This window comes from Ancylobacter sonchi (genome assembly GCF_018390695.1).
GTDB lineage: Bacteria > Pseudomonadota > Alphaproteobacteria > Rhizobiales > Xanthobacteraceae > Ancylobacter > Ancylobacter sonchi.
This window is the reverse complement of the sequence record NZ_JAHBGF010000012.1, coordinates 56,470-171,812: the sequence shown is the minus strand read 5'-3', so window position 1 is coordinate 171,812 and position 115,343 is coordinate 56,470. Positions and strand designations below refer to the sequence as shown.

Annotated in this window: 99 protein-coding genes (1 of these 99 running past the window's edge); 72 read left to right on the top strand and 27 right to left on the bottom strand. The window is 69.2% G+C overall.

Translation table 11 applies throughout. From position 1 onward, the window contains the following. Positions 1-470: 470 nt before the first annotated feature. Positions 471-725, top strand: coding sequence for a hypothetical protein (locus KHC28_RS05995; protein ID WP_214007427.1), 255 nt, complete (start codon positions 471-473; stop codon positions 723-725). A gap of 70 nt (positions 726-795) precedes the next feature. Here KHC28_RS05995 and KHC28_RS05990 read toward each other — a convergent pair whose 3' ends face one another. Continuing rightward, entirely contained in the window at positions 796-1,011 is a 216-nt protein-coding gene (locus tag KHC28_RS05990) for a hypothetical protein (protein ID WP_214007426.1), read from the bottom strand. Between the two features lie 805 nt (positions 1,012-1,816). Between KHC28_RS05990 and KHC28_RS05985 the strand changes: the two genes are divergently transcribed. The 27 genes from KHC28_RS05985 to KHC28_RS05855 all read left to right on the top strand — a co-directional run bounded on the left by KHC28_RS05985 (position 1,817) and on the right by KHC28_RS05855 (position 37,879). Continuing rightward, a complete protein-coding gene (locus tag KHC28_RS05985; protein ID WP_246564381.1) occupies positions 1,817-4,147 on the top strand; it encodes a phage tail sheath family protein in 2,331 nt (776 codons plus the stop codon). A gap of 10 nt (positions 4,148-4,157) precedes the next feature. Then, positions 4,158-4,682, top strand: a complete 525-nt coding sequence (locus KHC28_RS05980; protein ID WP_214007425.1) for a phage tail protein — start codon at positions 4,158-4,160, stop codon at positions 4,680-4,682. After that, entirely contained in the window at positions 4,679-5,419 is a 741-nt protein-coding gene (locus KHC28_RS05975; protein ID WP_214007424.1) for a T4 family baseplate hub assembly chaperone, read from the top strand. The genes KHC28_RS05980 and KHC28_RS05975 overlap by 4 nt, the downstream gene beginning before the upstream one ends. A gap of 3 nt (positions 5,420-5,422) precedes the next feature. Next, positions 5,423-6,160: a hypothetical protein gene (locus KHC28_RS05970; protein WP_214007423.1), complete on the top strand. Its 738-nt coding sequence runs from the start codon at positions 5,423-5,425 to the stop codon at positions 6,158-6,160. Further along, complete coding sequence (locus KHC28_RS05965) at positions 6,157-7,500, top strand: Pvc16 family protein (protein WP_214007422.1); 1,344 nt, start codon at positions 6,157-6,159, stop codon at positions 7,498-7,500. The genes KHC28_RS05970 and KHC28_RS05965 overlap by 4 nt, the downstream gene beginning before the upstream one ends. Further along, entirely contained in the window at positions 7,497-9,467 is a 1,971-nt protein-coding gene (locus tag KHC28_RS05960) for an ATP-binding protein (RefSeq protein ID WP_214007421.1), read from the top strand. Before KHC28_RS05965 ends, KHC28_RS05960 begins: the two co-directional genes overlap by 4 nt. Continuing rightward, entirely contained in the window at positions 9,464-9,721 is a 258-nt protein-coding gene (locus KHC28_RS05955) for a hypothetical protein (RefSeq protein ID WP_214007420.1), read from the top strand. The genes KHC28_RS05960 and KHC28_RS05955 overlap by 4 nt, the downstream gene beginning before the upstream one ends. Further along, positions 9,718-11,754: an eCIS core domain-containing protein gene (locus KHC28_RS05950; RefSeq protein WP_214007419.1), complete on the top strand. Its 2,037-nt coding sequence runs from the start codon at positions 9,718-9,720 to the stop codon at positions 11,752-11,754. Before KHC28_RS05955 ends, KHC28_RS05950 begins: the two co-directional genes overlap by 4 nt. A gap of 31 nt (positions 11,755-11,785) precedes the next feature. Next, complete coding sequence (locus KHC28_RS05945) at positions 11,786-12,442, top strand: hypothetical protein (protein ID WP_214007418.1); 657 nt, start codon at positions 11,786-11,788, stop codon at positions 12,440-12,442. Continuing rightward, positions 12,439-12,801 (top strand): LysM peptidoglycan-binding domain-containing protein, encoded by a 363-nt coding sequence (locus KHC28_RS05940; protein WP_214007417.1) that lies wholly within the window; start codon positions 12,439-12,441, stop codon positions 12,799-12,801. Before KHC28_RS05945 ends, KHC28_RS05940 begins: the two co-directional genes overlap by 4 nt. 5 nt (positions 12,802-12,806) lie before the next feature. Continuing rightward, positions 12,807-13,940, top strand: coding sequence for a hypothetical protein (locus KHC28_RS05935; protein WP_214007416.1), 1,134 nt, complete (start codon positions 12,807-12,809; stop codon positions 13,938-13,940). Next, positions 13,937-14,452, top strand: coding sequence for a phage baseplate assembly protein V (locus KHC28_RS05930; protein WP_214007415.1), 516 nt, complete (start codon positions 13,937-13,939; stop codon positions 14,450-14,452). The genes KHC28_RS05935 and KHC28_RS05930 overlap by 4 nt, the downstream gene beginning before the upstream one ends. A gap of 15 nt (positions 14,453-14,467) precedes the next feature. Further along, a complete protein-coding gene (locus KHC28_RS05925) occupies positions 14,468-14,791 on the top strand; it encodes a hypothetical protein (protein WP_214007414.1) in 324 nt (107 codons plus the stop codon). Positions 14,792-14,794: 3 nt separating this feature from the next. Beyond that, positions 14,795-15,190 (top strand): GPW/gp25 family protein, encoded by a 396-nt coding sequence (locus KHC28_RS05920; protein ID WP_214007413.1) that lies wholly within the window; start codon positions 14,795-14,797, stop codon positions 15,188-15,190. Beyond that, entirely contained in the window at positions 15,187-17,817 is a 2,631-nt protein-coding gene (locus tag KHC28_RS05915) for a putative baseplate assembly protein (protein ID WP_214007412.1), read from the top strand. The genes KHC28_RS05920 and KHC28_RS05915 overlap by 4 nt, the downstream gene beginning before the upstream one ends. Continuing rightward, positions 17,814-20,546: a baseplate J/gp47 family protein gene (locus tag KHC28_RS05910; RefSeq protein ID WP_214007411.1), complete on the top strand. Its 2,733-nt coding sequence runs from the start codon at positions 17,814-17,816 to the stop codon at positions 20,544-20,546. Before KHC28_RS05915 ends, KHC28_RS05910 begins: the two co-directional genes overlap by 4 nt. Continuing rightward, the gene (locus tag KHC28_RS05905) at positions 20,543-22,717 is read left to right on the top strand and encodes a hypothetical protein (protein WP_214007410.1); all 2,175 of its coding nucleotides are present in this window, start codon (positions 20,543-20,545) and stop codon (positions 22,715-22,717) included. The genes KHC28_RS05910 and KHC28_RS05905 overlap by 4 nt, the downstream gene beginning before the upstream one ends. Before the next feature lie 57 nt (positions 22,718-22,774). Further along, positions 22,775-25,429: a DUF6519 domain-containing protein gene (locus KHC28_RS05900; RefSeq protein WP_214007409.1), complete on the top strand. Its 2,655-nt coding sequence runs from the start codon at positions 22,775-22,777 to the stop codon at positions 25,427-25,429. Continuing rightward, entirely contained in the window at positions 25,426-26,340 is a 915-nt protein-coding gene (locus tag KHC28_RS05895; RefSeq protein WP_214007408.1) for a DUF6734 family protein, read from the top strand. The genes KHC28_RS05900 and KHC28_RS05895 overlap by 4 nt, the downstream gene beginning before the upstream one ends. A gap of 732 nt (positions 26,341-27,072) precedes the next feature. Then, the gene (locus KHC28_RS05890; protein ID WP_214007407.1) at positions 27,073-28,410 is read left to right on the top strand and encodes an LLM class flavin-dependent oxidoreductase; all 1,338 of its coding nucleotides are present in this window, start codon (positions 27,073-27,075) and stop codon (positions 28,408-28,410) included. Positions 28,411-28,476: 66 nt separating this feature from the next. Beyond that, complete coding sequence (locus tag KHC28_RS05885) at positions 28,477-29,619, top strand: ABC transporter ATP-binding protein (RefSeq protein ID WP_312893108.1); 1,143 nt, start codon at positions 28,477-28,479, stop codon at positions 29,617-29,619. Continuing rightward, positions 29,616-31,349 carry an ABC transporter permease gene (locus KHC28_RS05880; protein ID WP_214007406.1) on the top strand — a complete coding sequence of 578 codons (1,734 nt, stop codon included), beginning with the start codon at positions 29,616-29,618 and terminating at the stop codon, positions 31,347-31,349. The genes KHC28_RS05885 and KHC28_RS05880 overlap by 4 nt, the downstream gene beginning before the upstream one ends. Before the next feature lie 14 nt (positions 31,350-31,363). Continuing rightward, a complete protein-coding gene (locus KHC28_RS05875; RefSeq protein WP_214007405.1) occupies positions 31,364-32,926 on the top strand; it encodes an FAD-dependent oxidoreductase in 1,563 nt (520 codons plus the stop codon). A gap of 25 nt (positions 32,927-32,951) precedes the next feature. After that, a complete protein-coding gene (locus KHC28_RS05870) occupies positions 32,952-34,340 on the top strand; it encodes an LLM class flavin-dependent oxidoreductase (protein ID WP_214007404.1) in 1,389 nt (462 codons plus the stop codon). A gap of 29 nt (positions 34,341-34,369) precedes the next feature. Beyond that, on the top strand, positions 34,370-35,440 hold the full coding sequence (locus tag KHC28_RS05865) for an ABC transporter substrate-binding protein (protein ID WP_214007403.1): 1,071 nt from the start codon (positions 34,370-34,372) through the stop codon (positions 35,438-35,440). Between the two features lie 50 nt (positions 35,441-35,490). Further along, positions 35,491-37,092, top strand: coding sequence for a rhodanese-like domain-containing protein (locus KHC28_RS05860; RefSeq protein ID WP_214007402.1), 1,602 nt, complete (start codon positions 35,491-35,493; stop codon positions 37,090-37,092). Positions 37,093-37,114: 22 nt separating this feature from the next. Beyond that, positions 37,115-37,879, top strand: a complete 765-nt coding sequence (locus KHC28_RS05855) for an SDR family NAD(P)-dependent oxidoreductase (RefSeq protein WP_214007401.1) — start codon at positions 37,115-37,117, stop codon at positions 37,877-37,879. Between the two features lie 86 nt (positions 37,880-37,965). Here the strand turns inward: KHC28_RS05855 and KHC28_RS05850 are convergent, their stop codons facing one another. Then, positions 37,966-38,448: a MarR family winged helix-turn-helix transcriptional regulator gene (locus KHC28_RS05850; protein ID WP_214007400.1), complete on the bottom strand. Its 483-nt coding sequence runs from the start codon at positions 38,446-38,448 to the stop codon at positions 37,966-37,968. A gap of 105 nt (positions 38,449-38,553) precedes the next feature. On the opposite strand from KHC28_RS05850, the gene KHC28_RS05845 reads away from it, so the two are divergent. Continuing rightward, entirely contained in the window at positions 38,554-39,681 is a 1,128-nt protein-coding gene (locus tag KHC28_RS05845; protein ID WP_214007399.1) for an HlyD family secretion protein, read from the top strand. After that, positions 39,678-41,264: an MFS transporter gene (locus KHC28_RS05840; RefSeq protein ID WP_214007398.1), complete on the top strand. Its 1,587-nt coding sequence runs from the start codon at positions 39,678-39,680 to the stop codon at positions 41,262-41,264. Before KHC28_RS05845 ends, KHC28_RS05840 begins: the two co-directional genes overlap by 4 nt. Positions 41,265-41,370: 106 nt before the next feature. Here KHC28_RS05840 and minE read toward each other — a convergent pair whose 3' ends face one another. The 11 genes from minE to KHC28_RS05785 form a co-directional block, all read right to left on the bottom strand. Continuing rightward, entirely contained in the window at positions 41,371-41,643 is a 273-nt protein-coding gene (gene minE / locus KHC28_RS05835; protein WP_214007397.1) for a cell division topological specificity factor MinE, read from the bottom strand. Then, positions 41,640-42,452: a septum site-determining protein MinD gene (minD, locus tag KHC28_RS05830; protein ID WP_214007396.1), complete on the bottom strand. Its 813-nt coding sequence runs from the start codon at positions 42,450-42,452 to the stop codon at positions 41,640-41,642. Before minD ends, minE begins: the two co-directional genes overlap by 4 nt. A 9-nt stretch (positions 42,453-42,461) precedes the next feature. After that, on the bottom strand, positions 42,462-43,172 hold the full coding sequence (gene minC / locus KHC28_RS05825; RefSeq protein WP_214007395.1) for a septum site-determining protein MinC: 711 nt from the start codon (positions 43,170-43,172) through the stop codon (positions 42,462-42,464). A gap of 90 nt (positions 43,173-43,262) precedes the next feature. Beyond that, the gene (locus tag KHC28_RS05820) at positions 43,263-44,573 is read right to left on the bottom strand and encodes an NAD(P)/FAD-dependent oxidoreductase (protein ID WP_376772610.1); all 1,311 of its coding nucleotides are present in this window, start codon (positions 44,571-44,573) and stop codon (positions 43,263-43,265) included. Position 44,574: 1 nt separating this feature from the next. After that, entirely contained in the window at positions 44,575-45,759 is a 1,185-nt protein-coding gene (locus tag KHC28_RS05815) for an alpha-hydroxy acid oxidase (protein WP_246564379.1), read from the bottom strand. Positions 45,760-45,782: 23 nt separating this feature from the next. After that, positions 45,783-47,255 carry an FAD-binding oxidoreductase gene (locus KHC28_RS05810; protein ID WP_214007394.1) on the bottom strand — a complete coding sequence of 491 codons (1,473 nt, stop codon included), beginning with the start codon at positions 47,253-47,255 and terminating at the stop codon, positions 45,783-45,785. 90 nt (positions 47,256-47,345) lie between these two features. Next, positions 47,346-48,410, bottom strand: coding sequence for a polyamine ABC transporter substrate-binding protein (locus KHC28_RS05805; protein WP_214007393.1), 1,065 nt, complete (start codon positions 48,408-48,410; stop codon positions 47,346-47,348). A gap of 37 nt (positions 48,411-48,447) precedes the next feature. Beyond that, positions 48,448-49,545 carry an ABC transporter ATP-binding protein gene (locus tag KHC28_RS05800; RefSeq protein WP_214007392.1) on the bottom strand — a complete coding sequence of 366 codons (1,098 nt, stop codon included), beginning with the start codon at positions 49,543-49,545 and terminating at the stop codon, positions 48,448-48,450. Next, positions 49,542-50,348: an ABC transporter permease gene (locus KHC28_RS05795; protein ID WP_214007391.1), complete on the bottom strand. Its 807-nt coding sequence runs from the start codon at positions 50,346-50,348 to the stop codon at positions 49,542-49,544. The genes KHC28_RS05800 and KHC28_RS05795 overlap by 4 nt, the downstream gene beginning before the upstream one ends. After that, positions 50,345-51,202: an ABC transporter permease gene (locus KHC28_RS05790; protein WP_246564377.1), complete on the bottom strand. Its 858-nt coding sequence runs from the start codon at positions 51,200-51,202 to the stop codon at positions 50,345-50,347. Before KHC28_RS05790 ends, KHC28_RS05795 begins: the two co-directional genes overlap by 4 nt. Before the next feature lie 144 nt (positions 51,203-51,346). Further along, entirely contained in the window at positions 51,347-51,967 is a 621-nt protein-coding gene (locus KHC28_RS05785) for a cupin domain-containing protein (protein WP_214007390.1), read from the bottom strand. Between the two features lie 215 nt (positions 51,968-52,182). Here KHC28_RS05785 and KHC28_RS05780 point away from each other — a divergent pair, with 215 nt between their 5' ends. Together KHC28_RS05780 and KHC28_RS05775 are read left to right on the top strand one after the other, a co-directional pair. Beyond that, on the top strand, positions 52,183-53,667 hold the full coding sequence (locus tag KHC28_RS05780; protein ID WP_214007389.1) for an aldehyde dehydrogenase: 1,485 nt from the start codon (positions 52,183-52,185) through the stop codon (positions 53,665-53,667). Positions 53,668-53,677: 10 nt separating this feature from the next. Continuing rightward, positions 53,678-54,592 (top strand): dihydrodipicolinate synthase family protein, encoded by a 915-nt coding sequence (locus KHC28_RS05775; protein ID WP_214007388.1) that lies wholly within the window; start codon positions 53,678-53,680, stop codon positions 54,590-54,592. Positions 54,593-54,788: 196 nt separating this feature from the next. On the opposite strand, the gene KHC28_RS05770 is transcribed toward KHC28_RS05775, so the two are convergent. From KHC28_RS05770 to KHC28_RS05740, 7 genes are all read right to left on the bottom strand, one after another. After that, positions 54,789-56,780 (bottom strand): ABC transporter permease, encoded by a 1,992-nt coding sequence (locus KHC28_RS05770; protein ID WP_214007387.1) that lies wholly within the window; start codon positions 56,778-56,780, stop codon positions 54,789-54,791. Continuing rightward, on the bottom strand, positions 56,777-57,880 hold the full coding sequence (locus KHC28_RS05765) for a quaternary amine ABC transporter ATP-binding protein (protein WP_214007386.1): 1,104 nt from the start codon (positions 57,878-57,880) through the stop codon (positions 56,777-56,779). The genes KHC28_RS05770 and KHC28_RS05765 overlap by 4 nt, the downstream gene beginning before the upstream one ends. Positions 57,881-57,961: 81 nt before the next feature. Continuing rightward, positions 57,962-58,855, bottom strand: a complete 894-nt coding sequence (locus KHC28_RS05760; protein WP_246564374.1) for an ABC transporter substrate-binding protein — start codon at positions 58,853-58,855, stop codon at positions 57,962-57,964. 208 nt (positions 58,856-59,063) lie between these two features. Then, positions 59,064-59,786 carry a helix-turn-helix domain-containing protein gene (locus tag KHC28_RS05755; RefSeq protein WP_214007384.1) on the bottom strand — a complete coding sequence of 241 codons (723 nt, stop codon included), beginning with the start codon at positions 59,784-59,786 and terminating at the stop codon, positions 59,064-59,066. A 7-nt stretch (positions 59,787-59,793) separates the two neighbouring features. Continuing rightward, the gene (locus tag KHC28_RS05750) at positions 59,794-60,861 is read right to left on the bottom strand and encodes a heme-dependent oxidative N-demethylase family protein (protein WP_214007383.1); all 1,068 of its coding nucleotides are present in this window, start codon (positions 60,859-60,861) and stop codon (positions 59,794-59,796) included. 70 nt (positions 60,862-60,931) lie between these two features. Further along, positions 60,932-61,882 carry a PDR/VanB family oxidoreductase gene (locus tag KHC28_RS05745; RefSeq protein WP_214007382.1) on the bottom strand — a complete coding sequence of 317 codons (951 nt, stop codon included), beginning with the start codon at positions 61,880-61,882 and terminating at the stop codon, positions 60,932-60,934. After that, positions 61,879-62,484, bottom strand: a complete 606-nt coding sequence (locus KHC28_RS05740; RefSeq protein WP_214007381.1) for a dimethylamine monooxygenase subunit DmmA family protein — start codon at positions 62,482-62,484, stop codon at positions 61,879-61,881. The genes KHC28_RS05745 and KHC28_RS05740 overlap by 4 nt, the downstream gene beginning before the upstream one ends. Positions 62,485-62,891: 407 nt before the next feature. Here KHC28_RS05740 and KHC28_RS05735 point away from each other — a divergent pair, with 407 nt between their 5' ends. Both KHC28_RS05735 and KHC28_RS05730 read left to right on the top strand, forming a co-directional pair. Continuing rightward, a complete protein-coding gene (locus KHC28_RS05735; RefSeq protein WP_214007380.1) occupies positions 62,892-64,250 on the top strand; it encodes a trimethylamine monooxygenase in 1,359 nt (452 codons plus the stop codon). Positions 64,251-64,277: 27 nt separating this feature from the next. Continuing rightward, positions 64,278-66,536 carry a trimethylamine N-oxide demethylase gene (locus tag KHC28_RS05730; protein WP_214007379.1) on the top strand — a complete coding sequence of 753 codons (2,259 nt, stop codon included), beginning with the start codon at positions 64,278-64,280 and terminating at the stop codon, positions 66,534-66,536. A gap of 97 nt (positions 66,537-66,633) precedes the next feature. On the opposite strand, the gene KHC28_RS05725 is transcribed toward KHC28_RS05730, so the two are convergent. Continuing rightward, positions 66,634-67,761, bottom strand: coding sequence for an aminomethyl transferase family protein (locus tag KHC28_RS05725; RefSeq protein WP_214007378.1), 1,128 nt, complete (start codon positions 67,759-67,761; stop codon positions 66,634-66,636). Between the two features lie 332 nt (positions 67,762-68,093). Between KHC28_RS05725 and KHC28_RS05720 the strand changes: the two genes are divergently transcribed. The 3 genes from KHC28_RS05720 to KHC28_RS05710 all read left to right on the top strand — a co-directional run bounded on the left by KHC28_RS05720 (position 68,094) and on the right by KHC28_RS05710 (position 72,383). Then, positions 68,094-68,864 (top strand): DeoR/GlpR family DNA-binding transcription regulator, encoded by a 771-nt coding sequence (locus tag KHC28_RS05720; protein WP_214007377.1) that lies wholly within the window; start codon positions 68,094-68,096, stop codon positions 68,862-68,864. 99 nt (positions 68,865-68,963) lie between these two features. After that, positions 68,964-71,414 carry a GcvT family protein gene (locus tag KHC28_RS05715; protein ID WP_214007376.1) on the top strand — a complete coding sequence of 817 codons (2,451 nt, stop codon included), beginning with the start codon at positions 68,964-68,966 and terminating at the stop codon, positions 71,412-71,414. A 69-nt stretch (positions 71,415-71,483) separates the two neighbouring features. After that, positions 71,484-72,383, top strand: coding sequence for a choline/ethanolamine kinase family protein (locus KHC28_RS05710; RefSeq protein ID WP_214007375.1), 900 nt, complete (start codon positions 71,484-71,486; stop codon positions 72,381-72,383). 63 nt (positions 72,384-72,446) lie between these two features. On the opposite strand, the gene KHC28_RS05705 is transcribed toward KHC28_RS05710, so the two are convergent. Continuing rightward, positions 72,447-73,778 carry an MFS transporter gene (locus KHC28_RS05705; RefSeq protein WP_214007374.1) on the bottom strand — a complete coding sequence of 444 codons (1,332 nt, stop codon included), beginning with the start codon at positions 73,776-73,778 and terminating at the stop codon, positions 72,447-72,449. Between the two features lie 212 nt (positions 73,779-73,990). Between KHC28_RS05705 and cyoA the strand changes: the two genes are divergently transcribed. From cyoA to KHC28_RS05635, 14 genes are all read left to right on the top strand, one after another. Next, a complete protein-coding gene (cyoA, locus tag KHC28_RS05700; RefSeq protein ID WP_214007373.1) occupies positions 73,991-75,205 on the top strand; it encodes a ubiquinol oxidase subunit II in 1,215 nt (404 codons plus the stop codon). A 9-nt stretch (positions 75,206-75,214) separates the two neighbouring features. Further along, positions 75,215-77,227 (top strand): cytochrome o ubiquinol oxidase subunit I, encoded by a 2,013-nt coding sequence (gene cyoB / locus KHC28_RS05695; RefSeq protein ID WP_214007372.1) that lies wholly within the window; start codon positions 75,215-75,217, stop codon positions 77,225-77,227. After that, complete coding sequence (gene cyoC / locus KHC28_RS05690) at positions 77,224-77,850, top strand: cytochrome o ubiquinol oxidase subunit III (RefSeq protein ID WP_214007371.1); 627 nt, start codon at positions 77,224-77,226, stop codon at positions 77,848-77,850. Before cyoB ends, cyoC begins: the two co-directional genes overlap by 4 nt. Then, the gene (gene cyoD, locus KHC28_RS05685; protein ID WP_214007370.1) at positions 77,847-78,230 is read left to right on the top strand and encodes a cytochrome o ubiquinol oxidase subunit IV; all 384 of its coding nucleotides are present in this window, start codon (positions 77,847-77,849) and stop codon (positions 78,228-78,230) included. Before cyoC ends, cyoD begins: the two co-directional genes overlap by 4 nt. Positions 78,231-78,310: 80 nt before the next feature. Further along, positions 78,311-78,991, top strand: coding sequence for an SURF1 family protein (locus KHC28_RS05680; protein WP_246564372.1), 681 nt, complete (start codon positions 78,311-78,313; stop codon positions 78,989-78,991). Beyond that, positions 78,988-80,259: an ATP-binding protein gene (locus KHC28_RS05675; protein ID WP_214007368.1), complete on the top strand. Its 1,272-nt coding sequence runs from the start codon at positions 78,988-78,990 to the stop codon at positions 80,257-80,259. Before KHC28_RS05680 ends, KHC28_RS05675 begins: the two co-directional genes overlap by 4 nt. A 3-nt stretch (positions 80,260-80,262) precedes the next feature. Further along, a complete protein-coding gene (locus KHC28_RS05670) occupies positions 80,263-80,841 on the top strand; it encodes a response regulator transcription factor (RefSeq protein ID WP_214007367.1) in 579 nt (192 codons plus the stop codon). Between the two features lie 117 nt (positions 80,842-80,958). After that, positions 80,959-82,572: a methyl-accepting chemotaxis protein gene (locus KHC28_RS05665; protein ID WP_214007366.1), complete on the top strand. Its 1,614-nt coding sequence runs from the start codon at positions 80,959-80,961 to the stop codon at positions 82,570-82,572. Between the two features lie 16 nt (positions 82,573-82,588). Next, positions 82,589-83,053, top strand: a complete 465-nt coding sequence (locus KHC28_RS05660) for a chemotaxis protein CheW (protein ID WP_214007365.1) — start codon at positions 82,589-82,591, stop codon at positions 83,051-83,053. Next, positions 83,050-84,351, top strand: a complete 1,302-nt coding sequence (locus KHC28_RS05655) for a CheR family methyltransferase (protein WP_246564370.1) — start codon at positions 83,050-83,052, stop codon at positions 84,349-84,351. The genes KHC28_RS05660 and KHC28_RS05655 overlap by 4 nt, the downstream gene beginning before the upstream one ends. Next, positions 84,348-85,019 (top strand): chemotaxis protein CheW, encoded by a 672-nt coding sequence (locus KHC28_RS05650; protein ID WP_214007364.1) that lies wholly within the window; start codon positions 84,348-84,350, stop codon positions 85,017-85,019. The genes KHC28_RS05655 and KHC28_RS05650 overlap by 4 nt, the downstream gene beginning before the upstream one ends. Then, entirely contained in the window at positions 85,016-87,304 is a 2,289-nt protein-coding gene (locus KHC28_RS05645) for a hybrid sensor histidine kinase/response regulator (protein ID WP_214007363.1), read from the top strand. The genes KHC28_RS05650 and KHC28_RS05645 overlap by 4 nt, the downstream gene beginning before the upstream one ends. Before the next feature lie 31 nt (positions 87,305-87,335). Beyond that, on the top strand, positions 87,336-88,352 hold the full coding sequence (cheB, locus tag KHC28_RS05640; RefSeq protein WP_214007362.1) for a chemotaxis-specific protein-glutamate methyltransferase CheB: 1,017 nt from the start codon (positions 87,336-87,338) through the stop codon (positions 88,350-88,352). A gap of 13 nt (positions 88,353-88,365) precedes the next feature. Continuing rightward, the gene (locus tag KHC28_RS05635) at positions 88,366-89,379 is read left to right on the top strand and encodes a diguanylate cyclase (protein ID WP_214007361.1); all 1,014 of its coding nucleotides are present in this window, start codon (positions 88,366-88,368) and stop codon (positions 89,377-89,379) included. Between the two features lie 50 nt (positions 89,380-89,429). Here KHC28_RS05635 and KHC28_RS05630 read toward each other — a convergent pair whose 3' ends face one another. Continuing rightward, positions 89,430-89,888, bottom strand: coding sequence for a YbaK/EbsC family protein (locus tag KHC28_RS05630; protein WP_214007360.1), 459 nt, complete (start codon positions 89,886-89,888; stop codon positions 89,430-89,432). A 196-nt stretch (positions 89,889-90,084) separates the two neighbouring features. Between KHC28_RS05630 and KHC28_RS05625 the strand changes: the two genes are divergently transcribed. The 13 genes from KHC28_RS05625 (at position 90,085) to KHC28_RS05565 (ending at position 102,354) form a co-directional block, all read left to right on the top strand. Further along, positions 90,085-91,419 carry an ABC transporter substrate-binding protein gene (locus tag KHC28_RS05625; protein ID WP_214007359.1) on the top strand — a complete coding sequence of 445 codons (1,335 nt, stop codon included), beginning with the start codon at positions 90,085-90,087 and terminating at the stop codon, positions 91,417-91,419. A gap of 239 nt (positions 91,420-91,658) precedes the next feature. Further along, entirely contained in the window at positions 91,659-92,594 is a 936-nt protein-coding gene (locus KHC28_RS05620) for a carbohydrate ABC transporter permease (protein ID WP_246564403.1), read from the top strand. Next, positions 92,591-93,559, top strand: a complete 969-nt coding sequence (locus KHC28_RS05615; RefSeq protein WP_214007357.1) for a carbohydrate ABC transporter permease — start codon at positions 92,591-92,593, stop codon at positions 93,557-93,559. Before KHC28_RS05620 ends, KHC28_RS05615 begins: the two co-directional genes overlap by 4 nt. Beyond that, positions 93,556-93,780, top strand: a complete 225-nt coding sequence (locus tag KHC28_RS05610) for a hypothetical protein (RefSeq protein ID WP_214007356.1) — start codon at positions 93,556-93,558, stop codon at positions 93,778-93,780. Before KHC28_RS05615 ends, KHC28_RS05610 begins: the two co-directional genes overlap by 4 nt. 4 nt (positions 93,781-93,784) lie before the next feature. Beyond that, positions 93,785-94,927: an ABC transporter ATP-binding protein gene (locus KHC28_RS05605; RefSeq protein ID WP_214007355.1), complete on the top strand. Its 1,143-nt coding sequence runs from the start codon at positions 93,785-93,787 to the stop codon at positions 94,925-94,927. Further along, entirely contained in the window at positions 94,920-95,936 is a 1,017-nt protein-coding gene (locus KHC28_RS05600) for an ABC transporter ATP-binding protein (RefSeq protein ID WP_214007354.1), read from the top strand. The genes KHC28_RS05605 and KHC28_RS05600 overlap by 8 nt, the downstream gene beginning before the upstream one ends. 151 nt (positions 95,937-96,087) lie before the next feature. After that, positions 96,088-97,722: a dihydroxyacetone kinase subunit DhaK gene (locus tag KHC28_RS05595; protein ID WP_214007353.1), complete on the top strand. Its 1,635-nt coding sequence runs from the start codon at positions 96,088-96,090 to the stop codon at positions 97,720-97,722. A gap of 25 nt (positions 97,723-97,747) precedes the next feature. After that, a complete protein-coding gene (gene dhaL / locus KHC28_RS05590; RefSeq protein WP_214007352.1) occupies positions 97,748-98,380 on the top strand; it encodes a dihydroxyacetone kinase subunit DhaL in 633 nt (210 codons plus the stop codon). Further along, a complete protein-coding gene (gene dhaM / locus KHC28_RS05585) occupies positions 98,377-98,799 on the top strand; it encodes a dihydroxyacetone kinase phosphoryl donor subunit DhaM (RefSeq protein ID WP_214007351.1) in 423 nt (140 codons plus the stop codon). Before dhaL ends, dhaM begins: the two co-directional genes overlap by 4 nt. After that, a complete protein-coding gene (locus KHC28_RS05580) occupies positions 98,799-99,161 on the top strand; it encodes an HPr family phosphocarrier protein (RefSeq protein WP_214007350.1) in 363 nt (120 codons plus the stop codon). The genes dhaM and KHC28_RS05580 overlap by 1 nt, the downstream gene beginning before the upstream one ends. Beyond that, entirely contained in the window at positions 99,121-100,890 is a 1,770-nt protein-coding gene (locus KHC28_RS05575) for a putative PEP-binding protein (protein ID WP_246564368.1), read from the top strand. The genes KHC28_RS05580 and KHC28_RS05575 overlap by 41 nt, the downstream gene beginning before the upstream one ends. 3 nt (positions 100,891-100,893) lie before the next feature. After that, positions 100,894-101,301, top strand: a complete 408-nt coding sequence (locus KHC28_RS05570; protein WP_214007349.1) for a hypothetical protein — start codon at positions 100,894-100,896, stop codon at positions 101,299-101,301. Positions 101,302-101,352: 51 nt separating this feature from the next. Continuing rightward, a complete protein-coding gene (locus KHC28_RS05565; protein WP_214007348.1) occupies positions 101,353-102,354 on the top strand; it encodes a dihydroxyacetone kinase subunit DhaK in 1,002 nt (333 codons plus the stop codon). Here the strand turns inward: KHC28_RS05565 and KHC28_RS05560 are convergent. Next, positions 102,303-102,959 (bottom strand): NAD(P)H-dependent oxidoreductase, encoded by a 657-nt coding sequence (locus KHC28_RS05560; RefSeq protein WP_214007347.1) that lies wholly within the window; start codon positions 102,957-102,959, stop codon positions 102,303-102,305. The two genes, KHC28_RS05565 and KHC28_RS05560, sit on opposite strands and share 52 nt — an antisense overlap. A gap of 87 nt (positions 102,960-103,046) precedes the next feature. Here KHC28_RS05560 and KHC28_RS05555 point away from each other — a divergent pair, with 87 nt between their 5' ends. Beyond that, positions 103,047-103,949, top strand: a complete 903-nt coding sequence (locus KHC28_RS05555; protein WP_214007346.1) for a LysR family transcriptional regulator — start codon at positions 103,047-103,049, stop codon at positions 103,947-103,949. Positions 103,950-103,956: 7 nt separating this feature from the next. Here KHC28_RS05555 and dmeF read toward each other — a convergent pair whose 3' ends face one another. The 3 genes from dmeF to KHC28_RS05540 form a co-directional block, all read right to left on the bottom strand. Then, on the bottom strand, positions 103,957-104,946 hold the full coding sequence (gene dmeF / locus KHC28_RS05550) for a CDF family Co(II)/Ni(II) efflux transporter DmeF (protein WP_214007345.1): 990 nt from the start codon (positions 104,944-104,946) through the stop codon (positions 103,957-103,959). Further along, complete coding sequence (locus KHC28_RS05545) at positions 104,943-105,215, bottom strand: metal/formaldehyde-sensitive transcriptional repressor (protein WP_214007344.1); 273 nt, start codon at positions 105,213-105,215, stop codon at positions 104,943-104,945. Before KHC28_RS05545 ends, dmeF begins: the two co-directional genes overlap by 4 nt. A gap of 221 nt (positions 105,216-105,436) precedes the next feature. Continuing rightward, entirely contained in the window at positions 105,437-106,822 is a 1,386-nt protein-coding gene (locus KHC28_RS05540; protein ID WP_214007343.1) for an MFS transporter, read from the bottom strand. 121 nt (positions 106,823-106,943) lie between these two features. On the opposite strand from KHC28_RS05540, the gene KHC28_RS05535 reads away from it, so the two are divergent. From KHC28_RS05535 to KHC28_RS05505, 7 genes are all read left to right on the top strand, one after another. Further along, on the top strand, positions 106,944-107,852 hold the full coding sequence (locus tag KHC28_RS05535; RefSeq protein WP_214007342.1) for a LysR family transcriptional regulator: 909 nt from the start codon (positions 106,944-106,946) through the stop codon (positions 107,850-107,852). A 150-nt stretch (positions 107,853-108,002) separates the two neighbouring features. Beyond that, complete coding sequence (locus tag KHC28_RS05530; RefSeq protein ID WP_214007341.1) at positions 108,003-108,599, top strand: hypothetical protein; 597 nt, start codon at positions 108,003-108,005, stop codon at positions 108,597-108,599. Positions 108,600-108,820: 221 nt separating this feature from the next. Further along, a complete protein-coding gene (locus tag KHC28_RS05525; RefSeq protein WP_214007340.1) occupies positions 108,821-110,392 on the top strand; it encodes an alkaline phosphatase family protein in 1,572 nt (523 codons plus the stop codon). A gap of 214 nt (positions 110,393-110,606) precedes the next feature. Then, positions 110,607-111,686, top strand: a complete 1,080-nt coding sequence (locus KHC28_RS05520) for an ABC transporter substrate-binding protein (RefSeq protein ID WP_246564366.1) — start codon at positions 110,607-110,609, stop codon at positions 111,684-111,686. A gap of 35 nt (positions 111,687-111,721) precedes the next feature. Beyond that, complete coding sequence (locus KHC28_RS05515) at positions 111,722-112,930, top strand: YncE family protein (RefSeq protein WP_214007338.1); 1,209 nt, start codon at positions 111,722-111,724, stop codon at positions 112,928-112,930. Positions 112,931-112,955: 25 nt separating this feature from the next. Next, positions 112,956-114,164, top strand: coding sequence for an isochorismate synthase (locus tag KHC28_RS05510; protein WP_246564365.1), 1,209 nt, complete (start codon positions 112,956-112,958; stop codon positions 114,162-114,164). Next, positions 114,161-115,343: the 5' portion of a (2,3-dihydroxybenzoyl)adenylate synthase gene (locus KHC28_RS05505; protein ID WP_214007337.1), read on the top strand. Its footprint extends 455 nt past the window's final position; only the first 1,183 of its 1,638 coding nucleotides appear in the window; its start codon is at positions 114,161-114,163; its stop codon lies off the right edge, out of view. Before KHC28_RS05510 ends, KHC28_RS05505 begins: the two co-directional genes overlap by 4 nt.

Sequence of the window (115,343 nt, the reverse complement as noted above, 5' to 3'; positions counted from 1 at the left end):
ACGATGACGCGCTCCTGCGCGACACGGCCGGCGGGGTTTTCTCCGACCACGCGCGGGTCCACAAGATCCGCCATCACGGCAAGTGCTACCGGGTGGAGGGACCGCATCTGCCGACACCGACGCGGCAGCGCACGCCTTTCCTGTTTCAGGCCGGCGCTTCGCCGCCCGCCACGCCGAGAGCCAGTTCATCGCGACGCCGAACCCGCGCGTGGCGGCGGAGCTGATCTCGAAGAAATGGTTGGATGCCTTGCGGAGCGTCTGGCTACCCATCCGCAAGCCGCTTTAGCTAGCCGACGACAGTATCGGCGGAACGGGCGGGATTCGAACCTAAGTGCGCCTAACAAAACCGTTTCATAGCCCTAAATGCGATGATGGCTGCGGTGATGGCGAGGAATGCGCGATAGAGGTCAGCGTGTCGTTCGTAACGGACATTGTTGGCCCGGCAGCTGCGGGGAGCCACCGCCTGGCATATGATCGAAGTTCAGGAAGCAAGTGTGGAGGGCGTCACCAGGCATCTGGCGGCGATCGCCGCCGATCGGGAGCCAGATGCGATGCGATTGGCGGATCACTTGTCGATGCCGCGCCTTGCAAGTTTCGACCACGTTCTTTCAGCGCAGCTTATGAAACTGGTCACCATCCGCGAACGCCTGGAAGTTCCAGCGCTGCCCGCGGTGGCGCAGCACGCGTTGAGCAATAGTAGCTCCTCATCCGCACCAGATTCTTGAAGATCGGCCTTCCGACACATTCAGTCGAAAACGAAAGCTGGCGTTTCAGTTGGTCTGAGCACCTTCTAAATCAAAGAAATTTCAACGACATAGGTGTTCGTAATTTCGCCTTGGTCGGCGCGCCATTTCCGTACGAAACACCGATCATCGTGGTTTCCACGTCCGCCCCTCGGCGGGCGGCGGTCGTCGTCTCCCCGGCTCGCAGGTCGGTCGCCGCGGCTGGCATATCTGGCAATAATTCTGCCGTTTCGTCGGAGATCGGACGGTATCCATCTGCCGTCATCATGCCGGACGGAGATCGGGTCGAGCATCCGGCGGCCTATGATAAGTCATTGACTCCGTTGGGTTCGTTTGCGGACAGAATGTCGGCATTTGGATACCGTAAATAGATTTTCATCAGCGATGACATATGCTTATACTCGTGCTTTCGGGCGGAACGGAAAAGATGAACGTTCCTGACATGAAGATGGATTCGCCAAAGAGGTATTTCGAGCGCGGCGAGATCCAGGAAATCGAAATTAGTTCAATAATTTATATGAATATGTGCGAAGGCGCGCCGACGCTCCTGTGCGGAAAATACTGCTTGCCGCCCGCAGAGGTGGTGTGCATTATCTCCCCCGCGATAAAATCGTTGGTCGCCGAGCTGTCGTTTCAGCTTACGTAAGCGTTGCCATCGAATTGTTCTATCTTTCAGTGCGTGCCTGAAAGACTTCTAGTCCACTATTTAATGTAGTGCTGTCGCCTCGTCTCGTTGTTTCTTTTTTGTGCGTGCTGTCGATCCGGGTTCCTGTTCTACAGGGCAGGTCGATTCTTTCGATTGTCCGTTCGGAATCGTACGGTTCGAACGTTTGTCCGTGTCGATGTGTCACGATAAGCGTACGCGGTGCCGAATATCGCAGACAGAATAAGCTGAAAAGAACACCCCGGTTCGGGGGGATGGCTGTCGGGGGGCAGCCAGTAGAGCCTCAAACATCAATCCTGTTCTTCCGAGTTTGTCCGATTGTCGGACGACTTGCTTATGCGCACCTCTGTTCGACCTTTGCTGCGGGCGATCGGGCAGGCTCCCGGTCCCAGAGCCAGGAGCCGTCGCCATGCCGGTTACCGTCAGCTATCCCGGTGTCTATATCGAGGAGGTTCCCAGCGGCGTCCGCACGCTGGTCGGCGTCGCCACCTCGGTCACCGCCTTTGTCGGCTACACGACACGGGGGACCGTCAACAAGGCGCTGCAGATCTTCAATTTCAGCGATTACGAGCGCGGTTTCGGCGGGCTCGACGTGGATTCGCCGCTCAGCTATGCGGTGCAGAACTTCTTCCGCAATGGCGGTGGGCAGGCCTATGTCGTGCGCGTCGCGCACGGAGCCGCCCGCGCCGCCATCGGGCTGAAGAACGACGTCGCGGCCGGCGGCATCACCGTGCTGAAGGTGGAGGCCCGTTCGGAGGGGCTGTGGGGCAACGGGCTGCGGCTCGATATCGACTACGACACCGTCAACCCGGCGAGCCTGTTCAACCTCCAGATCACCGAACTGGTCGATCAGGGATCGGGGCCGGTGCCGGCGCGCGTGGAGGCGCACCGCAATCTCTCGATGAACGAGTTCTCGTCCGCCTATGTGGTGAGCGTGGTCAATGCGGCGTCGGAGCTCGTCACCGTCACGCGGCCGGCGGCGGCGGCCTCTGCCGCGGCGGTCGCCAACGGCAACGGCACCAGCACCAGCGGCACGCTGGCGCAGGCCGACATCGACCGGCTGGACGACGGTCATCGTCGCCTCGCCATCACCCTCGATGGTGACGGGCCCTACGAGTTCGATCTGTTCGATGCGGGCGGCGAGCTGACCGGCGACGATCTCGGCGAGCTGCTGGGCGACGCCGCCGCGCGCATCCAGGCGCAGGTGCGGCTCATCCGCCCCTCGGCGCCGGCCTTCTCCGGCTTCACCTGCACCGCCGGCGCGACCAGCATCATTGCCACCTCCGGCACCGCCGACGGGCAGGGCCAGCGCTCCTCGGTGCGCTTCTCCCGCGCCGGGCAGCGCAATGCGACGGATATCCTCAAGCTCGGCACGCTGAATGGCGGGCGCGAGGTCGATGCCGCCGCCGCTATCCGGCCGGCGCAGACCGGCACGGTCGGCACAAGCATTGCCGCGCTCGACCTTTCCACCCTGGCGCAGCCGGCCTCGATCAACGTCACGCTGCTGGCCGACGGCGTCGCCAATGACGGTCCGCACACGGTGGAACTGTGGGGCGCTGCGGGGCGACCGACGACGACGCAGGGGCTGGTTTCCGCCCTGCAATCGGCGCTGGCCGGCTCGTCCAAGGCCGAGCTGAGCCAGGCGCGGGTGACGCTGGCCGACGGCCGGCTCCGCCTCGTGCCGGGTGGCGCCAATCCCGCCGTGCGGCTTAGCGTCAGCAACAACGGCGCCAATACCACAGGTGCCACGCTCGGCCTGAATGGCGGGGCGGTGAACGTCGCGCGCTATGCGCTGGGCGTCGGCTCCGCGGGCCAGGCGCAGGCGGATCCCGTCCCCGGCGACGATGGCGCGCCGCCGAGCCCGACCCAGCTGGTCGGCAGCCGCGGCGCCAAGTCCGGGCTCTACGCGCTGGAGGATGTCGACCTGTTCAACATCCTGTGCGTGCCGGACCAGTCCGACGACGCGCTGCTGGCGGCGGCGCTCGATTATGCGAGGGAGCGGCGAGCCTTCTACATCGCCGATCTTCCCCGCGCGGTGGACACGCTCGACGAGGCGCGCAACTGGTTGAACGGCCACGGCGCGCTGCGCGATTCCAACATCGCGGTGTATTTCCCGCGCCTCCAGCAGCCGGACCCGCTCGACGGCAACCGGCTGAAATCCTTCGCCAATAGCGGCGCCATGGCCGGGCTCTACGCCCGCACCGACAATGATCGTGGCGTGTGGAAGGCGCCGGCGGGCACCGATGCGGTGCTGCGCGGGGTGATGGGGCTCGACTATGTGATGACCGACGCCGAGAACGGCGTGCTGAACCCGCTGGGCATGAACTGCCTGCGAAACCGGCCGGGCTTCGGCCCGGTGGCATGGGGCGCGCGCACCCTGCGCGGCAGCGACCAGCTGGCGTCGGAGTGGAAATACGTGCCGGTGCGCCGGCTGGCGCTGTTCCTCGAGGAGAGCCTCTATCGCGGCACGCAATGGGTGGTGTTCGAGCCCAATGACGAGCCGCTCTGGGCGCAGATCCGGCTCAATCTCGGGGCGTTCATGAACAACCTGTTCCGCCAGGGGGCGTTCCAGGGGCGTTCCCCGCGCGAGGCCTATTTCGTGAAGTGCGATGCCGAGACCACGACGCAGAACGACATCGACCGCGGCATCGTCAACATCGTCGTCGGCTTCGCTCCGCTGAAGCCGGCCGAGTTCGTCATCATCAAGCTCCAGCAGATGGCTGGGCAGATCCAGGTCTGAGGGGGCGACGATGGCTCAGTTCAGCGTGAATGCGCAGCGTTTCGATCCCTACAAGAACTTCAAGTTCCGGGTGAAATGGGACGGGCGCTATGTCGCCGGCGTCAGCAAGGTCGGGTCGCTGAAGCGCTCGACCGAGGTGGTCGAGCATCGCGAGGGTGGCGATCCCTCCACCGGGCGCAAGTCGCCCGGCCGCACCAAATACGAATCGATCTCGCTGGAACGCGGCGTCACCCACGATACCGAGTTCGAGAAATGGGCCTCGAAGGTGTGGAACTTCGGTTCCGGCCTTGGCGCCGAGGTCTCGTTGAAGGATTTCCGCAAGGACATCATCGTCGAGGTCTACAACGAGGCCGGCCAGCTGGCTCTCGCCTACAAGGTGTTCCGCTGCTGGGTCTCGGAATATCAGGCGCTGCCGGATCTCGACGCCAACGCCAATGCGGTGGCGATCCAGTCGATCAAGCTCGAGAACGAGGGCTGGGAGCGCGACTACGAGGTCACCGAACCGAGCGAACCCACCTTTACGGAGCCCGAATGATGTGGCGCGGCCTCACCGGCGCCGACGTGCTCGACATCTGGGAGGCGGGCCACGGCCTGTCGTCCAGTGCGCGCGCGCTGCTGGTGCTGGCCGCCGTCGATCCCGAGGCGCCGCCGGAGGATGTCGCCCGCCTGCCGCTCGGCGCGCGGGATCGCGCCTTGCTGGCGGTACGGGCGGCGACGCTCGGCAACCGGCTGGAGGCGTTCGCCCATTGCCCGGCCTGCGCCTCGCCGCTGGAGTTTCCCGTCGACATCGGCGCGCTGCTGGCGGACGAGCCCGTCGACGCACCGGCCACGCCGCTCGCCGTCGAGGCCGGCGGCTTCCGGCTCAGCGTACGCGCGCCGGACAGCCGCGACCAGGCGGCGGCAGAGGGCTGCGCCGATCCGGCGGCGGCGGAGGCGCGCCTGCTGGCCGCCTGCGTGAGCGCGGTGGACGGGCAGGGATATCCGGTATCCGTCGAGGCATTGCCGGCGACGGCACGGGCGGCTGCCGCCGAGGCGATTCTCGCGCTCGACCCGCTCACCGAGGTGAGCTTCGACCTAGCATGCCCGGCCTGCGGCTGCGACTGGTCGCTGGCGCTCGACGTGCCGGGCTTCCTGTGGGAGGAGATCGGCCAGCAGGCGCGCCGGCTGGTTGGCGAGGTCGCCCTGCTGGCGCGGGCCTATGGCTGGTCTGAGCGCGACATTCTGGCGATGAGCCCGGCGCGGCGCCAAAACTATCTGGCATGGGCGGGCTAGCCCATGGCGGATTTGTTCAGCCGGCTTGCAGGACGCGCGCAGGGGGTGATGCCGGCGGTGTTGCCGCGGCAGGCCTCCCGCTTCGAGGGGGCAGCCGTGGATCCGGGTACGCCGGTGCCGGCCGCCGCCCCGGCTTCGCGGGTGGCCGGAGCGCCCGTCGAGACTGGCGTCGTCGCGCCGGTGCCGCGCCGCCCGCAGGCCCGCCTGCCGGCCGGCGTCGAGGAGGGGCGGCCGGCGGGGCAGGCGCGTCCCGTGGCGATGCCGCCATCCTCGTCTGCGCCGGTCCCCGCCACGTCGCATGCCGCCCCGCAGCCGACGCCGGTTGGGCCACGGCTCGCCGTGCCGTCCGGGCTATTGGCCGTGCCGCCGGCACCGTCCGACCCGTTCCCGCTCGCTGCCGATGGCGTCAGCTCTGCGCCGCGCCGTGTGGCTCCGACACCGACACCGGCGGCGGGCGATCCGGACAGGCCAGTTGCGCCGCTCCATCCGCCGGCGCCGGTCCAGATGCCGACCCGGACACCTATCCCCGCCCCAACGCTTGCCGCGCGCACCCCCGAGGCGGTGCTCGCGCCCGTCGTCCCGGCTGCCGCGCAGGAGGTGCCCGACCCAGCGCCGGTGATCCGCGTCAGCATCGGCAGCGTCGAGGTGCGGGCGCCGGCCGCCGCGCCGCCCGCCCGGCCGGCCAGCCGGCTGATGACGCTCGACGATTATCTGCGGAGCGACGGCCGGGGGCGGCGATGAGCAACGGCCTCGCCATCGCCGCCGTCACCCGCGTCCTGCAGGACATGCTGCATTCGGGGCTGGTCGCCTCCGGCATAGGCGGCGCGCTCGGCGGTACCGTCACCGTCTCCGCTCTGCCGCCGGACCGCATCCTCGGGGAGGCGGCCGCGACGGCCGAGGCGACCCAGCTCAATCTCTATTTGCACCAGGTAACCCCGAACACCGGCTGGAGCGCCCGCGATCTGCCGAGCCGCGACGCGCGCGCCGACCGGATCGTCGATCCGATGCTGGCGCTCGACCTGTATTATCTGCTCACCGCCTATGCGGAGGAGGAGTTCCAGGGCGAGATCCTGCTTGGCCACGCCATGCTGCTGCTGCACGAAAACGGCGTGCTGAGCCGCGATTTCATCCGCGACGTCCTGGCCAATCCGCCGGGCGGGGGCATGGCGGCCGCCGCGGTGCAGGCGCTCACCGCGTCCGATCTCGCCGATCAGGTCGAGCTCATCAAGGTCAGGCCGCGTCCGCTGAGTACCGACGACATGTCGAAGCTCTGGACCGCCTTCCAGTCGCGATACCGGCCGAGTGCCGCCTATGAGGTGTCGGTGGTGCTGATCCAGCGCCCGCGCCCGAAGCGCGCACCGCTGCCGGTGCTGTCGCGCGGCGAGCCGGACCCCGCGACCGGCCGCGAGGCGGGCATCGCGGTGCAGGCCTCGCTGGTGCCGGCGATTCCGACGCTCACCGCCATCGTGCCGCCAGGGCAGCAGACGGCGGCACGCCTCGGCGAGACGATCCGGCTCGAGGGCCATCATCTGGCCGGTGAGGCGGTGTTCGTCGACGTCACCGCCGAGCCGGGCGGGGAAACGCTGCGGCTTGTGGCGGCCTCCGCCGCCGATGGCCTTGTGAGCGTCGCCTTGCCGCCGCCGGTGCCGCCGGTTCCGCCGCCGCCGGTCCCGCCCGAGCAGGATCCGGCCAATTGGCGGGTCGGCCTCTATCGGGTCTGCGTCGCCACGCGCGACGCGGCCGGCGAGTTGCGGACCACCAACGTGCTGCCGCTCGTGCTGGCGCCGCTGATCCGGCAGGTCAACGCGGCGCGGGCGGGCGACGTGGTGACCTTCACCATCACCTGCGCCCCGCCGGTGCGGCCGGGCGAGGCGGTGTCGCTCGTCGTCGGCAGCCGCGAGATTCCCGCCGTCCCCATCGGCGCGACGCCGGCGACGACGCTGACCTTTCGCGGCAGCGATTTCGTCGCCGGCACGACGGTCCCCGTGCGGCTGCGCGTGAACGGCATCGACAGCCTGCTGATCGACCGCACCGCCCGTCCGCCGGTCTTCGCGCCGAGCCAGCAGGTGACGCTGCCATGAGCGCCGCGCGGGCCGACTGGGTGGAACGGAACCAGCGCCATCTCGCGGCCGAGCTCGCGCGGCTGCGGCTCATCCTGCAGCGGCGTCTCGCCAATGGCGACGCGCCTGCCGCGCCGCCTGCCGCCGCACCGTCCGACGACCATGGTACTGATCCCGCCGACACCGGGCTCGGCCGGCTCAGCGCCGGCTTCCGCCTCTCGCCCTTCGAGCGCGACCTCTTGCTGCTCTGCGCCGGTGTCGAACTCGATTCCGAGGTGGCGCGGCTGTGCGCGGCCTTGCATGGCGACCCGCTGCGGCGCGCGCCGAGCTTCGGGCTGGCGCTCGCCGTGCTACCCGGCGCGCATTGGAGCGCCGTCGCCCCCACCGGTCCGCTGCGGCGATGGGGGCTGATCGAGCCCGGCCGGAGCGAGGCGCTGACGGAAGCCCCGCTCGGCATCGACGAGACCATCCTGCACAGGCTGGCCGGGCTGGATTGCCCGGATCCGCGCCTCGACGGGCTCATCACCGACATCCCACCCGGTGGCCCGCTTACCCCGTCGCAGGCGGAGACGGCGGAACGGCTCGTCGATCTGTGGCGCGGCGTGGCGGACGGCCAGCTTTGGCCGGCGGTGCAGCTGTGCGGTGAGGACCGGCTCGGCCAGGAGCGGGTGGCGGCGGCTGCCTGCGCGACGGCGGGGCTGGCGCTGTGGCGGCTGGATGGCGTCGACATTCCCGCCTCGCCGCGCGAGCGCGTCGCCCTGGCGCGGCTGTGCGAGCGCGAACTGGTGCTGAAGGGCGGCGCGCTGATGCTGTCCGTGGCCGCCGGCGGCGATACCCGGGCCGAGCGCGGCCTGCTCGCCTTCGTCGAGGAGATGGCTGGCCCGCTGGTGCTGGCGCTCGACGGTCCGCTGGTGCTGACCCGGCGGCCCAGCCGCCGGCTGGAGGTGAACCGTCCCGCGCCTGCCGAGCGGCGGATGCTGTGGGCCGGAACGCTCGGTCCGCTGGCGAGCGGGCTGAACGGACGGTTTGACGCTATGGTCGATCGTTTCCGGCTCGACGGCGCCGGCATCGAGGCGGCCTGCGCCACCGCTCAGGACGGGGGGCGGGACGGGGAGGACGAGCCGGGCCGGTTCGGCGACCGGCTCTGGGCGGCCTGCCGGGTGCAGGCGCGTCGGCGCCTCGACACGCTCGCCGAGCGCATCGAATCCCGCGCCGCCTGGGCCGATCTGGTGCTGCCGGCGCCGCAGCAGGCGCTGCTCGCCCAGATGGCGCTGCATGTGCGCCACGCCACCACGGTCTATGAGCGCTGGGGCTTCGCCGGCAAGACCGGCCGCGGCCTCGGCATCAGCGCGCTGTTCGCCGGCACCAGCGGCACCGGCAAGACCATGGCGGCCGAGGTGCTCGCCAATGATCTCGGTCTCGACCTCTACCGCATCGATCTCAGCCAGACGGTCAGCAAATATATCGGCGAGACCGAGAAGAACCTGCGCGTCGTCTTCGACACCGCCGAGGAGAGCGGCGCGGTGCTGCTGTTCGACGAGGCGGACGCGCTGTTCGGCAAGCGCTCGGAGGTCAAGGACAGCCACGACCGCTACGCCAATATCGAGGTCAGCTATCTGCTCCAGCGCATGGAGGCCTATCGCGGCCTCGCCATCCTCACCACCAATCTGAGGAGCGCCATCGACCCGGCGTTCCTGCGCCGCATCCGCTTCGTCGTGCAGTTCCCGTTCCCCGACGCCACGCATCGCAGCGAGATCTGGCGTCGGGTCTTCCCGCCCGACACGCCGACGCGCGACCTCGATCCGGATCGCCTCGCCCAGCTCACGCTCGCCGGCGGGCATATCCGCAACGTGGCGATGAACGCCGCCTTCCTCGCCGCCGGCCGCGGCGAGGCGGTCGGCATGGAACATCTGCGCCAGGCGGCGCTGGCCGAATACGCCAAGCTGGAGAAGCCGGCGACGAGCGCCGAACTCGGAGGATGGCAATGACCCGGCCGACCGTGGAACTCGACATCGCCCGGCTGGTGGTCGAGGGCGTCGCTCCCAGCGACGCCGGCGCGCTGCGGCGGGCGATCGAGCGCGAGCTGTCGAGACGGCTGGCGCAGCATGTGGCGGCCGGGGGCGAGATGACGCGCGGCGCCGGCCATGTGGATGCCGGCCCACTGGCGGTGCCCGCCGCCGCCGGCCCGCAGCGCCTGGGGACGGCGATCGCCGACCGGGTGATGGGAGGGCTGAAGCGATGAAAGCCTCCGCCGTGACCCGTGCCGGCACGGCTCCCGCGCCTGCGGCCATGGCGGTGCGGCCGGCACCGCCGCAGCGCCGGGAGGCGCCGGCGCGCGCTGGCGGTCCACTGTCCCGGCACAAGGAGCCGGGAGCGCAGGCCGCGCGGGCTCCGGCCATCGTCGATGAGGTGCTGTCCTCGCCGGGCCAGCCGCTCGACGCATCGGCCCGTGCCCATTTCGAGCCGCGCTTCAACCGCGACTTCGCGCAGGTGCGCATACATTCCGACCATCGCGCCGCCCTCTCCGCCAGGGCGATCGACGCGTCAGCCTACACCGTCGGATCCCGCATCGTCTTCGGCGCCGGCCGCCTCGCTCCGCACACCGCCGAGGGGCGGCGGCTCATGGCGCACGAGCTGGCGCATGTGGCCCAGCCGGACGGCGTCGGCGGCAGCGGAGCGGGGCGCATGATCGCCCCCGCCCACGACCCGGCGGAACGCGAGGCGAGCACCCTTGCCGCGCATGCTTCCGCTTCCGGTAAAGGCCATGCCGCGCCGCCGCGCCAGAAGCGCTCCCACGGCATCCATCGCGAAGAAGGAGAGGGGGCCGATCTCAACAGCGCCCTGCTTGCCCGCGACTACGAGCGCGCGGTGCGGATCCTGGAAGAGCAGCCGGACGACATGGTGCGCAACGCGCTGCGGCCGCTTCCGGCCGATACGCGCGCCCATCTGCGCACGGCGGCGAACACCCTCGACCCCAGCGGCCAAAGCCGTGTCGCGCGGATGGTGGACGTGGTCGAGAACACGCCGGCGGCCGCGCCGACGCCGGCTTCCGCGCCGGCGGCGTCGGACATCGCCAATCTCGCCAAGACCGAGAAGCTGAGCCGCGCCTGGGGGTTCGCGCGCGAGACCCTCGGCGCCGACGTGGTGCGCGAGGTCCAGCACCTGTTCTCGCCGGAATCGATCGCCGCGCTGGTCGGCTTCGCCATCCTCTACATCGCCGCCCAGGCGACGCCCGCCGGCTGGGTCGCCGATGCGCTGGCACTGACCACGCTCACCATCACCGCGATCTTCGTCGGCAAGGCGCTGTTCGACATTGTACGCGACCTGATCGCCTTCTTCTCGGCGATCAACGCCACGTCGGAAGCCGAGCTGCGCAGCTCGGGCGCGGCGCTGTCGCGTGCGCTGTCGCGCGGCTTTGTCGCCGTGGTCGTTGCCCTTCTCACCCGCGGGCTGAAGGGAAAGGGGGGCGGCACGCCCTACAAGGGGCCGCCCCCGACGGCGATGGCCGAGCTGGTGACGGCCGAAGGACTGATCGTGCGGGTCCCGGTGGCCGCCGTGCAGGAGATCGCCGCGACCTCGAAGCTGCAATCCATGGCCTCCTATGCGGTGGCCGTGCCGCCCACCGGCGCCGGCGGTGGGGGTGGCGGCGGCTCGGGGAATTCGCCGCCTGCGCCGGCGACCGGAGGCGGCGGCCCGGCACCGAAGCCGCGCGGCGAGGAAATATGGACCGAGCTGTCGAAGGATCTCAGCCTCGAGCCGCGGGGGACCGGCGATGCGCGGGGCGGCGGCGCCGGCGGTGCCGCCCGCGATGCGCGGGCCGGCGGGCTGATCGGCCCCAAGGGCGAACCGGGAACCGTCGATGCGGCCGTCCAGACCCATTCGACGGCGCCGGCGGTGCGCAGCGAATACGGCGTGACAGGTGCGGATCTGGAATCGGCGCATATCGGCGCGACATCGGCGCTGCGTGGCGCCGAGGGCTACAGCCGCAGCAGCGCGCTCACCACCCTCCTCAAGCCCGAATGGCACGCCGCCTTCGACAATTACTGGAAGAACTGGGCGATGGCGCAGCGGCGCGCTGGACGCAGCACCTGCTCCTCCTTCGAGTTCGAGCGCATCATGATCGAGGCCATCGACCAGATACCGAAGATGCCGGCGGCGACCCGGGGCACGCTGATCTGGCGGCTGCAGATGGAGCTCCAGGAGCTCGGCCTGCGCACGCAGGAGGCGACCATCGAGCTCCCCTACCGCAACATCAAGCCGGCGACGACGCCATGACGAACGCGGAACATGGCGGGAGCAGCGGCCGATGACCTCCTTTCCCAATTCGCCGAAGCTGATCAAGGGCGGCATCGTGCAGATCGCCACAGAAGGCGCGGCGGTCCAGCGGGTGATCGCGCTGCAATACAATCCCGAGAGCGTCAGCCGCACCTTGCAGGTGCAGGGCATCGGCGAGAACGGCCAGCGTGCCGAGGCGCTGCGGCTGAAGGGGCCGGCGGTCGAGACCATCAAGATCGACGCCGAGATCGACGCCACCGACCAGCTCGAATTCCCGCAGGCCAATCCGGTGGCCGCCACCTATGGCGTGTTCCCGCAGCTCGCCGCGCTGGAGACCATGATCTACCCGACCAGCGGCCAGTTGAACGCCAACAATGCCCGTGCCGGCAGCGGTACGCTGGAGATCGCGCCGATGGAGGCGCCGCTGACGCTGTTCATCTGGAGCAAGAACCGCATCGTGCCGGTGCGGATCACCGAGTTCAGCGTCACCGAGGAGGCCTTCGACGCCAATCTGAACCCCATCCGCGCCAAGGTCAGCCTCGGCATGCGGGTGCTGAGCGTCGACGATCTCGGCTTCGCCCATCGCGGCGGCAGCCTGTTCATGAGCTATCTGCAGGCCAAGGAGCAGATGGCGACCCGGGCGGCCGGCGGCAGCCTCGGCACGCTCGGCATCGGAGGATTGCCATGACCGATCCCGTGCAGGCGCTTTTCCAGGCGGGCGTGCTCAGGACCACGACCTTCCCGGACAACAGCCGCTACCACGACGTGCCGACGCGCCAGCTGGTGCGGCCGGACGGTACGGTGGTGGTGCATCTCGCCCGACGGCTGGTGCCGGCGCCGGAGCGCTTCGCTTTGCTACAGGAGCACACCGTCGCGCAGGGCGACCGGCTCGACCGGCTGGCGGCCCGCTATCTCGGCGATCCCGAGCGGTTCTGGGTGCTGTGCGACGCCAATGGCGCCATCCGGCCGGACGAGCTCACCGACACCGTCGGCCGGCGGCTGCGCATCACCTTGCCCGAGGGCATACCCGGCCCGTTCGGAGACTGACGGCGATGCAGATCCAGGGCATCCATCTCACGCTGCTGATCGGACCGGGGGTCCCGGTGCCGGTGCCGCGCGAGGTGCTGGATGCGCTGAGTTCGGTGCAGGTGACCAATGCGGCGGGGGATACCGAGAGCGGCTTCGACCTCACCTTCACCCTCGATCGCCGCTCGCCACTCACCACGCTGTTCCTGGTGTCCGGCGGCGCCTCGATCCCGCTGGTGAGGGTGATCGTCGTGGTGACGATCAACGGCACGGCGAACGTGCTGATCGACGGCGTGATGACCCACCACCAGGTCGAGCCGGGCAGCGGCGGCGGGCCGTCGACGCTCAAGGTGCAGGGCAAGGACCTGAGCGCCGTGATGGGCTACATCGATTTCTCCGGCCTGCCTTTCCCGGCGATGCCGCCGGTGGCGCGCGTGGCGCTGATCATCGCCAAATATGCCTGGCTCGGGCTGATCCCGCTCGCCATCCCCAGCATCGTCGAGGACATCCCGCTGCCGACGGACCGGATCCCGACGCAGCAGGGCAAGGACCTCGACTACGTCAAGTCGCTGGCCCGGCAGTGCGGCTACGTCTTCTATATCGAGCCCGGGCCGGTGCCTGGCACCAGCTACGCCTATTGGGGGCCGGAAGTGCGCGTCGGGCCGCCGCAGCGGGCGCTCAGCGTCGACATGGACGCCCACACCAATGTCGAGCGGGTCAATTTCCGCTTCGACAAGGAGCGCAAGGAACTGCCGGTGGTGTTCATCCAGGAGCCGGTCAGCAAGGCGCCGATCCCGATCCCGATCCCCGACGTCACGCCGCTCAGCCCGCCGCTCGGCGCGATCCCGCCGCTGCCGCCGAAGATCACCCCGATGAAGGACACCACCCAGCTCTCGCCGCTGTCGGCACTGATGCGCGGCATCGCCTATGCCTCGCAGCACAGCGACTGCGTGTTCGCCAGCGGCAGCCTCGACGTGCTGCGCTACGGCCAGGTGCTGAAATCGCGCCGGCTGGTCGGGCTGCGCGGCGCCGGGACGGCCTTTGACGGTCTCTACTACGTCTCGCGCGTCACCCACGAGATCCAGCGCGGGCAGTACCGGCAATCCTTCGAACTCGCCCGCAACGGCGTCGTCTCCACCTTGCCGCAGGTGCCCGCATGACCGACGAACATCGCTATTACGGCAAGTATCGCGGTACCTGCATCAACAATGTCGACCCGATGATGATGGGGCGCATCCAGCTCATCGTGCCGGATGTCTCGAACATCATGCTGACGAGCTGGGCGATGCCGTGCCTTCCGGTCGCCGGCATTCAGATGGGCATGTATGCCGTGCCGGTCATCGGCTCGGGCGTCTGGGTCGAGTTCGAGAAGGGCGATCCCGACCATCCGATCTGGGTCGGCGGCTACTGGGGCTCGGGCGCCGAGGTGCCGGCGCTCGCCCGCACCGTGCCGCCCGCCGTGCCCGGCATCACCTTCCAGACCACGTTGCAGAACGGCCTCACCATCAACGACGTCCCGGGGCCGAGCGGCGGCATCATGATCAAGAGCGCCACCGGGGCGATGCTGATCGTCAACGACACCGGCATCTACATCCAGAACGGCAAGGGCGCGAGCCTCGTCATGGTGGGGCCCTCGGTCACCATCAACAACGGCGCGCTCGTGGTGACCTGAAGGGAGGAGACGGCAATGCCTGGCTTTCTCTTGCATGTCGGCGCGACGGTGACGTGTTCGCATGGCGGGCAGGCCCAGCCGGCGTCGCCGGTGCCGCGTGTGCTGGTCAGCGGGCAGCCGGTGGTCACCATCGCCAGCCCCTATCTGGTCGCGGGCTGCGCCATGCCGCCGCCGCCGGCGGGCAACGGGCCGTGCGTCACCGGCCAGTTCGTCACCGCGGCCCTGCGGGTGCTGGTGCTCGGGCAGCCGGTGCTGCTGCAGGACAGCCAGTCGGTCTGCGTCCCCACCGGCACGCCGCTGATGCCGCTGGCGATGCAGACGCGCGTGATGGGGAGCTAGGCCATGCCTTCCGCATCAAGGCCTTCCACCTCGCTTCACCTCGCCTATCCGTTCCGCATCGACGGGCGGGCGCGTACCGCGCAGGCCGGGGACGACGAGCATATCCGCCAGCAGATCGAGCAGGTGCTGTTCACCTCGCCCGGGGAGCGGGTGAACCGGCCGGATTTCGGCAGCGGCGTGCTGCAGCTGGTCTTCGCGCCGAACAGCCCGGAGCTCGCCGCCACCGTGCAGTTCCTGGTCCAGGGCGCGCTGCAGCAATGGCTGGGCGACCTGATCGTCGTCGACACGGTGGAGATCGAGGCGCAGGACGCGCAGCTCCTCGTCCGCGTCGTGTATATCAACCGCCGGACCCAGCAGCGGGCGGTGGCCGACTTCGCGCGGGAGGCGCCCGCGCCATGATCTATTCCTGCTGCAGCGAGAGCCGCCGGGATCTGGTGCGCCGCGAGAGCACGCTCAACGGCATCGACTTCCTCGAGGTGCTGGACCGCGCCGCGCCGGCGGGGACGCCGCGCCAGCGCACGCTGCTGCTGCGCCTGCTGCGTCCGGCGGCCGGTCTCGCGGCGGACAATGTGATCATCGAGGGCGGCGAGCGCATCGTCACCGTGGCGGCGCTCTGGGCGCATCCGGCGGATGCGATCCCGGCGGCCGATCTCGGCGGAGAGAACGCGGCCTTCTTCGCGGCGCTGCCCGAGGCGGCCTCGACGCTGGTGGTGCGCACCGATTCCAGCGGCGACTATTCGGCCTACCGGCTGCGGCTCGTGCAGTCGCGCGCCGACCCGCTGCCGCACGCGGCCTTCGATCCGCCGCTGGCGTCGATCGACTTCTCCTTCAAGGTCGAATGTCCGACCGATTTCGACTGCCAGGAGACGCATGCCTGCGCGGACGATCCCGGCGAGGCGCCGGACATCGACTATCTCGCCAAGGACTATGCGAGCTTCCGCCGGCTGATGCTGGACCGTCTTTCGCTCCTGATGCCGGACTGGCGCGACCGGGGGCCGGCCGATCTCGGCGTGACCCTCGTCGAACTGCTCGCCTATGTCGCCGACCATCTCAGCTACCGGCAGGACGCCATCGCCACCGAGGCCTATCTCGGCACGGCACGCCGGCGCGTCTCGGTGCGGCGCCATGCGCGGCTGGTGGACTACCGGCTGCACGAGGGCAGCAATGCGCGCACCGCGGTGCAGCTTCTCGTCGCCCCGGATGCCGATGACGACGAGCCCGGCCGCCCGATCGTCGTGCCGGCGACCACCATGCTGCTGACGCAGGTCACCGGCGCCGGCGCCCGCATCGCCCGCACCAACCCGGTGCCCGGCCGTCTGGCCCCGCTCGACGCGGCGCTGCGCCAGGAGCCGACCGTGTTCGAGACGCTGCACCCGCTGCGCCTGTTCAAGGCGGTGCATCTCATGCCCTTCTACACGTGGGGCGACGGCGAGTGCTGCCTGCCCAAGGGGGCGGTGCGCGCGACCTTGCGCGGCCATTTTCCGCAGCTCGCCGCTGGCGACGGGGAGCCCGGCCGGCTGCTGGTGTTCGAGCAGGTGCTGGGTCCGCTGACCGGCCGTCCCGAGGATGCGGACCCGGCGCGGCGCCATGCGGTGCGGCTCACCGCGGTGCGCGCCTTCGCGGCGCGGGCGAACGAGGCCGACCCGCCCGTGCCGTTGACCGACGCGGTGACCGGGGAAGAAATCACCGAGATCCGCTGGCACGACGACGACGCGCTGCCCTTCGCCCTGTGCATTTCCTCGCGCACCGACAGGGACCATGGCGAGGTGGCGGTGAACGATGTCAGCATGGCGCGCGGCAACATCGTGCTGGCCGACCATGGCCGCACCCTGGCCGACGAGCCGATCGGGACGGTGCCCCAGCCGCATCTGTTCACGGTCGTTCCGGCCGACGGGCGCTGCGCGGCACCGATCCGCGAGGCGGTGCCGCCGCGCTTCCGTCCGATGCTCGGCGCTGTCCCGCTCACCCATGCGGCGGCGGATGGCGCAGAAGGCGGTGCGGAGGGAGGCACGGCGGCGTCGGGCTCGGCGCTGGCGGCTCTCGCCACGGCACCATCGAGCCTGATGCCGGCGATCCGGCTGGTGGAAACCTCGGCGCCCGGCCGGTCGCGCTGGGAGCCGCGCGCCGACCTGCTCGCCAGCGACGCGTCCGACCGGCATTTCGTCGCCGAGATCGAGGCGGATGGCGAGGCGCGGCTGCGCTTCGGCGACAACCGCCACGGCATGCGCCCGCCGGCCGGCGCGAGCTTCACCGCCACCTATCGGGTCGGGCAGGGCCGGGCCGGCAATGTCGGTGCCGGCTCGCTCGTGCATGTGGTGAGCGACGATGCCCGCCTGGCCGGCGCCTCCAACCCGCTGCCGGCGCGCGGCGGCACCGATCCCGAGAGCATCGAGGAAGCGCGCCAGAAGGCTCCCTTTGCCTTTCGCACGCTGGAGCGTGCGGTGACGCCGGCCGACTATGCCGCGCTCGCCGAACGCCAGCCGGGGGTGCAGCGCGCGGCGGCGACCTTCCGCTGGACCGGCAGCTGGCACACCGCCTTCCTCACCGTCGACCGCGCCGGCGCCGCCGCCGTGACCGATGCGTTCAAGGCGACGCTGCGCGACGGGCTCGAGGGTTATCGCATGGCGGGCTACGACACCGCGGTGGACGCGCCGCGCTTCGTGCCGCTGGAACTCGACCTCGCCGTCGAGGTCGCGGCCGACTATTTCCGCTCCAACATCCGCGCGGCGCTGATGGAGGCGCTCGGCAGCCGCACGCTCGGCGACGGGCGGCGCGGGCTGTTCCACCCGGACAACCTCACCTTCGCCCAGCCGATCTATCTCAGCGCCATCTATGCGGCGGCGCAGGCGGTCCCGGGGGTGGAGTCGGTCGAGGTGACGCGCTTCCACCGCCAGGGGCAGCCGAGCCGGCGGGCACTCGACGAGAGCCGGCTCGATCTCGGCCGGCTGGAGATCGCGCGGCTCGACAATGACCGCAATTTCCCCGAGCGCGGCGTGCTGCGCCTGACCATCGGAGGCGGCAAATGAGCGACGACATCATCGTCGGCGATGCCTCGCTGCCGGCGGAGACCGGCGATTGCGGCTGCTGCGCCGGCACCGGCGCGGCGCTGCCTTCCGTGCGCAGCAACCCGCCGGGCCAGCCCTCCATCGCCTATCGCGCCGGCACCCATGCCGAGTTCAAGCAGGCGATGCTGGCGCTTTTGTCCTCGCAGCGCTTTCCCGCGCTGGGCCGGCTGTCGACGCGGGCCGACGACGACTTCGCCATCGCGCTGATCGACGGCTGGGCCACCGCCTGCGACGTGCTGACCTTCTATCAGGAGCGCATCGCCAACGAGGCCTTCCTGCCGACGGCGACGGAATCGCTGTCGATCACCGAGCTGGCGCGGCTGATCGGCTATCGCCGGCGGGCCGGCCTCGCCGCGTCGGTGGATCTCGCCTTCACCCTGGAGCCGGCGCCGGGCGCGCCCGAGCAGGCGGTGGCACAAACCGACATCCCGGCCGGCTCGAAGGTGCAGAGCATTCCCGGCCCGGGCGAGCGCAGCCAGGGCTTCGAGACGGTGGAGGCGCTCACCGGGCGGGTGGCGTGGAACGGGTTGCGGCCCCGGCAGGTGCTGACGCACCGGCTGCGCAGCGGCGACCGCATCACCTTCCTGCGCGGCGCCGCGCTGTCGCTCAGGATCGGCGACGCCGTCCTGCTCGCCTCCCGCCATCTCGACACCGAGGCCGGCCGGACCAACTGGGAGGTCCGCAAGGTCGTCGCGCTGGAGGTGGACGCCGCCGCCGAACGTACCGCCGTCACGCTTGATCGCGGCCTCGGTGCCTGGGTTTCCGCCATGGACCCGGAGGCCGAGCTGGAGCTGTTCGTGTTCCGCCAGCGCGCGGCGCTGTTCGCCGCCAACGCGCCGCACCCCTCGGCGCTGCATCCGCAGCAGCTGCGCGGCAGCCTCGCCAGCCAGCTCGGCGACGACGACGACTGGGCGTACGCCATCACCGGCGACACCATCCATCTCGACAATGCCTATCCCGGCATCGTGCCCGACAGCTGGCTGGTGCTGTCGGCGCCCGACAGCCGCGCGCTTTACCGCGTGAAGGCGGCGACCGAGACCGGCCGCACCGAATTCCTCGTCTCCGGCAAGTCGACCCGGCTGCGCCTCGACCCCACGGACGGGCTCGCCGATTTCGGCGGCGGCAATTACCGGCAGACGGCGGTGCTGGCGCAGCCCGAGCCTCTCGCCTTCGCCGACGCGCCGATCCTCGAGCCGGTATGGGGCGAGACGGTCGTGCTCGACGGACTGGTGCCGGACCTGCCCGCCGGCCGCCGGCTTATCGTGCGCGGCAAGCGGCCCTGCGTGCGGCTGGCGGACCGGCTGACCCTCGCCGACGCCGCCGACCCCGGCCTGAGCTTCACGGTCGCCGCCGGCGAGGTACTCACCGTGACGGCGCCGCCGGTGGCGCTGGCGGGAGGCGTGGCGATGCGCTGGCGCCTGCGCACCGCCGGCGGGCGCGAGGGCACGCTCGACCTCTCGGCCGGGGATCGCCCGCTTGCCTTCGTGCCGGCGGGCAAGAACGACCCGGTGATCGCCGAGGCGGCGACGCTCGACGCCGTCGAGCGCGAGGACGCGACGCATGCCCGGCTGCGGCTCGGCGCGGCGCTCGCCAATGCCTATGACCGCGGCTCCGTCGAGGTGCTGGCCAATGTCGCCCGCGCCACCCATGGCGAGAGCGCCAGCGACATTCTCGGCAGCGGCGACGCGGCGACGCCGTTCCAGCGTTTCGCCCTGCGCCAGCCGCCGCTGACCTTCACCCGCTCGACCAGCGGCGAGGGGCGGCAGTCGACGCTGTCGGTCCGGATCAACGACGTGCTGTGGGACGAGGTGCCGTATCTGTTCGGCCACGGGCCGCGCGAGCGGGTCTATGCGACGCGCCTCGCCGACGACGGCAGCACCCTCGTCGAATTCGGCGACGGCGTCGTCGGCGCGCGCCTGCCGACCGGCAGCGACAATGTGGTGGCGAAATATCGCAAGGGCAGCGGGCTGGAAGGGCTGGTGCGCGAGAACCAGCTCAGCCTGCTCGCCTCGCGCCCGCTCGGGGTGAAGGCGGTGACCAACCCGCTTGCCGCCGAGGGAGCCCAGAATTCCGAGGCGATGGACGAGGCGCGGCTCAACGCGCCTTCCAGCGTGCTGACGCTGGGCCGCACGGTCTCGCTGCGCGACTATGAGGACCACGCCCGTTCCTTCGCCGGCATCGCCAAGGCGCAGGCGGCGCTGATCTGGGACGGGCGCGCGCGGCGCATCTTCATCACCGTCGCCGGGGCGGGCGGGGCGCCGGTGGCGCTGGAGGACATGCTGGAGGCGCTTCGCGGCGCGGGCGATCCCTTCGTGGTGATCGAGGCCGGGGTTTGCCGCGCCGTCGAGGTGCGCCTCTCGCTGCGGGTGAAGGTCGATCCGGCGTTGCGGACGGAGGCGGTGCTGGCGGCGCTGTCGGCGCGGCTGCACGCGGCGTTCGGATTCGCCGCCCGCAGCCTCGGCCAGCCGCTGCATCTCAGCGAGGTCTACGCCGCCGCCGCCGCGGTGCCGGGTGTCGCGGCGGTGACGGTGGACCGGCTCTACCGCGGCACGGCCCCCGACGACACGCCGCAGCGCTATGCCCGCCTCGCCGCCGGCCCGGCCACCCGGCAGCCGGACGGCCGGATCGACGGCGCCGAGCTGCTGACCCTGGCGGCCGCGCCGTTCGACCGTCTGGAGGTGATGCCATGAGCTTCGACGCCCGGACGCTGTACGAATTGCTGCCGGCGATCCACCGGCTGAAGGATGCCGAGCAGGACGGCGCGCTGCGCGATCTCCTGTCGGTCCTCGCCGAGCAGGCGGCCATCCTCGAGGAGGATCTCGACCAGCTCTATGACGACCAGTTCATCGAGACCTGCGCCGATTGGGCGGCGCCCTATATTGGCGGGCTGATCGGCTACCGTACCCTGCACGGCGTAGTGCCGACGGTGTCGAGCCCGCGTGCCGAGGTGGCCAACACCATCGCCGCCCGCCGCCGCAAGGGCACGGCGAGCATGATGGAGCAGCTGGCGCCGGACGTGACCGGCTGGCAGGCCCATGTCGTCGAGTTCTTCGAGCGGCTGGCGGCGACGCAATATCTCAACCACCAGCGCCCGCAGGCGCGTCTCACGGCCGATCTGCGCGACTGGGAGGCGCTGGAGCGCCGCGACACCGCCTTCGACCGGCTGCCGCACGGCGTCGATGTCCGCTCCATCGCCCATGGGCGCGGGCGCTATAACATCCCCAATGTCGGGCTGTTCCTGTGGCGGCTTGAGGCGTTTCCGCTCGAACGGGCGATGCCCGCCCGCGTGGATGCGCGCCGCTTCCGCTTCAACCCGCTCGGTCTCGACGCGCCGCTGTTCACCCATCCCGAGACCGAGCCGACCCTCACCCATCTGGCGACGCCGCTCAACGTACCGGCGCCGATCGGCCGCCGCGTGCTGGCGGCCCGCGACGCCGGTACGCCGGCACGCCGGCTGGAGCGTTATTACGGCGCCGGCCGCAGCCTGCTGATCGAGACCCGCGCGGCGCCCGGCGACGCTTTCGTCGCGCTGGCCGCCGACGAGGTCGAGGTGTGCAATCTCTCGGACCGTCCGGGCGACAGCTGGGCGGTGGCCGGACCCTCGCGGGCGGTGGCGATCGATCCGCAGCTCGGCCGGCTGCTGTTCCGCGACGCGCGGCCGGCGGGGAGCGAGCTGCGCGTGAGCCTTCACCATGGTTTCAGCGGCCCGATGGGCGGCGGGCAATATGAGCGCGGCGCCAACACCGCGGCCGACGATGCGGGCGGGCTGACCCTGCTGCGCGTCTCCGGCGAGCCCGGCGATATACCGACCATCCAGGCCGCGCTCGACACGCTGGCGGCGACCGGGGGGATCGTCGAGATCGCCGACAACCGCACCTATGCCGAGGCGCTCGCCCTCGCCGTGCCGGCGGGCGCGACCCTGATCCTGCGGGCCGCCAACGGCAAGCGCCCGACGCTGGTGTCGCCCGGCGACATCACGGTGAGCGTCGACGACGAGGGGGCGGAGGCGTCGCTGGTGCTGGACGGGCTGCTCGTCGCCGGCGGCGGGCTGGTGCTGGCGGCCGACGCCGTCACCGGCCTGCGCCGGCTGGTCATCCGCGATACCACGCTGGTGCCGGGGCGCACGCTCGCCGCCGACGGCACCCCGGCCGGCGACGAGCCCAGCCTCGTCGCCGACATCGCCGGCACCGACATCGTCCTCGAACGCTGCATCGTCGGCGGGCTGCGCGTGTCGGCGCTGTCGCAGCTCTCCGTCGCCGATAGTCTCGTCGACGCGACCTCGCCGGCCGGGCTCGCCTATGCGGGCACCGGGGCGGGCGGTACGGCGTCGCCGGGCGGCGCGCTCACTCTTGTGGCGACGACGGTGATCGGCGGGATCTATGCCGAGGCCTTCGCGCTGGTCAGCAACGCCATCGTGGTGGCCGAACCCGGTCCGGATACCTCGCCGGTGCCGGTGCGTGCCGAGCGGCTGCAGCAGGGCTGCGTGCGGTTCTCCTATGTGCCGCCGAATTCGGCGACGCCGCGCCGCTATCGCTGCCAGCCGGATCAGGAGGTCGCCGCCGCGCTCGAGCGGCGCGCGCGGGAGACCGGCGCCGAGCTGTCCGAGGCGCAGTCCGCCAGCGTGCGCGCCGGCATCCAGGCCTGGCTGAAACCGAGCTTCACCTCGCTGCGCTACGGGCGGCCCGGCTATGGCCAGCTGGCCACACGTTGCCCGGTGCTGATTGGCACCGGCGCCGACGACGAGGCCGAGATGGGGGCGTTCCACAGCCTCTTCCAGGCGCAGCGCGAAACCAATCTGCGCGTGCGCGTCAGCGAATATCTGCGGTTCGGCCTGGAGGCCGGGCTGTTCTACGAGACCTGACATGCAGCGGGCGCACCAGCCGGCCAGCCTGTCGAAGCGACATCTCGGGGGGATGCCATGAGCGGCGACTACAGTCGGAACGGCTTCGACGCACGGCGGCATTTCAGCGTCGTGCGCCTGCAGCAGGGCCGGGTCGGGCTCGATTCCGACTGGAACGAGCAGGCCGACATCGTCGAGCGGCGCCAGCGCGCCCACACCGTCGATTTGGTCGGGCGGCAGGGCGTGCCGCGCGAGACGGCGGACGGCTTCCGCATCACCCTCGGCTCCAGCGGCGGTCGGCCGACGCTCGGCATCGGGCGTGGGCGCATCTATGTCCACGGCCTGCTGGCGGAGAACCACAACGGGCCGCAACTGTCCTTCGACCTGTCGACGCTCAAGGCCGATGGGCGCAGCGCGGTCGGCATCCTCGGCGAAACGCTCGGCCCGGCCACGCTCGACTATGCGAGCCAGCCCTATTGGCCGACGCCCGAGCCGGTGCCGACCGACGGGCCCTATCTCGTCTATCTCGATGTCTGGCAGCGCGAGGTCGGCGCCATCGAGGATCCTTCGCTGCTGGAGAAGGCGCTCGGCGGCGTCGACACCACCACCCGTCTGCAGACCGTGTGGCAGGTGCGGGTGCTGGGCAAGGTCGGCTCCGGCCTCGTCGAGGCGGCGAACGCGCTGTGGCAGCGCGTCGAGCGGCCGCGCCTGCCGCTCGGGCGGCTGACCACCCAGCTCGATCCCTCCGTGCAGCCGTCCAATCCCTGCCTGATCGCCGCGCCCGGCGGCTATGCCGGGCTGGAGAACCAGCTCTACCGGGTCGAGGTGCACCAGGGCGGGGTGCCAGGCACCGCGACCTTCAAATGGTCGCGCGACAACGCCACGGTCGCCACCACGGTGGAGGAGGCGATCTCCAGCAGCATCCTGCGGGTGGCTTCGACGGGGCGCGACGCGGTGCTCGGCTTCGATCCCGGCCAGTGGGTCGAGATCACCGACGACCGGCGCGACTTCGCCGGCCAGCCGGGCACGCTGATGAAGATCGCCGATGTCGATCATGAGCGTCGGCGCATCACCTTCGCCGCCGCGATCCCGGCCGACCTGCTGCCGAGCGGCCTCGGCGCCGACAGCTTCGCTGCCCGCCACACCCGCCTGCGGCGCTGGGATCAGGCCGGCGTCGTGCGCGACACGGCCGGCAATGTCGTCGCCGATCTCGACGCGGCGGGCGCCGGCGGCGCCATCGCGGTTCCGGCCGCCGGCAGCGTGGTGGTGGTGCTGGAGAGCGGAATCCGGGTCGCGTTCGACGTCGCCGAGGCGGGTGGGCGCTTCCGCACCGGCGACTACTGGACCTTCGCCGCGCGCAGCATCGATGCCTCGGTCGAGCCGTTGGCGCTGGCGCCGCCGGAGGGGATCCACCGCCATTGCGTGCCGCTGGCGCTGGTCGTCGCCGGCGAGGTGATCGACCTCAGGCCCGTGTTCAACCCGGCGGCCGGGCGCGTCCGCGTGGCCTCGGCGCTCTACGAGGATCCCGACGGCCGGACGCGGGCGATCCGGGCCGGGCAGGAAATTCCCGTCAACCTGTTCGCGCAAGGGTTGAGCGTGCTGCTGCATGACAGTGTCGACGCCGACAGCGTCAATGACGGCTCGGTCGTGGTCACCGCCGAGATCCCCTACCGGTTGCCCGCGCCCTATGCCGATCTGGGCTCCGGGGTGGTGGCCTACCAGCCGGTGGTGCTGCCGGCGGACGTGTCCCGGCCGGGGGAGGGGGTGCTTGGATGGCGACCCTATCCGCAGACCGCCTCCTTCCTCGCCGATCTGGTGCAGAAGGACGTGCCGCGCCTCGGCAATGTCAGCTTCGAGCGCGAGTTCGAGGTGTATGACAATGGCGGGCCGGCCTCGCGCTGGGCGCTCGGCATCGGCAACAATGTGGTGCAGACGCAGGCGAGCGCCGGCTCGTCCAGCAATCCGCAGATCGGCACGCTGCCGACCATGGCGGTGCATCGCCACCGGCTGAAGGCGGACGCCGCTTATGTCGGCATGACCTGCGAGAACTCGCTGAACGGCGGCGTCGGGCTCGTCTACAACTGGCTGTCGCCGGGCGATTTTTCGCTGTTCGTCGCCCGCGAGGTCTGGGTACCGGTCGGCTTCAGCGGTGCGACGGTCAACCTCGTGATGTCGCATGCGCAGGTCAAGGGCGGGCAGATCGTCGCCGGCAGCCAGGTCGACAGGACCGTGCTCAACGGCTTCGGCGACCCCGCGCGGGTGGTGCTCGACGTCAAGCAGACCGCGCAGCGCTTGCAGTTCGGTTGCAGCGTCACGCTCACCGGGCGGAACTTCGTGCAGCCGGACATCGATTTCCCCGTCGTGAAGCAGTTGATCCCGGACAGCCGGATCGGCCTGCTCACCACCGGCACCGGCACGGCGCGGTTCACCCGCCTGCAGGCGGTGTACGGCGCCGACCAGCCGACGACGCTGGTGCCGGCGGGCCTCAATTCCCGGTTGCTGTCGCGGCTGGTGGTCAAGCGCTCGCTGCTGCGATTGAGTTCGGAGGCCGGCACCGCCACCACGACGCCGGCACCGGAGGCCGATTTCGAGACCTGGTTCTGGCTGACGCCGCCGACGTCGAGTTATTACGGCTATGGCTCCAGCGGCTATGGCAGCTATGGCGGCTTCCTCGGCATCGGCTTCGCGCGGATGGCCTTCGACGGCATGCTGCGGCGGGCGGGCGGCCAATGAGGGCGGTGTGGTCGCTCTGGACAAAGCCGCTGAAGGCCCGGCGGCGGACCGGCTGGCTCACGCCGCGCCATCATCTGCTGGCGTGGGTGCTCTCGGTCGAGCTCGCCCGTCGGCATTATCCCGACACCTGCCTCGTCGCCGACGCGGAAGCCGCCGCGGTGCTGGTCGACGCGCTCGGGTTGCCCTTCGGCGCGGTCAGCCTCGGCCTCGATGCCCTCGACGCGCACGATCCGGACTGGTGGGCGATCGGCAAGCTCTACGCCCATGTCGAGCAGGACCGGCCCTATGTGCATATCGACGCCGACGTGTTCCTGTGGGACCCGCTGCCCGAGCGTCTGGCCGGCCAGGCGGTGTTCGCGCAGAACCCGGAAGTCTCGATCTACGGCGCGTCCTACTACCGGCCGGAGAGCATCGAATACGACATAAGGCGCCAGGGCGGCTGGATGCCGGAGGAGTTCGAGCACTACATGCCGCTCGGCGGCGAATTGCGGGCGGAGAATTGCGGCATCGTCGGCGGCACGCGGGTCGATTTCATCCACCATTATGCGCGGCGGTCGATCGAGTTCATCGAGCACCCGGCGAACCAGACGATCTGGGCCGGCCGGCCGCGGCGGGACCAGGATTTCGTCACCTTCGAGCAGCTCATGCTGTCGGCCTGCCTCGCCTATCATCAGCGGCAGATCGGCTCGCCCTTCGCGGACGTGACCATGGCGCATCTGTTCGACAGTCACGACGATGCGCTGGCGCGCGCCAATGCCTGTGGCTACACCCATCTCGCCGCCGGTTCCAAGCGTGACCCGGAGATGTCGCGCCACCTCGAACAACTCGTCGCGCGCAGCTTTCCCGAGCATTGCCGCCGTATAGACGCCTTCCTCGCCGACCAGCCGCCGGGCTCGCCCTGGCTGGAATAAGGGCGGCCATGGCGGCGGCGGATCGCCGGCCACGGCCAGCCCACCGCCTTGGCGGCGCCTTCCGCCCCGACCCGCGACATGGAAGGCGCGCCCGCCTGTTGTTGCGGGTCGCCTGTCACTGCGGCGACGCAGGGTGTTGATCCGGGCGGGCCGCTTGCCGACGCCGATGGCCGCGCCGCGGATGAAGGGGCTGGTCTCTTCGCTGGCGTCCCGCTTGAGGGGGCCGCGCCGGCGCTGACATGCCTCGCCCTCCATCTGGCCGGTTACTGGCGCGGCCATTGCTCCCGACGACCCGCTCGGCCCGATGACGATCATCGCCATCGAGTTTGCCGGCTCATGAATCGGCGTCGTCGGTCCACGACCCGGCACGCGACCGTTCGGGCGGAGCGGTCATCCGGCTTCGGTTGCAGCTGACGGTCCGGCCCGGCGCCCCTTCTCCCTTCCGCTATCAAGCCACCCGAGACCGCCTGAAGGCCTCCCATCCGGCCACCCCTCCGGGCACCGTCGGGCTGGTGCCGGCCTTGCGGATGTGACGCCGGCGGCCCATGCCGGAGAACGATCGCAGAATAATATATATTTCCGATAGACAAAAATTCTCGACGGCTTATGTTGCCGCAACTGGGCGCGGCGATCCGCTGAACCCCTCGCCATCCGAAGCCCGGCGTACCGGGCGCCCCTGGCGGTTTGCCTTGTCTTCAAGGCCTTAGCCGCCGCATCCGACGATCCGCCGCCATGACCAGCAACAGCCGCATCCACCTCAACGTCTTCGTGCCCACCACCGGACATCACGAGGCCTCTTGGCTGCATCCGGGCACCCAGCCCGAGCGCCTGACCGATATCGGCTATTATCGCGAGACTGCCGCCATCGCCGAGCGCGGCACCTTCGACTCGCTGTTCCTCGCCGACCAGCTCGCCATCGGCCGCAGCGTGAAGCATGTGGCGCAGGGCAAGCTGGAGCCGCTGACCCTGCTCTCGGCGCTGGCCGGCGCCACCGAGCGGATCGGGCTGATCGCCACCGCCTCGACCACCTATTCCGAGCCCTACAACCTCGCGCGCCAGTTCGCCTCGCTCGACCATATCAGCGGCGGGCGGGCCGGCTGGAACATCGTCACCTCCTGGTCGGCCGAGGCGGCGGGCAATTTCGGCCTCTCCCAGCGCAACTCGCATTCCGACCGCTACCGCCGCGCCACCGAATATGTCGAGGTGGTCCGCAAGCTGTGGGACAGCTGGGAGGACGACGCCCGCCTGCACGACCGCGCCACTGGCGTCTATGCCGACACCGACCGCATCCACGCCATCGATCATGAGGGCGAGGAATTCCGGGTGCGCGGCCCGCTCGACCTGCCGCGCCCGCCGCAGGGCCATCCGGTGCTGGTGCAGGCCGGCTCCTCCGAGGAGGGACGCGCCTTCGCCGCCCGCTATGCCGAGGCGATCTTCACCGCCCAGCAGCAGCTCCCCGACGCCCAGGCCTTCTATGCCGACGTCAAGCGCCGCGCCGTCGGCTTCGGCCGCGACCCGGACGGCATCAAGATCCTGCCCGGCCTGTCGCCCATCCTCGGCTCCACCGAGGCGGAGGCGCGCGCCCGCGAGGAGGAGCTCAACGACCTCACCATCCCGGCGGTCGGCCTCAAGCACCTCTCCCAGCGCTTCGACGGCTTCGACTTCACCCGCTTCCGGCTCGACGATCTGATCCCGGCCGAGGCCTTCCCCCGCCCGGCGACGGTGCAGGGCGCGCAGAGCCGCTCGCAGGTGATCCTCGACATCGTCGACCGCGAGCGCCCGACGCTGCGCGGGCTGCTGCGCCGGCTCGCCGGCGGGCGCGGCCACAAGGTGCTGGCCGGCACCCCGGCCGCCATCGCCGACCACATCCAGCTGTGGGTGGAGCAGCGCGCCGCCGACGGCTTCAACATCATGCCCGCCACCGTGCCGACAGGGCTCGCCGACTTCGTCGACGAGGTGGTGCCGATCCTGCGCAAGCGTGGCCTGTTCCGCACCGACTATGCCGGCCGGACGCTGCGCGACCATTACGGGCTGGTCCGCCCGGCGAGCCGCTACGCCCGCTCGGCCTGATCGGCCTGACCGGACGGGTTTCGTCCTCATCCTACACCTCACTGCCCTGACCGACCGGAGCCTGACGTGAGCCTGCCGTCCCCCACCCCCCGCTTCGCCCCGCCGCCGCAGGTCGCCGACCGGCCCCGGCTGGAGCTGCGCAATCTGCGCAAGCGGCTCGGCGACACTGCCGCCGTCAACGGCATCGATCTTGCGGTCGCGCCGGGAGAAAGCGTGGTTCTTCTGGGACCTAGCGGCTGCGGCAAGACCACGACCCTGCGCATGGTCGCCGGTTTCCTGCAGCCGGATGGCGGCGAGATCCATCTCGACGGCGTGGTGGCCTCCACCTCGGCCTTCGCCCTGCCGCCGGAGAAGCGCCAGCTCGGCATGGTGTTCCAGTCCTATGCCGTGTGGCCACACCGGACTGTCGCCGAGAATGTCGGCTATGGCCTTGAAGTTGCTGGTAAAAAGAAGGCGGAGATCGAAGCCGGCGTTGCCGAGGTTCTCGACCTCGTGCAGCTGTCCGCGCTGGCGAAGCGCTACCCGGCGGAGCTGTCCGGCGGCCAGCAGCAGCGCGTGGCGCTCGCCCGCTCGCTGGCGACCAAGCCGTCGCTGCTGCTGCTCGACGAGCCGCTGTCCAATCTCGACGCCTCGCTGCGCGAGGAGATGCGCTTCGAGCTGCGCGCGCTGCAGAAAAACATCGGCCTAACAACGCTTTACGTCACGCATGACCAGGATGAGGCGCTCGTCCTTGCCGACCGGATCGTGGTGATGAACAAGGGCCGCATCGAGCAGCTGGGCACGCCGGAAGAGGTCTACCGTACCCCGGCGAGCCGCTTCGTGGGCAGCTTCGTCGGCATCGCCAACCTGCTGGAGGGCGAGGTCGACGCGGTCGACCGGGCCGCCGGCAAGGTCCGCATCGCCCTCGATGCCGGCGACCGGCTGTGGAGCCGCGCTCCCGCGCGCTGGCTCGCCGACGCGGCACCCGGCAGCCGGGCGACCGTGCTGCTGCGGCCGGAGGATTTCCGGCTCGAACAGCCGCAAGTGCCTGATCAGGAAACCGGAATCGACGTTTCCTTCCTGTCGGAATCCTTCCTAGGCAGCCATTACGAGCTGAAGCTGCAGGCCGGCGCCACGCCGCTGCGCGTGCAGTCGCGCCGCCGTGGCAGCTTCGTCGACGGGCGCACGCGGCTTTGGGCCCGGCCGGGAAGCGCATGGGTGGTGGCATGAGCGAGATCACCGCCTCCCATCATCTCGCCGAGGGCACCCGTGCGACGACCCCGCTGCTGCGCCGGCTGTCGTCGCTTCAGCCGGTCCGCTTCCTGATCATTGGCGGCTCGATCGCTATCCTGTTGGCGTTGATCGCTTATCCGCTGGCGCTGCTCGCCGGCTACAGCTTCATCGATGCCCATGGCAACCTGACCTTCGACACCTTCGAGAAGGCCTTCGCCCGCCGCGGCATGTGGCAGGCGACGCTCAATTCCGGCTGGCTGGTGCTGTTCGTGACCGTCGGCGCCTGCGCGCTCGGCGTGCCGCTCGCCTGGATCGTCGCCCGCACCGACGCGCCCGGCAAGGCGCTGATAACCCTCTCGGCCGGCATCTCCTTCGTGATCCCGACCTTCATCTCGGTGATCTCCTGGATCTTCCTCGCCGCGCCAAACTCGGGCTATCTCAACAGGTTAGCCGTCGAATACCTCGGCTTCAGCGCCGCGCCGCTCAACATTATGAGCTTCGGCGGGCTCGTCTTCATCGAGATCGTCGGCGTCTATCCGCTGGTGTTCTTCGCCGTCAGCGCGGCCTTGAACAACATCGACGCCAGCCATGAGCAGGCGGCGCGCGTGCTGGGCGCCGGCCGGCTGCGTACCACCCTTACGGTGACGCTGCCGCTGGTACGCCCGGCCATCCTGTCGGCGGTGATCCTGGTCATGCTCGACGCGCTGTCCTCCTTTGGCGCGCCGGCGGCGATCGGAACCATGGCGAATTTCTCGGTGATCACCACCAAGATCTACGACCTGCTGAAGTTTCCGCCGCAGTTCAACTACGCCGCCGCGGTGGCGATGCCGATCCTGATCGTCACCGCCATCAGCCTGCTGATCCAGAAATACGCCATCCGCACCGAGAATTTCCGCACCCTCACCGGCAAGGCGACGCCGGACCAGATCACCCGGCTCGGCCGCTGGCGCTGGCTGGCGGGCGGCTTCTGCCTGGTGGTGGCCTTCGGCACCGCCATCCTGCCGGTCGGCGCACTGGTGCTGCTGTCGCTGCTGTCCTCCTTCGGCGCGCCGATCAGCCTCGGCAATCTCGTCACCAAGCATTACGGGCTGATCTTCGACGAGGACTTCGTCGCCCGCGCCTCGATCATCCATTCGATGCTGCTGGCGCTCGCCACCGCCACGGTCTGCGCGACGCTCGGGCTGGTGCTCGGCTGGGTGGTGGAGCGCTTCCGCTTCTTCGGCCGCGAGGTGATCTCCTTCCTGGTGATGATCGCCTATGGCTTCCCGTCCATCGCCTATGCGGTGGGAATCCTGATGGGCTATGTCGACCTGTTCTACGGCACGCTGACGCTCATCCTCATCGCCTATGCCGGCAAGCTCTTGCCCATCGCCTTCGTGCTGGTGAGGAACGGCATCCAGCAGCTCTCCACCGACCTCGAGGAGGCGGCGCGCATCTCCGGTGCCGGCTGGCTGCGTTCGATCAAGGACGTGACCTTCCCGCTGGTGCGCGGCGCGGTCGGCATCGCCTGGGTGCTGGTGTTCTCGCTCAGCCTGCGCGAGCTCTCCATGTCGGCGATCCTCGCCCAGTCGGACACCCAGGTGATGCCGACCGTGGTGCTGCAATTCATCGAGGACGGCGCCGTCGAACTCGCTGCCGCACTCGCCGTGATCATCGTCGCCGTCAGCCTGTCCATGCTCGGCCTCATCCGTCTCTTCACCCGCAAGAAGACGGCCGTCGTCAGCTAAGCGAAGCCACCGCCATGACCCTGCACGCCCCCCTCTCCGAACGTTTCGACGAAACGGTCGACGTCCTCGTCGTCGGCTTCGGCTTCGCCGGCGGGGCCTCCGCCATCGCCGCGCACGATGCCGGCGCCCACGTGCTGCTGATCGAGAAGCAGCCTGATCCGGGCGGCATCTCGATCTGCGCCGGCGGCGGTATCCGCACCGTCGTCGAGCCGGAAGGCGCGCGCGCCTATCTGCGCCAGGCGGTCGGGCCGGACGTGCCGGCAGACGTGCTCGACACCGTCGCCGCCGGCATGGCCGAGCTGGAGCCTTATTTCCGCGACCTCGCCAAGGTGAACGGCGCGCAGATCGAGGTGCACCGGCGCGTCGCCAACTACCCGTTCCCCGGGCACGACGCCTTCGGTACGGTCGAGGTGCTGTCGATCCCCGGCTTCGATGCGCGGACCGAATACCCGCATGTGCGCGGCCGCCTGCGCGGGCCGAACGTGTTCAAGCTGGTGCACGACAATGTCCGCGCCCGCGGCATCGAGGTGCGGCTGAACACGGCGGCGGAACGGTTGATCCTCGGGCCGGATGGCGGCGTGCTCGGCGCCGAGGTCCGTACCGGCGGCGAGGTGACGCGCATCGCTGCCCGGCGCGGGGTCATCCTGGCCTCCGGCGGCTTCGAGGCGGCGCCCGACATCCAGCGCAAATACTGGCAGATCCGCCCGGTGCTGCCGGTGGCCACGCGGGGCAATACCGGCGACGGGCTGCGCATGGCGCAGGCGGCCGGCGCCGACCTCTGGCACATGTGGCACTTTCACGGTTCCTACGGCTTCCGCCATCCCGACCCGGCCTATCCTTATGGCCTGCGCGTCAAGAAGGTGCCGGACTGGACGCCGGAGTTGCAGGAGCCGGATGTGCGCCTGTCCTGGATCGTGCTCGACCGCCAGGGCCGGCGCTTCATGAACGAGTACCAGCCCTATCTGCAGGACACCGGCCACCGCCCGCTCGACCAGTACGACGCCCAGACGCAGCGCTTTCCGCGCATCCCGGCCTTCCTCGTCGTCGACGAGGAGGGGCGCAAGCTCTACCCGCTCGGCCAGACCGTGCTGAACGACCGCACCGTCGAGCCCTATGAGTGGAGCGGCGACAATCTGAAGGAGGTCGGCAACGGCATCCTCAAGCGCGCCGACAGTGTCGAGGAACTCGCCGCGCTCATCGGCGCCGATCCCGCCACGGTGGCTTCGAGCCTCGCGCGCTGGAACGCCTCGGTCGAGGCCGGGCACGACGGCGACCACGACCGCCCCACCGGGACGCTGTTCCCGGTGCGCAACCCGCCCTTCTATGTCGGCGAGCTCTGGCCGGTGGTCAGCAACACGCAGGGCGGCCCGGCGCATGACGCCCGCCAGCGCGTGGTGAACGCCCACGGCGCGCCGATCCCGCGCCTCTACGAGGCCGGCGAGATCGGCTCGATCTGGGGCTTTCTCTATCTCGGCGCCGGCAACCTCGCCGAGTGTTTCGTCACCGGCCAGATCGCCGGCCGCGAGGCTGCGAGCGAACGCCCCTGGGCCTCGTCGCCCGAGCTGACCGTCGCCTAGCCAGGCGCTTCCCAAGGACAAGCCTATGACGACCCGCAAGCAGATGGCGCTCGGCGCCTTCCTCTATCCCACCGGCCACCACGCCGCCGCCTGGCGCCACCCGCAGGCGCAGGCCGATGCCGGCATCAATTTCAAGCACTATGCGCAGGTCGCGCAGCAGGCCGAGGCCGCGAAGTTCGACCTCCTGTTCCTCGCCGACAGCGCCGGCGCGCGCGGCGAGGACTGGGGGGCGCTGGCGCGCTTCTCCACTCACTATGTCGCGCAGTTCGAGCCGCTGACCCTGCTCGGGGCGCTGGCGGCGGTGACCGAGCGCATTGGCCTCGTCGCCACCGCCTCCACCACCTATAACGAGCCCTACACGCTGGCGCGCAAATTCGCCTCCATCGACCATATCAGCGGCGGGCGCGCCGGCTGGAACCTCGTCACGTCCGGCAATGAGGGCGAGGCGTATAATTTCGGCCGCGACACGCATCCCCCGCATGACGAGCGCTACCGCCGCGCGACGGAATTCCTCGCCGTCGCCGAAGGGCTGTGGGATTCGTGGGAGGACGACGCCTTCACCCGCGACAAGGCGAGCGGCGTGTTCTTCGATCCGGAGAAGGTCTACAGCCTCGACCATCGCGGCGAGTTCTTCGCCGTGCGCGGCCCGCTCAACATTCCCCGCTCGCCGCAGGGCTGGCCGGTGCTGGTGCAGGCCGGCTCGTCGGAGGCCGGCAAGGAACTCGCCGGCACCTCGGCCGAGGTGGTGTTCACCGCCCAGCAGACGCTGAAGGACGCGCAGGCCTTCTACCGCGACGTGAAGGCGCGGGCCGTAGCGCATGGCCGCTCGCCGGACGACGTGAAGATCCTGCCGGGCAACTTCCCCGTGGTCGGTCGCACCGAGGCGGAGGCGAAGACGAAGTTCGACGAGTTGCAGAGCCTTATCCACCCGGATGTCGCCCTGTCGATCCTCGAGCACCGGCTCGGCATCCCGCTGCGGCATTTGCCGCTCGACGGGCCGCTGCCCAAGGACATCCCGCTCACCAATGCCGCCCGCAGCCGGCAGGCGCTGCTGCTGGAGCTCGCCGAGCGCGAGGGCCTGTCGATCCTTCAGCTGGGCCTCAGGGTCGCCGGCGCGCGCGGCCACTGGCAGGTGGTCGGCACGCCCGAGCAGATCGCCGACGTCATGGAAGAGCGCTTCCTCAACGAGGGCGCCGACGGCTTCAACGTCATGCCGCCCTACCTTCCCGGCGGACTGACTGATTTCATCGAACTGGTCATCCCGGAACTGCGCCGGCGCGGCCTGTTCCGCACCGACTATGAGGGTCGCACGCTGCGCGAGCATCTCGGCCTGAAGCGCCCCGGGCGCCACCACAAGCACAACAAGGCGATCGAGGGCGCGGGTCATCCCGCCGCCTCGCCGGCCGCCGCCTGACAGACATCACCCGTTTCGGAGACACGTCCATGCTCATCGACAAGCGCAGCCTCATCAAGGGCGCCGCCGCACTCGCCCTCGCCGCCGGCCTTGCCGCGCCCTTCTCTCCCGCCCGCGCCGACACGCTGCCGGAGCGCTTCGCAGGCCTCTACGAGGCGGCGAAGAAGGAAGGCCAGGTGGTCTTCTATACTTCCTACCGGCAGGAGACGAGCACGGCGGTGCTGGAGTTCTGGCGCAAGACCTTCCCGGATGTGAAGCTCAACATCGTCCAGAAGCAGACCCTCGATCTCATCCCGACCATCGAGGCGGAGAAGGCGGCCGGCCGCACCAACCCGGACGTGGTGTTCATCTCGCAGCGCTTCATCCTCGACGACTGGAAAAAGCGCGGCTACCTCACCCCCTACAAGGTGCGCGACTTCGACAAGATCGGCGGAAATTATCGCGACGCCGACGGCAACTACCTGGCCACCGCCTCGACGCTGCTGTCCGCGGCCTACAACCCGAAGGTCTTCCCCGATCCGTCGGTGCTGCCGAGGAAGATCACCGACTTCCTCGATCCGAAGTGGAAGGGCAAGATCGTGTTCTCCGATCCGCGCTCGGCCGCCTCGCAGCTCACCTGGTTCCAGACGCTGCTCGCCCACAACATCATCACCTGGGACACCATCAAGGGCTTTGCGGCGCAGGACTTCCTGTTCACCCGCGGCAATGCCGAATCCGTGCGCCTGCTGGTGGCCGGCGAGCGCGATCTCTCGCCGCTGATCTCCTCGCAGAACGTCATCACCGCCAAGGAGCGCGGCCAGAGCATCGAGGCCTACATTCTCGACGAGGGCGTCGTCACCAACGAGAACTATCTGGCGATCTTCAAGGGCGGCCCGAACCCCGCCGCCGCCAAGCTGCTGATCGAGGTGCTGACCAGCGCCGAGGGCCAGGAGATCGTCGCCGAGGCCGGTTCCTACATCCCGACCCACCCGGATGCGAAGACGCCGGCCGGCCTGCCCAAGCTCGCCGACATCAAGGTGATCGTCGCCGACCAGGACATTGGCGGTGATGCCTCGCAGAAGTTCCTCGAGCAGTTCGACGCGGCGTTCAACCGCCAGTGACACGGTTCCGGCCCCCGCGCGGGGCCGGTCCTCCTACAGGATAGCCAGACATGACCACCGCCTTCCCGCGCCTCGACGCCACCACCCTGCATGCCCGGCTGAAGGGGGCGGAGGAGATCGCCCTGCTCGACGTGCGCGAGGAGGGCATCTTCGGCGACCGGCACATCCTCGTGGCGTCCAACGCGCCGCTTTCCCGGCTGGAGCGGATCGTGCCGCCGTTGGTGCCGCGCCGCGCCACGCCGATCGTGCTGGTCGACGACGACGAGACGCTGGCCGAGCGCGCCGCGCACGTGCTGGCGCGTGCCGGTTATGGCGATGTCGCCATCCTCGCCGGCGGCGTGCCGGGCTGGGCGGCGGCCGGCTTCGAGCTGTTCGCCGGCGTCTATGTGCCGAGCAAGGCCTTCGGCGAGTTCGTCGAGATCGGCTACGCCACCCCGCATATCGATCCGCACGAGTTCGAGGCCCGCCGCAAGGCCGGCGAGGACATCGTGCTGCTCGATAGCCGGCCCTTCGACGAATATAGCTGGATCACCATTCCCGGCGCCATCGACTGCCCCGGCGGCGAACTCGTGCTGCGGGTCCGCGAGAGCGTGCCGAGCGACGACACTCTGGTGGTGGTCAATTGCGGCGGCCGCACCCGTTCGATCATCGGGGCTCAGGTGCTCATCGATGCCGGATTGCCGAACAAGGTAGTGTCGCTGAAGAACGGCACGCAGGGCTGGCATCTCGCCGGACTCGACGTCGAGCGCGGCGCCTCGACTGTGGCCCCGCTCCCCTCGGTGCCGGCGCATGACTGGGCGCGGGAAGCCGCAGCACGCCTCGCCGGGCGCTACGGGGTGCCCACCATCGACGCCGCCACCCTGGCGACCTTCGAGGCGGAACAGGCGGCGACGACGCTGTACCGCTTCGACGTGCGCGATCCGGCCGAGTACCGCGCCGGTCATCGGCCCGGCTTCCTGTCGGCGACCGGCGGCCAGCTGGTGCAGGCGACCGACACGTTCATCGCCGTGCGCCGCGCCCGCATCGTGCTCGCCGACGATGACGGCGTGCGCGCCCGCACGGCGGCGGCATGGCTCGCCCGCATGGGCTTCGACCACGTATTCGTGCTCGACGAGGCCGCGCCCCTCGCCGTGCCGGAAGTCGGCGACGCGCCGGAGACGGTGGTCGGTCTGGCCGAGATCGTGGCGGAGGAGATCGCGCCCGCCGAGCTTGCTCCCCTGCTGGAGCGGGCGGAGGCCGTCGTCGTCGTCGTCGACCTCGGCTCGACGCGGCATTATCGCGCCGGCCACATTCCCGGTGCGTGGTTCGCCATTCGCAGCCGGCTCGCGGAGGATGTCGCCCGGCTGCCTTCCGCTCCGCTCTATGTGCTGGCGTCTCCCGACGGCGTCATCGCCCGGCTTGCCGCTGCCGAGTTCGCGCAGGCGACCGGAGCGCTGGTGAAGCTGCTCGCCGGCGGCACGCAAGCCTGGCAGGCGGCCGGACTGCCGCTCGAAACGCAGCCCGAACGCCTCGCCTCGCCGCCGGAGGATGTGATGCTCAAGGCCTTCGAGCGCCGCGACAAGCGCGAGGACGCCATGCGCGAATATCTGCAATGGGAGCTCGATCTCGTCGAGCAGGTGCGTCGCGACGGCACCATCCAGTTCCGCCTTTGAAGCCAGCAGCAGGAAACGCATCATGAGTTCCGCCGATAATCGCCCGCTCTCCGGCCGGGTCGCCCTCGTCACCGGCTCGGCCCGGCGCATCGGCCGTGAGAGCGCCCTGCTGCTGGCGCGCGAGGGTGCGCATGTCGTCGTGCACGCCAAGTCGTCGCGCGACGAGATCGAGGCGGTTGCCGCCGAGATCCGCGCCGAAGGCGGGCAGGCGACGGCGCTCCTCGCCGACATCACCGTCGAGGCCGAGGCGCAGGGTCTGGTCGAGGCCATTCTCAAGGAGACCGGGCGGCTCGACATACTGGTGAACAATGCCGCGGTGCGCGGCGAACGGCCCTTCACCGAGCTGGATCTTGCGACGTTCCGCTCGGTCTATTCGGTCATCGTCGAGGGCGCCTTCCTCGTGACCCGTGCCGCCGTGCCGGCGATGGTGCGCAACGGTTTCGGCCGCATCGTCACCATCGGCGGGGTGAGCGCGCATGCCGGCGTGTCGCATCGCGTGCATGTGGCCACCGCCAAGGCCGCGCTGGTCGGCTTCACCAAGGCGCTGGCGATCGAGTTCGGCGAGCAGGGCATCACCGCCAACATCGTGGTACCCGGCCGGATCGGCGGCGCCCGCTCCAAGACCTCCGGTTCGGGCGGCGCCTTCCCCGGCGGCGGCTATCTGCCGGTCGGGCATGAAGGCGCGCCGCGCAACGTGGCGGAGATCGTGCGCACCCTTGCGCTGCCGACCGGCGACTTCCTCACCGGCCAGACCATCCATGTGAATGGCGGCATGTATCTGCCGTGATGATCGCCCGGCGAGGCGGCTGACGCCTCGCTTTTGGCCGGCGGTTCGCATGGAAGGCGGTACGCGTCCGTTCCCGCCCCCTCGGCTCAGGCCGCGTCGCCGTCCCGCAGCGGGACGCGGCTGGCCGCATTGTGGGAATCGGCCAGCTCCTTGAGCATGGCGAGCAACTGCGTCGCGCGTTCCGCCCCCAGGGGAGCCAGCAACCGCGCCTGGCTGCGGAGCACGTGCTCGCGCACCTCGGTACGTAGCTGTTGCCCCGGCTCGGTGATGTAGAGCCGACGTACGCGGCGGTCGGCCGGATCGACCTCCCGGCGGATGAGGCCGCGTGCCTCCAGCCGTTCCACGCATTTGGTGACGGATGAGCGGTCGAGGGCGGAGCGCTCCATCAGCCGCGTCTGATCGAGGCCGGGATCGGCGGCCACCACGGACAACGCGCCATATTGCGCCGGGCTGAGATCGAAGCCCGATGTCTCGTCGAGGAAGATCGCCATGGCGACCTGATTGCAGCGCCGGATCAGAAACCCCGGCAGGTTGCCGATATCGTCCGCCGAATGCGTCTCGCTCTGCATGCGACACTCCAATTGCGAGTTCATGTCGATCATGATAGTTGCATTACTGAATTTCAGCAATGCAATATGTTTCCCTGACGGAAACATTCGGATCGGCATCCAACCATGACCAGCCCCGGATCTGCCCCCAGCGTCCCCGACAGCGACGGCGCGCCGTCCAAGGTCACGCGACGCCTGCTGCGCGGCCTGCTGATACCCCTGTTCGCCCTGGCTATGGTGCTGGCGCTGGTGCGCTACTCGGCCGGCCACTGGAACGACTGGGTCGGCCTTGCCGCCGTCCAGACGACCGACGACGCGCAGATCCGCGCCGAGAACATCCGGGTCGCCAGCCGCATTTCCGGCGTCATCAAGAGCTTTCCGGCGCGGGACTTCCAGCGCGTCCATGCCGGCGACGTCATCGCGGAGATCGATCCGGCCGACAACGCCGCCGCCGTCGCCAAGGCGGAGGCCAATGTCGCCGCGGCGGAGGCGACCCTCGCCAACCTTGCCAACCAGATCGCGCTCCAGCGCGCGGTCATCGAGCAGGCCGATGCCGCGCGTGCCTCGGCCGTGGCCAAGGAACTCGAAAGCCGGCAGGAGCGGCAGCGCCAGGAAGCGCTGCTGCCGACCGGTTCCGGCACCAAGCAGCGTGTCGAGCAGGCGATCGCGGCGCATGTGACGGCGCAGGCGGACCTGAAGGCCGCCGAAGCCTCGCTGACGGCGCAGAGCCGGCAACTGGATGTTCTCTCCGGCACCCGGCGCCAGCAGGAGGCGGAACGGGCGGCGGCGCAGGCGACGCTGGAGGCGGCGAAGCTGCAACTCGACTACACGCGGGTCGTCGCCCCGGCGGACGGCGTGGTCGGCGAGCGGCTGGTGCAGGCCGGCAGCTATGTCTCCGCCGGTACCAGCGTCATCGCGCTGGTGCCGCTGCCGCATGTCCATGTCATCGCCAACTACAAGGAGACCCAGCTGCCCAACGTCGCCGTGGGCCAGCCGGTCGACATCACCGTCGACGGCCTGCCCGATGTCACGTTGCGCGGGCATGTCGAGCGGATCGCGCCGGCGAGCGGCTCGCAATTCGCACTGCTGCCGCCGGACAACGCGACCGGCAACTTCACCAAGGTGGTGCAGCGCATCCCGGTGCGGATCGCCATCGACGAGGGGCAGGTGGCGCTGGACCGGCTGCGCCCGGGCATGTCGGTGGTCACGGCGATCCGTACCGACCGCAGAGCCCGGATGGCGGCACAGCCATGAGCGCGCCGGCGCCGGATCTGCCCGCCGACAACCCGGTGACGCGCGGGGCGCGCTCGCATCATCCGGGCTTCGCGGTGGCCGCGGTGATGGTCGGCACGTTCCTGGCGGCCTTCGACAGCCGCTTGTTCACGGTCGGGCTCGCTGATCTGCGGGGCGGCTTTTCGCTCGGCTATGACGAGGGCGCCTGGCTGAGCACCGCCGCGCTGGCGCCGCAGATCCTGATTGCGCCGGCGGTGGCGTGGCTGGCCACCACCTTCGGGGTCCGGCGGCTGCTCGGCGTGCCCAGCCTGGTCTATGCGGCGATCTCGCTGCTGATCCCGTTCGTGCGCCATTACGAGTTGCTGGTCGTCCTGCATGTGGCGCGCGGGCTGCTGCTCGGCGTCTTCGTGCCGGCGACGCTGCTCATCATCCTGCGCAACCTTTCCATGCAGTGGTGGCTGCCGGCCATCGCGCTGTATGCCTTCCGGTCCGCCTTCACCCTCAATTCCGGTGCGGCGCTCGGGGGCTATTACGTGCAGACGCTGGGGTGGCAGTGGATGTACTGGCAGGATGCGCTGGTCGCGCCAGTCATGGCGCTGCTCGTCTATGTCGGCGTTCCGCGCGAGCGGGTGGATCGCGGGCTGCTCGTCCACGCGGACTGGGGCGGCATGCTGCTGTTCGGTGCCGGTCTCACCCTGATCTATGTCGGGCTCGACCAGGGCAACCGGCTCGACTGGCTGGAATCGGGAACGGTGGTGGCGACGCTGGCGGGCGGCGCGGCGCTGATCGTGGCGTTCTGGATCAACGAGTTGCTGCATCCGGAACCCTGGGCCAGCGCCAAGGTGCTGATGTCGCGCAACATTCTGCTCATGCTGGGCGTCACCGTGCTGTTCACCCTGACCAGCGTGTCGAACAGCCTGCTGGTTCCCAACTTCCTCGACGTGATCGGCACGCTGCGGCCGGAGCAGACCGGCGAATTGCTGTTCGGCTCCGTCGCGCTGCCGCTGATCGGCTTTACCGTGCTGGCGGTGTTCCTGCTGCGGCGGATCGATGCCCGCATCGTGCTGACGCTCGGCCTTGGTGCCTTCGCCCTTGCGAGCCTCATGGCGACGCGGCTGACGGGCGTGTGGCGGCTGGACGACTTCGTGCCCGTCACCCTGCTGCAATCGGCCGGCCACGGGCTGACCTTCGTCGCCATCATCGTTATCGCGCTGAGCAACGCCAACCCCAAGCGCGCGACCGCCTTCTCCGCCTATATCCAGGTCCTGCGCCTCGGCGGCGCGCAGATCGGACTCGCCTTGATGATGACCTGGCTCAGGATCCGCGAGCAGGTGCATTCCCACCAGCTGGGCCAGCACGTGTCGGATGGCGAAGCCTCCGTCGAGCAGGCGATGGCGGCCCTGGCCAGCCGCTTCACGCCCGTCGATGCCGGGTCGGCCTATCAGCGGGCGCTGAGTTCACTGGCCTCGCTGGTGAAGCAGCAGGCCAACGTGCTCGCCTATATCGACGGCTTTCAGCTGTGCTACTGGCTGGCGCTGGCAGGCCTGCTGCTGGTGGCGTTAATGAAGGCGCCGCCGCCCGGGCCGCTTGTTCCCCGTGCCTGACGCATGGCCCGGCAACGGTTCGACCCCGCGTGCCCAAAAATGCGAACGGCGCCGGCGGTCGCATGGATCGCCGGCGCCTCGACCACTCGTCGTTCCGGTGCGGCCGTCAGGCGGCTCGCGTCAGCCCGAGTTCGACATTGCCGCGGATCTCGACCTCGATCTCCAGGATCGACATCGGCGCGCCGCGCTCCAGGCGAACCTTCACGCTGTCACGCTCGCAGGGAACGCGCTTGGCGACGGCGGCCAGAATGTCCTCGCGGAGGCTGGACAGCAGGTCGTCGCCGCCGAGAACCTGGCGCTCATGCGAGAGCAGGATCTGCAGCCGCTCGCGCGCCTGGGGCGCGCTGCCATTGGTAAAGAAGCGCTTCCAGAGCGTCATGCCGCCCTCCGCAGGAACTTGCCGAACAGGCCGAGGCGCTGCTTCGGCACTTCCACCGCCAGTTCCTCGCCCTTGAGGCGCCGAGCTGCGTCGTTATAGGCGCGGGCCGGCACGCTGTCCGGGTCGTGGATCGAGACCGGCACGCCGAAGTTCGAGGCCTTCAGCACGTCCGGGCTTTCGGGCACGATGCCGAGCAGCGGCAGCGAGAGGATATCCAGCACGTCCTCGATCTTCAGCATGTCGCCGCGCGCGGCGCGGACCGCGTCGTACCGCGTCAGCAGCAGGCGCTTGTCGACGGTTTCGCCGCGCTCCGCCTTCAGCGTCTTGGAGTCGAGGATGCCGACGATGCGGTCACTGTCGCGGACCGAGGACACCTCGGGATTGGTGACGACGATCGCGATGTCGGCGTGGCGCATGGCCAGCGTCGCGCCGCGCTCGATGCCGGCCGGGCTGTCGCAGACCACCCAGTCGAAATGGCGGCGGAGGTCGTCGATGACCTTGTCGACGCCTTCTTCGGTCAGCGCGTCCTTGTCGCGGGTCTGCGAGGCCGGCAGCAGGAACAGCGAGTCGAGGCGCTTGTCCTTGATCAGCGCCTGCGGCAACCGGGCATCGCCCTGGATGACGTTGACGAAATCATAGACCACGCGCCGCTCGGCTCCCATGATGAGGTCGAGATTGCGCAGGCCGACGTCGAAATCGACGACGACGACCTTGTCGCCGGTACGCGCCAGCGCGGCACCGATCGCGGCGGTCGTCGTCGTCTTGCCGACGCCGCCCTTTCCAGACGTAACTGTAATGACCTTTGCCATGCCTCGCTCCTAAAGTGCGGCAAGCCGCAATGTGTCGTTCTCGGTCCACACACGCACGGCCCGCCCCCGCAGGGCACCGTCGATGTCTTCCGCCGTCCGGTAGGTCCCGTCGACGGCAATCAGTTCGGCTTCCATCTTCGTGCAGAAGATCTGTGCCCTCGAACCGTAGGTCGCTCCGGCGATCGCCCGCCCGGCCAGGGTGCCGTAGACGTGGATCGACCCGCCGGCGATGATTTCGGCGCCGGCGCCGACCGAGCCGACCACGGTCACGTCGCCCTCGAGGCAGACGATGGATTGGCCCGAGCGTACTCGCTGCTCGACCAGCATGTTCACCGGGTCGGTCGGCTCGACCGACTTGCGCGGCGGCTCAGCCACCGCGACCGGCTCTTCGGGGATGACGAGGGTGGCGTCGCGCCCGCCGCGCAGCACCGGCGGCATGGAGGCGTCGATCATGCTGGGCTTCACGCCCTCGAGCCCGACGAGGCGCACGCCGCGCGTGGCGAGCTCGCCGATCCAGCGCTCGACCTCGGCCTTGCTGGTGGCGGTGCCGGCCATGTCGAGCACGACGGTCCGCCCGGTGAAGAAGCCCGGCGAGCGCTCCAGCCAGATGTCGAAGTCGGCCAGCCAGGGCTGCAGCGGCACATCGGCCACCAGCGTCATCGCCATGAACGAGCGGCCGCGAAAGCGGATGGACGGGCCGGAGCGGCTGACAGCGTTCACGGTGCGAATCTCCTCTAGTGAGGAGAGAATCGGTTAATCTTGGTTAACGGCTGGTTAAGAACCGCCGGGAACCGCTTGCAGGGCAGGGGATTACAGGCCGAGCCGATCCATGATCCGGCCATGCAGCACCAGGGTGCGCACGCCCAGCGGCCAGAAGCCGTGGAAGGCGATCGGCTTCTGCGCCACCACCGGCAGGTCGAGCTGCGAGGCCGGGCCGTGCAGCAGCCGATCCGCCAGCTGGCGGGCGAGGGCGGTGCCGAGCGCGACGCCGCGGCCGTTGCAGCCGAGATAGATCAGCGCGTCCGGCGAGGGCTCGTGCACATGCGGCCAGTGGTCCTTGGTCATGGCCAGCTGGCTGTTCCAGCCATGGGTCCAGCGCACGCCCTTCAGCTGTGGCCAGAGCCGCTGCGCGTAGTCGGTGAGATAGGCGATGGCGTCCGGCGTGGCGATCGGGTGCATCGGCCCGCGCCCGCCCATCAGCAGGCGTCCCTGGGCATCGATGCGGTAATAGACGGTGATGCGCCCGCTCTCATAGACCGAGGGCCGGTTCGGCGTGATGCCGGTGCGCTGCGCCGCGCTCAGGGGCTCGGTGGCGGCGATGGCGCTGAACACCGGCACGATGGTGCGGCGCAGGCCTTGCCACAGATCGTCGGTGAAGCCGTTGGTGGCGATCAGGATCTTCTCGGCCTCGACGGTGCCGCCGGGCGTGTCGATCGACCAGCCGGAGGGCGTGCGGCGCAGCGCGGTGGCCCGGGTGCCGCCATGGATGCGGGCGCCGGCCGCCTGCGCCGCGCGGGCGAGGCCGCGCGAATAGGCGAGGGGATTGAGGTTGCCGCCGCGGGTATCGAGCATCGCGCCGTGATAGGCCGGCGTGCCCGTCGCCGTCGCCGCCGCGGCCCGGTCGAGCCACGTGACCGGCATGCCGCGCGCCATGCACTGGCGGGCAGTGGCCTCCACCGCCTCGCGCGCCCTGGCGCTGCGGGCGGCGCGCAGCGTGCCACCCTTATGGGCGTCGCAGGCGATGCCGAGCCGCTCGATCAGCTCGAAGGCGCGGGTCGGCGTGTCCCAGGCGAAGCTCACCATGCGCCGGCCGAGCTCGGGTCCCCAGGTCCTCTCGATCTCGTCGGGATCGAATTTGAGGCCGGGATTGAGCTGGCCGCCATTATTGCCGGAGGCGCCCCAGCCCGGCTCGTTGGCTTCCAGCACCACGACGTCGGTGCCGGCCTCGGCGAGGTGCAGGGCGGTGGTCAGCCCGACGATGCCGCCGCCAATGATCGCCACCGAGGCGCGGCGCGAGCCGTCGAGCGGCGGGGTCTGCGGCGGCGGCGGCGCGTCGAGCCGGTAGACGTTGGGGGGCAAGGGCTTCGGAGACGAGGGCTTCGGCGACGCCATGGTGCTCATGTCAGTTTCCCGCGAAGGGGCGCTCCTGTCGGTCGCCCTCGGTCGAGATGAAGGAGGTATCGAGTTCGTCGAGGCTGGCGCAGCCAAGGAAGCCCATCACGGCTTCCATCTCCTGCCGCAGCAGCCGCAGCACGTGGCTGGCGCCGGCTTCCCCTGCAATGGCGGTGCCGTAGAGCGGGGCGCGACCGATCAGGACCGCGTCGGCGCCGAGCGCCATCAGCTTCAGCACGTCGGCGCCACGCTTCACGCCGCTGTCGGCCAGCACGGCGGCCCGTCCGCGCACCGCTTCCACGATGGCCGGCAGGGCGCGCACCGGCGGCACGGCGGCGTCGAGATTGCGCGCCCCATGGCTGGAGACGACGATCCCGTCGACTCCGGCCTCCACCGCGCGCGCGGCGTCGTCGGCGCGCAGCACGCCCTTGAGGATCAGCCGGCCGGGCCAGCGGCGGCGCAGGTCCTTCAGGTCGTCCCAGCCCATGGCGTCGGTGAGGCGCACCTGCTCCCAGGTCGCCTTGCGGGTGATGCTGGAGCGGAAGCTCTCGGGATAGTGCCGATAGGTCGGAATGCCCTCGTCGAGCAGGTAGCGCAACAGCACGCCGCCCACCCAGCGCGGATGGGCGAGCATGTCGAGGCCGCCCTTGAGGCTGGCGCGAATCGGCACCTCGTAGCCGTTGCGGGCGTTGTATTCGCGGATCGGGTTGGCGACGGTGTCGACGGTCAGCACCAGCGTTTCGATGCCGTTGGCCCAGGCCCGGTCGATCAGCGCGTGGGAGAGCTCCCGCGCATGCCACATATAGAGCTGGAACCACAATTCGCCGCGCGCTTCGGTGGCGATGCGTTCCATCTCGGTCATGGAGCCGGTGGCGATGGTGAAGGGAATGCCGGCTTTCGCCGCCGCGCGGGCGAGTTCGATCTCGCCCTGGTGCCAGACGAGGCCGGCCGCCGCCGTCGGGGCGATCACCAGAGGCAGCGGCCGCTCGCGGCCGAACAGCCGGGTGGAGAGATCGCGGCGGGAGACGTCGACGAGCACGCGGGGATGGAAGGCGAGGTCGTCGAAGCTACGGCGCAGCCGGGCGAGGCCGACCTCGTCTTCGGCGCCGCGGTCGATATAGTCGAAGATGCCGCGCGGCAGGCGCCGCCGCGCCTGCTTGCGGACATCCTCGATATTGAGGGCGGTGGACAACATGCCGAGATCCTCGCCCGGCCGCGTCAGGCGGCACCGGGCAGGAAGAGCTTGCCGGGGTTCATCCGGTTTTCGGGATCGAGCACCGCCTTGATCTGGCGCATCACCGCCAGCTCGGCCGGGTTCTTGGTGCGGGCCAGGCGCTTGCGATAGGTGGTGCCGACCCCGTGCTCGGCGGTGATCGAGCCGCCGAGCTCCATCGCCACGTCGTCGATGATGACGTCGATGGCGTCGGAGGCGATCTCGAACTCCTCGGAGGTCGCGAAACGCTCATGCGGGAACAGCACGACGACGTGGATGTTGCCGTCGCCGATATGGCCGACCGACATCACATTGGCGTCGGGATAGGCGGCAAGAACACCTTCCTCGACGCGCCGGACGAAGGCCGGCTGCTCGGCGACCGGCACCGAAGTGTCGTGCGACATGGTCTTGCCGGCCAGCTTGAACTCGCCGGTCACGCCGTGGCGCAGCTTCCAGATCGCCTCTTCCTGCGCGAGGCTGGCGGCGATGGTGGCGTCGGAGATGAGCCCGGCCTCGAAGGCTTCGGCGAGGAAACCCTCCATCGCCGTGGCGAGCGGGGCGTCAAGCTGGGAGTCGCCGGCCTCGATCAGCAGGTACCAGGGCGATTTCTGCGCGAAGGGCATCACCGTGCCCGGCACGTAGCGCAGTACGAAGTCCATATAGGACGAGCCGATGATCTCGAAGCTGGAGATGCGCTCGCCGAACACCGCACGGGCGCGGGCGAACAAAGTGAGCGCGTCCTCGACGCTGTCGAGCTGCATCAGGGCGATGGAGCGCGAGCGGATGGCGGGGAACAGCTTCAGCGCCGCCGCCGTGACCACGCCGAGCGTGCCTTCCGCGCCGATGAACAGCTGCTTGAGGTCGTAGCCGGCATTGTCCTTGCGCAGCCGGCGCAGCCCGTCGAGCACGGTGCCGTCGGCGAGCACCACTTCGAGGCCGAGCACCAGCTGGCGCATGTTGCCATAGCGCAGCACGGCGATGCCGCCGGCATTGGTGGAGATGTTGCCGCCGATCTGGCAGCTGCCCTCGGCGCCGAGGCTGAGCGGGAACAAGAGGCCTTCCTTCGCCGCCGCGCCCTGGATGTCGGCGAGGATGCAGCCGGCCTCCACGGTGATGGTCTCCTCTGCCGGCGAGACGGCGCGGATGCGGTTCATGCGGTCGAGCCGCAACACCACGGCCGGGCGCGGCTCCAGCGGCGTGGCGCCGCCGCACAGGCCGGTATTGCCGCCCTGCGGCACGATGGCGACGTCGGCCTCGGCGCAGGTCTTCACCACCTTCGCGACATCGGCGGTCGAAGAGGGGCGCACCACTGCTAGCGCCTTGCCGTGATAGCGGCCGCGATGATCGGTGAGGAACAGCGCGGTGTCGACGGCGTCGGTGAGCACGTAGCGCTCACCGAGGATCGCCTTCAGCTCGGCGAGAAGGGCGTCATTGGAAGGGGCGGCGGCGGGGCGGGCGGCGGCGGCTTCGGCGGACATGGCATTCGTACCGGATGGGCGGCGGGAGGAAGGCACGCGGAAAAACGAACCCCGTCCCGGCGGCCGGGACGGGGCCGATCAGGTGGACGATCAGATCAGCATCCACTCGGCATAGCGCTTCTGCACTGCCGTGTAGTTCTCGCCCCACCACTGGGAGTTGACGATGACGTTCTTGCCGTTGGTGAGGTCGGGCAGGAAATCGCCGGAAGGCGACTTCTTGACCTCGTCCATCGCGGCGACGCTGTTGGGCAGGTAGTAGCCGCGCACCGACCACGCGACCTGCCGGTCGGGCCGCAGGCAGAAGTCGATGAAGCGCATCGCCGCTTCCTTGTTCTTCGTGCCCTTGGGGACGGCGAAATAGTCGAGCGAGTTGACGGTCTGCTCGAAGGAGAAGGCGAGCGGGGCGCCGGCCTTCTGCGCCGACTTCACGCGGTTGAAGTAGCTGTAGGAGAAGTCGCCCTCGTTCTGGACCACGGCGTTCACCTGGTCGGGCGTGGTCGCCGCCCATTTGGAGACGTGCGGCTTCATGCGGTCGAGCGCGGCGAAGGCGCGGTCGATGTCGAGCGGGTAGAGGTCCTTCGGCGCGACGCCGTCGGCCACCAGCGCGACTTCGAGCGTCTCGGAGGCGAGCGAGCGCATGACGCGGCGGCCGGGATATTTCGCGAAATCATAGAAGCCGGCGAAGTCGACCGGGTGCTTGCCGTCCGGGGTGCGCTTGTCGTCCCACAGAAGGCCGCCGGAATAGAGATACATCGGCATGTAGTCGGCCGCTGGCTTGGCGATCAGCTCGCCCGGCTTGATGATGCCCATGTCCAGCTCTTCCCAGAGCTTGTCGCGCGCGCCGGAGGTGGCGAAGGCGGCGGGGGCGTCGATCACGTCCCACTGGACGTTGTTGCCCTGTACCTGCGCCTTCACCTTGGCCATGTCGCCATTGTCGACCAGCGTCACCTTGATGCCGGTCTCGGCGGTGAAGGGGTCGGCGAACACCTCGCGCACCGACTTGTTGTAGTCGCCGCCCCAGGAGGTGACGGTCAGGGTGGTGTCGGCGGCCGTGGCCCGGCCGGTGAACACCGCCGGGGTGGCCATCAGCCCGAGAAGGCCGGCGCCGCCGCGCAGGACGTCGCGCCGCGACGTGGTGAACAGGATCTTGGTCATAGGCACGTCCCCTCTTTTTCTGGTGTTCGTTCGTCGATCAGCCGGCCGGGGCCGGCGGCAGAAGGCGGCCGTGCTGCGGCTGCCAGGCGGCGCGGACCGCGTCGCCCCGGTGCGCACCGGACCGCCCGGGCTGGTTGAGCTCCTGGATGATCAGGCTGGAGCCATCGGCGCAGCGCACGAAATGGCGCACCACGCCGCCGAGCAGGATGGAATCCTCGATATGGCCGGCGACGCTGGCCGGCGTCGCGGCGTCGGTCAGCGTCATGTTTTCCGGCCGCACCAGCAGCACGGCGGGTTCGCCGGCCTTGATCGCCCGCTCGGGCGCGGGGGCGTCGAAGCGGCCGAGCGCGGTGTTCAGCGCATGGGAGCCGTCCGCGCCGATCTCCACCGTGCCGGGAATGAGGTTGGAGGAGCCGATGAACTCGGCGCTGAACACCGTCTCGGGGCGGAAATACAGCGTGTCCGGCGTGCCCTGCTGCTCGATGCGCCCGCCATTCATCAGGACGATGCGGTCGGACATGGTCAGCGCCTCGTCCTGATCGTGGGTGACGTAGAGCATGGTGATGCCGAGCTCGGCGTGCAGCCGCTTGATCTCCAGCTGCATCTGCTCGCGCAGCTTCTTGTCGAGCGCGCCGAGCGGCTCGTCCATGAGGATCAGCGCCGGGTTGTAGACGATGCAGCGCGCCAGCGAGATGCGCTGCTGCTGGCCGCCGGACAGTTCGCGCGGCTTGCGGTTCGCCACATGGCCGAGCTGGATCAGTTCCAGCGCCTCGCCGACCTTGCGCTGGATCTCCGCCTTGGACAGGCGGCGGACCTCCAGCGGGAAGGCGATGTTCTCGAACACCGTCATGTGCGGCATGAGGGCGTAGTTCTGGAACACCATGCCGAGGCCGCGCTTGTTGGTCGGCAGGGTGGTGGCGTCGCGGCCGTCGATGACGATGCGCCCGGAACTCGGGGTGATCATGCCGGCGATCAGGTTGAGCAGCGTCGTCTTGCCGGAGCCGGAAGGGCCGAGCAGGGTGACGAACTCGCCCTTGGCGATGGAGAGGTCGACGCGGTGCAGGGCGTTGACCTCGCCATAGCGCTTGGCGACGCCCTGGAGCTCGACCATCGCGGGGGTGGAACTGGCGGTCATTTGGAGGCCTCGGTCTTGCCCTGCATCGCGATGATCCCGAGGGCGATCATGAGCGAGAGAACGGTGAGCAGCGTGGAGACCGCCGCCAGCACCGGCGTCAGCTCCCAGCGGAGGGAGGAGTACATCTTGACCGGCAGCGTCATGCTGTCGGTGCCGGTGAGGAAATAGGCGACCACCACCTCGTCGAGCGACATCAGGAAGGCGAACAGCGCCCCCACCGCGATCGAGGTCTTGAGCTGCGGCAGCACCACGCGGAAGAAGATGCGCAGCCGCGAGGCGCCCATGATCGAGGCCACGGTCTCCAGAGCCACGTCGGAATGGCTGAGGCCCGACATCACCGACACCATGATGTAGGGCGTCGTCAGCATGACATGGGCGAGCACCAGCCCGGCGGTGGTGTCGAGCAGGCCCCAGTTCGAGTACTGGAGATAGAGGCCGAGGCCGAGCACGATGACCGGCACCAGCATCGGCATCATGAACAGTCCCTGGAGACCCGCGCGACCCGGCAGGCGCGAGCGCGCCAGCGCATAGGCGGCGGGCACGGCGAGCACGAGGGTGGCGAGCGTGGTCAGGCAGGCGACGATCAGGCTCTGCACCGTCGAGCCCCACCAGGCGGCATCGGTGAAGAACTGGCGGTAGAGCTCCAGCGAGAACTGCCGGGGCGGGAACTCGATCTGTCCGGGATTGCCGAAGGAGATCGGGATGACGATCAGGCTCGGCACCAGCAGGAACGCGTAGCAGAGCCACGCCATGGAGGAGACGAGGCCGCGCGCGACGCGGCTGGATCCGAACAGCTCGTTCATGCGCCGGCTCCCGCGAGCCCGGCCGAGCCGCGCACCTTGCCGAGCAGGGCGACCAGCAGGCCGGACAGGATGAGCAGCGCCACGGCGGTGGCCGAGGCGGCGGTCCAGTCGAGCGTCTGGCGGGTGTAGAAGTCGACGAGGTTGGCGACCATCATGTCCTGCCGCCCGCCGAGCAGGGCAGGGGTGATGTACATGCCGATCGACAGCGTGACGTTGATCAGCACGCCGGCGAGCACGCCGGGCAGGCTGAGCGGCAGGGTGATCTTCCAGAAGATGCGCAGCGGGCCCGCGCCCATGGTCTCGGCGGCGAGGATCAGCCGGCGGTCGAGCGCCAGCAGGCTGCCGAGGATGGACAGGATCATGAAGGGTAGCAGGAAGTTGATCATGCCGAGGATGACGCCGACGCGGTTGAACATCATCGGCACGTTGAGCGTGCCGCCGCTGACGAAGCCGAGGAACTGGTTGATCAGGCCCTGATTGCCGAACACCGCCACCAGCGCGAAGCTCTTCACCAGGATGCTGGTCCAGAACGGCAGCATCACCATGATGAGATAGGCGGTGCGCCGGCGCGGCGGCTGGGCCGCGAGGTGCAGCGCCACCGGATAGCCGACGATCAGGCTGACCAGCGTGCCGCCGATGGCGATCTCGAAGGTGTTGCGCAGCACCCGCAGGAACAGCGTGCTGGAGGCGAGCTCGACATAGGCGTCGAAGGAGAACCGCCCGTTATAGAGGCTGGTCCAGACCGTCAGGCCTAACGGGTAGATGAGGATGAGCAGCATCACGGCCGTCAGCGGGGCCAGCAGCAGGAGGGCCGTCCAGGGGCTGAGGTCCGATGCGGAGGATGATTGGGCCAAGGGTGGCACGTCCTTCGGTTGCCGGGCGGCCGCTGCGGGTCGCTCGCCGTCGCCCCTGAGGGCATGCCCGGACTATGACAGCCGGTTTTCAGAACTGCAATGTCAAAGTTCAGAATTCTGAAAACTAAACGCGCTAAACACGCGTCAGATATCGGCGTTCACCCAGAACACCGAGGCCGGGCGCGCGCCGAGATTCGCGAAATGGTGCGGCTTGTCGCTGGAGAAGGCGAAGCAGTCGCCCTCGTTGAGGCTGAAGGTCTCGCCGTCGATCTGCAGCTCGAGCGAGCCGGACAACAGGAAGCCGATCTCCTCGCCCTTGTGCGAATAGGGCTGCGAGCCCGAATTGCAGCCGGGCTGGATGACCATGAAGAAGCCGCGCAGCCGCTCGCTCGAGGACGGTGAGGCGATATCCTTGCGGATGCCGTCGATGTCGAGCAGGCGGGAGCGCTGTCCGGCCCTTACGATATAACGGGTTTCGGCGGTCTGAACCGGGCTCTGCGAAGGGTCGATCAGCCAGGCCGGCATGACGCCGAGGGCGTTGGCGACGGTGTAGACGGTGCGCACGGTCGGCGAGACCAGGCCGCGCTCCAGCTGCGACAGCGTGCCGATCGACACGCCGGTGCCCTTGGCGAGATCGGACAGAGTCATCCCCGCCTTGAGCCGGAGATCGCGGATCCGCTGGCCGAGCTTCTGGGTTTCGTCGTCGGGATTGCTCATGCCGGCCGGCATGCGTGCGGCGTCGTCAACGATCTTCATGGGCGACATGGAGGGGAAAATTCCGTTTTCATCCGACCGGTGGTCCCGCCCAGCGGGCAGGTTGTCACAGTCTATAGCGATAGCCGCATCTGGCGAAGAAGCCAATTCATTTTTCAGAAAACCAAAAAAGATGTAGAGGCCGATGAAAACGCTCCCTATCATGGGAGACCTCATTCAGAGGCCGTCACGCATCGCCGGCCGCCGCTTCCGCAGGATCCCGCCTCATGTCCGCTCCGATCGATTGGCACGCGCGTGCCGCGTCGCTTTCCCTTAACGGCCAGGCCTTCATCGGCGGGCGCTACGTCCCGGCGCTGTCCGGCAAGGTGCTCGATTGCGTCAATCCGGCCACCGGCAAGGTGCTGACGCAGATCGCCGCCTGCGACGCGGAGGATGTCGATGAGGCGGTGAAGGTGGCGCGGGCGGCGTTCGAGGCCGGCAACTGGTCGCGCATGGCGCCGCGCGAGCGCAAGAAGCGGCTCAAGGCCTTTGCCGCGCTGATCGCCGATCACACCGAGGAACTGGCGCTGCTCGAAACGCTCGACATGGGCAAGCCGATCCGCGACAGCCTCGCCGTCGACCTGCCGCTGTCGGCGCAGTGCATCGACTGGTATTCCGAGGCCATCGACAAGGTCTATGACGAGATCGCCCCGACGGCGGCGAGCGCGGTGTCGCTGATCCGCCGCGAGCCGCTCGGCGTGGTCGCCGCGGTGGTGCCTTGGAACTTCCCGCTGCTGATGGCCGCCTGGAAGCTGGGGCCGATCCTCGCCGCCGGCAATTCGGTGATCCTCAAGCCGGCCGAGCAGTCCTCGCTGACCGCGATCCGGCTCGGGGCGCTGGCGAGCGAGGCCGGCATCCCGGACGGCGTGTTCAACGTGCTACCGGGGCTCGGCGAGACCGCCGGGCAGGCGCTCGGCCTGCACATGGACGTCGACGCCGTCGCCTTCACCGGCTCGACCGAGGTCGGCAAGTATTTCCTGCAATATTCCGGGCGCTCCAACATGAAGCGGGTCGGCCTGGAATGCGGCGGCAAGAGCCCGAACATCATCCTCGCCGACGCGCCGGATCTCGATGCCGCCGCCACCTCGGCGGCCTGGGGCATCTTCTACAATCAGGGCGAGGTGTGTAACGCCGGCTCGCGCCTCGTCGTCGAGGAGAGCGTGAAGGACCGCGTCGTCGAGAAGGTGATCGAGGTCGGCGGCGCCATCAAGGTCGGCGATCCGCTCGATCCGGCGACCGAGATGGGTGCCATGGTCGATGCCCGCCAGACCGAGCGGGTGATGGGCTACATCGAGAAGGGCGTGGCGGAGGGCGCCAAGCTCCGGCTCGGCGGCAAGCGCATCGCCGCCGATGGCTGCTTCATCGAGACCACGCTGTTCGACGACGTCACCAGCGACATGACCATCGCCCGCGAGGAGATCTTCGGGCCGGTGCTCGCCACCCTCGTGGCGAAGGACATCGACGACGCCATCAAGATCGGCAACGACACCACCTATGGGCTCGCGGCGGCGGTGTGGACCCGCGACATCAACAAGGCGTTCAAGGCCTCCTCGGCGCTGCGCGCCGGCGTGGTGTGGGTGAACTGCTTCGACCATGGCGACATTTCCTCGCCCTTCGGCGGCTTCAAGCAGTCCGGCTTCGGACGTGACAAGTCGCTGCACGCGCTCGAGAAATATACCGAGCTGAAGGCGACCTGGATCCATCTCGGCTGAAGAGGCGGCAATGACAGAGCTGATGTTTCGCGGGCTGATCCCCGCCTTCCCGACGCCGCTGAAGGACGACGGCACGCTGGACGAGGCCAATCTCGCCCGCGTCGTCGACTACCAGATCGTCAACGGCGCCTCCGGCCTGGTGCCGGTCGGCGGCACCGGCGAGGCGAACTCCTTCGGCCTCGCCACCCGCCGGCGCATCGTCGAGGTGACGGTCGCCGCCGCCGCCGGCCGGGTGCCGGTGGTCGCCGGCGTGCTCGACCCCGGCCTCGGCGGCGCGCTGGAGAGCGGCCGCGCCTATCGCGAGGCCGGCGCCGACGGGTTGATGGTGATCCCGCCCTATTATGCCCGTCCCGACCAGGAGGGCACGCTGCGCTATTTCCGGGCGCTGGCGCCGGAGCTGAAGCTGCCGATCGTGTTCTACGACAATCCCTACCGCACCAACATGGTGACGACCCCGGCCACCATCGCCCAGCTGGAGCGGGAAGGGCTGATCGTCGGCATGAAGGCCTCCAGCACCGACCTCTACCATTTCGCCCAGCTCGCCCCGCTGGTCAGCGACCGCTTCTGCCTGTTGTCCGGGCAGGACACGCTGTTCGTCGAGCAGGTGATGCTCGGCGCCAAGGGCGGAGTGCTGACCTCGGCGGCGCTGCTGCCGGGCTATTGGGACAATGTGCAGAAGCAGGCGGAGCAGGGCCGGGTGAAGGAGGCGCTGGCGCTGCAAGCGCGGCTGCATCCGCTGATGGACGCCCTGTTCGCCGAGCAGTTCCCCGAGGCGGTGCGGCGGGCCTTCGCGCTGATCGGCCTGCCGATCGGCCGCTCGCTGCCGCCGGTGGCCGCGCTGTCCGAAGCCGGGGAGGCGCGGCTGGCGGCGGCGGTCAAGGCACTGCTCGCCGACGGTACGCTGAAGATGCAGGCCGCCGGCTAGAGCAAGCTCCGCGAAAGCTGAAAGGCTTTCGCGACGAGAACATGCTCCAGCTCATCGGATCGACAGCGCTTCCTTATCGATCAGGTGATGCGACCTGATCGATAAGGGCTCCAGGCTTGCCGCCCGGGCGGCGGGGCGGGCGTCGAACCGCCAGCCCCGTCGCGATCCCTCGGCGTCTTGTCCTCGACGTTTTGCCTCACAGCCCCATCCGCTCGCGGCGCGTGGCGACCCAGCGGCCGATCATGCGGTCGGCGAGGATGCCGAGAAAGGCGATGGCGAGGCCGGCCGACAGCCCCTTGCCGGGATCGGCCTGCGAGATCGCCACCTGGATCTGCTTGCCGAGATCGTTGGTGCCGACGAAGGACGACACCACCAGCATGGACAGCGCCATCATGATCACCTGATTCACCCCCAGCATGATCTCCGGCAGCGCATAGGGCAGCTCCACCTTGGCGAGGCGCTGCGTGCCGGTGCAGCCGGCCATGGTGCCGGCCTCCTGCAGGCTCGGCGGTACCCGGCGCAGGCCGTGATCGGTGAAACGGATCGCCGGCACCATGGCGTAGAGCACGATGGCGACCAGCGCCGAGACGTCGCCGATGCGGAACAGCATCACCACCGGCAGCAGATAGACGAAGGACGGCAGCGTCTGCAGCGTGTCGCACATCGCGCCGAGGAATTTGTGCATGCGCTCCGAACGGCTGCCGAGGAAGCCGAGCGGCAGGCCGACCAGCGTGGCGATGACCACCGAGATCGAGCAGAGATAGATCGTCGTCATCCCCCGCTCCCACAGCCCGGCAACCGGGATGAAGGCGATGAGCGCGGTCATGCCGAGCGCGAAGCCCCAGCCGCCGAGCGCCCAGGCGCCGCCGGCCACCACCGCCAGCAGGCCGATCCAGGGAAAGCCGATGAGGAAGGTCTTCACCGGCACCAGGAGGTTCATCAGCAGGAAGGTGCGAATGGCGTCGGCGGTGGAGAACAGGTTGACGTTCACCCAGCTGACCACGTCGGACCACATATTGCCGGTCGAGATGCGGTATTCGGCCGGCAGCTTCTCCAGCACCGGAAATACGAAGGACAGCAGCGTGCAGGCGAGGAGCGCCGCGAGGCCGATCCAGAACAGCTGGCGGCGCCGGGCGGCGGCCGCCCCGTGCACCGGGCGCAGTTCCACCAGCGCCCGGCTCATGCGGTCGAGCACGATGGCGAGCGCCACCACGGCGAGGCCGGCTTCCAGTCCCTTGCCGAGGCCGTTGGCCTGCCTGAGCGCGTTGAGCACGTCGAAGCCGAGGCCGCCGGCGCCGATCATCGCGGCGATGATGATCATGTTCAGCGTCAGCATGATCACCTGATTGACGCCGACCAGCAGGTCGTCACGTGCCGAGGGCACCAGCACCTTCCACAGCGCCTGCTTCGGCTCGCAGCCGGTCATGCGGGCGAGCTCGTCGAGCTCGGGCGGCACCCGCTTCAGCGCCATCATGGTGACGCGCACCATGGGCGGCATGGCGTAGAGGATGGTGGCCAGCATGCCCGACACCGGGCCGACGCCGACCAGGAACACCAGCGGCACCAGATAGGCGAAGGTCGGCACGGTCTGCATGAAGTCGAGCGCCGCGACGACGGTGCCTTCGAGACGCGGCACCCGGTAGGCGAGGATGCCGAGCCCGATGCCCCCGGCCACCCCGGTGAGCACCGCGAGGATCACCTGAGACAGCGTCACCATGGCGCTGTCCCACTGGCCGAAGACGAGGATGTAGAAGAAGCCGAGGAGGCCGAGCACCGCGAGGCGCACGCCGCCGAGCAGATAGCTCCAGATCGTCACCGCCGCGATGAGGCCGGCCCAGGACAGGCGGGGGATATGGAACGCCCCCTCTTCGTCACCAAAGGTGACGCCGGAGGAGAACAGCGCCTTCGGCACCTCCAGCGCATAGCCGAACAGGCCGGAGACGAAGCGCGTCATGTCCTTGAAGGTGAACAGGCCGAAGGACAGGTCGCGCGACAGCCAGAACAGGAACGCCTTGAGCCAATCGCTGATCGGCACGATCCAGCGGGCAGGATAGGTCTTCGCCCAGCCGAAGCTGTCCGGCGCCGCATAGGGCACGAGCACGGCGAGGGCGACCACGCCGGCGACGATCCAGCCGACCGGGAAGCGTCGGGGATGCGTGTCGTCGCGCGGCAGCGCCACCTCGCTCACTGGACGCCTCCGACGAGGTTGGCGATCACCGTGGCGCGCTCCAGCTTGCCGATGATCATGCCGTCGGCATCGACCACCGCCGCCGGGGCCTCGGAGGCGAGCACGCTCTCGGCCACCTCGGCGACCAGCGCGGAGGCCGGCACGGCGGCGGCCAGCGTCTCGCCCGGGTGCACCGGCACGCAGACGCCGCCGGCGGTCAGCACTTTGCCGCGCGCCACATGGCGGGTGAAGGCGGAGACGTAGTCGGAGGCCGGGTTGAGCACCAGCTCTTCTGCCGTGCCGACCTGGATGATCGCGCCGTCCTTCATGATGGCGATGCGGTCGCCGAGGCGGATGGCCTCGTCGAAATCATGGGTGATGAACACGATGGTCTTGGACAGCATGCGCTGCAGGCGCAGGAACTCGTTCTGCATCTCGTGGCGGATCAGCGGATCGAGCGCCGAGAACGGCTCGTCGAGGAACCACAGCGCGGGCTCCACCGCCAGCGAGCGGGCGATGCCGACCCGCTGCTGCTGGCCGCCGGAGAGCTCGCGCGGATAATAGCCGGCTCGCTCGGCGAGGCCGACCAGCTCGATCATCTGCAGCGCGCGGGCCTCGCGCTCCGCCTTGCCCATGCCCTGCACCTCGAGCGGAAAGGCGACGTTGCCGAGCACGGTACGATGCGGCAGCAGGGCGAAGTTCTGGAACACCATGCCCATCTTGTGCCGGCGCACCTGGATCAGCTCGGCCGGCGTCATGCGCAGAAGGTTCTGGTGCTCGTAGAACACCGAGCCGGCGGTCGGCTCGACGAGGCGGGACAGGCAGCGCACCAGTGTCGACTTGCCCGAGCCCGACAGGCCCATGATGATGAAGATCTCGCCCTGGCGGATCTCCAGCGTGGCGTCGCGTACCGCCGCGAACAGGCCGGCGGCGCGCACCTCGGCCGGGGTGGGAATCGGATTGGCGCGCAGGAAGGCGTCGGCATTGGCGCCGTAGATCTTCCAGAGGTTGCGGCAGATGAGCGCTGGCGGCGCGTCGGCGGCGGCGCGCACCTTGGCGGGCGACACCGGGATGGGTGCGACGTCAGGCGCGATTTCGGACGCAGGCGAGACCAGTGCCATGGGACGGCCCTTCATCGAACGGACGGTGAGGCGGTGGCGCCGCGCGGGGAGGAACGCGCGGCGCCTGTCACGGGGCAGGGATCAGTAGGCGCCCTTGTGCTTGACCACATAGGCGGCGACCACCTCGTCGAGCGGCTTGCCGTCGACGTCGACCTCCTTGACCATCAGGTTGAGCTCGGGGCCGTCGACCTTGAGCTTCTTCATCACGTCGTAGGCGCCGGGCCACTTCTTCTTGGTCTCGGCCGAGGTGTATTTGAAGATCTCGCCATGCGGCTTGCCGCAATCATAGGCCTTGTCGGGGTTGATGCCCCATTTCGGGTCGGTGTAGCAGGCCGCCTCATATTCGGGGAACTGCACCCATTCGCCCTGGAACACCGAGGGCACCCAGTGGGGCGAATAGACCCAGAGCATGATCGGCGCCTTGCGCTCATAGGCGGACTTCAGCTCGGCGAACATCGCCGCCTCGGTGCCGGCGTCCACCGCGACGAAGGGCAGGCCCAGCGCCTCGATGCGCTCGGGGTCGTGGCCGCCCCAGGTCGCCTCCATGCCGAGATAGCGGCCCTTGGGCGCGGTCTCGGGGGCGGAGAACGCCTCGCCGCACTTCAGCAGCGCCTTCCAGTCCGGCAGGCCGGGGCACTTCTCCTTCATGTAGGAGGGGTACCACCACTCCTCCTTGGCGGCCGGGCCGAGCGGGCCGAGATTCTCGGTCTTGCCGGTGGCGTCCGAGGCCTTCATCGCGTCGCCGGCGGTGGTCGCCCACAGTTCCGGCATGAAGGTGACGTCGCCATTCTCCATGGCGGTGAGGCCGGTGAGATAGTCGATGGTGACGTAGTCGACCTTGTAGCCCTTGGCCTTCAGCAGCTCGCCGGTGATGTGGGCGGTGATGTGCTGCCCGGTCCAGTCGTGCAGGGCGATGATGATCGGGTCCTTGGATTCCTGCGCCTGGGCCGGGGCGGCGAGGGGCAGGAGACCCATGAGGCCGCATAGGGCCACACCTTTGGCGAAAGCGGTCGTGAGATGGTGAACGCGCATCGTATCTTTCCCTCGGGATGGATTTTTGAAGGCAACGCGTCGTCTCGACATGTCCTTTCAGGAACATCTTTTTCTTCATAGGCAAATTGCAGGCCAATAAACGGCCCCGCATTACCGTCGGTGCCCCGGGAAACGCCGCGCCGTGGCGCGGTCATTCCTTCGGGTAGGCGATGATCGACAGGTAGGTCGTGGGCACGCAGATCAGCTCCTCCGGCCCGTGCTGGGCGGAGGCGTCGAAGAACAGCGTGTCGCCGGGTTCCAGCCGGTAGACCTTGTCGCCGTGGCGATAGCCGACGCAGCCGGTGAGCATGTAGATCAGCTCCACCCCGGCATGGCGGAAGGCGGAATAGGGCGCGGCGGTATCGGTCAGGGTGATCAGGAACGGTTCGATCGTCACGTCGGTGCCGAGCGAGTGGCCGAGCAACTCGTAGATATGGCCGGACTTGGTGCCCCGCCGCTCGATGACGACGCCCTGGCCGGCCTTGACGAAGGAGCAGTCGCGGCGGTCGTCATAGCCGGCAAACAAGGAGGCGATCGGCACGTTGAGCGCGCCGGCCAGCGCAGTGAGCGTCGCCAGCGAGGAGGAGATCTGGCCGTTCTCGATCTTCGAGATCATGCCGGGGGAGATCTTCGCGGTGGCGGCGAGCTCGGCGCTGGTGATGTCGAGCTTCTTGCGCTGCTGCTTGATCTGCGCGCCGATCGCCTGCTCGACGGTGAGGCTGGCCGCGCGCGGTGCGTTCGAGCCGGTGACGACCGCCTCTTCCGCCGGTGGTGGGGCCGGGGTAGGCGCCGGCGGCTCGGCGAGCGCGAGGTCGGCTCCGTCCAGGGGACGTTCCGGCAGGGGCTGGGTCAGCGTGCGCAGCGGCCTTCGCATGCCGGCCTCAGGACCTGGGCGCCAGCGTGGACTGCCGCGGCGCGGTGCCGGCCGGCAGTTCCGCCCCGTCGTCGAACGGCGCGAGATAGGCCACCGCCATGTCGCGGTAGCGCGTCGTGCCCTTGTAGTCGGCGATCTCGGGATGCAGGTCGCGTAGCACGCGGTGCAGCCGCTTGCCCCAGACCCCGACGCGGGCGAGGTCCTCGATGCTGCACAGATAGCAGCGTATCCCGAACAGGATGGCGTTGGAGCGCGGCAGGCGGAACAGCGACTGCAACTCGACGCGCAGATGCAGCTTGCGGCCGATATTCTCCGGGGTCAGCGTCAGACGGTCCGGCCCCCATTGCGGGTAGTTCTCCGGCGAGGTGTCGAGCCGGGGATTGACCGTCATGGTCCAGTTCAGCCGCCGCACCGGGGCGCCATATTGCAGGCGCAGCAGGAATTTCAGCGCCCGGTCGAACACACCCTTCTGGTGGGCGAGCGGCACCGGGCCGTGCCACTGGTGGAAGGTCATGCCGACGTCGAAATCGAGCGACCAGTCGGCCTGCGTCGTCACCATGCCGCCGTCGACGAACAGATTGTCCTCGCGCTGGTCCTGCAGGGTGAAGTCGCCCTGCGCCTGCCGGGTGATGTATTCGAAGGGCGGCAGCGGCAGGGTGGAGGCGTCGCCGAAGGTGAAGCTGTCGCGGATGCCGAGCGGGCGGTTCTCCCAGGTCCAGCTCGTGCCGTCGCGGGTCAGGGTGAAGTGCTCGGGATAGGACGTCGCGAAGCTCTCCATGATGAGCTCCAGCGTGTCCCACTCCGCCGCCATCATGTGCGGCAGCACCTTGCAGCGGCTCGGGTCCTGCTCCAGCACCTTCGCCCGCTCGCGGCACTCGGCGACATAGTGCTCGTCGACGTCGAACGGGTTGTCGAAGGCCGGGCTCGGGCCGCCGCGCACATGCGGCTCGATGTTCACCGAGTACATGTAGGCGTCTTCCGGGAACGGGAACGGGAAGCGCAGGACCGCGGCGTCGGAGTTCGAATAGCTGAACTCGTCGCGGAAGGTCTCGTCCGGCTTGAACTGGATGGTCACGGCGTCGCTCCGTCCGGCAGGAAATCGCGTAGGACAAGTCGGTTTGGGCGGGAAAAGGCGGGGTCGCGGGTCACAGTTCGAGCACGAGGCGCGGGGTGCGGGACCGCGACACGCAGGTCATGATCAGGCGATTGGAGGCGCGCTCCGCCTCGTCGAGGAAATGGTCGCGATGCTCGGGCTCGCCCTCGGCCACCTCGATGAGGCACTGGCCGCAGGCGCCGCCGCGACACAGGCAGGGCGCGTCGACGCCGGCGGCCTCCATGGCGGCGAGCAGGCTGGTCTCGGCCCCGACCGCCACCTCGATGCCGGAGCGGCGCAACACGGCGACAAAGGGTGCGCCGCCTTCGGCCGCGCCGCCGAAGGATTCCGAATGCAGCCGCACCTTCGGCCAGCCGAGCGCCTGCGCCAGCGCGAGGCCGGCCTCCATCAGCGCGGCGGGGCCGCAGGTGTAGAAGTGGGTGCCGAGCGGCTGGCGGAGCAGGGCGTCTTCCAGCGCGCCGAGCGCCATGTCGCAATGGATGTGCACGCGCGAGGCCGGTAGCCGCGCCAGCAGCGCCTCGAACACCGCGCGCTCGTCGGGGCGGCAGAAATGGTGCAGCTCCCACGGCGTGCCCGCCGCCTCGAAGGCGGCGATATAAGCGAGGAATGGCGTCAGCCCGATGCCGCCCGACACCATCAGATGCTTGCGGGCGGTGCGCACCAGCGGGAACAGGTTGGCCGGCAGGCCGGCCTCGATCACGTCGCCTTCCGCCACCTCCTCGTGCAGGAAGGCGGAGCCGCCCCTGGAGGCCGCGACGCGCCGCACGATGATGGAGAGGTGGCTGCGGTCCTCGGGATTGGAGGTCAGCGAATAGGCGTTCCTCAGCAGCTTGCCGCCGCTGCGCAGGTGCAGCCGCAGATGCGCACCGGGCCCGGAGGGCGGCGCCAGGCCGCCATCGGCCGGTATGAGCGTGAAGGCGCGCAGCGTCGGCGACAGCGGGACAGTGGCGGCGACGCGCAGCGGGACGGTGAGGGCGGTCATGGAAACAGCTCCTCGACCGGGGGCAACTCGCCCGGCGCCTCGGCATCAGCCTGCACGCCCATGAAGGCGGCGAGGTGGCGGGAAAAATGATCGCGCACCACCAGATGGGCGCCGCAGCCGTCGCAGGCGGCGAGGCTGGTGGTGACGTCCTCGGTGATCGTCTTGCAATGGACGCAGAACACCCGGCGGCGCAGCGAACCGGCATGGGCGGTGCGGCACTCGGCGGCCTCCAGCCCGGCCTCCCGCGCCAGCTTCGCCACGTTCCAGACGAAGCCTTCCTCGCCCACCGCATAGAGCCGGAAGCCGACGGTCTCCTGCGCGAGGCGGTGCGACAGCCGGTCGAGCAAATGCGGCACGGCGCGGAAGGCGCGCCGCTCCAGCGGCACGGCATTGCCGGTGGCCGGCTCCGCCTGTGGCTGGGCGTCGACGGCGCTGGTGGCGGCGACCACCCAATAGCCGAGGGGGGCGGCGGCGCTGTCCGCGCCGTCGATCACCTCGGCGAGCGGGCGCGGCGCGTCGCTGACCACCAGATGGCGGCGGCCGCTCGCATCGACGCCGAGGCGCTCATAGACGGGACGGCTCTTGATGTCCGAGACGAGCATGGGCGGTCTCCGGGGAGACGGTTGGCATGAAGACTGCTCGCGGAAAGACCGGAGGTCGGGTCGGGAGAGGTCCGATATGTCTGGCCCGATGTTTCCTTGCGATAAACTGAAGTGTTTAGCAGGAAACTTTTGCCGTCAAGAACCCGAGTTGCGCATTATTTGAGCGAGCCCGCTCAATCGGCAATCACCGCGGCAATCAACTGCCTGAAATTCTCTCAAGGAAACTATCTTGACAAACAAGAAATATCGCCGAGGCTTTCACACAAGGCAAAACCGCATGCCTCCCGGCCACGGGGGCCAATGAAGCCGCCTTCCATCAGTCCCTGCAGACCAGACCTTGTCGTCAAGACCGCTCCGTCCAGACCTTGCCAACAAGACCACGCCATCAGGACCACGGGAACACGCACATGAGCATCCGCGTCGCCATCATCGGTGCCGGCCCCTCGGGCATGGCCATGCTTCGCGCCTTCCAGTCGGCGCAGCAGAAGGGAGCCGAGATCCCGGAATTCGTCTGCTTCGAGAAGCAGTCGGACTGGGGCGGTCTCTGGAACTACACGTGGCGTACCGGCCTCGATCAGTATGGCGAGCCGGTGCACGGTTCGATGTACCGCTATTTGTGGTCGAACGGCCCGAAGGAATGCCTCGAATTCTCCGACTACAGCTTCGAGGAGCATTTCGGCCGGCCGATTCCCTCCTATCCGCCGCGCGCCGTGCTGCACGACTACATCATGGGCCGGGTGGAGAAAGCCGGGCTGCGCGCCAATGTGCGCTTCAACTCGCCGGTGAAATGGGTCGATTATTCCGAGGAGACCGGCCAGTTCACCGTCTCGGTGAAGGATCTCGTCAAGGGCGAGACCTATTCGGAGGTCTTCGACTATGTCGTGGTTGCCTGCGGCCATTTCTCGACGCCGAACGTGCCGTATTTCCCCGGCATCGAGATGTTCCCCGGCCGGGTGATGCACGCGCATGACTTCCGCGCCGCCGACGAATTCGTCGGCAAGGACCTCCTGGTGGTCGGCTCGTCCTACTCGGCGGAAGACATCGCCAGCCAGTGCTACAAATACGGCGCCAAGTCGATCACCTTCAGCTACCGCACCCGCCGCTCCAATTTCGCCTGGCCGAGCTGCTTCACCGAGAAGCCGCTGCTGGAGAAGCTGGAGGAACGCACCGCGCATTTCATCGACGGCACCACGGCAGAGGTCGATGCGGTGATCCTGTGCACCGGCTACCTGCACCACTTCCCGTTCCTGCCCGACGATCTCCGGCTGAAGACGCATAACCGCATGAACCCGCCCGACCTCTACAAGGGCGTGGTGTGGCAGAGCAATCCGAAGCTGTTCTATCTCGGCATGCAGGACCAGTATTACACGTTCAACATGTTCGACGCGCAGGCCTGGTACGTGCGCGACGTCATCATGGGCCGCATCGGCCTGCCGGCGCCGGAAGAAGTCGCCGCCGACATCGCCAAGTGGCTGGAGGCCGAGGCGAAGATCGAGACCGCCTTCGACGCCATCGACTTCCAGACCGACTACATGAAGGAGCTGATCCCGGCGACCGACTACCCGATGTTCGACCTCGACGCCGCCGCCGCGCTGTTCAAGGTCTGGGAACATGACAAGGAACACGACATCATGGGCTATCGCGACAATTCCTATGTCTCGATCATGACCGGCAACAAGGCGCCGCCGCACCACACCAAATGGATCGAGGCGCTGGACGATTCCTTCGAGGCCTTCATCAATCCGCCGGCGGTGGCGGCCGAATAGCCGCCCGCCCGATCAGGGAGAGGTGCCATGAACATCCAGATCGGTGCCGGCGCGCCGGGAGCGCGGCGCCTCAATCCCGCGCGGGCACGCCATGTCGCGCCCGGCGGCGCCTGGGTCTCCTTCGAGCTGCGGCCGGGCGATCTCGCCCATGTGCTCGATCCCGAGGGCGACCAGCCGGCGACGTTGTTCGTCGCCGGCCTGCCGGACGGGGCGGGCGATCTGTTCGCCGGCGCGCCGCCGGCGGACGAGCCGGTGCCGGAGGCGGCGCGCGGCTTCCTCGGCGCGAATTTCATCGGCGTCGCGCTGTTCGCTTCGGGCCAGGCGCCGGGTGCCGGCGCGCGCTTCACCGCACCGGCGCATTTGCGCTGCGTGCTGCTCGCGCCCGGCGGGCCGATGGAGCCGGGCGCCCAGGACGCGCCGACCGAGCTGATCGTCGAGATCGTGCCGGGCGCGCCCTCCGCCGGCACGGTGCCGCCGCCGCTCGCCGAGCCGAAGCTCGATCTGCGCATCCGCGCGGCCAGCGCCAGCGCCTATGAGGTGAAGGCCGGCGACTACATCCAGATCATCGATGTCGACGGCCAGCAATGCTCGGATTTTCTCGCCTTCGACGCGGCGAAGCTGAAGGCCGGGCGCGAAAAGGGGCTCGATCCCACCACCACCCGGACGCTGATGGGCTCGGCCAGTCCCGGTCCCGGTTTGCACTCGAAATATTTCGACGAGGACCAGACCGCGCTGGTCGAGGTGATCCGCGACACGGTCGGCCGGCACGACACCTTCATGCTGGCCTGCAACGCCAAATATTACGACGATATGGGCTATCCCGGGCACGACAACTGCACGGACAATTTCAACCGCGCGCTGGCGCCGTTCGGCATCGAGCCGAAGATGGGCTGGCCGGCGGTGAATTTCTTCTACAACACCTTCGTCGCGCCGGGCGACCGCATCGGCATGGACGAGCCGTGGTCGCGGCCGGGCGACTATGTGCTGTTGCGGGCGCTGACCGACCTCGTCTGTGCCTCTTCTTCCTGCGCCGATGACATCGACGCCTCCAATGCCTGGCACCCGACCGACATCCATGTGCGCGTCTATGACGGCGCCAATCGTTTCTCCAGAGGGATCGCCCACCGCATGACGCCCGATTCCGCCCCGCGGCTGACGCGCGAGACCGGCTTTCACCCCCGCACCGCGGCGCTGACCCGCAAATTTGTCGAGTACAAGGGCTTCTGGCTGCCGGACTGCTTCGCCGCCGCCGGGCCGATCGAGGAATACTGGGCCTGCCGCGAGCGGGCGGTGGTGATGGACCTCTCGGCGCTGCGCAAATTCGAGATCCTCGGCCCCGATGCCGAGAAGCTGACCCAGCTCGCCGTCACCCGCGACATCCGCAAGCTCGCCGTCGGCCAGGTGGTCTATACCGCGCTGTGCTACGAGCATGGCGGCATGCTCGACGACGGCACGGTGTTCCGCCTCGGCGAGAACAATTTCCGCCTGGTCTGCGGCGACGATTATTGCGGCGTCTGGCTGCGCGAGCTGGCGGCGAAGCACGGGCTGCATGCCTTCGTGAAGTCCTCCACCGACCAGCTCGCCAATCTCGCGCTGCAGGGGCCGAAATCGCGCGACATATTGCGCGCGATCCTCACGACGCCGGCGCACCAGCCGAGCGCCGACGAGCTGAAATGGTTCCGCTTCACCATCGGCAAGGTCGGCGATATCCCCGTCATGGTGTCGCGCACCGGCTATACCGGCGAACTCGGCTTCGAGATCTGGTGCCACCCGGACCGGGCGCCGGAACTGTGGGACGCGGTGATGGCGGCCGGCGCGCCGCAGGGCCTGCAGCCGCTCGGTTTGCTGGCGCTGGACATGCTGCGCATCGAGGCCGGCCTTGCCTTTGCCGGCTATGAATTCTGCGACCAGACCGATCCGTTCGAGGCCGGCATCGGCTTCACCGTGCCGGAGAGCAAGCAGGACGACTTCGTCGGCAAGGAGGCGCTGGCCCGCCGCCGCGCCCATCCGGCCCGCCAGCTGGTCGGGCTGGTCACCGAGGGCAACGAGCCGGTACACCATGGCGACGCGGTCTATCATGGCCGGGCGCAGATCGGCGTCGTCACCAGCGCCACCCGCTCGCCGACGCTCGGCGGCATCATCGCGCTGGCCCGGCTGGATGTCAGCATGGCGGCGCCGGGCGCCGGGGTGGAGATCGGCAAGCTCGACGGCCACGTCAAGCGCATCGCCGCCACCAAGGTCGCCTTCCCGCATTACGACCCGACCAAGAGCCGGGTCCGCGCCTGAAACCTGCGCGCCTGAGGATCGGGACGCCTGAAAGCAAACGGCCGGAGCGGGAAGCTCCGGCCGTTTTCGTCGTCGGCGCTGGCAAGGGGGAGGGGCCTCAGCCCCGCTCCTCCAGCGGATGGGTGCGCAGTCGCAGCGGATCGTAGAACGGCGTCTTGACCAGCCGGCCGGTGAAGCTGCCCTGCGGGCCGACCACCTCGAACTCGGTGCCGAAGGCGCCGAGATCCGGCCGCACATGCACCAGCGCGATGGAGCGCATCAGGTGCCGGCTGTAGATCGACGAGTTGAGCGAGCCGACATCGACGCCGTCCTTGACCAGCCGGGCACCGGGCTCGATCTGCTCGTGATGGTCGATCTCCATGCCGCGCTGGACCACCCGCGCCTCGCTTTTGCGGCGGATCAGCGCTTCCTTGCCGCGGAAGGCCGGCTTGTCGAGATCGACGGTCCAGTCGGCGCCGACTTCCCACGGCGTCTCGTCGCCCTTCGGCATGTCATAGGGGAAGAACAGCAGCGCCCCCTCGACGCGCACGATGTCGAGGCTCTGCCAGGACACCGGCATGGCGCCGAACGGCTTGCCGGCCTCGAGGATGGCGTCCCACAGGAACACGGTGTCGGCGGCGGCGGAAAACACCTCATAGCCGCGCTCGGCGGAATAGCCGCCGCGCGCCAGCGTCACCTTGCGGCCGAACAACTCGGCCGGCGCGTGCTCGAAATATTTCAGCGTCGACAGGTCGATGGAGGCGTGCGGCGTCAGGATGTCGAGCGCCAGCGGCCCCTGCAGCGACAGCACATGGGTATCGCCGTCATTGGCGACGCTGACGTCGCGCCCGCTGGCGAAGGCGGCCAGCACGTCCTCCAGCTTGCCGGAGCCGTGCGACAGGCGGAAATCGTCGGCGCCGTTGCGATAGACCAGCACGTCGTCGATCAGCGATCCGTCATCGTCGACGATGTTGCTGATCGCCGACTGGCCCGGCTTCATCTTGCCGATGTCGGAGGTGAGCACCGCGTCGAGCAGCGCGACGGCGTCCGGCCCGGTCACATTGACCAGGTTGAGCGAGGAGACGTCGATAAGTCCGGCGCGCGAGCGCACCGTCGCGACCTCGTCATAAGGATCGGTTGCATAGAATTGCGGCAGCGGCATGCCATTCCAGGAGGACTCGAACTTGGTTCCGAGCGCGATATGCCGTTCGTTCAGAATGGAATTACGAGGAAATGCAGCGTTCATGTCTTAGGAAACCTTCGTCATGCGAGGCCTGCGTCGAAAAGACTGAATTGGCACTGGAATGATCAGGCGGCGACGCGGCGCTTCTCTGCCACGCGGCGGGCACTCAACATGAGGATGCTTGCACCCGTGCCGGTCGCTGTCAATGAAATTTCTCTGAAGGAAACAGGTTTTCTCGACATGAAGAACCTGTGCGGCGGCCGGCTCCGGTTCCGCCGGCTTCAGGCGTGGATTTCCGCCGGGACGAAGCCTCGATGCTTCACATTGCGGCGTGATGATGTGGCATTGTGTGGTAATGCGTGTCCCGCTCGGGCGCGGCTGGCAGGAGGCTCCCCATGTCGATCAAGCGCCGCAGCGACATTCTTCAGGCGGTGCGCGCCAGCGGCTCCTGCTCGATCACCGAGCTCGCCACCCGCCTCGCGGTGTCGACGGAGACGATCCGGCGCAACATCCAGCCGCTGATCGAGGAAGGCGCGCTGCTGCGCTTCCATGGCGGCATCATGGTGCCCGATCATGCCGATGAGCCGCCGTTCCAGCGCCGCATGCAGGTGAACAAGGACGCCAAATGGACCATCGCGACGCTGGTGCGTGACCTCGTCGAGGACGGCGACAGCCTGTTCCTCGACAACGGCACCACCTCGGCCTATGTCGCCGACGCGCTGGCCAGCCGTTCGCGGCTCACCATCGTCACCCATTCGGCGCAGATCGCCTATCGCCTCGCCTCGCGCAACGGCAACCGGGTGTTCATGGCCGGCGGCGAACTGGGCGGCGAGGACGCGGCGGCCTTCGGCGCTTCCGCCATCGCCTTCATCAGCCAGTTCAAGGTCCGCTACGCGCTGCTGTCGGTGGGGGCGATCACCGGCGTCGGCGAACTCGCCGACTTCCATTTGTTCGAGGCGGAGTTCTCCCGCGCCGCCATGCAGCAGGCCGAGCAGACCTGGGTGATCGCCGACCGCTCGAAATTCGGCCGCGAGGCGTCGGTGAAAGTGTGCCCGCTGGCGGCGGTCGATGCGGTGGTGAGCGACGGCCCGCCGCCCGCCGCCTTCGCCGCCCAGTGCGCGGCGGCCGAGGTGCGGATGATCTATCCCTCGCAGGGGCACAAATAACCACGAAAAATGTTGCTTGTCGTGGAATGTCGTTGACATGCCGGCCGGGCGTGGCCGACGCTCGGGGAAAGCCCCTCACGCCCTTCCCAGGAGCCGCGCATGTCCGCCTTTCCGACCCAGGCCCGGATCGTTATCATCGGCGGCGGCATCATCGGCACCTCCACCGCCTATCATCTCGGCAAGCTCGGCCTGCGCGACACGGTGCTGATCGAGAAGCACAAGCTCACCTCCGGCTCGACCTTCCACGCCGCCGGCCTCGTCGGCCAGCTGCGCTCCAATGCCGGCATCACCCAGCTGCTCGGCGAATCGGTCAAGCTGTACCGCACGCTCGAGGAAGAGACCGGCCTCGCCACCGGCTGGAAGATGAATGGCGGCCTGCGCCTCGCCTGCAACGCCGAGCGCTGGATCGAGGTGAAGCGCCAGGCCACCACCGCGCGCTCCTTCGGCCTCGACATGCAGCTGCTGACCCCGAGCGAGGCGCAGCGCCTGTGGCCGCTGATGGACGTCTCCGATCTGGTCGGCGCCGCGTATCTTCCGACCGACGGCCAGGCCAACCCCTCCGACATCACCGCCTCGCTCGCCAGGGGCGCGCGGATGAACGGCGTCTCGATCTTCGAAGACACGCTGGTTACCGGCTTCACGATCGAGAATGGCCGTGTCACCAGCGTGGAGACCTCGCGCGGCCCCATCGCCTGCGAGATCGTGGTGAACTGCGCCGGGCAATGGGCACGCGAGGTCGGCGCCATGGCGGGGGTGAACGTGCCGCTGGTCTCGGTGCAGCACCAGTACATGATCACCGAGCGCATCGACGGCGTGACCCCGGACCTGCCGACGCTGCGCGATCCCGACCGGCTGACCTATTACAAGGAGGAGGTCGGCGGCCTCGTCATGGGCGGCTACGAGCCGAACCCGATCCCCTGGGCGGAGGAGGGCATTCCCGACGGCTTCAACTTCCAGCTGCTGCCGTCGAATTTCGACCATTTCGAGCCGATCATGGAGCTGGCGCTCGGCCGGGTGCCGGCGCTTCAGACCGCCGGCATCAAGGAGCTGATCAACGGGCCGGAAAGCTTCACGCCGGACGGCAACTTCATCCTCGGCCAGGCGCCGGAGCTGACCGGCTTCTATGTCGGCGCCGGCTTCAACGCCTTCGGCATCGCCTCGGGCGGCGGCGCGGGCAAGGCGCTGGCGGAATGGATCGCCGGCGACGGCCACCCGCCCTACGACCTGGCGCCGGTCGACATCCTGCGCTTCGGCCGCAATCACCAGGACGTCGCCTGGGTGCGGGCGCGCACGCTGGAGGCCTATGGCAAGCACTACACCATCGCCTGGCCGCATGAGGAGCATGCGAGCGGCCGGCCGCTGCGCCGCTCGCCGCTCTATGACCGGCTGAAGGCTGAGGGCGCGGTATTCGGCGAGAAGCTCGGCTGGGAGCGGCCGAATTGGTTCGCGAGCGCGGGCGAGGAGGCGCGCGACCGCTACACCTTCGGCCGGCCGAACTGGACCGGCGCGGTGGCGCGCGAGCACCAGACGGCACGTAGCGGGCTCGGCGTCCTCGACCAGAGTTCCTTCGCGAAGTTCCTGCTGATCGGCCGCGATGCCGAGGCGGCGCTGTCGGCGGTGAGCGCGGCGGATGTCGCCGGCCCGGTGGGCAGCGTCACCTATGCGCCGATGCTGAACCTGCGCGGTGGCATCGAGTGCGACGTGACGGTCGCCCGGCTGTCGCCGACCTCCTACTACATCGTCTCCGGCACCGGCGCGGCGATGCATGATTTCGACTGGATCCGCCGCCATCTGCCGGCTGGCCTCGACGCTCATCTGGTCGACGTCACCTCGGCCTATGCGGTGCTCACCCTGATCGGGCCGCAGGCGCGGGCACTGCTCGAAAAGCTCACCCGCGACGACGTCTCCAACGCGGCCTTCACCTATGCCAGCCTGCGCGACATCCGCCTCGCCGGCGCGCCGGTGCGCGCGCTGCGTCTCACCTATGCCGGCGAGCTCGGCTACGAACTGCACCTGCCGACCGAGTTCGCCGTCACCGTCTATGACGCGCTGATGGCGGCCGGTGCGGAATTCGCCATCGCCAATGTCGGCTATCGCGCGCTGGAGACGCTGCGGCTGGAGAAGGCCTATTGGGCGTCGGGCTCGGATGTCGGGCCGGACCACACGCCGTTCGAGGCGGGGCTCGGCTGGGCGGTGAAGCTCGGCTCGGAGCTGCCCTTCATCGGCCGCGAGGTGCTGGAGGCGCAGGCGGGGCGCCCCTTGAAGAAGCGGCTCGCCGGCTTCACCGTCGGCGATCGCGACGTCGTGCTGCTGGGCCGCGAGACCATCTACCGCAATGGCGAGCGCATGGGGTGGCTATCCTCCGCCGGCTTCGGCCACACGCTGGGCCTGCCGATCGGCTACGGCTATGTCCGCCGCGCCGAGGGCGGGCTCGACGACGCCTTCCTGCTCGGCGGCAACTACCAGCTGGAGGTCGCGATGCAGCGGGTGCCGGCGCGCATCCATCTCGGCCCGCTCTACGATCCCGGCAATGAGCGCATCTTCGCCTGACGATCCGGCATGCCCGTTGCCTGCGGGCGCGGGGATTGCCGAGCGTTCACCGGACCGAGAGGCCGTGCCATGTCGTCTTCCGCGCCCATCACGTCTTCCGCCGCCGGCCGCATCCGCGCGCTCGCCTTCTGGCAGGGGCGCGTCGACCCGCGGCCGCTCGACGGCGGCATCACCAACACCAATTTCGTGGTGGAGGATGCCGGGCGGAAATATGTGGTGCGGCTCGGCGACGACATCCCCTTGCACAATGTCATGCGCTTCAACGAACTCGCCGCCGCGCGGGCGGCCGAGGCGGCCGGCATCTCGCCGGCGCTGCGCTACAGCGAGCCCGGCCTGTTCGTCATCGATTTCATCGACGGGCGCACCTATGGCGAGGCGGATGTGCGGGACAACCTGCCGCGCGTGGTCGAGCTGGTGCGGCGGGCGCATGTCGAGGTGACGCGGCAGCTGCGCGGCCCGGCGCTGGCCTTCTGGACCTTCCACGTGTTGCGCTCCTATCTGCACGTGCTGCGCGACGGCGGCCACCGGCTGGCCGCCGAGCTGCCGGTCTATGCCGCGCTGGCCGAGCGGGTGGAGGCGCTGGTCGGGCCGAGTGAGATCGTCTTCGGCCATAACGACCTGCTGCCGGCCAATTTCATCGACGACGGGCGGCGGCTGTGGCTGATCGACTGGGACTATGGCGGCTTCAACACGCCGCTGTTCGATCTCGGCGGCCTCGCCTCCAATAACGGCTTCGACGCCGCCCAGCGCGAGACGATGCTGGAGATCTACTACGATCGCACGCCGGACGACGCGCTGCGCCTCAAGCTGCAGGCGATGCTGGTGGCCTCGCTGCTGCGCGAGGCGCTGTGGAGCATGGTGTCGGAGCTGCACTCGGCGATCGCGTTCGACTACCGCGCCTATACGGCGGAGAACCTGTCCCGCCTCGCCGCCGCCGTCGCCGAGCTCGACGCGATGGCGGCGGGCTGAACGAAAAGGCCGGCCGCGACGGATCGCGGCCGGCCGAATCTTCCCTCGGATCGAGGAGCCGTCTCAGTCGCCGGAGGTGGCCATCTCGATGCGCTTGTTGAAGCGCAGCGCCAGCAGCGTGCAGATCGCGCCGGACAGCAGGTAGGCGCCGGCGGCGAGCAGGCCGAAGTTCGAGGCCAGCAGCAGCGCGGCGAGCGGGGCGAAGCCGGCGCCGAACAGCCAGGCGAAGTCGTTGGTCAGCGCCGAGGCGGTGTAGCGATACTTCGGCGCGAAGTTCGAGGCGACGACGCCGGAGGACTGGCCGAACGAGATGCCGAGCAGGATGAAGGCGAGGATCATGAAGATCGATTCGCCGACGAAGCCGCCGCTGAGCAGCTGCGGGGCGAAGCCGGAGAACACCGCGATCGCCGCCGCCGAGCCGCCGAGCAGGTTACGCCGGCCGATGCGATCGGCGATCATGCCGGAGACGAACACCGCGATCAGGCCGCAAATAGCGGCGAGCGCCTCGATGATCAGGAAGTGGGTCGGGCCTTCCTTGGTGAACAGGAACACCCAGGACAGCGGGAACACCGTCACCATGTGGAACAGGGCGAAGGTGGCGAGCGGCGCGAAGGCGCCGACCAGGATGCCCTTGCCCTCGGCGCGGATGGTGTCGGTGACGCGGGCCGGCTGGAGGTCGCCGCGCTTGAACAGCTCGACATAGTCCGGCGTCACCGCCATGCGCAGGCGGGCGAACAGCGCCACCACGTTGATGGCGAAGGCGACGAAGAACGGATAGCGCCATCCCCAGCTGAAGAAATCCTCGGCCGAGAGGTTGCCGAGGAAATAGGCGAACAGCGCGCTGGCGACGACGAGGCCGATGGGCGCGCCGAGCTGCGGCAGCGCGGCGTAGAAGCCGCGGCGCTGCTCCGGCGCGTTGATGGCGAGCAGCGGGGCGAGGCCGTCCCAGGTGCCGCCCCAGGCCAGGCCCTGGCCGACGCGGAAGGCGGCGAGCAGCCAGATCACCAGCGTGCCGAGCGTCTCGTAGCTCGGCAGGAAGGCGATAGCCACCGTCGAGGTGCCGAGCAGGAACAGCGCGATGGTCAGCTTGGCGCTGCGCCCGTAGCGGCGGTCGACGGCCATGAACAGCGCCGTGCCGAACGGGCGGGCGATGAAGGCGAGCGCGAAGATGGCGAAGGAGTAGAGCGTGCCGGTCAGCGGATCGACGAACGGGAAGATCAGCTTCGGGAACACCACCACCGAGGCGATGGCGTAGACGAAGAAGTCGAAGAATTCCGAGGCGCGGCCGATGACCACGCCGACCGCGATTTCGCCGGGGTCGACCTCGCCGTCCCGGTGGCTGTCGGCGTGGATTTGCCGCGCGTCGCGTTCAAGGGTCGACGTGGGAAGCGCCATCGTTCTCACTCAGATTCAGAACAGGACAAGGATTATAGTATCATAAGGCCCGAGGCAGAGCCGCGAGGCTTGCCGGAGCACACGCCGTCGTTATTGCGTGCGATGCAGCAAGCCGGCATTGGACAAATTGTCCAATAGCCGCTTTGCTGCACCGCAGCTACCCGTTCGGCGTTTGGCAACGCCATTTTGGCAAGAACCATAGCAGGTTTCCATTGCGCCGCCTCCGTCTCCTCGCCCTGCTCCCGCTGCTGGCCGCACTTGGCGGCTGCAAGTTCGAGGTGCTGGCCCCCACCGGTGATATCGCAGCGCAGCAGCGCGATCTCCTGGTGGTCTCGGTCCTCCTGATGCTGATCATCATCATCCCGGTGATGGCGCTGACCGCGTTTTTCGCCTGGAAATATCGCCAGGCGAACACCGAGGCGCGCTACGAGCCGGAGTGGCACCACTCCACCCAGCTGGAGCTGGTGATCTGGGCGGCGCCGCTGCTCATCATCATCTGCCTCGGCGCCATGACCTGGATGGGCACGCATCTGCTCGATCCCTACCGGCCGCTGGACCGCATCGGCTCGCGCACCGTGGTCGCCGCCGAGGACAAGCCGCTGGTGGTGAACGTCGTCGCGCTCGATTGGAAGTGGCTGTTCATCTATCCCGAACAGGGCGTCGCCACCGTCAACGAGCTGGCGGTGCCGGTCGACCGGCCGATCCATTTCCAGATCACCTCCTCCACGGTGATGAACGCCTTCTACGTGCCGACGCTGGCGGGCATGATCTACGCCATGCCGGCGATGAAGACCCAGCTGCACGCGGTGGCCAACCAGCGCGTCGAATCGCGGGGCTTCTCGGCCAATTACAGCGGCGCCGGCTTCTCCAAGATGTTCTTCGCCTTCCGGGCGATGTCGGATTCGGAGTTCGACTCCTGGGTCCGCGAGGCCAAGGGCAGCACGGAAGCGCTGACCCGCCAGGCCTATCTCGAGCTTGAGAAGCCCAGCGAGGCGGTGCCGGCGACCTTCTTCAACGAGGTCGACCCCACCCTGTTCGACGCCATCCTCAATCTGTGCGTCGAGCCCGGCAAGATGTGCATGAAGGACATGATGGCCATCGACGCCAAGGGCGGCGCCGGCCTCGAGAGCGCCACCGCCAGCCTGCTGCCGCTGCTGCACGACAAGCATGCGCGGCGCGGCACGGTGATCGGCGGCGCCCCGTCCTATGTCGTCGGCATCTGCACGCCGGAAGAGCTCGCCACCGCGCTCACCCTCTCGGCGGCGGACACCCCCGCGGCGGCGTCCCGCCGTGCCGACAGCGCGCCGGTCTCCGGCGCCGGCCTGCCGATCCCCGGCTTCTCCCCGGCGCTGCTCCCCGCCTTCACGTCGCCCCTTCTGCCGACGAGCGAGGCCGATATCGGTCCGCGCCGGCCTTCCAACAGCTGACGGCCTGCCATGACAGAATCTCCCATCGTCGTACCGAACTTCTTCTTCGGGCGCTTCAATCTCGAGGCGATCCCCTATCACGAGCCGATCCTGGTGATGACCTTCATCGGCGTCGCCATCGGCGGCGCCGCGGTGCTGGGCGCGCTCACCTATTTCCGCCTCTGGGGCTATCTGTGGCGCGAGTGGTTCACCTCGGTGGACCACAAGAAGATCGGCATCATGTACATGGTGCTCGGCCTCATCATGTTCCTGCGCGGCTTCGCCGACGCCATCATGATGCGCCTGCAGCAGGCCCTGGCCTTCGGCGGCTCCGAGGGCTACCTGCCCGCCCATCACTACGATCAGGTCTTCTCCGCCCACGGCGTGATCATGATCTTCTTCGCGGCCATGCCGTTCGTGACCGGGCTGATGAACTATGTCGTGCCGCTGCAGATCGGCGCGCGTGACGTGTCCTTCCCCTTCCTGAACAATTTCTCGTTCTGGATGACGGTGTCGGGCGCGGCGCTGGTCATGACGTCGCTGTTCGTCGGCGAGTTCGCGCAGACCGGCTGGCTCGCCTATCCGCCGCTGTCGGGGATCGCCTACAGCCCCTATGTCGGCGTCGACTATTACATATGGGCGTTGCAGATCGCCGGCGTGGGAACCACGCTGTCGGGCATCAACCTCATCTGTACGATCGTGAAGATGCGTGCCCCCGGCATGGACATGATGAAGATGCCGGTCTTCACCTGGACCTCGCTCTGCACCAACGTGCTGATCGTCGCCTCCTTCCCGATCCTGACCGCCACGCTGGCGCTGCTGACCGCCGACCGTTACATCGGCACCAACTTCTTCACGAACGATCTCGGCGGCAACCCGATGATGTACGTGAACCTGATCTGGATCTGGGGTCACCCGGAGGTCTACATCCTCATCCTGCCGGCCTTCGGCATCTTCTCCGAAGTCACCTCGACCTTTTCCGGCAAGAAGCTGTTCGGCTACACCTCGATGGTCTACGCCACGGTGGTCATCACCATCCTGTCGTACCTCGTCTGGCTGCACCACTTCTTCACCATGGGCTCCGGCGCCAGCGTGAACTCGTTCTTCGGGATCACGACCATGATCATCTCGATCCCGACGGGCGCGAAGATGTTCAACTGGCTGTTCACCATGTATCGCGGCCGCATCCGCTTCGAGCTGCCGATGATGTACACGGTGGCGTTCATGCTGATCTTCGTGATCGGCGGCATGACCGGCGTCATGCTCGCGGTGCCGCCCGCCGACTTCGTGCTGCACAACTCGCTGTTCCTGATCGCGCACTTCCACAATGTGATCATCGGCGGCGTGGTGTTCGGCGTGTTCGCCGGCATCGCCTTCTGGTGGCCCAAGGCGTTCGGCTTCAAGCTGGATCCGTTCTGGGGCAAGATGTCGTTCTGGTTCTGGGTGGTCGGCTTCTTCTTCGCCTTCATGCCGCTCTACGTGCTCGGCCTGATGGGCGTCACCCGCCGCCTGCGCGTCTTCGACGATCCCTCGCTGCACATCTGGTTCATCATCGCGGCCTTCGGCGCGGTGCTCATCGCCTGCGGCATCGGCTCGTTCATCATCCAGATCGCCGTGAGCATCCTGAGGCGCGACAAGCTGCGGGACACCACCGGCGATCCGTGGAACGCCCGCACGCTGGAATGGGCGACCTCCTCGCCGCCGCCGGACTACAACTTCGCCTTCACCCCCGTCGTCCACGACGCCGATGCGTGGTGGGACATGAAGCAGCGCGGCTATGTCCGTCCGCTGTCGGGCTTCAAGCCGATCCACATGCCCAAGAACTCCGGTACCGGTCCGATTCTCGCGGGGATCAGCTTCGTGCTCGGCTTTGCGCTGATCTGGTACATCTGGTGGCTGGCGGCGGTGAGCTTCGTGGCGCTGCTGGCGGTCGCGATCCATCACACCTTCAACTACAACCGCGACTTCGACATCCCCGCGGAGGACGTCGTCCGCACCGAGGAGGAGCGTACCCGCCTCCTCGCCGCGCAGGTGAACGCATGAGCACGACCGTGACCGCCACGAGCGAGGCGCCCGTCTTCTACGAAGTCGACGAGCACCCGCACCCCGAAGGCCACAGCACCGCACTGGGCTTCTGGATCTACCTGATGAGCGATTGTCTCATCTTCGCGATCCTGTTCGCCACGTTCGGCGTGCTCGGCGGCAACTACGCCGCCGGGCCGGGGCCCCGCGACCTGTTCGATCTCAACCTCGTGGCGCTCAACACCACGATGCTGCTCCTGTCCTCCATCACCTATGGCTTCGCCATGCTGGCGATGGACAAGGAGCGGGTGAAGGCGACGCAGGTCTGGCTGGTGATCACCGCCGTGTTCGGCCTAGCCTTCCTGTCGATCGAGCTCTACGAGTTCCACCACATGATCCATGAGGGGGCGGGGCCGCAGCGCAGCGCCTTCCTCTCCGCCTTCTTCACCCTGGTCGGCACCCACGGCCTGCACGTCACCTTCGGCATCATCTGGCTGGTGACGCTGCTGGTGCAGGTGCAGAAGCGCGGGCTGATCACCGCCAACAAGCGTCGGCTGATGTGCCTGTCGATGTTCTGGCACTTCCTCGACGTGGTGTGGATCGGCGTGTTCACCTTCGTCTATCTCCTGGGGATGCTGCGATGAGCGCGAACGCCCACAACGACGCCCACGGGCACGACGTCCATCACGAGCTCGGCGTGGCCCATGGCTCGATGAGCGGCTACATGACCGGCTTCATCCTGTCGGTCATCCTCACCGCGGTGCCGTTCTGGCTGGTGATGAGCGGCAAGATCGGCAACCCGACCTGGACCGCCGCCATCGTCATGGTCTTCGCGGTGGTGCAGATCGTGGTGCACATGATCTACTTCCTGCACATGAACTTTAAGTCGGAAGGCGGCTGGAACATGCTGGCCCTGGTGTTCACCCTCATCGTGGTGGGCATCGCGCTGGCCGGCTCGCTCTGGGTCATGTACCACCTCAACACCAACATGATGCCCAGCCACGACATGAGGCAGATGCTATGAGCCGACCGCCCCTTCGGGCGGACGAGTTGGGTAGGCGGCAGGCGGGAAAGAGGGTCGCCCTCCTTCTCGCCTGTTGCGTTATGGCCGGCCTGTTCGCCGCCCTCGGCGTCTGGCAGGTCAAGCGTCTCTCCTGGAAGCTGGACCTGATCGAGCGGGTGGAGGCGCGCCTCCACGCCGCGCCGGTCGCCGCGCCGGCGCCGGACGCCTTCTCGCCCGCCGACGAATATCGTCGGGTGCGGCTCGACGGCCATTTCCTCAACGACCGCGAGACGCTGGTGCAGGCCGTGACCGAGCTGGGCGGCGGTTTCTGGGTGCTTACCCCGCTGGCGACCGATGCCGGCCTCACCGTGCTGGTCAATCGCGGCTTCGTGCCGCCGGAGCGGCGCGATCCGGCGAGCCGCGCTGCCGGGCTGATCGAGGGACCGGCGAGCGTCGTCGGCCTGTTGCGCCTCACCGAGCCGGGCGGCGGCTTCCTGCGCCACAACGATCCCGGCGGCGACCGCTGGTACTCGCGCGACGTCGCCGCCATCGCCGCCGCGCGCGGGCTCGACCGTCTGGTGGTGGTGGCGCCCTATTTCGTCGATGCCGATGCGACTCCGGTGCCCGGCGGCGTGCCGGTCGGCGGCCTCACCGTGGTGCGCTTCGCCAACAACCACCTCGTCTACGCGCTCACCTGGTTCGCGCTCGCCGGCATGTGCGTGGCGGCAGCGGTGTTCCTGTGGCGGCGCCCGGCGAAGGCGCGCGGGACACCGGCACCGTGAGCACGGCCGAGCGCGGCACTGCCAATCGCGAGAACCTGTTCCTGCTGACCCAGCTGCGCTGGCTGGCGGTCGCCGGGCAGGTCGTCACCATCCTCTTTGTCGACTTCGGCCTCGGCATCGACCTGCCGCTGCAGGAAATGGGGATGGTGCTCGCCTGCCTGGTCGCGCTCAACCTCGCCACGCTGGTCTATCACGAGCGGCGCACCGCGATTTCCGATACCGAGCTCTTGCTGGAGCTGCTGCTGGACGCGGCGGCGCTGACGATGCAGCTCTATCTCGCCGGCGGCGCCTCCAATCCCTTCGTCTCGCTCTATCTGCTGCAGGTGGCGCTCGGCGCGGTGCTGCTGCCGAGCTGGTCGGCCTGGGTGCTGGCCGGCGTGGTGTCGAGCGGCTTCGTGCTGCTGATGCGCAAGTTCCGGCCGCTGCCTTTGTCGGAGGAGCTGCATGGCGACCTGTTCACCCTGCATATCGGCGGCACCTTCATCTGCTTCGTGCTGGCGGCGCTGCTCCTGGTGGCGTTCATCTCCCGCATCGGCCGCAACCTGCGCGACAGCGACGCCCGCCTCGCCCGCCTGCACCGCCAGCAGGCGGAGGAGGACCACATCGTGCGGCTGGGCCTTCTCGCCTCCGGGGCGGCGCACGAGCTCGGCACGCCGCTCGCCACCGTCTCGGTGATCCTCAGCGACTGGCGGCGCATGCAGCTGCTGCGCGACCGGCCGGACCTCGCCGAGGACATCGCCGAGATGCAGCGCCAGCTCGACCGCTGCAAGGCGATCGTCTCCGGCATCCTGATGTCGTCGGGCGAGGCGCGCGGCGAGGGAACGCTGCGCACCACGGCGGCGGCCTTCTTCGACGGCATGATGGGCGAGTGGCAGGCGGGGCGTTCGCCGCGCGCGTTCGACTACCGGCGCGAGCTCGACGACGACGAGGAGATCATCTCCGACATCGCGCTCAAGCAGATCGTCTTCAATCTGCTCGACAATGCGGTGGAGGCCTCGCCGGAGTGGGTCGGGGTATCCGTGCGCCGACACGCCGATGTGATCGTGCTGGAGGTGCGCGACCGCGGTCCAGGCTTTACCAAGGACATGCTCGCCGCCTTTGGGACGCCCTACAATTCCACCAAGGGAAGGCCGGGCGGCGGTCTTGGCCTGTTCCTGGTGGTCAATGTCGTGCGCAAGCTGGGCGGACATGTGGAGGCGGTGAACGAGGCGCAGGGCGCCTGCGTCACCCTGACCCTGCCGCTCGAAGCCCTCTCGGCGGAGGCCTGATAGATGACCGACCTTTCCTCGCAGCCGGACACGCCGGGCGACGATGTGCCCCACGCCGACAAGCGCCTGCTGATCGTCGAGGACGACGCCTCCTTCGCCCGCGCGCTCACCCGCTCCTTCGAGCGGCGGGGCTACGAGGTGCGCGTCAGCCACAGTCTCGACGGCGTCGAGCCGGCGCTCGACGGTGTCTTGCCGGGCTATGCGGTGGTGGACCTGAAGCTCGCCGGCGGCTCTGGCCTCGAATGCGTGAAGATGCTGCACACCCGCGATCCGGCGATGAAGATCGTGGTGCTCACCGGCTTCGCCTCGATCGCCACGGCGGTGGAGGCGATCAAGCTCGGCGCCTGCCACTATCTCGCCAAGCCGGCCAATACCGACGACATCGAGGCCGCCTTCGCCCGTGCCGATGGCGACAGCTCCATCGCGGTGGCGGCGCGGCCGACCTCGCTGAAGACGCTGGAATGGGAAACCATCCACGAGACGCTGGTCGATACCGACTTCAACATTTCCGAGACCGCGCGCCGGCTCGGCCTGCACCGGCGCACGCTGGCCCGCAAGCTGGAAAAGAAGCCGCTGCCGTGACGTTTCGGCGCGCGCGGCGTCGCGCCGACGCAACCCTGTGGAAACAAATTGTCGTTAGGCTAGCCTGACTGCCAGCCCGTCGCGCTGCGCGGGTGAGGCATGTGGGGGAGCCTGACGATGAAGAACCTGACCATCCGCCAGCGGATCCTCGCGAGCTTCCTCGCGATTCTTCTGGTGCTCTCGGCCATGGCGGGCTCCTGCTATTACTGGTTCCTCCAGGCGGAAAGCGAGGCGCTCAAGGTCGAGACCAGCACCGTGCCGGCGCTGTCGTCCAGCCTCCGGCTGATGAGCACCTGGACCCGGGCGCAGAGCCTGCTGCGCGCGCTGGCGCTGGAGGACACGCCGGAAGGCCGCAATCAGGTGCTCGATCGCATCAAGGCGAATCGCGAGACCGCCAATACGCTGCTGGCGGCCTATGAGCAGACGCTCGACACCGATCAGGACCGCCGCAACTTCGCGACGTTCCGCGACGCGATCCAGCGCTACGACCGGGTGCAGGAGACCGCGCTCGGCCAGACCGACGGCGAGTTGCGCGCCACCATCGCCCGCGATCTGGTGCCGTTGCTGACCCAGGTCCAGCAGGCGCTGGAAGACACGGTGGCCTTCAACCAGCAGGAGGCGAACGAATCGACCGCGGCGATCGTCAGCATCGTGCGCAATGCCGAGTTCGGCCTCGCCGTCGGCTTCATCGTCGCGGTGCTGCTGTCGGTGCTGTCCGGCTATTTCCTGTACCGCGCGGTGATCGGCCCGCTCGGCAAGCTGCTGGCGCTGGTCGGGCAGATGCGCACCGGCGACTTTTCCGAGCGGCTCGAACTGGCGCGCCGCGACGAGTTCGGCACCGTGTCGGACGGTTTCAACGGCATGGCCGACGAACTCACCAGTCTGATCGGGCAGGTGCAGAAGTCCGGCATTCAGGTCAACACCTCGATCACCGAGATCGCCGCCACCTCCAAGGAGCAGCAGGCGACCGCCGGCGAGATCGCCGCCACCACCACCGAGATCGGTGCCACCGCCAAGGAGATCTCCGCCACCTCCAACGAGCTGGTGCGCACCATGGGTGAAGTATCGGGCGTCGCCGAGCAGACCGCGACGCTGGCGGGCGGCGGCCAGGCCGGCCTCGCGCGCATGGAGGCGACCATGCGCCACGTGATGGAGGCGGCCGGCAACATCAACGCCAAGCTGGCGGTGCTGTCGGAGAAGGCCGGCAACATCAACCAGATGGTCACCACCATCACCAAGGTGGCGGACCAGACTAACCTCCTGTCGCTCAACGCCGCCATCGAGGCGGAGAAGGCCGGCCAGTACGGGCGCGGCTTCGCGGTGGTCGCCACCGAGATCCGTCGCCTCGCCGATCAGACCGCGAACTCCACGTCCGATATCGAGCAGATGGTCAAGGACATCCAGTCGGCGGTCGCCGCCGGCGTGATGGGCATGGACAAGTTCTCCGAGGAGGTCCGGCGCGGCATGACCGAGGTGCAGGATGTCGGCGGCCAGCTGTCGCAGATCATCGCCCAGGTGCAGGGGCTGGTGCCGCGCTTCGAGGACGTCAACGAGGGCATGCAGGCGCAGGCCACCGGCGCCGAGCAGATCAGCGAGGCGCTGGCGCAGCTCAGCGAGGCGGCGCAGCAGACGGTGGAATCGCTGCACCAGTCGACACTGGCCATCGACGAGCTCAACCAGGTTTCCTCGGGATTGCGCAACTCAATCTCGCGGTTCAAGCTCCGGGCATGACGACGGGGAAGGCACGATGCTGTTCCTGATGTTCCGCATCGGCAAGGATCGCTACGTCCTCGACGTCGAGCAGATCGAGCAGGTGCTGCCGCTGATGGCGGCCAAGGCGCTGCCCGGCGCGCCGCCCGGCGTGGTCGGGGTGATCAATTATCGCGGCGATCCGGTGCCGCTGATCGACCTCAGCGCGCTGGCGACCGGCGAGCCCTCGGCGCTGGTGATGAGCACCCGCATCATCCTGGTGCGCTATCCCGCGCCCGGCGAGGGAGAGCACCGGCTCGCCTTGTGCGCCGAGCGGGTGATCGACACCATCCAGCGCGACCCGGCGGCGTTCGCCGCCACCGGCGTCGAGGCGGGCACGCCGGCCTGGCTCGGCCCGGTCGCCGCCGATGCGGACGGTTTCGTCCAGTGGGTGCGCGCCCCCGCGCTGCTCAGCGAGGAGATCCGCGCCATCCTGTTCCGACCGGCCGGAGCGGACGCATGATCCTCGACGACGTCGAGCACTTGCTGCACGAGCGCATCGGCCTCGACGCCGGGACGGTCGGTGCCTCCGGGCTGAACTTCGCGCTGAAGCAGCGCATGGCCGCCTGTGCTGTCACCGATCCCGCCGCTTATTGGCGCCGCCTGACCGCGACGCCGCAGGAACTGCAGGAACTCATCAACGCGGTCATCGTGCCGGAGACGTGGTTCTTCCGCGATCCCAAGGCCTATGCCGCCATGGCGGACCGCGGGCGGGCGATGCGCGTGCCGGACGGGCCGGCCAACGGGCGCCCGCTGCGGCTGATCAGCCTGCCCTGTTCGACCGGGGAGGAGCCCTATTCCATGGCGATGGCGTTGTTCGACGCCGGCTTCGCTGCCACGGACTTCGCCATCGACGCCGTCGACATCTCCACCCGCAACCTCACGACTGCCGCGCACGCCGTCTATGGCCGCAACTCGTTCCGCGGCGCCGATGTCGAGTTCCGCGACCGGCACTTCAACGCGGTGGAAGGCGGGCACCGGCCGCATGCCGACATCCGTCGCCAGGTGCGGTTTCGCCATGGCAACCTGCTCGATCCGGTGGCGGCCGACGTGCCGCCCTATGACGTGGTGTTCTGCCGCAACCTGCTGATCTATTTCGACCGCGACACCCAGGAGCGGGCGCTCGACCGGCTGGACCGGCTGATGGCGCCGCACGCCATGCTGGTGGTCGGCTCGGGGGAGGCCGGCCTGCCGCTGATGCGGGGCTTCGCCTCGCTCCGCATTCCGATGGCGTTCGCCTTCGCCAAGCCGGCAGCCACCAAGCCGGCGGCCACCAAGCCCGCGGCCACCAAGCCGGCGGCCGGCAATTCCGGGCCGAAGCCGGCCCTCCGGATGCCGGCAGCCCGGCCGGCGCCGGCACGCGCGCATACGCCGCGCCCGGCCGTCGTGCCGCTGCCCGTCGCCGCGCCGGTTCCCGCGCCCGTAGCTCCGCCAGGCAATGCGGCGGCCGACAGTCTCGCCGCCGTCGAGCGGGCGGCCAATGAAGGCCGGCTCGGCGATGCGCGGCAGGCGGCCCGCCGGCATATCGAGGCGTTCGGGCCGTCGGCGGCGGCGCTCTATCTGCTCGGCCTCGCCTGCGATGCCGACGGGGCGGCGGTCGAGGCGGTCGAGGCCTATCGCAAGGTGCTCTATCTGGCGCCGGACCATGGCGAGGCGCTGGCGCATCTGGCGCTGCTGCTGCGCCGGCAGGGCGATGTCGCGGGGGCGAAGGCACTCGGCGACCGTCTTCGGCGGCTCGAGAAGAGGAGTGAGCGGCGATGAGCCCCGGCGCCGATGACGAACTGCCCCCGCCTGCGGCGGCTGAGACGTCCTCATCTGTGGGGGCCGAGCTGTCGCACCGCGACGCCGCGCACCAGGCGGCGGCGAGCCGCCTGCTCGACCGTGCGCTGCCGCCCGGCTACCGCGAGGAATGGGCGCGCTATTTCGCCGAGGTTCCCGACGAGGAGGCGGCGGCGGAGGCGAGCGAGGTCGCCGAGCGGCGCATCCTGGTGTTCCGCCTCGCCGACGAATGGCTGGCGCTGCCCGCCGGGCTCGTGCAGGAGATCACCGAGCCGCGCCCGCGCCACACGCTGCCGCATCGGCGCGACCAGCTGGTGCTCGGCGTGGTGAACATTCGCGGCGAATTGCTGGTGGAGATTTCCTTCGCCGCGCTGATCGGCCTCGGCGAGGCGGAAGGCGAGGCGGAGAGCCGCATCACCGCCTTTCCGCGTCTCGTCGTGCTCGGCCATGACCGGCGCCGGGTCGCTTTCCGCGTCGACGAGGTGCACGGCCTGCACCAGCACGCGGCGCGCGACGTGTTGGCGCTGCCGGCGACGATCGGCAAGGCGGCGTCCAGCTTCGCCACTTCGATGATCGCCTGGCAGGGCCGCATGCTGGGGCGCCTCGACGGCGAGCTCGTCCTCGACGCCGTCGACCGGGGGATCGCATGAGCACCCCGGATTACGGCAGCTTCTCCATGCTCGACCTGTTCCGGGCCGAGCTCGACATGCAGTCGCAGGCGCTCACCGCCAGCCTGCTGGCGCTGGAGCGCGACCCGGTGGCCAGCGCCGAGCTGGAAGCGGCGATGCGGGCGGCGCATTCGCTGAAGGGCGCGGCGCGCATCGTCGAGCTGATGCCGGCGGTGCGGGTCGCCAACGCGATGGAGGAATGCCTCGTCGCCGCGCAGCACGGCCAGCTGCGGCTGAGCCAGGAGCATATCGACGCCCTGCTCAAGGGTGTCGACCTGCTCGGCGTGCTCGCCGCCGAGGAGGGCGCCGGCGCGGCCGCGGAGCCCCGCATCGCCGCTTTCCTGCAGGCTCTGGAGGGCGGCTTGCGTCCCGAGCCGCCGGCCGACGCGGCGCCGGTGCTCGTCGAAATACCGTCCGTGTCGCCCATGCCTCCCGCGCCGGTCGCTGCGCTGGTCCCGGACGAGGTGCTCCCCTCGGTGCCCGCGTCGTTCCCGGCGGCCGAGGCCGCGCCGGTCGCCACCGAGCGGATGATCCGCATCACCGCCCAGAGCATGACGCGGCTGCTCGGCCTCGCCGGCGAATCGTTGATCGAGGCCCGGAGGCTGCGGCCGTTCGCCGACAGCCTCCAGCGGCTGCGGCGGCAACATGCCGAGCTCGCCCGTGCGCTCGACACCGTCCGCGCCGGGCTGCCGGTGGACGAGGAGGACGGGCCGGCCGCGCAGGCGCTCGCCGTCGCCCGCTCGGCGCTGGGCGAGAGCCGCGACTATCTCGCCATGCGGCTCGCCGAGCTCGATTCGATCGACCGGCGCGGCACCGATCTCGCCAACCGCCTCTATGCCGAGACGCTGGAGAGCCGCATGCGCCCGTTCGAGGACGGCGTGCGCGGCTATTCGCGCACCGTGCGTGACCTCAGTCGTGCGCTCGGCAAGCAGGCGCGGCTCGCCATCGTCGGTGGCCCTACCGGCATCGACCGCGACATCCTCGATCAGCTCGACACGCCGCTCGGCCATTTGCTGCGCAACGCCATCGACCACGGCCTCGAGACGCCGGAGGAGCGGCTGGCGGTCGGCAAGCCGGCCGAGGGGTTGATCCGGCTGGAGGCGCGCCATACTGCCGGCCTCTTGCAGATCATCATCGCCGATGACGGGCGCGGCATCGATCTCGACCGGCTGCGGCGGGTGGTGGTGGAGCGCCAGCTGATCGCCGGGGAGGCCGCCGCCCGGCTGAGCGAGGCGGAGCTGCTGGAATTCCTGTTCCTGCCCGGCTTCTCGATGAAGCCGACGGTGAGCGACGTCTCCGGCCGCGGCGTCGGGCTCGACGCGGTGCAGGCGACGGTGAAGGAGATGCGCGGCCGGGTGGTGATCTCCACCCGCCTCGGCGAGGGCACGCGCTTTCTGTTCGAGCTGCCGCTCACCCTGTCGGTGATCCGTACCCTGCTGGTGGAGGTCGACGGCGAGCCCTATGCGCTGCCGCTCGCCGGCATCACCCGCACGCTCAAGCTGGAGCGCACGGCCATCGAGACCCTGGAGGGACGCCCGCATTTCCGCTTCGGCGACCGACCGGTCGGGCTGGTCACCGCGCATGAGCTTTTGGAGCGCGGCGCAGCGCGGGCGGACGAGGCCGAACTCGCCGTGGTGGTGATCGGCGAGGGCGAGAATACCTATGGGCTGATCGTCGACCGCTTCCTCGGCGAGCGCGAGCTGGTGGTGCGGCTGCTCGATCCGCGGCTGGGCAAGATCAAGGACATCAGCGCGGCGGCGCTGATGGAGGACGGCGCGCCGGTACTGATCGTCGACATGGACGACCTGCTGCAATCGGCCGACAAGCTCGCCGCGGCGGGGGCGTTCCGCGGCCTGCGCCAGGGCCGTGCCGCCGCGGTGCAGCACCGGCGCAAGCGGGTGCTGGTGGTGGACGATTCGCTCACCGTGCGCGAGCTGGAGCGCAAGCTGCTCGAGCAGCACGGCTATGCGGTGGAAATCGCCGTCGACGGCATGGACGGCTGGAACGCGGTGCGCTCCGAGGCTTTCGACCTGGTGGTCACCGATGTCGACATGCCGCGCATGGACGGCATCGAGCTGGTGACGCTGATCAAGCGCGACCCGCGCCTCAACCGCCTGCCGGTGATGATCGTGTCCTATAAGGATCGCGAAGAGGACCGGCGCCGTGGTCTCGACGCCGGCGCGGACTATTATCTCACCAAGAGCAGCTTCCACGACGAGACCCTGATCCACGCGGTCGAGGATCTCATCGGCGGGGCGATGGGGTGAGGGAGCGGGCGGGCATCATGTGGGGCGCGGGATGAGGATCGGCATCGTCAACGATCTGCCGCTGGCGGCGGAAGTGCTGCGGCGGGCGGTCGCCGGCACCCATGAGCACGAGGTGGCCTGGATCGCCTCCAACGGGCGCGAGGCTGTGGAGGCGTGCCGGCGCGACCTGCCCGACCTCCTGCTGATGGACCTCGTCATGCCGGAAATGGACGGGGTGGAGGCGACGCGGCGGATCATGCGGGACACGCCGTGCCCGATCCTCCTCGTCATCGCCAGCGTCGACGGCAACATTCCCGGCGTCTACGAGGCGATGGGCCATGGCGCGCTCGATGCCGTCGACATTCCCTCGGTGAACCTCGCCGAGGGCATGTCGATCCAGGCCGACGTGCTGCTGACCAAGATCACCACCATCGGCAAGCTGATCGGCGACGGCCGCTCGCCGCGCCAGGCGCCGCCGGCCGTCGCGGCGGCCGGCCCGGTGCCGCCATTGGTGGTGATCGGCGCCTCGGCCGGCGGTCCGGCGGCGGTGGCGACGCTGCTCGCCGGCCTGCCGGCGGATTTCCCCGCCGCGCTGATCCTGGTGCAGCATGTCGACGAGAAATTCGTCCCCGGCCTCGCCTCCTGGCTCGGCCAGCACACCGCGCTGAAGGTGCGCCCGGCGCTGGAGGGCGACCGGCCGGAGGTCGGCACGGTGCTGATCGCGGCCTCCGCCGATCACCTCATCCTGACTGCCACCGGCGTGATGGCCTATACGCCGGACCCGCGGGCCTATCCCTACCGCCCCTCGGTCGACGTGTTCTTCAAGAGCGTCGCCCGGCTGTGGCGCGGCGATACCGTCGCCGTGCTGCTCACCGGCATGGGCCGGGACGGCGCGCTCGGCCTTAAAATGCTCCGCGACGCGCATCACCTCACGATTGCGCAGGACAAGGACAGCAGCGCGGTTTACGGAATGCCGAAAGCTGCCGCAGCGATAGGCGCCGCGGCCGAAATACTTCCCCTCGACCTGATCGCCCGGCGCCTGACGGCGGTGTTCGGGCGTTCGCAATGACGGGCTTGGTACGATGAGCAACAGCGCCGCTTTCCCGGCCAATGTGCCGCCCCTGGCGGAAGGTTATCTCTCGCTGGTGCTGCTGGTCGACGACCAGGTACTGATCTGCGAGGCGGTCCGGCGGGCTCTTCTGGGCGAAGCGGATATCGACCTGCACTACTGCACCAACGCCCAGGAGGCGATCCGGGTTGCCGAGGAACTGAAGCCGACGGTGATCCTGCAGGACCTCGTCATGCCCGGCATAGATGGCCTCGCTCTGGTGCGGCACTACCGGGAGCATCCGACTCTGCAATCCGTGCCGGTCATCGTGCTGTCGGCGAAGGACGAGGCGGCGACCAAGAGCGCGGCGTTCCAGGCCGGCGCGAACGACTATCTCGTCAAGCTGCCGGACCGCATCGAGCTGATCGCCCGCATCCGCTATCACAGCCGCGCCTATCTCGATCACCTCCAGCGCGATGCCGCCTATGCCGCGCTGCGCGAGAGCCAGCGCCAGCTGATGCAGGCCAATCTGGAGCTCGAGCGCCTCACCCGCATTGACGGGCTGACCAGCCTCGGCAACCGGCGCTATTTCGACGAGTACATGATGGCGGAGTGGCGGCGCGCCCTGCGCGGCGGCCTGACGCTGTCGGTGCTGATGATCGATGTCGACCAGTTCAAGGACTACAACGACACCTATGGCCATCTCGCCGGCGACGACGTGCTGCGACGGGTGGCCGACGCCATTCGCGTCAGCGCCAGCCGCGCCGGCGATCTGGCGGCACGCTTCGGCGGCGAGGAGTTCGTCGTGGTGCTGCTGAACACCGGCATCGAGGAGGCGCAGGTCGCCGCCGAGCGACTGGTGCAGAACGTCCGCAATCTCGGCATCCCGCACGGCGGCAAGCAGGTGACGGTCAGCGTCGGCGTCGCCTCGATGCAGCCGGAAGGCGAGTCGCCGGAGGCGATCATCACCGCCGCCGACCTCGCCTTGTTCCGCGCCAAGGCGTCCGGCAAGGACCGCTACGAGCTGAGCCGTCCCGGCGACCGCTAGCCGTGTGAGGGCGCCGAGGCTTCCCTGCCGATTTTTCGCCGGCTAATCTCTCACCGGCAGACGTCGACCCAGGCGGCGCCGGTGATCGCGGCCATGCGGTCGGGCGCGATCCGCAGCGCGGCATAGGGCGAGCCGGCCGCCGGCACCACCTCGTCGAAGGCCTTCAGCGACACGTCGCAATAGACCGGCAGCGGCGTCGCGAGGCCGAACGGGCAGACGCCGCCGATCGGATGGCCGGTGAGCGCCGTCACCTCCTCGGCGTCGAGCATTCGGGTCTTGCCGCCGAAGGCCGCCTTGGCCTTGGCGTTGTCGAGCCGCGCCTCTCCGCCGGCTACCAGCAGGAAGGCGCGCTCGCCCACCCGCAGCGACAGCGTCTTGGCGATCTGCGCCGCCGCGACGCCGTGCCCGGCCGCCGCCTCGGCGACGGTGGCGGTGCGCGCCTCCAGCTCGACGATGGCGATGTCGGGCGCCGTGGCGTCGAGAAAATCCCTGACCGATTGGACGCTCATCCTCGCCGCGCGCTCCCGCTTTCCATTGCGGCCGACCATGCCTGATTCGCCCGCTGCGGCGCAGCAACGAATCACTCTTGTCATGTTGAGCGATTCGGACATAACTAAACACAACACTGAACGTGACCGGACGCCACCGGTACGCGAACGCCAATCGAGGGGGCAGAAGACCCGCCTCGTTCCCTGGGAGGAGAACATGCTGAAGACGTTGAGGCCCCTTCTTGGGGCTGCGGTTGCGTTTGGAGCGTTCGCCGGCACGCTCGCCGTGCCGCAGGCGGCCAAGGCCGAGCAGCTGACGCTGTGCTGGGCGGCCTGGGACCCGGCCAACGCGCTGGTCGAGCTGTCCAAGGATTTCACCGCCAAGACCAAGATCGACATGAAGTTCGAGTTCGTCCCGTGGACGAGCTATGCCGACCGCTTCCTCAACGAGCTCAACTCGCACGGCAAGCTGTGCGACCTGATCATCGGCGACAGCCAGTGGGTCGGCGGCTCGGCGGAGAATGGCCACTACGTGAAGCTGAACGACTTCTTCGCCAAGGAAGGCATCAAGATGGATGACTTCGTGCCGGCGACGGTCGTGGGTTATTCGGAATGGCCGAAGAACACGCCGAACTACTGGGCGCTGCCGGCGATGGGCGACGTGGTGGGCTGGACCTACCGCAAGGACTGGTTCGAGAAGCCGGAGCTGCAGAAGGAGTTCAAGGCCAAGTATGGCTGGGACCTCGCGGCGCCCAAGACCTACACCCAGCTGAAGCAGATCGCCGAGTTCTTCCAGAAGCGGCAGATCGACGGCAAGACCGTCTACGGTGCCTCGATCTATACCGAGCGCGGCTCGGAAGGCATCACCATGGGCGTCACCAACGTCCTGTACGATTGGGGCTTCATGTATGACAACCCCAAGAAGCCCTATGAGATGCAGGGCTACGTCAATTCGCCGGATGCGGTGAAGGGCCTCGAATTCTACAAGGCGCTCTACGATTGCTGCACCCCGCCGGGCGCGTCGAACGTCTACATGGTGGAATCGGCCGACGCCTTCAAATCCGGTCAGGTGGCGATGCAGATGAACTTCGCCTTCACCTGGCCCGGCCTCTACAAGGACGAGAAGGTCGGCGGCAACCGCATCGGCTTCTTCCCCAATCCGGCCGAGAAGTACCATTTCGCCCAATTGGGCGGGCAGGGCATCTCGGTGGTGTCCTATTCGGACAAGAAGGACGCGGCGCTCCAGTACATCAAGTGGTTCGCCCAGCCGGACGTGCAGCAGAAATGGTGGCAGCTCGGCGGCTTTTCCTGCCTGAAGGCGGTGGTCGACGCGCCCAGCTTCAAGACCAGCCAGCCCTATGCGCCGGCCTTCCTGGAATCCATGGCCATCGTCAAGGATTTCTGGGCCGAGCCGAGCTATGCCGAGCTTTTGCAGGCGATGCAGAAGCGGGTGCATGACTACGTCATCGCCGGCAAGGGCACGGCGAAGGAAGCGCTCGATGGTCTGGTCAAGGACTGGACCGAGGTCTTCAAGGACGACGGCAAGATCTGAGGCCGCCATCCGACCGGCCGGCGGTCCGTCCTGACCGGACCGCCCTCCGGTCGCCCGCCCCGCGACCGGCTGTCATGGCCGGGCGCGGCGACCGGGAGCCGGGCCGTACGGGTTCCCGATCGCGACCCTCCGACTGCGACCCGGCCCGCTCCTGCCGGACCGGGTCGCCCTGTCGGACCGCAACGCTCATCACCTCGGATGCGAACGTGACCGCTTCACACGACACCTTCTCCGACAAGATGGCCGACGCGGCCATCCGCGCGACGCCCGAGCCGCTCGCCGCAAGGGTGCGCGGCCTGTCCGACCGGGCCATCGCCTGGCTGTTCATCGCCCCGACCATCGTGCTCTTGCTGGCGATCAACATCTTCCCGCTGTTCTGGGCGATCTACTTGTCCTTCACCAATTTCCGCGCCAACCGGCCCAATGCGGTGGTGCAGAATGTCGGGCTCGGCAATTACTCGCGCATCCTCAACGACCCCGACATCTGGGCGTCGATGCAGACCACGGCGCATTTCGTGTTCTGGACCATCGTGCTGCAGACGCTGATCGGCTTCACGCTGGCCTATCTCATCGACCGCAAGTTCCGCGGCCACGCCTTCTGGACCACGCTGATCCTCATCCCGATGATGCTGTCGCCGGCGGTGGTGGGCAATTTCTGGCGCTTCCTCTACGAGCCGCAGATCGGCCTGTTCGCCTATGCCGTCTCCTTCGTGTCGGGCATTCCGACCTCCGACATCCAGATGCTCGGCAACGTCCATCTCGCGCCGTGGGCGATCATCATCGTCGATACCTGGATGTGGACGCCCTACGTCATGCTGATCTGCCTCGCCGGGCTGCGCTCCATCCCCGACTACATCTACGAGGCGGCCGAGGTCGACCGCGCCTCGCCCTGGCGGCAGTTCTGGTCGATCACCGTGCCGATGGCGCTGCCCTTCATCATGCTCGCCGTGCTGTTCCGCGGCATCGAGAACTTCAAGATGTTCGACATGGTGAACCTGCTCACCGGCGGCGGGCCGGGCTCGACCACCGAGGTCGCCTCGATCGCGCTCAAGCGAGACGCCTTCGAGGCCTGGGCGACCGGGCGGTCCTCCGCCTTCGCCATCGTGCTGTTCGTCGCGGTGTTCGGCCTCGCCAACATCTATGTGAAGGCGCTGAACAAGGTGAAGCAGAGATGAGCACCACCAAGGCCGCCCCCGCCGTCACCGCCCATTCCGTCGTCGAGCCGAGTTTGCGCACCAAGCGCATCGCCGGCGCCCTCGTCATCCTCTACGCGCTCATCACGCTGGTGCCGCTGGTGTGGATCTTCCTCACCTCGATCAAGTCGCCGCCGGATTCGATCTCCTATCCGCCGAAGATCCTGTTCACGCCGTCGCTCGAGGGCTACTGCAACCTCTTCACCACCCGCACGCGGCAGACGCCGGACTACATCGCCGCGCTGCCGCCGCCGTCGGGCGTGTGCGACGCGGTGACCCGCGAGCGCAACATGGTGATCGCCGGCCCGTCCAACTTCCTGCCGCGCTTCGCCAATTCGCTGATCATCGCCTTCGGCTCGACCTTCCTCGCCGTGTCGCTCGGCACGCTGGCCGCCTATGGCTTCTCGCGCTTCAAGGTGCCGCTGGCCGACGACCTTCTGTTCTTCATCCTGTCGACGCGGATGATGCCGCCCATCGCGGTCGCCATCCCGATCTACCTGATGTACCGCCAGCTCGGCCTGTCCGACACCGCGCTCGGCATGATGCTGCTCTACACCGCGGTGAACGTCTCGCTCGCCGTCTGGCTGCTCAAGGGCTTCATCGACGAGATCCCGCGCGAATACGAGGAAGCCGCGATGATCGACGGCTACACCCGCCTTCAGGCCTTCTTCAAGGTGGTGCTGCCGCAGGCGACGACGGGCATCGCCGCCACCGCGATCTTCTGCCTGATCTTCGCCTGGAACGAGTACGCCTTCGCCTCGCTGCTCACTTCGGGCAGCGCGCAGACCGCGCCGCCCTTCATCCCCACCATCATCGGCGAGGGCGGGCAGGACTGGCCGGCGGTGGCGGCGGGCACCACCATCTTCCTGGTGCCGATCCTGGTCTTCACCATCCTGCTGCGCAAACAGCTGCTGCGCGGCATCACCTTCGGGGCGGTGCGCAAATGACCGATCACACGCTCGCCACCCGCAAGTCCCTCGTTCCGAACAAGCCCCGCCGCCCGTTCTTCCTGCGGCGCGGCCCGATGGAAATGCTTGCCGTCGCCCTCATCGCGCTCGGCTTCCTCATGCTGTTCCAGCCCTTCGCGCTGGTGCTCTACACCTATTCCTTCATCACCCTCCTCGCCGGCACGCTGATGTTCACCATCGTGTCGAAATTCCCGGAGTAGGCCGATGGCCGAGATCAGGGTCGACCACCTCCGCAAGGCCTTCGGCGAGTTCGTCGCGGTGCAGGATTCCTCCTTCACCGTCGAGGATGGCGAGTTCCTCGCCCTTCTCGGGCCGTCCGGCTGCGGCAAGACCACCACGCTGCGCATGATCGCCGGGCTGGAGCTGCCCACCGGCGGTGCCATCCATCTCGGCGGCGAGGACGTCACCTACAAGCGGGCCAGCGAGCGCGACATCGCCTTCGTTTTCCAGCTCTTCGCGCTCTACCCGCACATGAACGTGCGGAAGAACATCGGCTTCCCGCTGCTGTCGCAGGGCGTGCCGAAGGCGGAGATAAAGCGCCGCGTCGAGGAGACGGCGAAGCTCCTGCAGATCGACCACATCCTCGACAAGTCGGTCTCCGGCCTCGCCGGCGGCGACCGCCAGCGCGTGGCGCTGGGCCGCGCCATCGTGCGGCGGCCGAAATGCTTCCTGATGGACGAGCCGCTCGGCACGCTCGACGCCGAGTTCCGCGACGTGATGGTCCGCGAGCTCCGCGAACTGCACAACCGCATCCACGCCACCACGGTCTACGTCACCCATGACCAGATCGAGGCGATGGCGATGGCCGACAAGATCGCGGTGATGAATCACGGCATCATCGAGCAGTTCGCCACCCCGCGCGAGATCTACAACCGCCCGGCCTCGATGTATGTCGCCGACTTCATCGGCTCGCCGCCGATGAACTTCCTGCGCTTCACCGCCGGCCTGCCGAAGGGCGCCCGCATCGCCCGCATCGACGGGGCGGATGTGCAGATGCCCGAGCTGCGCGCCGACGTCGCCGAGGGCGAGCTCGCTCTGGGCGTGCGTCCCGAACACATCCGCTTCTCGGATGCCTCGCCGCTGCGCGGGGCGATCTATGGCGCGGAATATCTCGGCACCAACCAGATCGTCACGGTGGAGACGGCGGGCGGCCTCGTCCGCGCCCGTCTGCCGGCCGAGCGCAGCTACCGCATCGGCGACCGCGTCGGCCTCGCCTTCGTCGCCGACCGGCTGTCGCTGTTCGATTGCCGCAGCGGCCGCGCCGTTCCCTCGGTGCTGCATGAGGGTGTGCTGGCGCGCGACACCCGCCACCGCGAAATGCGCGATCTGGAGGCCCATCATGGCTGATGTCACGCTGAAGGGCGTCACCCGCAGCTTCGGCGACAAGCGCGCCGTCGACAGTCTCGACCTCGCCATCGCCGATGGCGAATTCGTGGTGCTGCTCGGCCCCACCGGCGCCGGCAAGACCACCACGCTGCGCCTCATCGCCGGGCTGGAGAAGCCGGATGCCGGTACGGTGGAGATCGGCGGGCGGCCGATGAACGGCGAGTCCCCCGCCGGGCGCGACGTCGCCTTCGTGTTCCAGCAATATTCGCTCTACCCGCATCTCACCGTCTACGAGAACCTCGCCTTCCCGCTGCGCTCGCCGGCGCGGCGCATGGACAAGGCGACCATCGACGCCCGGGTGCGGCAGGTGGCGAAGATGGTGCGCATCGACCACAAGCTGGAGAACCGCTCGACAAGGCTGTCGGGCGGCGAGATGCAGCGCGTCGCCATCGGCCGGGCGCTGGTGCGCCGGCCCTCGATCTATCTCATGGACGAGCCGCTCTCCTCGCTCGACGCCAAGCTGCGCGGCGAACTGCGGCTAGAGCTCAAGCGCATCCAGAAGGAGCTCGGCGCGACGCTGCTCTACGTCACCCACGACCAGATCGAGGCGATGACCATGGCCGACCGCATCGGCATCCTCGCGGAGGGGCGGCTGGTGCAGATCGGCACCCCGCGCGAGATCTACGCCAACCCGGCCAATCTGCACGTCGCCGCCCGGCTTGGTCAGCCGCACATCAACCTGATGCCGCCCGGCCTGCTGCCCGATGCCGCCACGCCGGCTGGCACCCGCACCATCGGCGCGCGCACCGAGCATCTGGAGATCGCCCGCACCGGCGAGGGCATCACCGGCAATGCCGAGGTCGACTGGATCGAGCATCTCGGCGACCAGAACCACCTGCACATCAAGGTCGACGGCCACAAGCTGGTGACGCTGGCCGATCCCGACCTGCCGGTCGAGGCGGGCGACCGGGTCAGCGTGCGATTGCGCCAGCCGCTCTATTTCGGTGGCGACGGGCAGCGCCTCGCGTGACATGAAGACAAGCGGCGCGGTTCGCTGCGTCGCATCATGTGTCGGCCAGCGCCTCTTCCGGTCGGGCCCGTTGCCCGGTCGATAGGAAGAGGCGCCGGATTCAGGAGAGTGAGCCCGATCCGGTCGGGGCGGGCTCTGGGGATCGGAAGCAATGACCAAGCATTTCTTCAACCGCCGCGAGGCCATCGTCACCGAGGCGCTGGACGGTCTCATCCGTACCACCCCGCCCGGCCGGCTGGCCCGGCTCGACACCTATCCCGACATCAAGGTCGTCCTCCGCGCCGATTGGGACAGGTCGAAGGTGGCGGTGGTCTCCGGCGGCGGCGCCGGCCACGAGCCCTCGCATGCCGGCTTCGTCGGCCGCGGCATGCTCACCGCCGCGGTGTCGGGCGAGATCTTCGCCTCGCCGAGCGTGGAAGCGGTGCTCACCGCCATCCGCGCGGTCACCGGCGCGCCGGGCTGCCTCCTGGTGGTGAAGAACTACACCGGCGACCGGCTGAATTTCGGCCTCGCCGCCGAGCGCGCCCGCGCCGAGGGCTTCAAGGTCGAGGTGGTGATCGTCGCCGACGACATCGCGCTGCCCGACCTGCCGCAGCCGCGCGGCATCGCCGGCACGCTGTTCGTGCACAAGATCGCCGGCCATCACGCCGAGGCGGGCGCCGATCTCGCCAGCGTGGCGGCGGCGGCCAAGGCGGCGGCGCACGACATCGCCTCGCTCGGCGTGTCGTTCTCCTCCTGCTCGATCCCCGGCCAGAATTTCACCGAGCGGCTCGGCGAGGCCGAGGGCGAGCTCGGCCTCGGCATCCATGGCGAGCCGGGCGTCGAGCGTATCGCGGTGCAGCCGGTCGATGCGCTGGTGGCGCTGATGGGCGAGCATCTGGCGCCGAAGCTCGAAGTCGGCGCCAGCTACGCCCTGCTGGTCAATAATCTCGGCGCCGTGCCGCCCCTGGAGATGTCGTTGATCGCCGACAGCGTGCTGCGTGCGCCGCTCGGCGCCGGGGTGAAGCTGGTGATCGGCCCGCAGGCGCTGATGACGGCGCTGAACATGAACGGCTTCTCGCTGTCCTTCCTCAAGCTCGATGCCGCGCGGGAAGCGGCGCTGGCCTCGCCGGTCGAGCCGCTGGCCTGGCGTCCGGCGGTGACGGCCGGTCCGGTCGCCGTGGTGCCGGCGCCCGCCGCGCCGCGTGTCGAGATCCCGCTCGCCAGCGGCGATGCCACCGCCGAGGCGGTGATCCGCACCGCCTGCGCCACCCTCATCGGGCTGGAGGCGGAGCTGAACCGCCTCGATGCCAAGGCGGGCGACGGCGACACCGGCTCCACCGTCGCCACCGGCGCCCGCGCCATCGAGGGCAAGCTCGCCTCCCTGCCGCTCGCCGACACCGCCGCGACGCTGGGCGTCATCGGCGAGACGCTGGCCACCGCCATGGGCGGGTCGAGCGGCGTGCTTTTGTCGATCTTCTTCACCGCGAGCGCCAAGGCGGTCGCCGAGGGCAAGGACATCCCCGCCGCGCTGATCGCCGGCCTCGACCGCATGACCTTCTATGGCGGCGCCACGCTCGGCGCCCGCACCATGGTCGACGCGCTCGATCCCGGCCTGAAGGCGTTGGCTTCCGGCGGCATCGCCAGCGCCGCCGAGGCGGCGGGCGCCGGCGCCGAAGCCACCAAGGCGATGACCCATGCCCGCGCCGGCCGCGCCTCCTATGTCGCGGCGCGTGATCTCGAAGGCTCGGCCGATCCCGGTGCGGTGGCGGTGGCCGCGGTGTTCGCGGCGCTCGCGCGGGGATAGTGGAACCAGCACAGGGGTGGAGCCGATGCATCTCGCCGCCGCCGATCTCGCCGCGCTGATCGCCCTGTGCCGGGCGGAGATCGACCGGCATGGCGAGCATCTGAGCGCGCTCGACAGTGCCATCGGCGACGGCGACCACGGCGCCAATATGCGGCGCGGCCTCGAGGCGGTGTTCGCCGAGCGCGACGCCATCGCCGCCCTGCCGCTGCCGGCGGCGCTGGAGCGCATTGGCCTGGTGCTGGTGATGAATATCGGCGGCGCCGCCGGCCCGCTCTACGGCACGCTGCTGATGGAGCTCGGCCGGGCGCTGCCCGGCGATGCCGGGGCTGGCGACCTCGCCGCGCCCGACGATCTCGCCGCGCCTCTGGAGCGCGCCATCGCCGCCGTGGCGCGGCGCGGCCGCTCCGGTCCCGGCGACAAGACGCTGCTCGACGTGCTTTACCCGGTGCAGGCCGAGCTGGTAAGGCGCTCGCCGCCGGGCGACATCGCCGCCTGCGCCCGCTCGGCGGCCCATTCCACCGGGCCGATGCAGGCGCGGCGCGGCCGGGCGTCGTTTCTCGGCGCCCGTTCCATCGGCCATGAGGATCCCGGCGCCTCCAGCTGCGCCCTGCTCACCGCCGCCATCTGCGGCTATTTCGAGGAGCATCGCCCGTCATGAACGCGCGTGCCGACCAGCCCTCCGCGCCGTCCCCGGCCAATGTGGGCATCGTCATCGTGTCGCATTCGCCGCTGGTGGCGAAGGGCGCCGCCGACATGGTGCGCCAGATGGTCGGCGACTGCGTGCCGCTCGCCTGGACCGGCGGCAATGTCGAGGGCGGGCTCGGCACCCATGTCGCCGGCATCGCGGCGGCGATCGAGGCGGCGTGGTCGGAGGCCGGGGTGGCGATCTTCGTCGATCTCGGCGGCGCCGAGACCAATAGCGAGATGGCGGTCGAGCGGCTGGGCCCGGCGCGGGCGGCCCGCGTCGCCATCTGCAACGCCCCGCTCGTCGAGGGCGCGGTGGTGGCCGCCGCCGAGGCGTCGGGCGGCTCCAGCCTCGCCAAGGTGGTGGCGACCGCCGAGGAGCTGTCCCCCTGATGAGCGAGCCCAGCCCCGCCTTTCCGCGCGAGCGCAGCGGCGCCCGCTGGCAGACCGAGGTGGAAGTCACCCACGGCATCGGCCTGCATGCGCGCCCCTCGGTCGCCTTCACCCGGCTGGCCAAGAGCTTTCCCTGCGCCATCGAGGTGGCGGTGGACGGCTCGCCGGACTGGCTGAACGGCAAGAGCATCGTCAAGATCATGGGCGCCCGCATCCGTCGCGGCACCCGTCTGCGCATCCGCGCCGAGGGCTTTCGCGCCGAGGAGGCGATCGTCGCGCTCGGCGAGCTGGTGCGGCGCAATTTCGACGAGGACCGCAAGAATGCCCGTGCCGATGGTCGTCCGGATGGCCGGCCCGCGTGAGCTGACCGGCAAGGCGGCCTCGCCCGGCCGCGCCTGCGGCCCGGCGTTCCGCGCCCTGGCGCCGGCCGCGCCCCCGGCGGCGGCCGGGGAGGACGCGCGCGCCGCGCTGGCCGGCGCGGTCGGGGTGGCGATCGGCGAATTGCGGGCGCTGGCCGCCGGCGCCGATGCCCAGAGCGCCGGCGTGCTCGACTTTCAGATCGAGATGCTGCTCGACGACGACCTGATGGAGCCGGCGCTCGCGCGCATCGCCAGGGGGGAGGGCGCGGCGCTGGCCTGGGCCGGCGCGATGGACGCCCACATCGCCGCGCTGGTCGCCGATGACGGCCACGGGACCGAGGACACCTTTGCCGATGTGGTCGAGGGGCGCGGCGCCGGCGAAGACGCCTTCGCCGATGGGGTTGGAGAGCGCGGCACCGGCGAAGACGCCTTCGCCGATGGGGTTGGAGAGCGCGGCACCGGCGAAGACGCCTTCGCCGATGTGGTTGGGGAGCGCGGCGCCGGCGAAGACGCCTTCGCCGCGCGGGCCGCCGATCTCGCCGATCTCCGGCAGCGTGTGCTCGATGCGCTGGCCGGCCGGCCGCGCGCCGATTTCCCCGCCGCCGCGATCTATGTCGGCGACGACATGCCGCCGAGCCTGTTTCTCGCCCATGACTGGTCGAAGGGCGGCGGCATCGCGCTCTGTGCCGGCAGCACGGTGAGCCATGTGGCCATGCTGGCCCGCGCGCGCGGCGTGCCGATGGTCATCGGCCTCGGGCCGCTCGCCGTCGCCGCCGGCCAGCCGCTGCTCGTCGACGGCACGGCCGGGCGGGTCGGCCTCGATCCGGTCGATCCGGTCGCGCCGCCGCTTCCGGCCATCGTTCCCGCCGCCGTCGCCGGGCCGGGCGGGGCGTTCCGGCTGAGCGTCAATCTCAACAGCCTGTCCGACCTCGCCGCCGTCGATCCCGCCACGGTGGACGGCGTCGGGCTGGTGCGCACCGAATTCCTGTTCCTCTCGCCGGCCGAGGCGCTGAGCGAGGAACGGCACGTCGACTGCTACCGCACCATCCTCGCGCGCTTCCCCGGTCGCCCGGTGCGGCTGCGGCTGCTCGATCTCGGCGGCGACAAGGCGCTGCCCGGCCTCGTCGAGGGCGGTCCGGCCTCGCTGCTCGGCGAGCGGGGCATCCGCTTCCTGCTGGCGCATCCCGATCTCGCCCGCATCCAGGCGCGGGCGATCCTGCGCGCGGCGGCGGAAGGCCCGGCGGCCCATGGCTCCGTCAGCGTGCTGCTGCCGATGGTGACGCTGCCGCAGGAGGTCGTCGCCATGGCCGCGTTGTTCGACGAGGAGGCGGCCCGCCTCGCCCGGCTCGGCATCGCCGCACGGCGCCCGCCGCTCGGCATCATGGTGGAGGTGCCGGCCGCCGCCCTCACGCTCGACCTGTTCGACGCGGCGGCGTTCTTTTCGGTGGGGACCAACGATCTGATGCAGTATCTGTCGGCGGCCGCGCGCGACAATCCCATCGCCGCTCCGCTCAATGCCGGCTCGGAGACCGCCTTGTTCCGCCTGATGGCCCAGATCGCGACGACCGCGGAAGCGCTCGGCAAGCCGCTGTCGGTCTGCGGCGACCTCGCCGGCGATCCCGAGGCGCTGGCGCGGCTGGTCGGCCTCGGCTTCCGCGATTTCTCGGTCGCGCCCTCACGGCTTGCCGCCATCGGCCCGCTGCGGCGCGCCATGCCCGCCGGGGAGGGGTGAGACGTGGCGCGGGAGCTCGACGAGGCGGTGATCGCCTACAAGGCCATGCTGGCCGGCATTCTCGACAACCGGCCCTCCGGCACCCGCCAGCGGCTGGCCTCGGCGCTCGGCAAGCATCGCAGCTTCGTCACCCAGGTGACCAGCCCGGCCTATGACACGCCGCTGCCGGCCCGGCACCTGCCGACGATCTTCCGCGTCTGCCATTTCAGCCCCGCCGAGCAGGAGCGCTTCCTGCTCGCCTATGATGCCGCCCATCCCGGCAAGCTGCCGGAGGCCGGCGGCGGCGAGAGGCTGCGCCCGCTGACGCTGATGGCGCCGGATTTCGGCGACGACAAGAAGAACCGCCAGTTCGACGAGGCGGTCGCCGAGTTCGCCCAGAAGATGGCGGCGCTGGTGAATGGCGGTGAGTGAGCGGCTTCACCATAGCGGCACCCGCCCGCTTGCGCGCCGGAGCGCCGGGCGATGAAGAAGATCATGAACGCGCCGGAGCGTTTCGTCGCCGAGAGCCTCGACGGGCTTGTGCGCGCGCATGCCGAGCTCGTCGTCTTCGGCGGCGGGCGCAAATTCGTCCGGCGGCGCCAGCTGGTGCCGGGCAAGGTGGCGGTGATCTCCGGCGGCGGCGCCGGCCACGAGCCGCTGCATTCCGGCTTCGTCGGGTCGGGCATGCTGGATGCCGCCTGCACCGGCCATGTCTTCACTTCGCCGACCCCCGACCAGATCGTCGCGGCGATGGACGAGACCGATACCGGAGCCGGCTGCCTGCTGATCGTCAAGAATTACGACGGCGACGTGATGAATTTCGAGATGGCGGCGGAGATGGCGGCCGGCCGCCATGCCGTCGAGACCGTCATCGTCGAGGACGACGCCGCCACCGGGCCGGCGGTGCGCAGCCGTGGCCGGCGCGGGGTCGCCGGCACGGTGGTGGTGGAGAAGCTGATCGGGGCCGCCGCCGAGCGCGGGGCCGATCTCGCCACGCTGAAGGCGCTGGGCGACGGGCTCAACGCCGCCATCCGCTCGATGGGCGTCGCCCTGCGCGGCGTGGCGATACCGAACAACCCGCGCGAGACCTTCGTGCTCGGGCCGGAGGAGATGGAGATCGGCGTCGGCATCCATGGCGAGCCGGGCCTTGACCGTACCCGTTTCGCCGATGCCGATGCCATTATCGGCCAGCTCGGCGCGGCCATCCTCGCCGAATTGCCGCCGGAGCTGACGGCGGCGCCGGACCTTCACCCGCTGCTGGTCGTCAACGGCTTCGGCGGCACGCCGCCGATCGAGCTCTACCTCGCTTATGGCCTGGCGCACCGCTTCTTCGAGGCGCGGGGCCTCGCGCCGGTGCGCTCGCTCACCGGGACCTTCGTTACCTCGCTGGACATGGCCGGGCTGTCGGTGACGCTGGCCCTGCTCACGACGGATCAGCTGGCGCTGTGGGACGCCCCGGTGGCGACGCCGGCGCTGAACTGGTGAGGCGTCGCCGACGTGTCGGCGATCCAGTCGTCGAGCCGTCGCGCATAGGCCTCGGCGGCGGCATCGAGAGCCTCCACCGGCACCTTGTTGGCCTCGTAGACGATGAAGGGGTCGGCGAGCGCGAGACGGCAGCGATGCGCGGTGGCGCGCAGCGGCGCCAGCAGCGCGTCGAGCGCCAGCGGGTTGCCGGCATCGGAGCGATAGGCCTCGGCCGGTCCGCCGGCGGTCAGGGCGAGCAGGAGCGGCATGCCCTCCACGAGCCGGCCCTCGCTTTCATAGGCGAGGTAGAACATGCGGGTCAGCACCGCGTCCTGCCACGCCTTCAGAAGCGGCGGCGTCGCGTACCACAGCAGCGGGAATTGCAGCACCAGCCGGTCGGCGGCGAGGAGCCGTGCCGCCTCGCGGGCGCCGTCGGCCTCCATGTCGATGCCGTGCGGGTAGAGAGCGGCCATGTCGACCACCTCGACATCCGGCCGCCGCGCCGCCGCGTCGGCGAGCCTTGCATTGGCGCGCGAGCGGGCGGGATCGGGATGGAACAGCAGGACGAGGGTCTTGCCGGTAGGAGCTTTACTGCTGGGGTCTTCGTCGGTGAGTGCGTCGGACATCGTCGTCTCCATAAAGGGGTGACGGCACGATGCGCGGCGGCAATAAATCATTCCAATCGATTGTCGATATAGCCTATTATCCGTTCTATGAATTTACGTTCGCTCGACCTCAACCTGCTGGTGGTGCTGGACGCGCTGCTCGACGAGGCGCATGTCGGGCGGGCCGCCGAGCGGGTGGGCCTGTCGCAGCCGGCCGCCTCGGCGGCGCTGCAACGCTGCCGCCACCTGTTCCGCGACAAGCTGATGGAGCGCGGGCGTGGCGTCATGCGCCTCACGCCACGGGCGCAGGCGCTGCGCGCGCCGCTCAAGGCGCTGCTGGCCGAGGTGGAGGCGCTGGTCGATCCGGCGCCGGTTCCGCTGCACGAACTTCGGCAGACGCTCCGCATCGTCATGACCGACTATCCGGCGCTGTTCGTGCTCGCCCCGCTGGCAGCGCGGCTGGGCGAGACGGCGCCCGGCCTCGATCTGGTGGTGCAGCCCTGGCTCAGCGCGGAGGCGGCGCGGCGGGCGCTGGTCGAGGGCAGCGCCGATCTCGCCGTCTCGGTCTTCGCCCCCGGCGAGGACGGGCTGCGCTACACCCATCTGCTCGACGAGCACTATGTGGTGGCGATGCGGCCCGGCCATCCCGCCGCGACGGCGTTCGACCGCGCGCACTGGCTCGCCAGCCCGCACATCGTCGTCTCCGGGCGGGGTGAGCGGACGACGCCGGTGGATGAGGAACTCGGCCGGCGCGGGCTCGCCCGCCGCGTCGGCTTCGTGGTGCCGGGCTTCCAGATGGTGCCGACGCTGCTGCGCCAGACCGACATGATGGCGCTGCTGCCCTCGCGGGTGGCGGCGGCGGAGGGCGGGCTCGTCAGCTTCCCGCCGCCGGTGCCGGTGGCCGGCTTCCCGCTGCATCTCGCCTGGCACCAGCGTCGCGCCGGCGATGCCGGGCTGCGCCACGTCGCCGGGCTGCTCGCGGAGCTGTTGCGCGCGCCTGCGCCCGCCTGAAGGTGGCTCAGGCCGCCAGCTTCGGCTCCACCTCGACCGTCACATGCGACAGGTCGTGGATATGCGCCAGCTTGGCACGGTAGTGCGAGGGCGGGCGCGGATCGGTGCTGCGCAGCGCCACGATGGCGCCGTGATGGCCGGGGCCGAGCTGCCAGACATGCAGGTCGACGATCTCGTCGCCGTCGGTCTCCACCGCCTCGCGGATTTCGTCCGGCAGGTCCTCGCCCGGCTCGACATAGTCGATCAGCACCGCGCCGGCGCTGCGGATAAGGCCGAAGGACCAGCGGGCGATGACGAGGCCGCCGACGATGCCCATCATCGGGTCGAGCCACAGCCAGCCATAGAGGCTGCCGAGCGTCAGCGCCGCGATGGCAAGCACCGAGGTCAGCGCGTCGGCGAGCACGTGCAGATAGGCGGCGCGCAGGTTGAGGTCGTGCGCAGGTCCCTCGTTAGGCTGCCCCTCGTTAGGCTGCTCGCCGTCATGATGATCGTGGTGATGTCCGTGCCCGTGGTGATGGCCGTGGCCGTGATGGTGGTCGTGGTCCTCGCGCAGCAGCCACGCGCTGGCGAGGTTCACCGCGAGGCCGAGCACCGCCACCGCGATGGCCTGCGGAAAGTCGATGGCGGTCGGGCTGTAGAGCCGCACCAGGCTTTCCCAGCCGATCAGCAGCGCGATCAGCGCCAGCACCACGGCGCTGGCGAAGGCGGCGAGGTCGCCGAGCTTGCCGGTGCCGAAGCTGAAGCGCGGATTGTGGGCGTTGCGGCGGGCATAGAGATAGGCGAGGGCGGTGATCAGCATCGCCGCCGCGTGGGTCGCCATGTGCCAGCCATCGGCGACCAGCGCCATCGAGCCGAACACGCTGCCGGCGACGATCTCGCCGACCATCATCGTCGCGGTCAGCGCGATCACCAGCCAGGTGCGGCGGGCGTTGCGGTCATGGTTGTCGCCGAGGAACACGTGGCTGTGCGGGGCGTCGAGGCGGGCGGCGTCGGTCATTTCATATAGGTCCGGATGACGTCGATCAGTTCCTCGGCGCCCGCCTCGCGGGCGGCCGGGTCCTCGACGCCGAGCACGTGCTCGTGGATGTGGTCTTCGATCAGCTCGGCGGTCAGGCCGTTGATGGCGCCGCGCACCGAGGCGACCTGGTTCAGCACGTCGGCGCAGGGCGCCTCCGCCTCCAGCGACCGCTCGATCGCCTCCATCTGCCCCTTCAGGCGGCGGATGCGCGCGAGAAGCTTGGCCTTGTTCTTCGCAATATGGCTCATGGGATATAGGGGTATACCCTATATTTTAGCGAGGCAAGCCCGTCGGATTCGCGCCAGGCGGTATGACTGCCGCCAGAAAAGCATTGCTTGCGGTCAGTCTGTCCGCCTGCCGGTTGCGTTCGGTGGCACGCGTCGATCCGATCATAGGGGTAACCCCTATAAGAAAACGCCGCGCCTTTGCCGGGCGCGGCGTCGCATGAGGCAGGTCGTGCGTCGTGCGGTCAGCGCGCGACGGCGGCGGCGTGGGCCTCGCGGGTCCGCCCGGCGAGGGAGAGCAGGGCGCCGAGCCCGGCCAGCCCGCCGGTGAGGGCGACGATAGCGCCCCAGCCGCCATGCTGCCAGAACCAGCCGCCCATCGAGCCGGTGACGCTGGAGCCGATATAGTAGAACAGCAGGTACAGCGAGGCGGCGTGTCCCTTGGACAGCCCGGCCAGCGGGCCGACCGAGCTCGAGGCCACCGAATGGCCGATGAAGAAGCCGGTCGCCACCAGCGCCACGCCGCCGGCGATAGCCACCAGCGAGGCGGACAGCGTCAAGAGGATCCCCGCCAGCATGATCAGGAAGCCGGCGACCAGCAGCGGCCGGCGGCCGAAGCGGTCGGCGAGGCTGCCGGCCAGCGAGGAGGAGACGATGCCGAAGCCGAAGGCGAGGAACAGCATGCTCACCGCCGAGGGGGATAGCCCGTAGGGTGCGCCGGACAGCCGGAAGGTGGCGTAGTTGAACAGCGTCACGAAGATGCTGGTGAGCACGAAGCCGATGGCATAGACGCGGATCAGCGCGCGGTTGCGCAGGTGCCCGCCCCAGGCGGAAAGGTGGAAGCCGAGGCCGAGGCCGCGCTGCGGCTCGAAATTGCGCGAGGGCGGCAGCAGCAAGAGGAAGCCGATCGCCGAGGCGACGCACAGCGCGCCGAGCACGCCGAGCGCCATTCGCCAGGAGGCGAATTCGGTGGTCAGCCCCATGCCGACGCGGCCCATCATCGCCCCGAAGGCGGTGCCGCCGATATAGAGGCCCATCGCCTTGCCGAGATGCCTGGGGGCGATCTCCTCGGCGAGATAGGCCATTGCCACTGCCGGCACGCCGCCGAGCACGAAGCCTTCCAGCGCGCGGGCGGCCAGCAGCGTCGGCCAGCTCGGCGCGAAGGCGGCGGCGAGGTTGAACACCGCCGCCAGCGCCATCGAGCCGAAGATCAGCCCGCGCCGGCCCAGTACCTGCGAGAAGGCGCCGGCCAGCACGATGGAGACCGCGAGCATCCCGGTGGTCAGCGACAAAGCGAGCGAGCTCTGCGCCGGGGTCAGCGCGAAGCTGCGGGCGAAGTCGGGCAGCAGAGGCTGCACGCAATAGATCAGCGAGAAGCTGGCGAAGCCGGCGAGGAACAGCGCGAGACCGGCGCGGCGATACTCGGCGGTGCCACGCTCGATGAAGCTCGGCGCCGGCGCCACCTCAAGCTCGATCTCCTCGGGTAGCACGAGGTCGGGCGCCGCGCGGGGAATCTCGGCGGCGGGCGTGCGGTCACGCAGGACGGGCGAGGCGGCAGCGGACGAGGTGACGGCGGAGGAGGCGAGGGAGGCCGAGGCAAGAGAGGGCGAAGCGAGCGCAGGCGCGGACATTTGGACGATTCCCGGAAGCGTCCCCGTTTCGGTGGGGGGAGCAGCCCTGCGGAAATAGTCTCGCGGCCATTATCTGTCCAATATATGGAAATGTCGTTCTTCATATGTAATGAGTATAGCTGTGGAGCTGCGCCACATCCGCTATTTCATCGCCGTCGCCGAAGAGCGGAACTTCACCCGCGCCGCCGCCCGCCTCGGCATCGGCCAGCCGCCGCTTAGCGCCCAGATCAAGGATCTGGAGGCGGAGATCGGCACCCAGCTGTTCCACCGGGTGGCGCATGGCGCCGAGCTGACCGAGGCCGGTGAAGCCTTCCTCGCGGCGGTGAAGCCGCTGCCGGAGGAGGCTGCCGCCGCCATCCGCGCCGCCCGGCGCGCCGCGCGCGGCGAGATCGGCCAGCTCAGCGTCGGCCTCACCGGCACGGCGGCGCTCAACCCGCTATTTCCGGCCGTCATCCGCTCGTTCCGCCGCTCCTATCCCGATGTCGAGCTCAGGATCGTCGAGGCGAATTCGGTGGTGCTGCTGGCGAGCCTGGTCGAGGGGCGGCTGGACGTCGCCGTTTTGCGCCCGGCCGAGTCCGATCCCGCCGATCTGCGCGAGGAGCGGCTGATCGACGAGCCGCTGGTGGCGGCGCTGCCGGCGGCGCATCCCGCCGCGCGGAAGCCTGCGGAGAAGACAAGCGAGGGGCTGGATCTGTCGACGCTCAGGGAGGAGCCGTTCATCCTCACCCCGCGCTCGGTCGGCACCAGCCTGCACGATGCCGCGCTCGCCGCCTGCCGCAAGGTCGGCTTCGAGCCGCGCCTCGGCCCGCCGGCCTCGCAGATCGCCTCGATCCTGTCGCTGGTGGCCGCCGAGTTCGGCGTCTCGCTGGTGCCCGCCTCGCTCAGCGAGCTCAACGTGCCCGGCGTGGCGTTCCGCCGGCTCAGCGCGCCCGAGCCCTGCGTCGGGCTGGTGGTCGCCTATCGCAAGCACCGCCCGCCGCCGCTGGCGCTGAATTTCGCCCGGGTAGCGCGGGCGATCGCCTCGGCGTGAGGCGGGGCCCGGGCAGTATACGCGGAGCGCCAGAGTTTCATGGGGCCGGCAGTTTCGTCAGGGGCTGAAAACTCTGGAAAGGAGGGCCGGCTTCGTGATGGAACTGTGAGTGCCGGATGTTCTGTCGTCCCGGTTGAAGGGATCGTTCTCATGCCTGTCGTGCTGTGCGTCGCGGACGAGACCTATCTGACGAAATGGGATTTCTGCGTGTCCTCGCAGCAGGCCTATGCCGCCCGCTGCGGCTACCGGAGGGAGCTGATCCGCACGCCCGTCGACGGGCTCAACATGAAGTGGAGCAAGCTGGCCCATGCCGCCGTTCTGCTGCGGGGCGGCAGCGACGCCATCCTGCTGCTCGATGCCGATACCGAAGTGACGCCGGCGGCCCCGGCCTTCATCGAGGTGCTGGATGCCGAGCGCGGAGCCGACATCTTCTACGTGCTCGGCATATCCGGCCGCGCGAATAGCGGCGTGCTCATGTTGCGCGGCCGTGGCGGCCTCGATTTGCTGGAGGCCTGCCTGTCGTCGCGCGCGACACCCGTCGCGAAGGAGCATTTCGTGACGCCCGAGGGCGAAAACGGGCACCTGATCGCGATGCTGGCGACGCCGGAGTTCCGCCGGGCAAGTCATGTCCTGCCGCTGGCGTGGAACTGCTCGCAGCCCGACCATGCCGCCGACGCCTATGTGCGGCACTATACCAATCGCCTCCGGGCGGCGCTTGTCAGCGGCAAGTTCCGCGCCTTCGGCTAGCCGGCCTGATAGTCCCGGCGCTCCTGCCGCCGCCGGAGACGCGATCCAGCCCAGCGCGGCGGCTTGCCCAGAGCCGCGGCGACCCTCCGAGATGTCGGCGGGGGGCGTCCGGCGCATGCCGGTTCGCGACCGGCTGCGGCCGCCGCGAAACCGGCTTATGCTGCCGGCGGCGTCGCCCCCGCGTCGCCGTCCCGCACCCGCCAGCCGCGACGGCCCTTCCAATGACCCGAGCTTCGACCCGAGCCTCCTCTGAGGGCGCGCCGGCGCCTTCCCGCCCCAACATTCTGCTGATCACCGCCGACCAGTGGCGCGGCGACCTGATGGGCGCCGGGCGGCCGTTCGGCGGGCTCACGCCGCATCTCGATGCGCTGGCCGCCGCCGGCACCAGCTTCGCCAGCCATTATTGCCAGGTCTATCCCTGCGGCCCGTCGCGCGCCTCGCTCTATACCGGGCTCTATGCCCACAAGCATCGCTCGGTGGCGAACGGCATGCCGCTCGACGCCCGCCACCCGACGCTGTTCACCGAGCTGCGTCGCGCCGGCTACCTGCCGACCCTGTTCGGCTATACCGACACCACGCTCGACCCGCGCGGCGGGGCGCCGCTCGATCCCGATCGCGGCACCTATGAGAATCTCTGCCCGGGAATGGTGGCGGGGGTGATGCTCACCGAGCGGGCGACGCCGTGGCTGGCGCATCTGAAGGCGAACGGCTACCGGGTGGAGGATCCCGATGCCGGCCGCGAGGCGATCTTCGCCCAGCGCCGCTTCGGCGAGCCGGCGGTGTTCGCCGCCGAGCATTCCGAGACCTCCTTCCTCACCGACCGCTTCCTCGACTGGCTCGGCGTGGTCGGCCGCGAGCCCTTCTGCGCCCATCTCTCCTATATCGCCCCGCACCCGCCCTTCGGCGCGGCAGATCCTTGGCACCGTCTCGTCGACCCCGCGGACATGCCGGCGCCGGTGCGCGGGGCCGATCCATCGGTCGAGGCCGGCCAGAGCCGGTTGATCGCCGCTCTGATCGGTCAGATCGGTCTCACCGGCCACCTCATCGACCTCACCGGACGCGCCGCCGAGATGGATGACGAGCTCATCCGCCGCATGCGCGCGATCTATGCTGGCCTCGCCCATGAGGTGGACCACCATCTCGGCCGCATCTTCCGGACGCTCAAGGAAAACGGCTTGTGGGACAATACGTTGATCGTCTTCACCGCTGATCACGGCGAGCAGCTCGGCGATCATTGGCTGCTCGGCAAGACCGGCTATTACGACCAGTCCGCCCATATCCCGCTGGTCATCCGCGACCCGCGTCCCGCCGCCGACAAGGGGCGCGGCAAGCTGTTGGATTCGTTCACGGAATCCGTCGATGTGCTGCCCACCCTGCTGGAGGCGGCCGGCGTGCCGACGCCGCGAAACTGCGACGGCAGGAGCCTTCTCGCTCTCTGCGCCGGCGAGGAAGTCCCGGCCGACTGGCGTGACTCCACCCAGTGGAGCTTCCATTTCGGCGACATTGTCGGGCGGCGGATGGAGGAGGTCCTCGGCCTGCCGACCCGGCTCTGCCATCTGCAAGTCATCCGTACCAAGACATTGAAATACATTGCTTTTGCCGGCCTGCCTCCGGTGATGTTCGACCTCGCCGCCGACCCGGACGAGCTGGAGGATCGTGCTTCGGACCCCGCGTTGCTCGCCCTGCGGCTGGAAGGAGCCGAGCGCCTGCTCGGCTTCCGTCAGCGCCACGAGGAACAGACCCTTACCGGCTATCTGGCAAAGGACGGAACATTCCATGAGGAGGAGGTCTAGAATCTGATTGGAATAATTAAAATAATTGGATTGAAGAGATCCTTTGCGCCATAAATGGAATAGTTTAAAAGTAACAATTAATAATTGTTTAGTTGACAGTAGCGGCATGGCGGGCGGATAGGCAGCGTAGTTCTTGCTTAGCTGGTGGCGCCGATCGATGCCCGTCCGCAACCTGTTGCCTGTCCTGCCGCGCCGACGCGATGTATTGGGCCTGATGGCTCTGAGCCTGATCGGCGGCGGTCTGTCGATGCGTCCGGCGCGAGCGGATATCGCCCTGAAGGATGTCACCGGGCGCGAGATGACGCTCACCAAGCCCGCCTCGCGGATCGTGATCGGCGATGGCCGCTTCCTGCTGGCGCTGGCGCTGGTGCATCCCGATCCGGTGTCGCTCGTTGCCGGCTGGCCGCGCGACATCAACCGCCTCGGCCGGTCGGCCTATGCGGAGTGGCAGAAAAAATTCCCTGCGATCAACGACATACCCCAAACGTCGGCGGCTAACGCAGCGATCTCGGTAGAGCGCATCATCGCCGCGAAGCCGGACCTCGCGCTGTTCTCCCTCGGCGCGACGCCCTCGGACGAGGAGCGGGCGCGGCTGGAGGCGGCGGGCGTCCCCGTCGCGGTGGTCGATTTCTTCGTCAAGCCGCTCGACAATATGGAGGCGAGCCTGCGTCTTATCGGTGGGGCCGTGGGGCGCGAGGCGCAGGCGGAAGCGTTCATCGCCTTCCGCCGCCAGCATTTCGATGTCGTGCGCAGCCGTGTCGCTACTCTGCCGCCGGAGAAGAAGCCGCGCGTGTTCTTCGAGGCGCATGCGGCGATGACCGCCGATTGCTGCAACTCACCCGGTCGCGGCAATATCGGCGAAGTCATCGCGGCGGTCGGTGCGACGAATATCGGCGCCTCGGTGATTTCCGGTGCCTTCGGCAAGCTGAACCTGGAATATGTCATCGCCCAGGATCCGCAGGTCTATGTCGCGACCGGTGGTAGCCACATGGAAGGCACCGCCGGCCTGCTGATCGGTCCGGAATACAGCGCCGAGCGCGCCCGCGAGACGCTGGCCGGCCTCATCCGCCGCCCCGGTTTCGATGGCATGAGCGCGGTCCGCAACCACCGCGTCTACGGCCTCGCCCACCAGATGCTCAACTCGCCGCTCGACGTGCTCACCCTCGAGGTGCTGGCGCGCTGGGCGCATCCCGAGCTGTTCGCCGATCTCGATCCCGACGCCACGCTGGCCGAGATCAATGCGCGCTTCCTCGCCGTGCCCGTCGCCGGTCCGAACTGGATCGCTCTCGACTGATCGGCCTCATCGCATCCCGCAACGGAGATTTCCCCATGCGCCTCGTCGCCCAGACCTGCCGATTCCTTGCCGCCCCTTCGCTTCCCGCGCTGCTGACCGGCGTGGCGCTGTTCGTTGGCGTCGGCGCGGCTGAGGCCGAGCCGGAATTCGTCCGTTCGGTGAAGCCTGGTCCTGGGGTCTATGAGCTGGTGTTCAGCGCGCCGATGAACCGCGTCTATGTCGCCGCCGCCGGCACGCGCGGCTCGACCGAGGCCAAGGTGCTGGCGCTGGATCCGGCGACGCTGGAGACCAAGGAAACCATCGATTTCGGCTCGGAGGCCGCCTTCGGCCTCGGCGTCAACAACACGACCAAGAAGCTCTACGCCACCCAGACCCGCATCGGCGCGGTCGCCATCGTCGACCTTACCACCGGCAAGGTGGTGGCGACGGTGAAGAAGGGTGACAAGGCGCATGTGCGCGAGGCCGTGGTCGACGAGGCCGGCAACCGCACCTTCATCACGGTGATGGGTCGCGATGACGACAGCTCGGTGTGGATCATCGACGGCGCCACCGACAGCATCGTCGGCAGCATCGACAATCTGCCGGGCAGCGTCACTGGCGTCGCCGTCGATCAGAAGGGCAACCGCCTGTTCGCTTCCGCGATGAAGAGCAACCAGGTCCACGTCATCGACCTCGCGACCGGCAAGGTCGTCAAGAGCTTCGCCTCGGGCGGCGAGAACGCGATCAACCTGGTCTATGACGCCAGCGGCGACCAGATCTTCGTCGCGCATCAGGGGACGGGCGAGGTCGTGGTGCTCGACGCCAAGGACGGTTCGGTCGTCAAGAAGATCCCGACCGGCCAGGGCGCCCTCGGCATCACGCTCGATGCGGCGCGCAACCTGGTCTACGTCGCCAATCGTGTCGGCGGCTATGTCACGCTGATCGACACCAAGACGCTGGAGCCGGTGGCGAATGTGGTGACCGGCTCGATGCCGAACACCGTCGCCGTCGATCCGGCGACCGGCAACGCCTATGTCACCAACAAGTCGAAGATGACGCCGCGTCCGCGCCCGGCCCAGCCGCCGGCGGCTGGGGCTGCTCCGGGTGCCGCGCCCGCGCCGGGTACGGCACCGGCGACGCCTGTCGCGGCGGTCCCTGCTGGCGGTGCTCCGGCCGGCGCCGCGCCGGGTGGCCCGGCTCCGGGCGGCCGTCCGGTGCCGATGATCGATCCCTTCGGCGATACCGTCTCCCTGATCAAGCCGTGACGTCGAGGCCGTGACCAAAGCCTGCATGATGAAGACGTCGGAGATGACAGACCGGGAGGCGACCGCGGGCGAGGCACCTGCCGCCGCCCTCTCGTCCTTCGTCCTGGTCGGGGCCGGCGAGACGGTGGTGGCCAATGGCTGCCGGCCGATTCCGGTCGCCGCCGGTGTGTCGCTGGCGCGGCAGGCCGGCGACGCGCTGGCCGATGCACGCGGCGGGGCCCCGGTGCTGGTCGGGGCACTGCCCTATGACCATGCGCGGCCGGCGCATCTGCTGCGTCCGGCCAGCTGGTCGCGCCAGCCCGGCCGCTCCGCCGCCCGGGCCTTCGGGACGCCGGCTCTGGTACGGGCCGACGCGACCCCGCACTGGCAGGTGACGGCGGAGCCTTCCCTCGCCATCTATCGGGCTGCGGTCGCGGAAGCGCTGGCGCGGATGGAGCGCCAGCCGGCGCTGCGCAAGGTGGTGCTGTCGCGGGCGCTTCGAGTGGCCGGCGACCGGCCGATCGACGCCCGCGCGCTGCTCGGCCGCCTTGCCGAGGATCCGGCCGCCACCGCCTTCTGCGTGCCGCTGCCGCCGCAGGGCGGGGCGGGGCGGCTCCTGGTGGGCGCGACGCCGGAACTGCTGGTCTCGCGGCAGGGCGATGTGGTGCTGTCGCACCCGCTCGCCGGCTCGGCCCGCCGCTCGGCCGACCCAAGGCTCGACCGCGAGGCTGCCGAGGGCCTCGTCGCTTCGGCCAAGGATCAGCGCGAGCACCGGGAAGTGGTGACCGCCATCCTCGACCAGCTGGCGCCGCATTGCCGTGAGCTTGGCACACCGGAGGGCACGCAGATCGTGTCCACCGCCAGCATGTGGCATCTCGGCACGCGGATCGTCGGGCGGTTGCACGACATGACGCTGTCGAGCCTGGACCTCGCTGCCCTGCTGCATCCGACGCCCGCCGTCTGCGGCACGCCGCGCGACGCGGCGGCGGCGGTGATCACCGAGCTCGAGGGCCATGATCGCGGTTTCTACGCCGGAGCCGTCGGCTGGTGCGAGGCAAATGGCGACGGCGCCTGGTATGTCGCGCTGCGCTGCGCCGAGATCGCCGGCAACGAGGCGCGGCTGCATGCCGGCGCCGGTGTCGTGCCGGGCTCCGATCCGGTGGCGGAAGGCGAGGAGACCGCGGCGAAATTCGCCGCCATGCTGCGCGCGCTCGGCCTCGACGAAGCCATTGCCTTTGACGGAGCTGCCCGATGATCCCGCTGGTACAGCCTTTTCCGCCGGAGTTCGCCGAGCGCTACCGCCGGGCCGGCTATTGGCGCGGCGAGACCTTCTCCGGCATGCTGCGGGACCTTGCCGCGCGCCATGCCGAGCGGACGGCGGTGGTCGGCGGGGATCAGCGCTGGAGCTATGCCGAACTCGCCGACCGCGCCGAGCGGGCGGCGGCCGGCTTCCTCGCGCTGGGGCTGAAGCCCGGCGACCGGGTGGTGGTTCAACTGCCGAACATTCCGGAATTCCTGTCGGTGGTGTTCGGCCTGTTCCGCGCCGGGCTGGTGCCGGTCTATGCGCTGCCGGCGCATCGAGTGGTCGAGGTGGTGCATTTCGCCCGCACCGCCGAGGCGCGCGCCTATGTCGTCGCCGAACGCCATGAGGGCTTCGACTATCGCGGCCTTGCCGAAGAGGTGCGGCGGCAGGTGCTGGCGCTCGATACGGTGGTCGTGGTCGGCGAAGCCGGCCCGTTCACACCGTTCGCCGGGCTGGAGGGCGATGTCGCGTCGCTGCCGGACGATCCGGATCCCTCGTCGGTCGCCTTCCTGCAGATTTCCGGCGGCAGCACCGGCCTGTCCAAGCTGATCCCGCGCACGCATGACGACTATATCTACAGCTTCCGCGCCAGCGCCGAGATCTGCGGCCTGACGCCGGACAGCATCTATCTCGCGGCTCTGCCGGTGGCGCATAATTTCCCGATGAGTTCGCCCGGCGTGTTCGGCGTGCTCCATGCCGGCGGCACCGTGGTGATGTCGCCCTCGCCGAGCCCCGAAGCGGCCTTCCCGCTGATCGCGCGGGAGAGGGTGACGATCACCGGCCTGGTGCCGCCGCTCGCTCTGCTGTGGATGCAGGCGGCGCCGAAGGCCGGGCACGACCTGTCCAGCCTTCAAGTGCTGCAGGTCGGCGGCGCCAAGTTCATGCCGGAGGCGGCGCGGCGGGTGCGCCCGACGCTCGGCTGCACCTTGCAGCAGGTGTTCGGCATGGCGGAGGGGCTGGTCAACTACACCCGCCTCGATGATCCGGAGGAGATTATCGTTACCACGCAGGGGCGGCCGATCAGCGAGGCCGACGAGGTGCTGATCCTCGACGACGCGGGCCATCCGGTGCCGGAAGGCGAGGTCGGCAATTTGCTGGCGCGCGGGCCCTACACCATCCGCGCCTATCACA

Coding starts and splice junctions, on each gene's coding strand:
- KHC28_RS05995 (WP_214007427.1), top strand. CDS start 471: ATGATCGAAGTTCAGGAAGCAAGTGTGGAGGGCGTCACCAGGCATCTG.
- KHC28_RS05990 (WP_214007426.1), bottom strand. CDS start 1,011: ATGATGACGGCAGATGGATACCGTCCGATCTCCGACGAAACGGCAGAA.
- KHC28_RS05985 (WP_246564381.1), top strand. CDS start 1,817: ATGCCGGTTACCGTCAGCTATCCCGGTGTCTATATCGAGGAGGTTCCC.
- KHC28_RS05980 (WP_214007425.1), top strand. CDS start 4,158: ATGGCTCAGTTCAGCGTGAATGCGCAGCGTTTCGATCCCTACAAGAAC.
- KHC28_RS05975 (WP_214007424.1), top strand. CDS start 4,679: ATGATGTGGCGCGGCCTCACCGGCGCCGACGTGCTCGACATCTGGGAG.
- KHC28_RS05970 (WP_214007423.1), top strand. CDS start 5,423: ATGGCGGATTTGTTCAGCCGGCTTGCAGGACGCGCGCAGGGGGTGATG.
- KHC28_RS05965 (WP_214007422.1), top strand. CDS start 6,157: ATGAGCAACGGCCTCGCCATCGCCGCCGTCACCCGCGTCCTGCAGGAC.
- KHC28_RS05960 (WP_214007421.1), top strand. CDS start 7,497: ATGAGCGCCGCGCGGGCCGACTGGGTGGAACGGAACCAGCGCCATCTC.
- KHC28_RS05955 (WP_214007420.1), top strand. CDS start 9,464: ATGACCCGGCCGACCGTGGAACTCGACATCGCCCGGCTGGTGGTCGAG.
- KHC28_RS05950 (WP_214007419.1), top strand. CDS start 9,718: ATGAAAGCCTCCGCCGTGACCCGTGCCGGCACGGCTCCCGCGCCTGCG.
- KHC28_RS05945 (WP_214007418.1), top strand. CDS start 11,786: ATGACCTCCTTTCCCAATTCGCCGAAGCTGATCAAGGGCGGCATCGTG.
- KHC28_RS05940 (WP_214007417.1), top strand. CDS start 12,439: ATGACCGATCCCGTGCAGGCGCTTTTCCAGGCGGGCGTGCTCAGGACC.
- KHC28_RS05935 (WP_214007416.1), top strand. CDS start 12,807: ATGCAGATCCAGGGCATCCATCTCACGCTGCTGATCGGACCGGGGGTC.
- KHC28_RS05930 (WP_214007415.1), top strand. CDS start 13,937: ATGACCGACGAACATCGCTATTACGGCAAGTATCGCGGTACCTGCATC.
- KHC28_RS05925 (WP_214007414.1), top strand. CDS start 14,468: ATGCCTGGCTTTCTCTTGCATGTCGGCGCGACGGTGACGTGTTCGCAT.
- KHC28_RS05920 (WP_214007413.1), top strand. CDS start 14,795: ATGCCTTCCGCATCAAGGCCTTCCACCTCGCTTCACCTCGCCTATCCG.
- KHC28_RS05915 (WP_214007412.1), top strand. CDS start 15,187: ATGATCTATTCCTGCTGCAGCGAGAGCCGCCGGGATCTGGTGCGCCGC.
- KHC28_RS05910 (WP_214007411.1), top strand. CDS start 17,814: ATGAGCGACGACATCATCGTCGGCGATGCCTCGCTGCCGGCGGAGACC.
- KHC28_RS05905 (WP_214007410.1), top strand. CDS start 20,543: ATGAGCTTCGACGCCCGGACGCTGTACGAATTGCTGCCGGCGATCCAC.
- KHC28_RS05900 (WP_214007409.1), top strand. CDS start 22,775: ATGAGCGGCGACTACAGTCGGAACGGCTTCGACGCACGGCGGCATTTC.
- KHC28_RS05895 (WP_214007408.1), top strand. CDS start 25,426: ATGAGGGCGGTGTGGTCGCTCTGGACAAAGCCGCTGAAGGCCCGGCGG.
- KHC28_RS05890 (WP_214007407.1), top strand. CDS start 27,073: ATGACCAGCAACAGCCGCATCCACCTCAACGTCTTCGTGCCCACCACC.
- KHC28_RS05880 (WP_214007406.1), top strand. CDS start 29,616: ATGAGCGAGATCACCGCCTCCCATCATCTCGCCGAGGGCACCCGTGCG.
- KHC28_RS05875 (WP_214007405.1), top strand. CDS start 31,364: ATGACCCTGCACGCCCCCCTCTCCGAACGTTTCGACGAAACGGTCGAC.
- KHC28_RS05870 (WP_214007404.1), top strand. CDS start 32,952: ATGACGACCCGCAAGCAGATGGCGCTCGGCGCCTTCCTCTATCCCACC.
- KHC28_RS05865 (WP_214007403.1), top strand. CDS start 34,370: ATGCTCATCGACAAGCGCAGCCTCATCAAGGGCGCCGCCGCACTCGCC.
- KHC28_RS05860 (WP_214007402.1), top strand. CDS start 35,491: ATGACCACCGCCTTCCCGCGCCTCGACGCCACCACCCTGCATGCCCGG.
- KHC28_RS05855 (WP_214007401.1), top strand. CDS start 37,115: ATGAGTTCCGCCGATAATCGCCCGCTCTCCGGCCGGGTCGCCCTCGTC.
- KHC28_RS05850 (WP_214007400.1), bottom strand. CDS start 38,448: ATGCAGAGCGAGACGCATTCGGCGGACGATATCGGCAACCTGCCGGGG.
- KHC28_RS05845 (WP_214007399.1), top strand. CDS start 38,554: ATGACCAGCCCCGGATCTGCCCCCAGCGTCCCCGACAGCGACGGCGCG.
- KHC28_RS05840 (WP_214007398.1), top strand. CDS start 39,678: ATGAGCGCGCCGGCGCCGGATCTGCCCGCCGACAACCCGGTGACGCGC.
- minE (WP_214007397.1), bottom strand. CDS start 41,643: ATGACGCTCTGGAAGCGCTTCTTTACCAATGGCAGCGCGCCCCAGGCG.
- minD (WP_214007396.1), bottom strand. CDS start 42,452: ATGGCAAAGGTCATTACAGTTACGTCTGGAAAGGGCGGCGTCGGCAAG.
- KHC28_RS05820 (WP_376772610.1), bottom strand. CDS start 44,573: ATGAGCACCATGGCGTCGCCGAAGCCCTCGTCTCCGAAGCCCTTGCCC.
- KHC28_RS05815 (WP_246564379.1), bottom strand. CDS start 45,759: ATGTTGTCCACCGCCCTCAATATCGAGGATGTCCGCAAGCAGGCGCGG.
- KHC28_RS05810 (WP_214007394.1), bottom strand. CDS start 47,255: ATGTCCGCCGAAGCCGCCGCCGCCCGCCCCGCCGCCGCCCCTTCCAAT.
- KHC28_RS05805 (WP_214007393.1), bottom strand. CDS start 48,410: ATGACCAAGATCCTGTTCACCACGTCGCGGCGCGACGTCCTGCGCGGC.
- KHC28_RS05800 (WP_214007392.1), bottom strand. CDS start 49,545: ATGACCGCCAGTTCCACCCCCGCGATGGTCGAGCTCCAGGGCGTCGCC.
- KHC28_RS05795 (WP_214007391.1), bottom strand. CDS start 50,348: ATGAACGAGCTGTTCGGATCCAGCCGCGTCGCGCGCGGCCTCGTCTCC.
- KHC28_RS05785 (WP_214007390.1), bottom strand. CDS start 51,967: ATGTCGCCCATGAAGATCGTTGACGACGCCGCACGCATGCCGGCCGGC.
- KHC28_RS05780 (WP_214007389.1), top strand. CDS start 52,183: ATGTCCGCTCCGATCGATTGGCACGCGCGTGCCGCGTCGCTTTCCCTT.
- KHC28_RS05775 (WP_214007388.1), top strand. CDS start 53,678: ATGACAGAGCTGATGTTTCGCGGGCTGATCCCCGCCTTCCCGACGCCG.
- KHC28_RS05765 (WP_214007386.1), bottom strand. CDS start 57,880: ATGGCACTGGTCTCGCCTGCGTCCGAAATCGCGCCTGACGTCGCACCC.
- KHC28_RS05760 (WP_246564374.1), bottom strand. CDS start 58,855: ATGGGTCTCCTGCCCCTCGCCGCCCCGGCCCAGGCGCAGGAATCCAAG.
- KHC28_RS05755 (WP_214007384.1), bottom strand. CDS start 59,786: ATGCGAAGGCCGCTGCGCACGCTGACCCAGCCCCTGCCGGAACGTCCC.
- KHC28_RS05745 (WP_214007382.1), bottom strand. CDS start 61,882: ATGACCGCCCTCACCGTCCCGCTGCGCGTCGCCGCCACTGTCCCGCTG.
- KHC28_RS05740 (WP_214007381.1), bottom strand. CDS start 62,484: ATGCTCGTCTCGGACATCAAGAGCCGTCCCGTCTATGAGCGCCTCGGC.
- KHC28_RS05735 (WP_214007380.1), top strand. CDS start 62,892: ATGAGCATCCGCGTCGCCATCATCGGTGCCGGCCCCTCGGGCATGGCC.
- KHC28_RS05730 (WP_214007379.1), top strand. CDS start 64,278: ATGAACATCCAGATCGGTGCCGGCGCGCCGGGAGCGCGGCGCCTCAAT.
- KHC28_RS05725 (WP_214007378.1), bottom strand. CDS start 67,761: ATGAACGCTGCATTTCCTCGTAATTCCATTCTGAACGAACGGCATATC.
- KHC28_RS05720 (WP_214007377.1), top strand. CDS start 68,094: ATGTCGATCAAGCGCCGCAGCGACATTCTTCAGGCGGTGCGCGCCAGC.
- KHC28_RS05715 (WP_214007376.1), top strand. CDS start 68,964: ATGTCCGCCTTTCCGACCCAGGCCCGGATCGTTATCATCGGCGGCGGC.
- KHC28_RS05710 (WP_214007375.1), top strand. CDS start 71,484: ATGTCGTCTTCCGCGCCCATCACGTCTTCCGCCGCCGGCCGCATCCGC.
- KHC28_RS05705 (WP_214007374.1), bottom strand. CDS start 73,778: ATGGCGCTTCCCACGTCGACCCTTGAACGCGACGCGCGGCAAATCCAC.
- cyoB (WP_214007372.1), top strand. CDS start 75,215: ATGACAGAATCTCCCATCGTCGTACCGAACTTCTTCTTCGGGCGCTTC.
- cyoC (WP_214007371.1), top strand. CDS start 77,224: ATGAGCACGACCGTGACCGCCACGAGCGAGGCGCCCGTCTTCTACGAA.
- cyoD (WP_214007370.1), top strand. CDS start 77,847: ATGAGCGCGAACGCCCACAACGACGCCCACGGGCACGACGTCCATCAC.
- KHC28_RS05680 (WP_246564372.1), top strand. CDS start 78,311: ATGGCCGGCCTGTTCGCCGCCCTCGGCGTCTGGCAGGTCAAGCGTCTC.
- KHC28_RS05670 (WP_214007367.1), top strand. CDS start 80,263: ATGACCGACCTTTCCTCGCAGCCGGACACGCCGGGCGACGATGTGCCC.
- KHC28_RS05665 (WP_214007366.1), top strand. CDS start 80,959: ATGAAGAACCTGACCATCCGCCAGCGGATCCTCGCGAGCTTCCTCGCG.
- KHC28_RS05660 (WP_214007365.1), top strand. CDS start 82,589: ATGCTGTTCCTGATGTTCCGCATCGGCAAGGATCGCTACGTCCTCGAC.
- KHC28_RS05655 (WP_246564370.1), top strand. CDS start 83,050: ATGATCCTCGACGACGTCGAGCACTTGCTGCACGAGCGCATCGGCCTC.
- KHC28_RS05650 (WP_214007364.1), top strand. CDS start 84,348: ATGAGCCCCGGCGCCGATGACGAACTGCCCCCGCCTGCGGCGGCTGAG.
- KHC28_RS05645 (WP_214007363.1), top strand. CDS start 85,016: ATGAGCACCCCGGATTACGGCAGCTTCTCCATGCTCGACCTGTTCCGG.
- cheB (WP_214007362.1), top strand. CDS start 87,336: ATGAGGATCGGCATCGTCAACGATCTGCCGCTGGCGGCGGAAGTGCTG.
- KHC28_RS05635 (WP_214007361.1), top strand. CDS start 88,366: ATGAGCAACAGCGCCGCTTTCCCGGCCAATGTGCCGCCCCTGGCGGAA.
- KHC28_RS05630 (WP_214007360.1), bottom strand. CDS start 89,888: ATGAGCGTCCAATCGGTCAGGGATTTTCTCGACGCCACGGCGCCCGAC.
- KHC28_RS05625 (WP_214007359.1), top strand. CDS start 90,085: ATGCTGAAGACGTTGAGGCCCCTTCTTGGGGCTGCGGTTGCGTTTGGA.
- KHC28_RS05620 (WP_246564403.1), top strand. CDS start 91,659: ATGGCCGACGCGGCCATCCGCGCGACGCCCGAGCCGCTCGCCGCAAGG.
- KHC28_RS05615 (WP_214007357.1), top strand. CDS start 92,591: ATGAGCACCACCAAGGCCGCCCCCGCCGTCACCGCCCATTCCGTCGTC.
- KHC28_RS05610 (WP_214007356.1), top strand. CDS start 93,556: ATGACCGATCACACGCTCGCCACCCGCAAGTCCCTCGTTCCGAACAAG.
- KHC28_RS05605 (WP_214007355.1), top strand. CDS start 93,785: ATGGCCGAGATCAGGGTCGACCACCTCCGCAAGGCCTTCGGCGAGTTC.
- KHC28_RS05600 (WP_214007354.1), top strand. CDS start 94,920: ATGGCTGATGTCACGCTGAAGGGCGTCACCCGCAGCTTCGGCGACAAG.
- KHC28_RS05595 (WP_214007353.1), top strand. CDS start 96,088: ATGACCAAGCATTTCTTCAACCGCCGCGAGGCCATCGTCACCGAGGCG.
- dhaL (WP_214007352.1), top strand. CDS start 97,748: ATGCATCTCGCCGCCGCCGATCTCGCCGCGCTGATCGCCCTGTGCCGG.
- dhaM (WP_214007351.1), top strand. CDS start 98,377: ATGAACGCGCGTGCCGACCAGCCCTCCGCGCCGTCCCCGGCCAATGTG.
- KHC28_RS05580 (WP_214007350.1), top strand. CDS start 98,799: ATGAGCGAGCCCAGCCCCGCCTTTCCGCGCGAGCGCAGCGGCGCCCGC.
- KHC28_RS05575 (WP_246564368.1), top strand. CDS start 99,121: ATGCCCGTGCCGATGGTCGTCCGGATGGCCGGCCCGCGTGAGCTGACC.
- KHC28_RS05565 (WP_214007348.1), top strand. CDS start 101,353: ATGAAGAAGATCATGAACGCGCCGGAGCGTTTCGTCGCCGAGAGCCTC.
- KHC28_RS05560 (WP_214007347.1), bottom strand. CDS start 102,959: ATGTCCGACGCACTCACCGACGAAGACCCCAGCAGTAAAGCTCCTACC.
- KHC28_RS05555 (WP_214007346.1), top strand. CDS start 103,047: ATGAATTTACGTTCGCTCGACCTCAACCTGCTGGTGGTGCTGGACGCG.
- dmeF (WP_214007345.1), bottom strand. CDS start 104,946: ATGACCGACGCCGCCCGCCTCGACGCCCCGCACAGCCACGTGTTCCTC.
- KHC28_RS05545 (WP_214007344.1), bottom strand. CDS start 105,215: ATGAGCCATATTGCGAAGAACAAGGCCAAGCTTCTCGCGCGCATCCGC.
- KHC28_RS05540 (WP_214007343.1), bottom strand. CDS start 106,822: ATGTCCGCGCCTGCGCTCGCTTCGCCCTCTCTTGCCTCGGCCTCCCTC.
- KHC28_RS05530 (WP_214007341.1), top strand. CDS start 108,003: ATGCCTGTCGTGCTGTGCGTCGCGGACGAGACCTATCTGACGAAATGG.
- KHC28_RS05525 (WP_214007340.1), top strand. CDS start 108,821: ATGACCCGAGCTTCGACCCGAGCCTCCTCTGAGGGCGCGCCGGCGCCT.
- KHC28_RS05520 (WP_246564366.1), top strand. CDS start 110,607: ATGGCTCTGAGCCTGATCGGCGGCGGTCTGTCGATGCGTCCGGCGCGA.
- KHC28_RS05515 (WP_214007338.1), top strand. CDS start 111,722: ATGCGCCTCGTCGCCCAGACCTGCCGATTCCTTGCCGCCCCTTCGCTT.
- KHC28_RS05510 (WP_246564365.1), top strand. CDS start 112,956: ATGATGAAGACGTCGGAGATGACAGACCGGGAGGCGACCGCGGGCGAG.